At 60.0% G+C, this 112045-nt stretch carries 115 protein-coding genes, 1 tRNA gene, 5 pseudogenes and 1 riboswitch (2 of these 122 cut by a window edge); of the genes and pseudogenes, 66 read left to right on the top strand and 55 right to left on the bottom strand.

The genetic code is table 11. The features are described 5' to 3' along the window. The 5 genes from ACMHLQ_RS18080 to ACMHLQ_RS18100 all read left to right on the top strand — a co-directional run. Window positions 1-858, top strand: the 3' portion of a protein-coding gene (locus tag ACMHLQ_RS18080; protein WP_415402087.1) for a cupin domain-containing protein. It extends 108 nt beyond the left edge of the window; only the last 858 of its 966 coding nucleotides appear in the window; its start codon lies off the left edge, out of view; its stop codon occupies window positions 856-858. Beyond that, window positions 846-1274 (top strand): class I SAM-dependent methyltransferase, encoded by a 429-nt coding sequence (locus tag ACMHLQ_RS18085; RefSeq protein WP_415402088.1) that lies wholly within the window; start codon window positions 846-848, stop codon window positions 1272-1274. The genes ACMHLQ_RS18080 and ACMHLQ_RS18085 overlap by 13 nt, the downstream gene beginning before the upstream one ends. Continuing rightward, window positions 1235-1480 (top strand): hypothetical protein, encoded by a 246-nt coding sequence (locus tag ACMHLQ_RS18090; RefSeq protein ID WP_415402089.1) that lies wholly within the window; start codon window positions 1235-1237, stop codon window positions 1478-1480. The genes ACMHLQ_RS18085 and ACMHLQ_RS18090 overlap by 40 nt, the downstream gene beginning before the upstream one ends. Further along, window positions 1477-2601 (top strand): cobalamin-independent methionine synthase II family protein, encoded by a 1125-nt coding sequence (locus tag ACMHLQ_RS18095; protein WP_415402090.1) that lies wholly within the window; start codon window positions 1477-1479, stop codon window positions 2599-2601. Before ACMHLQ_RS18090 ends, ACMHLQ_RS18095 begins: the two co-directional genes overlap by 4 nt. Window positions 2602-2678: 77 nt before the next feature. After that, window positions 2679-3149 (top strand): CIA30 family protein, encoded by a 471-nt coding sequence (locus ACMHLQ_RS18100; RefSeq protein ID WP_415402091.1) that lies wholly within the window; start codon window positions 2679-2681, stop codon window positions 3147-3149. Here ACMHLQ_RS18100 and ACMHLQ_RS18105 read toward each other — a convergent pair. The 9 genes from ACMHLQ_RS18105 to ACMHLQ_RS18145 form a co-directional block, all read right to left on the bottom strand. Then, window positions 3146-4378: a mandelate racemase/muconate lactonizing enzyme family protein gene (locus ACMHLQ_RS18105; protein ID WP_415402092.1), complete on the bottom strand. Its 1233-nt coding sequence runs from the start codon at window positions 4376-4378 to the stop codon at window positions 3146-3148. The two genes, ACMHLQ_RS18100 and ACMHLQ_RS18105, sit on opposite strands and share 4 nt — an antisense overlap. 55 nt (window positions 4379-4433) lie before the next feature. Beyond that, window positions 4434-5525 (bottom strand): Zn-dependent alcohol dehydrogenase, encoded by a 1092-nt coding sequence (locus tag ACMHLQ_RS18110; protein WP_415402093.1) that lies wholly within the window; start codon window positions 5523-5525, stop codon window positions 4434-4436. A 95-nt stretch (window positions 5526-5620) separates the two neighbouring features. After that, window positions 5621-6850 carry a TCR/Tet family MFS transporter gene (locus ACMHLQ_RS18115; RefSeq protein WP_415402094.1) on the bottom strand — a complete coding sequence of 410 codons (1230 nt, stop codon included), beginning with the start codon at window positions 6848-6850 and terminating at the stop codon, window positions 5621-5623. After that, on the bottom strand, window positions 6847-8169 hold the full coding sequence (locus ACMHLQ_RS18120) for a lyase family protein (RefSeq protein ID WP_415402095.1): 1323 nt from the start codon (window positions 8167-8169) through the stop codon (window positions 6847-6849). The genes ACMHLQ_RS18115 and ACMHLQ_RS18120 overlap by 4 nt, the downstream gene beginning before the upstream one ends. A 3-nt stretch (window positions 8170-8172) precedes the next feature. Further along, window positions 8173-8961 (bottom strand): 3-oxoadipate enol-lactonase, encoded by a 789-nt coding sequence (gene pcaD, locus ACMHLQ_RS18125; protein WP_415402096.1) that lies wholly within the window; start codon window positions 8959-8961, stop codon window positions 8173-8175. Window positions 8962-8966: 5 nt separating this feature from the next. Then, the gene (locus ACMHLQ_RS18130) at window positions 8967-10157 is read right to left on the bottom strand and encodes an endonuclease/exonuclease/phosphatase family protein (protein ID WP_415402097.1); all 1191 of its coding nucleotides are present in this window, start codon (window positions 10155-10157) and stop codon (window positions 8967-8969) included. Beyond that, window positions 10154-11125, bottom strand: a complete 972-nt coding sequence (locus tag ACMHLQ_RS18135) for a threonine ammonia-lyase (protein ID WP_415402098.1) — start codon at window positions 11123-11125, stop codon at window positions 10154-10156. The genes ACMHLQ_RS18130 and ACMHLQ_RS18135 overlap by 4 nt, the downstream gene beginning before the upstream one ends. Further along, window positions 11122-11940 (bottom strand): alpha/beta fold hydrolase, encoded by an 819-nt coding sequence (locus tag ACMHLQ_RS18140; protein WP_415402099.1) that lies wholly within the window; start codon window positions 11938-11940, stop codon window positions 11122-11124. Before ACMHLQ_RS18140 ends, ACMHLQ_RS18135 begins: the two co-directional genes overlap by 4 nt. Further along, complete coding sequence (locus tag ACMHLQ_RS18145; protein WP_415402100.1) at window positions 11940-12626, bottom strand: haloacid dehalogenase type II; 687 nt, start codon at window positions 12624-12626, stop codon at window positions 11940-11942. The genes ACMHLQ_RS18140 and ACMHLQ_RS18145 overlap by 1 nt, the downstream gene beginning before the upstream one ends. A 151-nt stretch (window positions 12627-12777) precedes the next feature. Between ACMHLQ_RS18145 and ACMHLQ_RS18150 the strand changes: the two genes are divergently transcribed. After that, window positions 12778-13212: an FKBP-type peptidyl-prolyl cis-trans isomerase gene (locus tag ACMHLQ_RS18150; RefSeq protein ID WP_415402101.1), complete on the top strand. Its 435-nt coding sequence runs from the start codon at window positions 12778-12780 to the stop codon at window positions 13210-13212. A 30-nt stretch (window positions 13213-13242) separates the two neighbouring features. Here ACMHLQ_RS18150 and ACMHLQ_RS18155 read toward each other — a convergent pair whose 3' ends face one another. From ACMHLQ_RS18155 to fabA, 4 genes are read right to left on the bottom strand one after another with little or no spacing between them, the layout of a single operon-like run. Continuing rightward, entirely contained in the window at window positions 13243-13614 is a 372-nt protein-coding gene (locus ACMHLQ_RS18155; RefSeq protein WP_415402102.1) for a hypothetical protein, read from the bottom strand. A gap of 44 nt (window positions 13615-13658) precedes the next feature. Beyond that, window positions 13659-14450: an enoyl-ACP reductase gene (locus tag ACMHLQ_RS18160; protein ID WP_415402103.1), complete on the bottom strand. Its 792-nt coding sequence runs from the start codon at window positions 14448-14450 to the stop codon at window positions 13659-13661. Window positions 14451-14459: 9 nt separating this feature from the next. Then, entirely contained in the window at window positions 14460-15689 is a 1230-nt protein-coding gene (gene fabB, locus ACMHLQ_RS18165) for a beta-ketoacyl-ACP synthase I (protein ID WP_415402104.1), read from the bottom strand. Window positions 15690-15721: 32 nt separating this feature from the next. Then, complete coding sequence (gene fabA / locus ACMHLQ_RS18170; protein ID WP_415402105.1) at window positions 15722-16231, bottom strand: bifunctional 3-hydroxydecanoyl-ACP dehydratase/trans-2-decenoyl-ACP isomerase; 510 nt, start codon at window positions 16229-16231, stop codon at window positions 15722-15724. A 146-nt stretch (window positions 16232-16377) separates the two neighbouring features. On the opposite strand from fabA, the gene ACMHLQ_RS18175 reads away from it, so the two are divergent. The 3 genes from ACMHLQ_RS18175 (at window position 16378) to ACMHLQ_RS18185 (ending at window position 18443) form a co-directional block, all read left to right on the top strand. Then, window positions 16378-17163, top strand: coding sequence for a 2OG-Fe(II) oxygenase (locus ACMHLQ_RS18175; protein WP_415402106.1), 786 nt, complete (start codon window positions 16378-16380; stop codon window positions 17161-17163). 72 nt (window positions 17164-17235) lie between these two features. Next, window positions 17236-17655 (top strand): Fur family transcriptional regulator Irr, encoded by a 420-nt coding sequence (irr, locus tag ACMHLQ_RS18180; protein ID WP_415402107.1) that lies wholly within the window; start codon window positions 17236-17238, stop codon window positions 17653-17655. Between the two features lie 8 nt (window positions 17656-17663). Next, the gene (locus ACMHLQ_RS18185; protein WP_415402108.1) at window positions 17664-18443 is read left to right on the top strand and encodes a phytanoyl-CoA dioxygenase family protein; all 780 of its coding nucleotides are present in this window, start codon (window positions 17664-17666) and stop codon (window positions 18441-18443) included. Between the two features lie 5 nt (window positions 18444-18448). Here ACMHLQ_RS18185 and ACMHLQ_RS18190 read toward each other — a convergent pair whose 3' ends face one another. After that, window positions 18449-19123 carry a hypothetical protein gene (locus ACMHLQ_RS18190; protein ID WP_415402109.1) on the bottom strand — a complete coding sequence of 225 codons (675 nt, stop codon included), beginning with the start codon at window positions 19121-19123 and terminating at the stop codon, window positions 18449-18451. Between the two features lie 160 nt (window positions 19124-19283). Then, the gene (locus ACMHLQ_RS18195) at window positions 19284-20150 is read right to left on the bottom strand and encodes a glycosyltransferase family 2 protein (protein ID WP_415402110.1); all 867 of its coding nucleotides are present in this window, start codon (window positions 20148-20150) and stop codon (window positions 19284-19286) included. Window positions 20151-20266: 116 nt separating this feature from the next. Here ACMHLQ_RS18195 and miaB point away from each other — a divergent pair, with 116 nt between their 5' ends. From miaB to ACMHLQ_RS18240, 9 genes are all read left to right on the top strand, one after another. Further along, window positions 20267-21589 (top strand): tRNA (N6-isopentenyl adenosine(37)-C2)-methylthiotransferase MiaB, encoded by a 1323-nt coding sequence (gene miaB / locus ACMHLQ_RS18200; protein WP_415402111.1) that lies wholly within the window; start codon window positions 20267-20269, stop codon window positions 21587-21589. 277 nt (window positions 21590-21866) lie between these two features. Further along, window positions 21867-22385, top strand: coding sequence for an OmpA family protein (locus ACMHLQ_RS18205; RefSeq protein ID WP_415402112.1), 519 nt, complete (start codon window positions 21867-21869; stop codon window positions 22383-22385). A gap of 13 nt (window positions 22386-22398) precedes the next feature. Then, entirely contained in the window at window positions 22399-22701 is a 303-nt protein-coding gene (locus ACMHLQ_RS18210; protein ID WP_415402113.1) for a hypothetical protein, read from the top strand. A 151-nt stretch (window positions 22702-22852) separates the two neighbouring features. Beyond that, entirely contained in the window at window positions 22853-23845 is a 993-nt protein-coding gene (locus ACMHLQ_RS18215) for a PhoH family protein (protein WP_415402114.1), read from the top strand. 56 nt (window positions 23846-23901) lie between these two features. Further along, complete coding sequence (ybeY, locus tag ACMHLQ_RS18220; protein WP_415402115.1) at window positions 23902-24396, top strand: rRNA maturation RNase YbeY; 495 nt, start codon at window positions 23902-23904, stop codon at window positions 24394-24396. 44 nt (window positions 24397-24440) lie between these two features. Then, window positions 24441-25331 carry a hemolysin family protein gene (locus tag ACMHLQ_RS18225; protein ID WP_415402116.1) on the top strand — a complete coding sequence of 297 codons (891 nt, stop codon included), beginning with the start codon at window positions 24441-24443 and terminating at the stop codon, window positions 25329-25331. Next, window positions 25328-26842 (top strand): apolipoprotein N-acyltransferase, encoded by a 1515-nt coding sequence (gene lnt / locus ACMHLQ_RS18230; protein WP_415402117.1) that lies wholly within the window; start codon window positions 25328-25330, stop codon window positions 26840-26842. The genes ACMHLQ_RS18225 and lnt overlap by 4 nt, the downstream gene beginning before the upstream one ends. A 9-nt stretch (window positions 26843-26851) precedes the next feature. After that, a riboswitch (SAM-SAH riboswitch) is annotated at window positions 26852-26901 on the top strand. A gap of 3 nt (window positions 26902-26904) precedes the next feature. Beyond that, entirely contained in the window at window positions 26905-28086 is a 1182-nt protein-coding gene (gene metK, locus ACMHLQ_RS18235) for a methionine adenosyltransferase (protein ID WP_415402118.1), read from the top strand. Between the two features lie 90 nt (window positions 28087-28176). Further along, a complete protein-coding gene (locus ACMHLQ_RS18240; protein WP_415402119.1) occupies window positions 28177-28716 on the top strand; it encodes a hypothetical protein in 540 nt (179 codons plus the stop codon). A gap of 11 nt (window positions 28717-28727) precedes the next feature. Here the strand turns inward: ACMHLQ_RS18240 and ACMHLQ_RS18245 are convergent, their stop codons facing one another. From ACMHLQ_RS18245 to ACMHLQ_RS18255, 3 genes are all read right to left on the bottom strand, one after another. Beyond that, on the bottom strand, window positions 28728-29258 hold the full coding sequence (locus ACMHLQ_RS18245; RefSeq protein ID WP_415402120.1) for a hypothetical protein: 531 nt from the start codon (window positions 29256-29258) through the stop codon (window positions 28728-28730). Window positions 29259-29372: 114 nt separating this feature from the next. Beyond that, complete coding sequence (locus ACMHLQ_RS18250) at window positions 29373-29639, bottom strand: MarR family transcriptional regulator (protein ID WP_415402121.1); 267 nt, start codon at window positions 29637-29639, stop codon at window positions 29373-29375. A gap of 181 nt (window positions 29640-29820) precedes the next feature. Next, on the bottom strand, window positions 29821-30402 hold the full coding sequence (locus ACMHLQ_RS18255) for a hypothetical protein (RefSeq protein WP_415402122.1): 582 nt from the start codon (window positions 30400-30402) through the stop codon (window positions 29821-29823). Between the two features lie 468 nt (window positions 30403-30870). Here ACMHLQ_RS18255 and rpsA point away from each other — a divergent pair, with 468 nt between their 5' ends. From rpsA to trpB, 7 genes are all read left to right on the top strand, one after another. Further along, complete coding sequence (gene rpsA / locus ACMHLQ_RS18260; protein WP_415405313.1) at window positions 30871-32532, top strand: 30S ribosomal protein S1; 1662 nt, start codon at window positions 30871-30873, stop codon at window positions 32530-32532. Window positions 32533-32638: 106 nt separating this feature from the next. Further along, on the top strand, window positions 32639-33655 hold the full coding sequence (locus tag ACMHLQ_RS18265) for a hypothetical protein (RefSeq protein ID WP_415402123.1): 1017 nt from the start codon (window positions 32639-32641) through the stop codon (window positions 33653-33655). Window positions 33656-33889: 234 nt separating this feature from the next. Then, entirely contained in the window at window positions 33890-34174 is a 285-nt protein-coding gene (gene ihfB / locus ACMHLQ_RS18270; RefSeq protein WP_415402124.1) for an integration host factor subunit beta, read from the top strand. Continuing rightward, window positions 34175-34525 (top strand): LapA family protein, encoded by a 351-nt coding sequence (locus ACMHLQ_RS18275; protein ID WP_415402125.1) that lies wholly within the window; start codon window positions 34175-34177, stop codon window positions 34523-34525. It abuts the gene before it with no gap. Between the two features lie 9 nt (window positions 34526-34534). Then, a complete protein-coding gene (locus ACMHLQ_RS18280; RefSeq protein WP_415402126.1) occupies window positions 34535-35179 on the top strand; it encodes a phosphoribosylanthranilate isomerase in 645 nt (214 codons plus the stop codon). Then, window positions 35176-35625, top strand: a complete 450-nt coding sequence (locus ACMHLQ_RS18285) for a GNAT family N-acetyltransferase (RefSeq protein WP_415402127.1) — start codon at window positions 35176-35178, stop codon at window positions 35623-35625. Before ACMHLQ_RS18280 ends, ACMHLQ_RS18285 begins: the two co-directional genes overlap by 4 nt. Before the next feature lie 15 nt (window positions 35626-35640). Next, window positions 35641-36888: a tryptophan synthase subunit beta gene (gene trpB, locus ACMHLQ_RS18290; RefSeq protein ID WP_415402128.1), complete on the top strand. Its 1248-nt coding sequence runs from the start codon at window positions 35641-35643 to the stop codon at window positions 36886-36888. 1 nt (window position 36889) lies between these two features. On the opposite strand, the gene ACMHLQ_RS18295 is transcribed toward trpB, so the two are convergent. The 5 genes and pseudogenes from ACMHLQ_RS18295 to ACMHLQ_RS18315 all read right to left on the bottom strand — a co-directional run bounded on the left by ACMHLQ_RS18295 (window position 36890) and on the right by ACMHLQ_RS18315 (window position 41072). Then, on the bottom strand, window positions 36890-37258 hold the full coding sequence (locus ACMHLQ_RS18295) for a DUF2237 family protein (RefSeq protein WP_415402129.1): 369 nt from the start codon (window positions 37256-37258) through the stop codon (window positions 36890-36892). A 4-nt stretch (window positions 37259-37262) separates the two neighbouring features. Next, the gene (locus tag ACMHLQ_RS18300) at window positions 37263-38432 is read right to left on the bottom strand and encodes a serine hydrolase domain-containing protein (RefSeq protein ID WP_415402130.1); all 1170 of its coding nucleotides are present in this window, start codon (window positions 38430-38432) and stop codon (window positions 37263-37265) included. A 65-nt stretch (window positions 38433-38497) separates the two neighbouring features. Continuing rightward, window positions 38498-39532 carry a DUF2332 domain-containing protein gene (locus tag ACMHLQ_RS18305; protein ID WP_415402131.1) on the bottom strand — a complete coding sequence of 345 codons (1035 nt, stop codon included), beginning with the start codon at window positions 39530-39532 and terminating at the stop codon, window positions 38498-38500. Beyond that, entirely contained in the window at window positions 39529-40212 is a 684-nt protein-coding gene (gene pth, locus ACMHLQ_RS18310; protein ID WP_415402132.1) for an aminoacyl-tRNA hydrolase, read from the bottom strand. Before pth ends, ACMHLQ_RS18305 begins: the two co-directional genes overlap by 4 nt. A gap of 99 nt (window positions 40213-40311) precedes the next feature. Continuing rightward, window positions 40312-41072: pseudogene (locus ACMHLQ_RS18315) on the bottom strand (sulfite exporter TauE/SafE family protein). 86 nt (window positions 41073-41158) lie between these two features. Here ACMHLQ_RS18315 and ACMHLQ_RS18320 point away from each other — a divergent pair. Continuing rightward, window positions 41159-42010: a LysR family transcriptional regulator gene (locus ACMHLQ_RS18320; RefSeq protein WP_415405314.1), complete on the top strand. Its 852-nt coding sequence runs from the start codon at window positions 41159-41161 to the stop codon at window positions 42008-42010. A 59-nt stretch (window positions 42011-42069) separates the two neighbouring features. Here the strand turns inward: ACMHLQ_RS18320 and ACMHLQ_RS18325 are convergent, their stop codons facing one another. After that, window positions 42070-42717 (bottom strand): 50S ribosomal protein L25/general stress protein Ctc, encoded by a 648-nt coding sequence (locus tag ACMHLQ_RS18325; RefSeq protein ID WP_415402133.1) that lies wholly within the window; start codon window positions 42715-42717, stop codon window positions 42070-42072. 157 nt (window positions 42718-42874) lie between these two features. On the opposite strand from ACMHLQ_RS18325, the gene ACMHLQ_RS18330 reads away from it, so the two are divergent. Then, window positions 42875-44038: an MFS transporter gene (locus ACMHLQ_RS18330; protein ID WP_415402134.1), complete on the top strand. Its 1164-nt coding sequence runs from the start codon at window positions 42875-42877 to the stop codon at window positions 44036-44038. Between the two features lie 62 nt (window positions 44039-44100). Here ACMHLQ_RS18330 and ACMHLQ_RS18335 read toward each other — a convergent pair whose 3' ends face one another. Beyond that, entirely contained in the window at window positions 44101-45264 is a 1164-nt protein-coding gene (locus ACMHLQ_RS18335) for an L-lactate dehydrogenase (RefSeq protein ID WP_415405315.1), read from the bottom strand. A 281-nt stretch (window positions 45265-45545) separates the two neighbouring features. Here ACMHLQ_RS18335 and ACMHLQ_RS18340 point away from each other — a divergent pair, with 281 nt between their 5' ends. The 5 genes from ACMHLQ_RS18340 (at window position 45546) to ACMHLQ_RS18360 (ending at window position 49811) form a co-directional block, all read left to right on the top strand. Beyond that, entirely contained in the window at window positions 45546-46574 is a 1029-nt protein-coding gene (locus tag ACMHLQ_RS18340; protein WP_415402135.1) for an Acg family FMN-binding oxidoreductase, read from the top strand. Beyond that, complete coding sequence (locus tag ACMHLQ_RS18345; RefSeq protein ID WP_415402136.1) at window positions 46567-47016, top strand: MarR family winged helix-turn-helix transcriptional regulator; 450 nt, start codon at window positions 46567-46569, stop codon at window positions 47014-47016. Before ACMHLQ_RS18340 ends, ACMHLQ_RS18345 begins: the two co-directional genes overlap by 8 nt. Before the next feature lie 46 nt (window positions 47017-47062). Next, window positions 47063-47758 carry a tRNA (guanine(46)-N(7))-methyltransferase TrmB gene (gene trmB, locus ACMHLQ_RS18350; RefSeq protein ID WP_415402137.1) on the top strand — a complete coding sequence of 232 codons (696 nt, stop codon included), beginning with the start codon at window positions 47063-47065 and terminating at the stop codon, window positions 47756-47758. An 83-nt stretch (window positions 47759-47841) separates the two neighbouring features. Beyond that, complete coding sequence (gene aroA, locus ACMHLQ_RS18355) at window positions 47842-49188, top strand: 3-phosphoshikimate 1-carboxyvinyltransferase (protein WP_415402138.1); 1347 nt, start codon at window positions 47842-47844, stop codon at window positions 49186-49188. Next, a complete protein-coding gene (locus ACMHLQ_RS18360) occupies window positions 49188-49811 on the top strand; it encodes a (d)CMP kinase (RefSeq protein ID WP_415402139.1) in 624 nt (207 codons plus the stop codon). Before aroA ends, ACMHLQ_RS18360 begins: the two co-directional genes overlap by 1 nt. On the opposite strand, the gene trpA is transcribed toward ACMHLQ_RS18360, so the two are convergent. Together trpA and ACMHLQ_RS18370 are read right to left on the bottom strand one after the other, a co-directional pair. After that, complete coding sequence (gene trpA, locus ACMHLQ_RS18365; protein WP_415402140.1) at window positions 49808-50602, bottom strand: tryptophan synthase subunit alpha; 795 nt, start codon at window positions 50600-50602, stop codon at window positions 49808-49810. The two genes, ACMHLQ_RS18360 and trpA, sit on opposite strands and share 4 nt — an antisense overlap. 60 nt (window positions 50603-50662) lie before the next feature. Beyond that, complete coding sequence (locus ACMHLQ_RS18370; RefSeq protein ID WP_415402141.1) at window positions 50663-51187, bottom strand: acyloxyacyl hydrolase; 525 nt, start codon at window positions 51185-51187, stop codon at window positions 50663-50665. A gap of 161 nt (window positions 51188-51348) precedes the next feature. Here ACMHLQ_RS18370 and ychF point away from each other — a divergent pair, with 161 nt between their 5' ends. Beyond that, complete coding sequence (gene ychF, locus ACMHLQ_RS18375; protein WP_415402142.1) at window positions 51349-52446, top strand: redox-regulated ATPase YchF; 1098 nt, start codon at window positions 51349-51351, stop codon at window positions 52444-52446. Between the two features lie 168 nt (window positions 52447-52614). Beyond that, window positions 52615-52704, top strand: a tRNA-Ser gene (locus tag ACMHLQ_RS18380). 353 nt (window positions 52705-53057) lie between these two features. On the opposite strand, the gene fhuB is transcribed toward ACMHLQ_RS18380, so the two are convergent. From fhuB to ACMHLQ_RS18430, 10 genes are all read right to left on the bottom strand, one after another. Beyond that, window positions 53058-55076 carry a Fe(3+)-hydroxamate ABC transporter permease FhuB gene (gene fhuB / locus ACMHLQ_RS18385; RefSeq protein ID WP_415402143.1) on the bottom strand — a complete coding sequence of 673 codons (2019 nt, stop codon included), beginning with the start codon at window positions 55074-55076 and terminating at the stop codon, window positions 53058-53060. A gap of 3 nt (window positions 55077-55079) precedes the next feature. Beyond that, window positions 55080-55955 (bottom strand): iron-siderophore ABC transporter substrate-binding protein, encoded by an 876-nt coding sequence (locus tag ACMHLQ_RS18390; protein ID WP_415402144.1) that lies wholly within the window; start codon window positions 55953-55955, stop codon window positions 55080-55082. A gap of 46 nt (window positions 55956-56001) precedes the next feature. After that, window positions 56002-56715, bottom strand: coding sequence for an ABC transporter ATP-binding protein (locus tag ACMHLQ_RS18395; RefSeq protein WP_415402145.1), 714 nt, complete (start codon window positions 56713-56715; stop codon window positions 56002-56004). Between the two features lie 55 nt (window positions 56716-56770). Continuing rightward, the gene (locus ACMHLQ_RS18400; protein ID WP_415402146.1) at window positions 56771-58870 is read right to left on the bottom strand and encodes a TonB-dependent siderophore receptor; all 2100 of its coding nucleotides are present in this window, start codon (window positions 58868-58870) and stop codon (window positions 56771-56773) included. 87 nt (window positions 58871-58957) lie between these two features. Continuing rightward, window positions 58958-60049 carry an SIP domain-containing protein gene (locus tag ACMHLQ_RS18405; protein ID WP_415402147.1) on the bottom strand — a complete coding sequence of 364 codons (1092 nt, stop codon included), beginning with the start codon at window positions 60047-60049 and terminating at the stop codon, window positions 58958-58960. Window positions 60050-60077: 28 nt separating this feature from the next. Next, a complete protein-coding gene (locus ACMHLQ_RS18410; protein WP_415402148.1) occupies window positions 60078-60908 on the bottom strand; it encodes an energy transducer TonB family protein in 831 nt (276 codons plus the stop codon). Next, window positions 60905-61288 carry an ExbD/TolR family protein gene (locus tag ACMHLQ_RS18415; RefSeq protein ID WP_415402149.1) on the bottom strand — a complete coding sequence of 128 codons (384 nt, stop codon included), beginning with the start codon at window positions 61286-61288 and terminating at the stop codon, window positions 60905-60907. Before ACMHLQ_RS18415 ends, ACMHLQ_RS18410 begins: the two co-directional genes overlap by 4 nt. Before the next feature lie 35 nt (window positions 61289-61323). Further along, the gene (locus tag ACMHLQ_RS18420; protein WP_415402150.1) at window positions 61324-61704 is read right to left on the bottom strand and encodes an ExbD/TolR family protein; all 381 of its coding nucleotides are present in this window, start codon (window positions 61702-61704) and stop codon (window positions 61324-61326) included. Then, on the bottom strand, window positions 61701-62189 hold the full coding sequence (locus ACMHLQ_RS18425) for a MotA/TolQ/ExbB proton channel family protein (RefSeq protein ID WP_415402151.1): 489 nt from the start codon (window positions 62187-62189) through the stop codon (window positions 61701-61703). The genes ACMHLQ_RS18420 and ACMHLQ_RS18425 overlap by 4 nt, the downstream gene beginning before the upstream one ends. A gap of 340 nt (window positions 62190-62529) precedes the next feature. After that, window positions 62530-63483, bottom strand: coding sequence for an SDR family oxidoreductase (locus ACMHLQ_RS18430; protein ID WP_415402152.1), 954 nt, complete (start codon window positions 63481-63483; stop codon window positions 62530-62532). 169 nt (window positions 63484-63652) lie between these two features. On the opposite strand from ACMHLQ_RS18430, the gene ACMHLQ_RS18435 reads away from it, so the two are divergent. After that, a complete protein-coding gene (locus ACMHLQ_RS18435) occupies window positions 63653-64555 on the top strand; it encodes an AraC family transcriptional regulator (RefSeq protein WP_415402153.1) in 903 nt (300 codons plus the stop codon). An 82-nt stretch (window positions 64556-64637) separates the two neighbouring features. Here ACMHLQ_RS18435 and ACMHLQ_RS18440 read toward each other — a convergent pair whose 3' ends face one another. Beyond that, complete coding sequence (locus ACMHLQ_RS18440) at window positions 64638-65051, bottom strand: RrF2 family transcriptional regulator (protein WP_415402154.1); 414 nt, start codon at window positions 65049-65051, stop codon at window positions 64638-64640. A 113-nt stretch (window positions 65052-65164) separates the two neighbouring features. On the opposite strand from ACMHLQ_RS18440, the gene ACMHLQ_RS18445 reads away from it, so the two are divergent. Both ACMHLQ_RS18445 and ACMHLQ_RS18450 read left to right on the top strand, forming a co-directional pair. Continuing rightward, window positions 65165-66586 carry an MFS transporter gene (locus tag ACMHLQ_RS18445; RefSeq protein WP_415402155.1) on the top strand — a complete coding sequence of 474 codons (1422 nt, stop codon included), beginning with the start codon at window positions 65165-65167 and terminating at the stop codon, window positions 66584-66586. Then, the gene (locus tag ACMHLQ_RS18450) at window positions 66586-67215 is read left to right on the top strand and encodes a class I SAM-dependent methyltransferase (protein ID WP_415402156.1); all 630 of its coding nucleotides are present in this window, start codon (window positions 66586-66588) and stop codon (window positions 67213-67215) included. The genes ACMHLQ_RS18445 and ACMHLQ_RS18450 overlap by 1 nt, the downstream gene beginning before the upstream one ends. Before the next feature lie 164 nt (window positions 67216-67379). On the opposite strand, the gene ACMHLQ_RS18455 is transcribed toward ACMHLQ_RS18450, so the two are convergent. Together ACMHLQ_RS18455 and ACMHLQ_RS18460 are read right to left on the bottom strand one after the other, a co-directional pair. After that, on the bottom strand, window positions 67380-69269 hold the full coding sequence (locus ACMHLQ_RS18455; RefSeq protein WP_415402157.1) for an SLC13 family permease: 1890 nt from the start codon (window positions 69267-69269) through the stop codon (window positions 67380-67382). A 456-nt stretch (window positions 69270-69725) separates the two neighbouring features. Beyond that, window positions 69726-70520, bottom strand: coding sequence for an imm11 family protein (locus ACMHLQ_RS18460; RefSeq protein ID WP_415402158.1), 795 nt, complete (start codon window positions 70518-70520; stop codon window positions 69726-69728). A gap of 251 nt (window positions 70521-70771) precedes the next feature. Here ACMHLQ_RS18460 and ACMHLQ_RS18465 point away from each other — a divergent pair. Beyond that, window positions 70772-71035 (top strand): annotated as a pseudogene (locus ACMHLQ_RS18465) (integrase); the annotation flags it as partial. Window positions 71036-71425: 390 nt separating this feature from the next. On the opposite strand, the gene ACMHLQ_RS18470 reads toward ACMHLQ_RS18465, so the two are convergent. The 4 genes from ACMHLQ_RS18470 to ACMHLQ_RS18485 all read right to left on the bottom strand — a co-directional run bounded on the left by ACMHLQ_RS18470 (window position 71426) and on the right by ACMHLQ_RS18485 (window position 74423). Next, window positions 71426-72412 (bottom strand): GAF domain-containing protein, encoded by a 987-nt coding sequence (locus ACMHLQ_RS18470; protein ID WP_415402159.1) that lies wholly within the window; start codon window positions 72410-72412, stop codon window positions 71426-71428. 46 nt (window positions 72413-72458) lie between these two features. Further along, complete coding sequence (locus tag ACMHLQ_RS18475; RefSeq protein WP_415402160.1) at window positions 72459-73049, bottom strand: FMN-dependent NADH-azoreductase; 591 nt, start codon at window positions 73047-73049, stop codon at window positions 72459-72461. Window positions 73050-73166: 117 nt separating this feature from the next. Next, window positions 73167-73556 carry a lactoylglutathione lyase gene (gloA, locus tag ACMHLQ_RS18480; RefSeq protein ID WP_415402161.1) on the bottom strand — a complete coding sequence of 130 codons (390 nt, stop codon included), beginning with the start codon at window positions 73554-73556 and terminating at the stop codon, window positions 73167-73169. A gap of 96 nt (window positions 73557-73652) precedes the next feature. Beyond that, window positions 73653-74423 (bottom strand): sulfurtransferase, encoded by a 771-nt coding sequence (locus ACMHLQ_RS18485; RefSeq protein WP_415402162.1) that lies wholly within the window; start codon window positions 74421-74423, stop codon window positions 73653-73655. Between the two features lie 453 nt (window positions 74424-74876). Between ACMHLQ_RS18485 and ACMHLQ_RS18490 the strand changes: the two genes are divergently transcribed. Then, window positions 74877-75668, top strand: coding sequence for a helix-turn-helix domain-containing protein (locus ACMHLQ_RS18490; RefSeq protein ID WP_415405316.1), 792 nt, complete (start codon window positions 74877-74879; stop codon window positions 75666-75668). 51 nt (window positions 75669-75719) lie between these two features. Here ACMHLQ_RS18490 and ACMHLQ_RS18495 read toward each other — a convergent pair whose 3' ends face one another. The 4 genes and pseudogenes from ACMHLQ_RS18495 to ACMHLQ_RS18510 form a co-directional block, all read right to left on the bottom strand. Continuing rightward, window positions 75720-76256 carry a protein tyrosine phosphatase family protein gene (locus ACMHLQ_RS18495; RefSeq protein ID WP_415402163.1) on the bottom strand — a complete coding sequence of 179 codons (537 nt, stop codon included), beginning with the start codon at window positions 76254-76256 and terminating at the stop codon, window positions 75720-75722. Window positions 76257-76330: 74 nt separating this feature from the next. Next, complete coding sequence (locus tag ACMHLQ_RS18500; protein WP_415402164.1) at window positions 76331-76936, bottom strand: cytochrome b/b6 domain-containing protein; 606 nt, start codon at window positions 76934-76936, stop codon at window positions 76331-76333. A 4-nt stretch (window positions 76937-76940) separates the two neighbouring features. Next, window positions 76941-77408: a c-type cytochrome gene (locus ACMHLQ_RS18505; RefSeq protein WP_415402165.1), complete on the bottom strand. Its 468-nt coding sequence runs from the start codon at window positions 77406-77408 to the stop codon at window positions 76941-76943. A gap of 168 nt (window positions 77409-77576) precedes the next feature. After that, window positions 77577-78579, bottom strand: a pseudogene (locus tag ACMHLQ_RS18510) (YeiH family protein). 280 nt (window positions 78580-78859) lie between these two features. Here ACMHLQ_RS18510 and adh point away from each other — a divergent pair. The 6 genes and pseudogenes from adh to ACMHLQ_RS18540 all read left to right on the top strand — a co-directional run bounded on the left by adh (window position 78860) and on the right by ACMHLQ_RS18540 (window position 84200). After that, the gene (gene adh, locus ACMHLQ_RS18515; protein WP_415405317.1) at window positions 78860-80380 is read left to right on the top strand and encodes an aldehyde dehydrogenase; all 1521 of its coding nucleotides are present in this window, start codon (window positions 78860-78862) and stop codon (window positions 80378-80380) included. A gap of 98 nt (window positions 80381-80478) precedes the next feature. Further along, window positions 80479-80871: a DUF779 domain-containing protein gene (locus tag ACMHLQ_RS18520; RefSeq protein ID WP_415402166.1), complete on the top strand. Its 393-nt coding sequence runs from the start codon at window positions 80479-80481 to the stop codon at window positions 80869-80871. 48 nt (window positions 80872-80919) lie between these two features. Continuing rightward, the gene (locus ACMHLQ_RS18525; protein ID WP_415402167.1) at window positions 80920-82026 is read left to right on the top strand and encodes an FAD-dependent oxidoreductase; all 1107 of its coding nucleotides are present in this window, start codon (window positions 80920-80922) and stop codon (window positions 82024-82026) included. A gap of 32 nt (window positions 82027-82058) precedes the next feature. After that, the gene (locus ACMHLQ_RS18530) at window positions 82059-82460 is read left to right on the top strand and encodes a rhodanese-like domain-containing protein (RefSeq protein ID WP_415402168.1); all 402 of its coding nucleotides are present in this window, start codon (window positions 82059-82061) and stop codon (window positions 82458-82460) included. Between the two features lie 78 nt (window positions 82461-82538). After that, a complete protein-coding gene (locus ACMHLQ_RS18535; RefSeq protein ID WP_415402169.1) occupies window positions 82539-82991 on the top strand; it encodes a nuclear transport factor 2 family protein in 453 nt (150 codons plus the stop codon). A 21-nt stretch (window positions 82992-83012) separates the two neighbouring features. Next, window positions 83013-84200 (top strand): annotated as a pseudogene (locus ACMHLQ_RS18540) (trans-sulfuration enzyme family protein). A 19-nt stretch (window positions 84201-84219) separates the two neighbouring features. On the opposite strand, the gene ACMHLQ_RS18545 reads toward ACMHLQ_RS18540, so the two are convergent. Beyond that, the gene (locus ACMHLQ_RS18545; RefSeq protein ID WP_415402170.1) at window positions 84220-84609 is read right to left on the bottom strand and encodes a YybH family protein; all 390 of its coding nucleotides are present in this window, start codon (window positions 84607-84609) and stop codon (window positions 84220-84222) included. A 221-nt stretch (window positions 84610-84830) separates the two neighbouring features. Between ACMHLQ_RS18545 and ACMHLQ_RS18550 the strand changes: the two genes are divergently transcribed. Next, window positions 84831-85445: an FMN-dependent NADH-azoreductase gene (locus ACMHLQ_RS18550; protein WP_415402171.1), complete on the top strand. Its 615-nt coding sequence runs from the start codon at window positions 84831-84833 to the stop codon at window positions 85443-85445. On the opposite strand, the gene ACMHLQ_RS18555 is transcribed toward ACMHLQ_RS18550, so the two are convergent. From ACMHLQ_RS18555 to ACMHLQ_RS18580, 6 genes and pseudogenes are all read right to left on the bottom strand, one after another. Beyond that, the gene (locus ACMHLQ_RS18555; RefSeq protein ID WP_415402172.1) at window positions 85438-86163 is read right to left on the bottom strand and encodes an enoyl-CoA hydratase/isomerase family protein; all 726 of its coding nucleotides are present in this window, start codon (window positions 86161-86163) and stop codon (window positions 85438-85440) included. The two genes, ACMHLQ_RS18550 and ACMHLQ_RS18555, sit on opposite strands and share 8 nt — an antisense overlap. Then, complete coding sequence (locus ACMHLQ_RS18560; RefSeq protein ID WP_415402173.1) at window positions 86160-87347, bottom strand: CaiB/BaiF CoA transferase family protein; 1188 nt, start codon at window positions 87345-87347, stop codon at window positions 86160-86162. Before ACMHLQ_RS18560 ends, ACMHLQ_RS18555 begins: the two co-directional genes overlap by 4 nt. Continuing rightward, window positions 87340-87924: a hypothetical protein gene (locus tag ACMHLQ_RS18565; protein ID WP_415402174.1), complete on the bottom strand. Its 585-nt coding sequence runs from the start codon at window positions 87922-87924 to the stop codon at window positions 87340-87342. Before ACMHLQ_RS18565 ends, ACMHLQ_RS18560 begins: the two co-directional genes overlap by 8 nt. Window positions 87925-88335: 411 nt before the next feature. Beyond that, window positions 88336-88785, bottom strand: coding sequence for a YybH family protein (locus ACMHLQ_RS18570; protein ID WP_415402175.1), 450 nt, complete (start codon window positions 88783-88785; stop codon window positions 88336-88338). A gap of 276 nt (window positions 88786-89061) precedes the next feature. Then, window positions 89062-90293: pseudogene (locus ACMHLQ_RS18575) on the bottom strand (MFS transporter). Window positions 90294-90349: 56 nt separating this feature from the next. Continuing rightward, window positions 90350-91219 carry a DMT family transporter gene (locus tag ACMHLQ_RS18580; RefSeq protein ID WP_415402176.1) on the bottom strand — a complete coding sequence of 290 codons (870 nt, stop codon included), beginning with the start codon at window positions 91217-91219 and terminating at the stop codon, window positions 90350-90352. A 225-nt stretch (window positions 91220-91444) separates the two neighbouring features. Here ACMHLQ_RS18580 and ACMHLQ_RS18585 point away from each other — a divergent pair, with 225 nt between their 5' ends. The 20 genes from ACMHLQ_RS18585 to ACMHLQ_RS18680 form a co-directional block, all read left to right on the top strand. Next, window positions 91445-92299, top strand: a complete 855-nt coding sequence (locus tag ACMHLQ_RS18585; protein ID WP_415402177.1) for a LysR family transcriptional regulator — start codon at window positions 91445-91447, stop codon at window positions 92297-92299. A gap of 913 nt (window positions 92300-93212) precedes the next feature. Then, window positions 93213-94280, top strand: a complete 1068-nt coding sequence (locus ACMHLQ_RS18590; protein WP_415402178.1) for a helix-turn-helix domain-containing protein — start codon at window positions 93213-93215, stop codon at window positions 94278-94280. 74 nt (window positions 94281-94354) lie between these two features. Next, complete coding sequence (locus ACMHLQ_RS18595; protein WP_415402179.1) at window positions 94355-94519, top strand: hypothetical protein; 165 nt, start codon at window positions 94355-94357, stop codon at window positions 94517-94519. A 583-nt stretch (window positions 94520-95102) separates the two neighbouring features. Beyond that, window positions 95103-97058: a phage tail sheath family protein gene (locus tag ACMHLQ_RS18600; RefSeq protein WP_415402180.1), complete on the top strand. Its 1956-nt coding sequence runs from the start codon at window positions 95103-95105 to the stop codon at window positions 97056-97058. A gap of 10 nt (window positions 97059-97068) precedes the next feature. Then, window positions 97069-97599: a phage tail protein gene (locus ACMHLQ_RS18605; protein WP_415402181.1), complete on the top strand. Its 531-nt coding sequence runs from the start codon at window positions 97069-97071 to the stop codon at window positions 97597-97599. A gap of 2 nt (window positions 97600-97601) precedes the next feature. Further along, window positions 97602-98306, top strand: a complete 705-nt coding sequence (locus ACMHLQ_RS18610; protein ID WP_415402182.1) for a hypothetical protein — start codon at window positions 97602-97604, stop codon at window positions 98304-98306. Further along, window positions 98303-99127: a hypothetical protein gene (locus tag ACMHLQ_RS18615; RefSeq protein WP_415402183.1), complete on the top strand. Its 825-nt coding sequence runs from the start codon at window positions 98303-98305 to the stop codon at window positions 99125-99127. Before ACMHLQ_RS18610 ends, ACMHLQ_RS18615 begins: the two co-directional genes overlap by 4 nt. Beyond that, window positions 99124-100446 carry a DUF4255 domain-containing protein gene (locus ACMHLQ_RS18620; RefSeq protein ID WP_415402184.1) on the top strand — a complete coding sequence of 441 codons (1323 nt, stop codon included), beginning with the start codon at window positions 99124-99126 and terminating at the stop codon, window positions 100444-100446. Before ACMHLQ_RS18615 ends, ACMHLQ_RS18620 begins: the two co-directional genes overlap by 4 nt. After that, a complete protein-coding gene (locus tag ACMHLQ_RS18625) occupies window positions 100443-102329 on the top strand; it encodes an ATP-binding protein (protein ID WP_415402185.1) in 1887 nt (628 codons plus the stop codon). Before ACMHLQ_RS18620 ends, ACMHLQ_RS18625 begins: the two co-directional genes overlap by 4 nt. Then, window positions 102326-102532: a hypothetical protein gene (locus tag ACMHLQ_RS18630; protein WP_415402186.1), complete on the top strand. Its 207-nt coding sequence runs from the start codon at window positions 102326-102328 to the stop codon at window positions 102530-102532. Before ACMHLQ_RS18625 ends, ACMHLQ_RS18630 begins: the two co-directional genes overlap by 4 nt. Beyond that, window positions 102525-103721, top strand: coding sequence for a DUF4157 domain-containing protein (locus ACMHLQ_RS18635; protein WP_415402187.1), 1197 nt, complete (start codon window positions 102525-102527; stop codon window positions 103719-103721). Before ACMHLQ_RS18630 ends, ACMHLQ_RS18635 begins: the two co-directional genes overlap by 8 nt. Further along, window positions 103721-104899: a hypothetical protein gene (locus tag ACMHLQ_RS18640; protein ID WP_415402188.1), complete on the top strand. Its 1179-nt coding sequence runs from the start codon at window positions 103721-103723 to the stop codon at window positions 104897-104899. Before ACMHLQ_RS18635 ends, ACMHLQ_RS18640 begins: the two co-directional genes overlap by 1 nt. After that, window positions 104896-105540: a hypothetical protein gene (locus tag ACMHLQ_RS18645; protein WP_415402189.1), complete on the top strand. Its 645-nt coding sequence runs from the start codon at window positions 104896-104898 to the stop codon at window positions 105538-105540. The genes ACMHLQ_RS18640 and ACMHLQ_RS18645 overlap by 4 nt, the downstream gene beginning before the upstream one ends. Next, a complete protein-coding gene (locus ACMHLQ_RS18650) occupies window positions 105537-105896 on the top strand; it encodes a hypothetical protein (protein ID WP_415402190.1) in 360 nt (119 codons plus the stop codon). The genes ACMHLQ_RS18645 and ACMHLQ_RS18650 overlap by 4 nt, the downstream gene beginning before the upstream one ends. Window positions 105897-105906: 10 nt before the next feature. After that, window positions 105907-107040, top strand: a complete 1134-nt coding sequence (locus ACMHLQ_RS18655; RefSeq protein WP_415402191.1) for a hypothetical protein — start codon at window positions 105907-105909, stop codon at window positions 107038-107040. Beyond that, entirely contained in the window at window positions 107040-107552 is a 513-nt protein-coding gene (locus tag ACMHLQ_RS18660; RefSeq protein ID WP_415402192.1) for a phage baseplate assembly protein V, read from the top strand. The genes ACMHLQ_RS18655 and ACMHLQ_RS18660 overlap by 1 nt, the downstream gene beginning before the upstream one ends. Window positions 107553-107747: 195 nt before the next feature. Next, window positions 107748-107891: a hypothetical protein gene (locus ACMHLQ_RS18665; protein ID WP_415402193.1), complete on the top strand. Its 144-nt coding sequence runs from the start codon at window positions 107748-107750 to the stop codon at window positions 107889-107891. Next, window positions 107888-108271, top strand: a complete 384-nt coding sequence (locus tag ACMHLQ_RS18670) for a GPW/gp25 family protein (RefSeq protein ID WP_415402194.1) — start codon at window positions 107888-107890, stop codon at window positions 108269-108271. Before ACMHLQ_RS18665 ends, ACMHLQ_RS18670 begins: the two co-directional genes overlap by 4 nt. Continuing rightward, window positions 108268-110802, top strand: a complete 2535-nt coding sequence (locus tag ACMHLQ_RS18675; protein ID WP_415402195.1) for a putative baseplate assembly protein — start codon at window positions 108268-108270, stop codon at window positions 110800-110802. Before ACMHLQ_RS18670 ends, ACMHLQ_RS18675 begins: the two co-directional genes overlap by 4 nt. Further along, window positions 110802-112045 carry the 5' portion of a putative baseplate assembly protein gene (locus ACMHLQ_RS18680; RefSeq protein WP_415402196.1) on the top strand. The gene runs 1453 nt beyond the window's last position, so 1244 of the gene's 2697 nt are visible here — the first part of the coding sequence; the start codon lies at window positions 110802-110804; the stop codon falls past the right edge of the window. The genes ACMHLQ_RS18675 and ACMHLQ_RS18680 overlap by 1 nt, the downstream gene beginning before the upstream one ends.

A 112045-nucleotide genomic window follows, 5' to 3' on the forward strand; every position in this document is an offset into this window, starting at 1 on the left:
TTTACCATCATCGGCGGTGGTGTGTCGGAATCCCCCGATCAGCACGTGCACATTGCCATCCCGCACGGCTTCAACATCGGTGCTGCGGGCCAACCACCCAAATGCCGCAACTCTCTCCACAGTCACCGCACGGCCGAGGTGTTCTTTGTCCTGTCAGGGCGCTGGCGTTTCTTTTGGGGGCGTTGGGGCACAGCGGGTGAGGTGGTGTTGGAAGAGGGCGATATCATCAACATCCCCACCGGCATCTTCCGCGGGTTCGAAAACATCGGCACCGATTACGGGATGATCATGGCGATCCTTGGCGGGGACGACGCCGGGGGCGGCGTGATCTGGGCTCCTCAAGTGATCGAGGACGCCACCGATCATGGGCTTGTGCTAGGGGAAAACGGCAAGCTCTATGACAGCAAGAAAGGCGAGAGCCTGCCGAGTGGCGTGAACCCGATGCCACTGCTGACGGAAGCGGAGTTGAAAGCCTATCCCGAAATGTCGCCCATGGAGGTCGTCGGCATGGGCGTGCGTCGTTACAACGACATGGTCGCGCTGGCCCAGCACGGTCCCTGCAAGGTGATTGGCGAGACGGGGATCATCCGGGACAAGCCGGGGTTCGAGGTGGACTTTGTCACGCGTAGCAGCGCGACCGAGGATATGCACCAGCATGACCGCCCATCAGTCCTGATGCCGATGCGCGGACACTGGCGTGTGACATGGGATGGGGGCGCGACAACGCTTGCCCCCGGTGACACGATGAGCGTGCCCGAGGGCCTTTCGCACAGTGCAGTGCCATCCATGACGGGCGAGGCATCGCTCTATCACATCGTTGCCACGGACGACCCGGCAGGACCGACATGGCAGGGATAAAGGCCTCTCCGGACGCGACACAGGACATCTATGAACGTCAGGCGGCAACCTATGACAAGGCACGCTCGCGCGCCCTGTTCGAGGCGCGTTGGCTTGCGCGCTTTACCGGCACTTTGCCACCCGGGGGCCGTGTGCTGGATCTGGGCTGCGGTGCGGGTGATCCCATCGCGCGCTGGTTCATCGCCGAAGGGTTCCGGGTGACCGGTGTCGATTTTGCGACCTCGATGCTCGACATCGCACGCCAGCGCTGGCCGGACGGGGATTGGCGCACGGCCGATATGCGCAGCCTTGATCTGGGCGACACCTTTGACGGGATTGTCGCCTGGAACAGCTTTTTCACCTCACGCCTGACGAACAACGTACCTGCATTGCGCATATGGCGCGCCACCTTGCCCCGGGCGGCTCGCTGCTGCTAACCGTTGGGCCAAAGGCTGGGGAGGCCAGCGGAACGGTGGGCGGAGAGGCGGTGTATCACGCCTCTCTTTCGCCTGCGGGTTATGCCACCTGCCTCGAGGAAAACGGCCTGCGCCTGACCGGCTTTCTGGCCGAAGACCCGGACACGAACAAACACAGCGTGCTCATGGCGCGCAAGGACGAAGAAGACCAGGGAGACATCCATTGACCATCCTCACCACGCATACCGGCAGTCTGCCCCGTACCCAGGAGGTGGTCGATTTCATCTTTGCCCGCGAGAATGGGGAAACCTACGATCAGGCCGCCTTTGACGCGGCGATGACACTGGCGGTGGATGATACGGTGGCCAAGCAGGTCGCCGCAGGCATCGACATCGTGAGTGACGGCGAGACGTCCAAAATCAGCTATGCGACCTATGTCAAAGACCGCTATACCGGCTTTTCCGGTGACAGCCCGCGTAATGCGCCTGCCGACCTCAAGCAATTCCCCAGCTTTCTCAAACGCTTGGCGGACGATGGCGGCACGCCGAAATACGCGCGCCCAATGTGCACGGGCGAAGTGAAAAGCCGTGGACAGGGCGAGTTGGAAAAGGACATTGCCAACCTCAAGGCGGCGATGGCCAAACACGGGGCAACGCGCGGCTTTATGAACGCAGCCTCGCCGGGTGTCATCTCGCTGTTCCTGCAGAACGACTTTTACCCGACGCGCGATGCCTATCTCGCGGCCTTGGCGGACGCGATGAAGGCGGAATACGAGACGATTGTCGCGGCGGGCCTTGATCTGCAACTCGACTGCCCCGACCTCGCGCTCAGCCGCCACATGCTGTTTGCCGATTTCAGCGATGCCGAATTCGTCAAGATCGCCGACGCCCATGTCGAGGCGATGAACCACGCGCTGGCTGATGTGCCTGCCGAAAAGGTGCGCGTGCACATCTGCTGGGGCAATTACGAGGGGCCGCATACCTGCGACATCGACATGGACACCGTGTTTCCCACGCTGATGTCGACCAAGGCGCGCTATGTGCTGTTTGAAACCTCGAACCCCCGCCACGCCCATGAATGGACGGTGTTTCGCGACCGCAAGGGCGAGATTCCCGATGACAAGGTGCTCGTCCCCGGCGTGGTCGATACGACCACCAACTTTGTCGAGCATCCCGAGGTGGTGGCCCAGCGGATTGAACGGTTTACCGGCATCGTGGGTGAGGATCGCGTAATCGCGGGCAGCGATTGCGGTTTTGGCACCTTCGCAGGCTTCGGTTCGGTCGATCCCGAGATTGCCTATGCCAAGCTGAACGCCCTCACCATAGGTGCTGCACGAGCCCAAGGGTGATTTGCGCCTTGCGGTGCGCGACTGGTTGGATTGCGGCATATGTGTTGCTGTGCGCACCTCTCTTGGCCGAGGAAACCATGCTAGACCTGAAACCAGACTGGGAATACGTCGCCGACACCGTCATGGGCGGTGTGTCACGCGGCCGGGCCGAGGCGGTTGTTGTCGACGGACGTGCGGCAACGCGGCTAAGCGGCACAGTCTCGCTCGACAACAACGGTGGCTTTGTGCAGATCGCCTTTGATCTGGCGGACGGTGCGGTGTTCGATGCCAGTGGCTATTCCGGCATCGCCCTTGATGTGCGGGGCAACGGGGAAACCTACGATCTGCGTTTGCGTACTGACGCGCTGACCCGGCCCTGGCACTCTTTTCGCACAGCGTTCACCGCCCCAGCCACGTGGACGACAATCCGCATCCCGTTTGCGGATGTCACCGCCCACCGCACCGAGGCCAGTTTTGACCCGGCACGCCTGCGCCGCATCGGCATTCTGGCCATTGGGCGCAAGATGGAGGCGGATATCGCGGTGTCCGCCGTGCGCCTTTACCCCTAGTCGCGCGGGGCCGGTGCGCCACCCTCGAAACTGTTGCCGTGTTCGTAGTCACAGGGTGCTTCCTGCATCTCAAGGTGCAGACCGTCGCCGGTGTAGGGATGCGCGCGCGCCAGTTCCTCGTCCACGTCGATGCCCAATCCCGGCGCATCAGGCGGCGTGATGAACCCGCCATCGACCCGGATTGATCCCCTGATCAACTTGTCGTGGAACGGCGTCTCGATCGTTTCGCACATCAGGATGTTTGGGATGGACGCGGCAAGCTGGATATTCGCTGCCCACTCCACTGGCCCGGCGTAGAGGTGCGGGGCCATCTGGGCGTTATAGACTTCGGCGATGGCGGCGACTTTCTTCATCTCCCAAATCCCGCCGGCACGGCCCAGTGCCGGTTGCACTATCGTGGCCGCACCACTGCGCAACACGGGCGCGAATTCGGCCTTTGTCGTCAGCCTTTCACCAGTGGCAATGGGGATGCGCACCGCGCGTGCGACCTTGGCCATTTCTTCCACCGCATCCGGGGGAATGGGTTCTTCGAACCAGAGCGGTGAGTAGGGTTCCAGCGCCTGGCCCAACCGGATCGCACCGGCGGTCGTGAACTGCCCATGGGTGCCAAAGAGCAGATCGGCGCGATCCCCGACCGCTTCGCGGATTGCTTTGCAGAAGGCCACCGATTGCGAGATGTCGCGCATCCCCGGCATGTGCCCGCCGCGCAACGTGTAGGGGCCAGCCGGGTCGAACTTCACGGCAGTATATCCACGGTTCACACAGTCGAGGGCCGCCTCGGCCGCCATTTCGGGCGAGGTCCAGAAATCGTTCAGATCGTGGTGGGGCAGGGGGTAAAGGTAGGTATAGGCGCGGATCCGATCGTTCATCCGGCCACCCAGCAGCGCATGCACGGGCCGTCCGCGCGCCTTGCCCAGAATGTCCCAACAGGCAATTTCGAGCCCCGAAAACGCGCCCATGACCGTCAGATCGGGGCGCTGGGTAAAGCCTGCCGAAAACGCACGGCGGAACATCAGCTCGATATTCTCGGGGTTTTCACCCGCCATGTGGCGCGCAAACACGTCCTCGATCACGGCGCGCATCGCCTCTGGCCCGACGGAGGAGGCATAGCATTCGCCCCAGCCGACAATCCCGTCATCGGTCGTCAGCTTGACCAAAATCCAGTAGCGCCCGCCCCAGCCGGGGGCAGGCGGTGCGGTGACGATGATATCGAGGTCCTGCAGTTTCATGAGCTGCTCCGCTCCTTCATCTTGCCAAGTGAGCCTTGGTTGGGGCTGCGCTGATCTAGCGGTCGAACACGATCACGTTGCGGCGGGCATTGCCCGACTTGGTGTCGGCAATCGCCTCGTTGATCTGGTCAAGCGACCAGCGCCCCGAGATCAGGCTATCAAGCTGCAAACGCCCCTGTTGATAGAGGTCGACGATCCAGGGGATGTCACGCTGGATCACCACGTCGCCCATTTTCGATCCCACCATGCCCTGACCAATGGCGGCAAGGATTGCAGGTTCATAGGCGGCGTCTGCGCCCGACGGCGGCATACCGACCATCACGACCTTGCCGCCCCGGCCAAGGTAGCGCGGGGCCTGCTGATAAGCCGGTATCGCGCCAACGGTGACGATCACCGCCTCGGCCCCCTTGCCGCCCAACGCCTTGTAACTCGCGCGCCAGGGCGATTTGCCGGTGGCCAGCACGCCATGGGTTGCACCAAAGGCCTTGGCATCTTCCAGCTTGTCCTCGGTCATGTCGACGGCGACGATGCGGCGTGCCCCAGCGATCCGGGCCCCTTGGACGGCGTTCAAGCCGACGCCACCTGCGCCGATCACGACCACATCCTGCCCGGCGCGCAACCCGGCGGCGTTCACGACGGCGCCGACGCCGGTGATCACGCCGCAGGCAATGAGGCTGGCGGCATCCTTGGCAATGTCGGCCGGGATTTTCACCAGCTGTTTCTGGTCAACCACGACCTTTTCAGCAAAGGCGCCGCAGGCCATGGCCTGGTGCAGCTTGCCATCGTCCGCAGTGCGGATCGGCCCCTTGTCCCCGTCATAGGGTGTTTCGCAAATCGTGGGCTTGCCGCCCGCGCAGGACGGGCAGGTGCCGCAAGAGCGGATCAGGGTGACGACCACGCTATCGCCAACCTGAAGCCCGGTAACGGTTGGGCCAACCGCACTTACCACGCCCGCAGCTTCGTGTCCGTAGACGGCTGGCAGGCTGCCGCCCCAGCTGCCTTCGGCATAGGAGATGTCGGAATGGCAGATGGCCACGGCGTCCAGTGTGACCTCGACCTCGCCCACATCAGGGGCGCGCAGCAGGATGTCCTCGATCACGAGGGGGGTGCCAAATGCATGGCACACAGCGGCTTTGATGGTTTGCATATCGTCCCTTGTTGCGCGCATTGCGCGCGCGTCGCGTTTCGGTTTTTGGGACGGTGGCGCAGGATGGCGACCCTCGCAAGAGCGAATGCGACCGATTAGGGCGCTGGCTGACCAGTGACGCCGGGGGAGGGTGCGATTTTTCCGGCACGCAGAAACACAATGACGCCAACCGCGACCAAGAGGGCCGACAGAAAGAAGGGTGCACCGGGCAGGTAGACGGGCATGTTCGGATTGATAAACAGGGCGAACGTGTTTGCCATGATCCAGGGGGCCGGGATCATGGCCAAGGCGGTGATCGAGGTCAGCGCGCCTTGCAACTCACCCTGCTGATCGTCGCGCACGGCCTTTGACATGATGCCCTGCAACGCGGGCGTGATCACGGCGGGCAGAGCCGCGAGCGGTGTCAGGATCAACAACCACGTGCCGGAACTGACGACGCCGATCAGCGCGAACACGACGAAATCCGCTGTGTGGCCATAGATGACCGCGCCGCGCTCTCCTAACAGGCGCAGGATGGGGCGTATCAATCCGCCCTGTACGATGGCCATGGAAATGCCGAACAGCCCCAGCGACAGGCCCACGATACCGGGTGACCAGTCGAACCGCTCGGTTGTGTAATAGGCCCAGACCGACGGGTAGACGGTAAAGGCCACCTGGTAGATGAAAAAGACGATCAGGAGCGGGCCGAGACCGGGCAGCTTGGCCAGATGCGAGAAAACGCCAAGTGGGTTTGCCCTGCGCCATTCAAAGGGGCGGCGGATGCGGTCATCGACCGTCTCTTTCAGAACGAAGTATCCGAACACGCCGTTAGCGGCTGCCAGCGCCGCAGCGGCGTAAAACGGGGCGCGCGTGCCATACTCGGCCAACACACCGCCAATGACCGGCCCGAACACGAACCCCATGCCAAAGGCCGCGCCGATCAGACCAAAGCGCGCGGCCTTTTCCTCGGGCCTGGAGATGTCAGCCATATAGGCGTTGGCCGTCGATTGGGTGGCGGCGGTGATGCCGCCCACGACACGCCCGGCAAACAGCAGCCAGATCGAACCGGCCACCGCCATCACGAGGTAGTCGAGCGCCAGGACCAAGAGGGACAGCAGCAAAACGGGTCTGCGCCCGTAGCGATCCGATAGCGCCCCCAACAGCGGCCCGAACAGGAATTGCATCGCCGCAAAGGTCGTCGCCAGTATCCCGCCCCATTGCGCGGCTGATCCGATCCCGGGCCCAAGCACATCCTGCATCAGCGCGGGCATCACCGGCACGATCAGGCCAATGCCCATCGCATCAATCATCACCGTCAGCAGGATGAAAACGACGGGCAGTTTCAAAGCTGGGCCACGCGGTTGGCAAAGGCATGGGCGTCGGCAGGGGCCTGTCCCATTTGTGCGCTTGCATCGAACAAGGTGGGCGGCAGGTCCGGGTGGGCCGCACGAGCCACCTGCGCCAGCGGTGTGTCAGTTTCGATCGCGTGCGCCACCAGCCCCTTGGTTTCGGCCTGTGCCTCGGGGCGCGGCATGTGCGCGGCCAGGGCAAAACTCAGCGCTTCGGCGTGGATCAGGCCCAGCCCCCCTGCATGAGCTGCCATCCGGTCCGGCACGGGCGTGACCTGACGCATCAGCGTGTCTGCAGTTTCGACAGAGGCGGCAGCGCATAGCGCGATTTGCGGCAAGACCATCCATTCCGTGAACCAGGCCGCGCCGTCGCGCTGGTACTGATGCGTACTGGCCGCTTGCAGCGTGCTGCGCAATCCGCCCATCTGGTGGTTCAGCGCCACAAGGACCGAAGGTGCAACCGGGTTCTGCTTTTGTGGCATGGTCGAGGACCCGCCTGCGCCACCCAGACGTATTTCGCCTGTATCCGACCCCGCGAGCCCGATCAGGCTGTCGCCCATCGCGGCCAGTGTTGCCACGACATCGGCCATCCAGTTTGAAATCCGCAGGATCGGGCCGCGATCCGTGTGCCAACTGCGCCCCGGATCAGCGAGGTTGAGGGCCTTGGCCAGTTCTGCGCGTGTTTCCGGCGCGCGGGGGCCTAAGGCGGAAGATGTACCTGCGGCCCCGCTCAGAGACACCCACAAGGCGCCATCGCGCAAGGCGGGCAAACGCTCCACCGCGTCGGCCAGCGGCATGCCCCATTGGGCCAGCACCGCACCCCACGAGGTCGCCGTTGCGTGCTGCCCGTAGGTGCGGGCAGGCATGACCGTTTCGGCGTGCTGCGCCGCCTCTGCGCCCAAGTGGCCAAGCAAGGCGCGCAAGCGGTCTTCGATTGTCGCGAGGGTCTGGCGCAGGCGCAGCATCAGCGCCGTGTCGATGATGTCTTGGCTGGTCGCCCCCCAATGGGCATATTGCGCGTGTTCAGGTGCCTCCATCGCCGTGCGGAACGCGGTAACCAGACCGGGCACACTGACACCGTTTTGCGCCGTTGCCTTGGCCAGGCCTGCAGGGTCGATCTGCACCTCGAGGCTGGATCGGTGGATAAACGCGGCGCTGAGTTCGGGGATCACGCCTTGCGCGCCCTGCACCTTGGCCAAGGCCCCCTCGACCAGCAGCATCGCGCGCACTTCGGCACTGTCTGACCACAGGCGGCCAACCTCTCCGGTCCCGAACAGAGGGCCGTAGAGAGCCGAAGAGAAGACGCTGGCCGCCATCGCTCAGATATGCCCCGTGTCACGCATGAAGTCGGATAGGACGCGGGCATATTCCTCGGGCTGCTCGACACAGGGCAGGTGGCCTGCGCGGCGGATCAGATGGAATTTGCTGCCGGGCACCAGATCAACGGTTTCGCGGACCAGGTCGGGCGGCGTCGCGCCGTCCTCGCTGCCGGCGATGCCCAGCGTGGGCAGGCGCAGCGTTGCGGTGGTGGCATAGAAATCGGTGCCTGAAATCGCGGCCGAGCACCCGGCATAGCCGGCATCCTCCTGCCGCACCAACATGTTGCGCCACAGTTCCAGCGCGGGTGTGCCCAGGAAGGTCTTGGAAAACCACCGCTCCATCGTCGCATCGGCCAGGGCTTCGATCCCGCCCGTCTCGACAGCTGCGATACGATCGGCCCACATCGCCTGGGTGCCGATCTTGGCACCCGTGTTGGACAGCACCATGGCGCGCATGAGATCCAGCCGTTTGACCGCGAGACCCTGGGCAATCAAACCGCCAATTGACAGCCCCACGAACAACGCGTCCTTGAAGCCCGTCATGTCCATCAGCTTTTCCACGTCACCAACCAAGGCGCCCATGCTGTAGGGACCTGTCGGGCAGGTCGACAGGCCGTGCCCGCGTTTGTCATAGCGCAGGATGCGTAGGCCCGCAGGCAGCAGCGGAAGGATCGGGTCCCACAGGCGCATGTCGGTGCCCAGAGAGTTGGCAAAAACCACCGGCGCGCCGTCTTCGGGGCCGTCAATGCGGTAGTGCAGGCGCACGTCGCCCAAATCTGCCATGTGCATGATGCTTAGTCCTTCAGTCGCATGTGGGCGATGATCTGCCCGTGATCCGATGCCAGCTTGTTGTACGGAGCTTCGGCGTGGCTGCCATCGGTCAGATGATCGTTCAGCACACTGAAATAGTCCATCTGCCCGATACTTCCCTTCGCGTCAGGCAGAAAGTGCCGGGACATGTAGATCTGATCGATGCTTTCATACACGCCGCCAAACGCAGCCGTATACACCATGTCGCGTGCCGAGGCGCGCACGAATTGCTTTTCGGCCGAGTGCAGGCGGACAGCCTCGATATCCTCGCGGATGTGCGCATCTTCCGCTTCGGAGTAGCGGTCGCGGGGTGTCTCGGCATCATGGCGCAGCATCCACGCATAGTTCTTGAACGGGTGTTCGCCGCTGATGATTTCCGAACTGACCGCATGTTCGCCGTCGTTGAAATCGCCCATGGCCATGACCGGATGGCCTGCCTGCAGCTCGGCCACGATGGCGCGGCGCAACACCCAGGCTTCGGCCGTGCGGCGCAGTGCCGCGCGCAACCCGCCTAGGGCGCGGCCCACGGGGTCGTATTGCGTCAGGTCCGCTTCTGGCGGGAATGCGGCGCCCTGGGGGCGTACATACTCGCCCAGTTTGGATTTCAGGTGACAGTTGAACACCGTGACCACATGATCGCCCACCGGCACGCGCACCTTGAGGATCGGGCGGCTGAGGCGGGTCAGACGAAACGCGCCACCCCCGTCAGGGCCCATGGGGCCGAAATCAACGACCAGCGGTTCGGCAAGGTCCTGGATGACTTCGGGTGCCCCGACAAAGCCCAGCCGCGACAGGATCGCAACGCCCGGACGGCGCGCGCCCGCACCGCCATCGTTGGCATTGGGCGCAACGGCAAGGGCCGCGTTCGAGTAGGGGCGATAGGCCAGCTTGCGAAAGATCGCCTTGCGCCGGTAGCGTTTGTTGGGGCCGGGGATATGTGCGTCATTCCCCTCAATTCCTTCGACGTCGGCCTGGGCAATCACGTCGCGCAGCGCGCTCTCTTCAAAGATTTCCTGAAAGCCGACAATATCGGCATCCATGGTCTGGATCTGTTCGGCCAGCCAATCGGTCTTCCACGCGTATTCTTCGGGCGTGTAGCTTTGGAACTTGTAGTATTCCTTATCCGGTCCAATCAGGTTCTTGACGTTGAAACTGGCAATGGTGAAGTCGGTCATTTCAAAAAGTCCAAGCTCTGGGCAAAAATATCAGGGTCCACGTTTCCGCCTGAAATCGTGACGACCACGTCTTCGCCCTCTATGGCGTCCTGCCGACAGATCGCGGCAGCAAGGGCGACAGCGCCCCCCGGTTCGGCGACCAGTTTCAGGCGCAGGAACGCCTGCGCCATGGCCTGTCGTGCGTCGTCTTCGGATACGACCAACCCGGGCCCGCACAACCGCTGCATGATCGGAAAGGTGATATCGCCGGGTTGCTGGGTGATGATCGCATCGCAGATGTTGCCGCTGGTTGCGTTGTTCCGCTCGATCCCGCCCGAGCGAAGGGAGCGGGCCACATCGTCAAACCCTTCCGGTTCAACCGGGCGCACGCGCAGGCCCGGCGCATCCGTTTCGAGGGCCAGGGCAATGCCGCTGGTCAGGCCGCCGCCACCGCAGCACACCAACACATCGGCCTCAGTCACGCCGACGGCTGCCGCCTGCGCCGCGATCTCAAGGCCCGTAGTGCCCTGACCGGCGATCACCTCTGGCTCGTCAAACGGGCGGATCAATGTCAGACCGCGTTCCTGCGCCAGTTGCGCACCAATCCTGTCGCGATCCTCACTGCCACGCTCATACAGCACGACGTCGGCCCTCAGTGCCTTGGTGTTGGCGATCTTGAGGGCCGGGGCGTCGCTGGGCATCACGATCACGCTCGACACGCCATGCAGTGTTGCCGCATGTGCGACGCCCTGGGCATGGTTGCCGCTGGAAAAGGCGATAACGCCCTTGGCCCGCACCTCTGGATCAAGTGCAGATACCGCTGCCCACGCGCCACGAAATTTGAAGCTGCCGGTGCGTTGCAGGCATTCGGGTTTGATCCAGACACGGCGACCCGCGATCTCGTCAATAAAGGGAGAGTTCAACAAGGGCGTCAGGCGCGCGTGCCCGTCCAGCCGCTGCGCTGCCGCGCGGATCATGTCGATGTTCATGCCAGCTTCTCCATCCATGCTGTCAGCGCCGCTACGGCCTCGGGCTCATCCAGAAACGGCACATGGGCACGATCCGCCACATCGACATAGATCATGTCCGGGCGTCGGGTCTGCATCTTTGCGGCGGTGTCCGCGCTCAGCAGGTCCGAGTTTGCGCCCCGGATCAAACAAAGTGGTTTGCCCGCAAGCGCATCGAAGTATGGCCACAAATCAGGGACCTCGCCACCAGCCTCGACCGCATCACGCAGGCACGGGTCGTATGTGATATCGAGCCCATCCTCGGTTTCGACAAAATGCGTGCGGGCCTCTTGCAGCCACCGTTCGGCTGGGACGTTGTCAAAACCGCGCATGACATACGCAAGCGCAGCCGCAGCTTCGGCATGGGTGCGTGCGGCTGGGCGGCGGCCCAGATAGACCATGATGGCACCTAGGCCAGCCGGGTTCAGTTCGGGCCCCACATCGTTCAGTGCGGCACCCAGCAGACGTTCGGGCGCCGCCGCAGCCAGGCCCATCGCGTTCAGCCCACCCCGTGACGTGCCAAGGATCGCGACCGAGGACAGCGACAGGTGATCCATCAGCTCCATCACGTCCCGGACTTCGATCGGCAGTGTGTAGTTGGCCCAGGTCTTGTCCCACTCGGACTGCCCACGCCCGCGATAATCCATGCAGATCAGCCGGCAGGGGGGCAGGTGCGGCGCGACATACTGAAAATCCTGCGTGGTGCGCGTCAGACCTGGCAGACACAGCAGCGGCAGGCCCGCACCGTCGTCCGTGTAAAACAGCTGTAATCCGTCAGAAGTCGTAAACTTTGCCATCAGATCCCAGCCAGCATGGGAATGCCGGTCAAATCGCTGAGTACATCCGAGGGCGTCCATGGCAACCTGTCCACCGGCTCGCCTGCGCGGTTCACCCACGCTGTGCGAAACCCGTATCCCGTGGCCGCAGCAGCGTCCCACCCGTTGGAGGAGACAAACAAGACCTCGTCCTTGGCGCAGCCAAAGCGTTGGCGGACAAGGTCATAGACCCGCGCGTCGGGTTTGAAAACGCCCACACTTTGGACCGACAGGCTGTCATCCAGTACATCCGCGATGCCTGCCGATGTCACTGCCCCGGCCAGCATATCGGGCGAGCCGTTGGACAGGATCGCAGTGTTCAGCCCGGCGTCTTTCAGGCTGTGCAGCATGGCGGGCACCTCCGGGTAAGCCTGAAGTTCCCAGTAAAGGGCAAGCAGGCGTTCGCGCAGTACGGCATCCCCGTGGTGCCCCGTTTTTTCAAGAGCCCAGTCGAGCCCGTCCTGCGTGACCTGCCAGAAATCCGTGTGTGCACCCGTGACGGCACGCAGCCATGTGTATTGCAACTGCTTCTGGCGCCAGTGCTCGGCCAGCGCTGGCCATGTGTCCTTGATCGCGGCAAAGGCCGGTTCGGTGGCGGCCTGGCGGGCTGCGGCGGCGACATCGAACAACGTGCCGTAAGCATCAAAGATGCAGGTGGTGATGGGCATGTGCGGCCTCCTGTTGGCGGCACAGTGGCATGGTCCTGCGCAGACGAAAAGAGGGGCGAAAGGAAAAGGGACGGGTGGGGTTTACCCTACTGCCCAACACAGGCAGTGTGTGTCACCTGTTGTTGCACAGGAAATGTTGGGAGTATCACAAATGGCCGAGATCAAGGACGGGGACACCGTGCGCATTCATTACACGGGGACTTTGCTGGATGGCACCGTCTTTGACAGCTCCGAAGGGCGCGACCCGCTCGAGTTCGTCGTCGGCTCGGGGCAGATCATACCGGGGCTGGACGTGGCATTGCCCGGCATGGCTGCGGGCGAAAAGAAGGTGGTGAGCATTCCCTGCGATCAGGCCTATGGGCCGGTGAACCCGGAACTGAGCCAGGGTGTGCCGCGCGACGCGATCCCGGCGGAAATCCCGCTGGAGGTGGGCATGCAGTTGCAGATGCAGACCCCGCAGGGCCAACCCATGCCCGTGACGGTCACGCAGATCGGTGAGACCGAAGTGATGCTGGACGCCAATCACCCTCTTGCCGGGCAGGATCTGAAATTCGATTTTGAAGTGGTGTCTTTCGACGCCGCTTGAGGCTTTCACCTCACGCAACTTGGCCGCGCCTCAGCCACCCGGGCTGAGAGAGCGCAATTTGTGGGCGACATTGTCGGCCTGGGCTTGCGTGTCCGCTTGGGGTGCGCGTGTTCCGTTGCCGGGCAATGCGCCACCGCGTCTGACCGGAGTCACGTCAGTTGGCATCGTGCGCACCTGAACAGCTTCGGGTGTTTGCAGTGTCGCGATTTGCGAGCGTGATGGCACGTCATGCAAGTGCGCGACAGCCGCTTCAATCGCGTCCGGATTGAGACGCAGCAACAGCAGCAATCCCATACCGGTCAGTGAAAACAACAAGCGTCCCAACCACTTGGAGCGGCGCGTGCGGGCAGCGCGGCGTTCCAGTTTGCGCTCGTGACGGCGCGCGCGGTCAAGTTGGGCCATATCCATGCGTTGAGCGTATCAGCGCAATCTGGCAAATTTTGGACTTAGAGGTGGTCCGGTTGCGGCATGCCCAGCACGTGGAACCCACCATCAACGCGAATGATCTCGCCCGTCGTGCAGGCACCGGCGTCAGAACACAGGTAGACCGCCGTGCCGCCAACTGCTTCGAGGGTCGCGTTGGAGCGTAGGGGCGCGTTCAGATCCGTGTGCTTGTAGGTCTTGCGCGCACCGCCAATGGCCGCACCCGCCAGCGTCTTCATCGGGCCGGGGGATATCGCGTTCACGCGGATGCCTTCCGGGCCCAGATCATTGGCCAGATAGCGTGTTGCGGATTCGAGGGCTGCTTTGGCCACGCCCATCACGTTGTAATTCGGGACAACCCGGTTGGACCCTTGGTAGGTCAGTGTGAGCAGGGTGCCGCCATTGTCGATCATCATCGGATGGGCCCTGCGCGCAACCTCGATAAAGCTGTAGGCGCTGATATCCATCGAGTGTTTGAAATTCGCACGTGACGTATTCAGGAACCGGCCTGTCAGCTCGGATTTGTCAGAAAAAGCAATGGCATGCACGACAAAGTCAATCGTCGGCCAGCGTGCGCCGAGCGCATCGAATGCCGCATCAAGCGATGCGTCGTTGGTCACATCCACGTCGACCATGAAGTCGGACCCGACACTGGCTGCCAGCGGCTCGAGCCGTTTGCCGAATGCTTCGCCCTGGTAAGTAAAGGCCAGCTCTGCACCCGCCTCATGCATCGCCTTGGCGATACCCCAGGCGATTGAGCGTTCGTTGGCAACGCCCATCACAAGACCGCGTTTTCCTTTGAGCAGATCAGACATGTAAACCACTTACCCGTGAAATTTCGAAAGGATCATCGACCCGTTTGTACCGCCAAAGCCGAACGAGTTGGTCATGACGCTGTCCAGCCCTGCATTCTCGACCAGCTTGGTCGCAATCTCGCTTGCCTCGAACGCCGGGTCCAGTGTGTCGACGTTGATGGATGGCGTGATGAAGTCATGTTCGAGCATCAGCAGGCTGAAGATCGCCTCGAGCGCGCCGGCGGCCCCTTGGGAGTGGCCGGTCATGGATTTGGTCGAGCTTACAGGGGGTTGAATACCCCCTTCGAAGGCGCGACGCACGGCGGCGATTTCGGGGGCGTCACCGGCAGGTGTCGAGGTGCCATGCGCGTTGATGTAGCTGACGCTGCGGTCGTCTGGCAGCGTGTCGAGTGCGAGACGCATGGCAAGCTCGGCCCCTTCACCGGAGGGGGCGACCATATCGTGCCCGTCCGATGTGGCGGCGTAGCCTGTCACCTCGGCGTAGATCTTGGCGCCGCGCGCGCGGGCGTGTTCCAGTTCTTCCAGAACGACGATGCCACCACCGCCGGAAATCACGAACCCGTCGCGGTGCGCATCAAAGGCACGACTCGCCCGCTCGGGCGTGTCGTTGTATTTGGACGACATCGCGCCCATCGCGTCGAAAAGGCAGGACAAGGTCCAGTCCAGTTCTTCCGCGCCGCCGGCGAACATCACGTCCTGCTTGCCCATCATGATCTGCTCGGCCGCGTTGCCGATACAGTGCAGCGAGGTGGAACAGGCGCTGGTGATGGAATAGTTGATGCCCTTGATCTTGAACCCGGTCGCCAGATTCGCGCTGATGGTCGAAGACATGCATTTCGGCACCGCAAAGGGGCCAATGCGCTTGGTCGCGCCTGTTTTCAGCACGGTCTGATGTGCAGTCAGCATGGCGGAGGTCGATGGGCCGCCGGAGCCTGCAACCAGTCCGGTGCGGGGGTTCACGATATCGCTTTCCTCCAGGCCCGCATCCGCGATGGCCTGTGTCATGGCGATGTGGGCATAGGCGGCACCGGGTCCCATGAACCGAAGCGCACGTTTTTCCACATGATCGGCGACATCAAGTTTAAGCGTACCAGCGATCTGGCTGCGAAAGCCGTGCTCTGCCATCTCTTCGCTGGCAACGATGCCGGATGTGCCCGATTTCAGAGAGGCCAAAACCTCGTCCACGTTATTCCCGATAGAAGAAACGATCCCCAATCCGGTGATGACGACGCGACGCATGTTGATGGTCCTTTTCTTGGTCCGGTTCCGGCTCAACTCTCGGAGAGAGCGACCTTCATATCCTTGACCTGATAGATCACTTCGCCGTCGGCTTCTACCCGTCCGTCTGCCACACCCATGGTCAGGCGCCGGGTCTGGATTGCCTTGGTGAAATCGACGTAATAGGTCAGCATCTTGCGGTCTGGCCGGACCATGCCGGTCAGCTTGACCTCGCCCACACCCAGCGCGTAGCCGCGCCCCTGCCAGCCACGCCAGCCGAGGTTGAAGCCGGTCAGCTGCCACAAACCATCCAGGCCCAGACAGCCGGGCATGATGGGATTGCCGGGGAAATGGCAGTCAAAGAACCACAGATCCGGTGAGATATCGAACTCGGCGACGATGTGGCCCTTGCCGTGTGCGCCGCCATCGCCGGAGACATCCGTGATGCGGTCCATCATCAGCATGGGCGGCTCGGGAAGCTGTGCGTTGCCGGGGCCGAACAATTCGCCGCGGGCACATTTCAGCAGGCCATCTTTGTCGAAACTGGTGGGGTAGTTTGCCATTCTGGCCTCTTGTCGTCGCGCACATGCCCGCATTCGGGTTCCGGGTCCTCTAGCACCGCGAGGCCCGCGGGTGCAAGTGTATGAGGGCAGGGGTGCGCAACACATCCCCTTGCGAGGAGCGCAGCATCTGGGGCAGGTTCACAGCCATGGACACTCTCATTGATCTGGATCGATACCCGCTCGACAAACCCGGCAGCGCTGCGTGGGACAGCCTTGTGGCACAGGCCCAACAGGGTCTCGCCCGCGACGGTTTGTTCAACTTCGAGGGGTTCATGCGACCGCAAGTCCTGTCGCAGACACTTGCCCACGTGCACCCCCGTATGGCGACGGAGTCGTTTCACCACAGTCGGTGGCACAACATCTACTTCAAGGATGCAGTGGATGGACTGGCCGCTGACGATCCGGCACTGCAAAAGGTCGAAACCGCCAACCATACGCTGTGCCATGACCAGTTGCGCGGCACGGCGCTGGACCAGCTCTATCAATGGCCAGCCTTTGCGACCTTCCTCGCCGCCGTTATGAACCGTCCGAACCTTTATGTGATGGATGACGCGTTGGCGGGCCTCAACGTACTGGAATACCGCGCGGGCGAAGCACTGAATTGGCACTTTGACCGGTCGATCTTTACCACGACGCTGTTGTTGCAAGAGCCATCAGAGGGCGGCGTGTTCGAATACGCGCAGGATTTGCGCAGCGACGATGATCCGAACCACGCAGGCATTGCCGATCTGTTGGAAGGGCGCATCACGCCCACGCAACTGCCACAAACAGCGGGCACGCTGAACGTGTTTCTGGGGGTCAACACGGCGCACCGGGTCTCGACGGTGCGCGGGTCCACATCGCGGATCGTGGCCGTGCTGTCACACTATGACACGCCGGGTCGCGCGTTCAGCGCCTCTGAGCAGATGGGCTTTTTCGGGCGTGTGGCATAATGCAGCGTTCCCTTTTTGCGATTGAATTGCAGGAAATTGACCCTTTATATGTAAGTGCAACCCGAGGACGCGATGACACACGATCAGCACCAAGTAGGCAGCACATGGCTGGCAGGCGCAGGCCTGCGCCCGACGCGTCAGCGCGTGACGCTTGCCGCATTGCTGATCGGCGACGGCCAGCACCGACACGTAACAGCAGAAAGCCTGTTTGAAGCCGCCAAGGATCAGGGCGAGGCCGTGTCGCTCGCGACCGTCTACAACACCTTGCGCGCCTTTTGTGATGCGGGTCTGATGCAAGAGGTCACGGTCGACGGCTCAAAGAGCTATTTTGACACCAACACGCATGACCATCCGCATTTTTTCTGGGAAGACGACGCGAAACTGACGGACGCACCGTCAGATCAGCTGGTCATCGCACAGCTTCCCGATGCGCCTGAAGGAGCCGAAATCGCCTCGGTTGATGTTGTGATCCGCCTGCGGCGCAAGAGCTAACGACGTTCGTGGACCTTGTATCGGCTGACGACGCGCGGACCTATCGTGCGGATGGCGTTGTCTTGATCCGGGGCCTGTTTGCAGACCACGTTGAAACCTTGCGCGCCGGTGTGGAACGCAACATGGCGGAACCCGGCCCTTATGCCTCGACCAATGACAAGGCGGGTGAAACAGGCCTGTTCTTTGATGACTATTGCAACTGGCAGCGCATTCCCGAATTTCGCGACGTGATCGAACGCTCTGCGGCGGCTGAGGTTGCGGCAACCCTGATGGGCTCGCAGTCGGTCCAGATGTTTCACGACCACGTGCTGGTGAAAGAACCGGGTACCTCCATGGCGACGCCCTGGCATCAGGATGCCCCCTACTACTTTGTCGAAGGGCAGCAGACGATCAGCTTTTGGTCACCACTCGATCCCGTGCGCGATGCGACATTGCGCTGTGTGGCAGGCTCTCATCTCTGGTCCAAGGACGTGGTGCCAACCCGCTGGGTGTCGGAGGCGGCCTTCTTTGAAGGTGATTACCTGCCCGTGCCGGACCCCGAGGCGGAGGGCATGCGCATCGTGGAGTTCGAGATGGAGCCCGGGGATGCCGTCGCCTTCCATTTCCGCACGTTACATGGGGCGCGTGGCAATCACAGCGCATCGAGGCGGCGCGCCTTTTCCCTGCGGCTGGTCGGGGACGATGCCCGCTATGTCGAACGTCCGGGGCCAACGTCACCGCCGTTTCCGGGGCACGACATGGCCGCCGGGCAGCGCTTGCGTACGGACTGGTTCCCGCTGTTGCGGTGATTTGCCTACAACAGCTCGGACAACGCGTCATTGGCGCGGTTCGTGCTGGCGTCGATATCTTCGGACAACCGCTTTACCTCGTTCGAGATAACCTGGAACCCCGTGCCCGCGTCCTGCGGGCGTGTCGCCAGGACGGCGGTGTTGATCGCGATCATGCGTATGGCCGCCGAGAACAATTTGATATCCGCCAGTGTTTTCTGCAGCGTAACCTTCAGCGCGGCATTCTCGTCAATGGCCTTGGTCTTTCTCGCGTCCAGATCGGCCCACAGGTCCCAGATCACCTCTGTCAGCTTGTCGCGCACAATTGGCCAATGCGCGTCAAAGAAGCCGCGCGCCTCAACAAAGGTCGGGACATGCCCGGCGTCCAGCGATTGCGCGACCGCGCGAATGCGGTGTTCGACGTCGAGTAGAAGCGCGCGGCGCTGTGCGTTGGCCCCGGCAATCTGGCGCATCCACGCGACATGATCGCGGTGTTCCGGTGGTGGCGGCGAAGTTCCGAACAGCATGTCCATATTTGCCTGGAATTGCGCGAACAGCACCTGAAACTCATCCTGCAGGTCTTGGCGCTGCGTGTCATCGGGCGCAGCGGCCAGCGACATCAGTCGCAAGGACATCTGGATTGTCAGCCCGCGCAGTGTCGCGGCCTCATCAATCAGAACACGCAGATTGTGCTGCTCCAAATCCCCAGATGACGTTTCGGGTGCGTAGTAGCAGGGTGTTGTTTGGGTGTTTTGGGCGCCAGGTGACACGTGGGTTCCAGTTCTCGGATCCCCCTTGGCTTAGCGGTGTACGGTTTATCCACGGTTAACGTGCAGACAGATCACGCCCGCTACAGGCCCATCAGAACCACTGGCCGGGTTCCATCAGCCCCAGATCGAGCAATTGGCGCGAGTGCCACTCGAACGGGGCGGAGTTGTGCCACTTGAACGTTTCGATGTCATATGTGCTGCCCGGGTTCAGCTTGAGCGCCTTGGCCGTGCGGAACGAACAGATCGCCGAGGTCAGGTTGTGATGCCACTGACAGGCAAAGGTGTTGTATTCTTCGTCGTTGAACGTGTGATCATCGCGCAGGATCAGGCCCGGTTTGGTCTTGAACAGCGATATCCGGTCAATCTTGCGCCGGATGCTGGGCACATGTTCCTCATACCGCCAGCGCAGGCCGCCAAAGAAATCCAGTTGGCGTTCCTTGGGGTGACCTGATGCATCGGGACGGGCCAGGGCGTAATAGCCCGACTTGTCCAGATGCGCACAGTCCAGTGCGACGGCATTCGGATGGGCCCACAAATCATCGGCGTACAGATCGATAACGTATGTCAGCATCGCATCACGCCGCTCTTCGGTGTGAAAGGCAAGCATTTCGCCAACCGTCCGCGTCTCGCAAAACGGGTGGAACAGGTATTCGGCGTTGTAGCAGTAATACATCCACGTGCCCGCAGGCACCGCCTCGATCAACGTGTTGACGGCCGCTTCGGGCGCTCCGGCGGCCGACAAGTCATAGTCGATGCGAATGACCGTGCTTTCCAGATCGCGCGGCAGTTCGAAGTCCCGGGGCATCAGGGCGATCACATGGGTAAAGCCGGCCTGCTGATGGTGGCGCAGTGTCGTGTCCACTTCCACGCTGTCCTCGACCAGAACAACGGCCACGGACCCCTTTTGCGGGACCGCGGATTTGTCATTCACAAAACTGGCCAGGCTCTCGAACTGCATGTGCCCTCCATTACGCAACGCGTTTCCCTTTCATTCGGTTAATCTGCGCTCCATTGCAAGATCGCGGTGCGGCTGTTAGATCGCCATTTCACATTCCACAAAGCCCGGATGCCCCAATGACGACGCCGAAAAAGCTCTTCATCAAGACCTATGGTTGCCAGATGAACGTCTATGACAGCGAACGCATGGCCGAGGCGCTGGGCGGGCAGGGATATGTGGAAACCACGTCGGCGGATGACGCCGATATGATCCTGCTGAATACGTGTCACATCCGGGAAAAGGCGGCGGAAAAGGTCTATTCCGAGCTGGGCCGCTTCAAGGGCCTCAAAGCGGAAAAGCCCGACCTGAAAATCGGTGTTGCAGGCTGCGTAGCGCAGGCCGAAGGGCAGGAGATCATGCGCCGCCAGCCGATGGTCGATCTGGTCGTCGGCCCCCAAAGCTATCACCGCCTGCCCGAGATGGAGGCCAAGACCCGTGAGGGGGAAAAGGCACTCGACACCGATTTCCCAGAGGAAGACAAGTTCGAGCGCCTCAAAAGCCGACCCAAGGCTGCGCGTGGCCCAACGGCCTTTCTGACTGTGCAGGAAGGGTGCGACAAGTTCTGTGCATTCTGCGTGGTGCCCTATACGCGCGGCGCCGAAGTCAGCCGACCGGTTGCCCGTATCCTGGACGAGGCACGCGATCTGGTCGAACGGGGCGTGCGGGAAATCACGCTGCTGGGCCAGAACGTGAATGCCTATCACGGCGCCGGGCCGGGCGGGTCGGATTACACATTGGCCAAGCTGATCTGGGATTTGGACAAGGTCGACGGACTGGAACGCATCCGCTTCACCACGTCCCACCCCAACGACATGACGGATGACCTGATCGAGGCGCACGGCACCTGTTCCAAGCTGATGCCCTATCTGCATCTGCCGGTACAGTCCGGCAGCGACAGGATCCTCAAGCGCATGAACCGCAGCCACACCGCCGAAAGCTACTTGCGCGTGATCGAACGCATCCGCGCCGCGCGGCCCGACATCCTGATGTCGGGCGATTTCATCGTGGGCTTTCCGGAAGAGACCGAAGCCGATTTCCAGGCCACGCTCGATCTGGTTGAAGAGGTGAATTACGGCTACGCCTATTCGTTCAAGTACTCGACGCGTCCCGGAACACCAGCGGCCGAGCGCGCGCAGGTGGATGCGGCAGAGGCGGACGAGCGGTTGCAACGGCTTCAGGCGCTGATCACGCGCCAGCAGCGCGCCATTCAGGAGGCGATGGTGGGCCGTACCGTGAATGTGCTGTTTGAAAAGCCCGGGCGCCTGCCGGGGCAAATGGGCGGCAAGAGCGACTACCTGCACGCCGTGCACGTGGATAATGCGGACGTTTCGGTCGGTCAGATTGCGCCGGTTAGAATCGTCAGCTCTGCGGCGAACTCTCTGGCTGGGCAATTGGTCTGATCGCCCGCTCGGCGCGAAATCCTTCCCGAAATCGGCCTGTCTTTTGGTAAGTGTGCTATTTTAAGGCACAATATCTGGTGAAAACGGGTTCACAGATCATTAATAATTGCCTACGGTTTCGATCAGAGTGGCAAGGGCCTGTCTTTTTTGGACGTGTTTAGGGCTTTTGCGGGGGACCAACAATAAAAGGGACAGAGCTGTGGCGAATTTGTTTTCCCAAACAGTGAATAAGCTTCTGACCACTGCGGCTGCCACCGCTGTGGCGTTGACGTCATTGATGACTGTGGAAGTGTCCGCGCAGGCCTTTGGCCAGACGCGGTCGCAACAAGGGCGAGACGGGGGCCAGTACATCCCCACGATCTGGGTCGACCCGGACGGGTGCGAACACTGGGTCATGGATGACGGGGCCGAGGGCTACATGACCCCGCACGTCAACCGCAAGGGCATCCCGGTATGCCGCCGTGGCAACCTGTGCGGCGTGATGCAGTCGGATCAGTTCTTTGCCACCGACAGCTACCGCATTCACCCGGCGGGCAAGCAGCGCCTGTCGCAGTTCTTCCAGAACTCGACCGCGACCAGCTTTATCATCACCGGGCACACGGACAGCCGCGCCAGCGACGCCTACAACCTGCGTCTGTCGCTGAACCGCGCCAACGCGGTGGCATCGGTTGCGCAAGCCTCCGGTGCGCGGATCGCGGATGTGCGCGGTTATGGCGAACGCCTGCCCGCGGCACCGAATAACACCGCAAAAGGCATGGCCAAGAACCGCCGTGTCGAAATCATCTGCATTCAGTGATCGGAGCGATATCATGACCAAGTTGAAATTCGTTCCGCTTCTGATTGCTGCATTGGGTGTCGCCGCGTGTGGTGACGGGCTGCCGCCGGACAAGACGATTGACCGCGGCACAGACCGCAAGGACCTCAGCCAGTTGCAGGCAGGCATCTGGGTCGATCCCAATGGCTGCGACCACTGGATCATCGACGATGGCGTCGAAGGGTACCTGTCCGCACGCCTCGACAAATACGGCAAGCCCGTTTGTTCCGGCGTGGCACAGCCCACCCAGACCGTGGGTGACTTCAAGGGCGGATCGCGCATCCGGGACCCCAACTGATTTGCTCCGCAGACATATCAGCTGCAAAAGGCCGGGGCGTTTCGCACGCTCCGGCCTTTTTTGTTTCAATTCGATGAAATCGCCCCGACCCCCGTTGCACCTCCCCCGTGAACTTGCAACGCTTGGATAAGACAGACTCAAGGAGCAGGCATTGACCCTAGATCAACCGCCCAAAGAAGTGGTTCTGGAATTCCCCGACAACCGACTGTTGATTGATCTCTGCGGCCCTTATGACAGTCATCTTACCGCCGTTGAATCCGCGCTCGAGGTGCAGATCATCCGGCGTGGCAATGTTCTGGCCGTTCTGGGTGAGGAGGGGGCGCAAAAGCGCGCCAGTGATGTGCTGAACGCGCTCTACCTGCGTCTGGAATCGGGCAAGGAGGTCGAACCGGCCGATGTCGACCGCGAACTGCGCATGGGCGGATCCGAAAAGGACACAGGCACCCGGCAGGGCGATCAACTGGAAATGCCCGTCGGCAACCGGATCGAGATCAAGACACGCAAGAAACTGGTCGAACCGCGCACGGATGCGCAAAAGGCCTATGTGCAGTCGCTCTTTGACAATGAACTTGCCTTTGGCATCGGGCCTGCGGGGACGGGCAAGACGTATCTGGCCGTGGCGGTTGGTGTGTCAATGTTCATTTCCGGTCACGTGGACAAGATCATCCTGTGCCGACCGGCGGTCGAGGCGGGCGAGCGGCTCGGCTTTCTCCCTGGCACGCAGGAAGAAAAGGTCGATCCCTATATGCAGCCGCTTTATGATGCGCTGAACGACTTCCTGCCGGGCAAGCAACTGGCCAAGCTGAAGGAAGAGAAGACGATCGAGATCGCGCCGCTGGCCTTCATGCGGGGCCGCACGCTCAGCCGCGCCTTCGTAGTGCTGGACGAGGCGCAGAACGCCACCACGATGCAGATGAAGATGTTCCTGACACGCCTTGGCGAAGGGTCGCGCATGGTCGTGACCGGCGATCGCACCCAGATCGACCTGCCAAGGGGCGTGCCCTCTGGGCTGGCGGATGCTGAACGGCTTTTGAAGACCGTGCCCAAGATCAGCTTCAACTACTTCACCTCCAAAGACGTTGTGCGCCACCCGCTTGTGGCCGCCATCATTGAGGCTTACGAGGCGGACACGGAAACCACCTGATCCTTCTCTGTTCCAGAAAATCCCGGGGGTCCGGGGGCTGGCCCCCGGTCCGACACATGCCACATGACATCGACATCCTGATAGAAGACGACCGCTGGAGCAGCACCGGCTTCAACACGCTCGCCACGGATGCGATCACTGCAGCGCTCAAGGCACTCGACATTCATCAGGCGGAACTCTCTGTTCTGGCCTGCGACGACGCGCGCATCGCTGCCCTCAACGCCGATTTTCGGAATAAGCCCACGCCGACCAATGTGCTGAGCTGGCCCGAACAGGACCTGAGCGCGGACCCGGAGGGAGAGGCCCCCCAGACGCCCGCCGCCGATCCCGGCGGTGCGCTCAGCCTTGGGGACATTGCCATTGCCTATGAAACTTGCGCGCGTGAAGCCGCCGATCAGGGCAAACCCTTTGCAGACCATGTGACGCACCTGATCGTTCATGGCACGTTGCATTTGTTGGGATATGACCACATCCGTGACCTTGACGCCACGCGTATGGAGGCTTTGGAGGTCAAGATACTTGGCAGCATAGGGGTGCCTGACCCATATTAGGGCGCATAGGCGGGCGCACAGCCCGCATAACTGGACAGGAGCCAATGGGCGAAAACGACGGATCGTCTGGCGCGGCGCTGAGCGCGCAGTCAGACAATGACACGAGTGAACCTTCTCAGACTGGTGGATTTCTGGCGCGCGTCATTGGCGCGCTAAGCCCGTCAGACACCACGGAACCCGCGCCCGACGCGTCACCCAGCCCGCGCCCCCAGAGCCACGGCATGATCAACCTGCGCCGGTTGCGGGTCGAGGACGTGGCCGTGCCCAAGGCCGACATCACAGCCGTGCCTGACACGATCACGCTGGATGAACTGGTGGACCTTTTCAAGGAAAGCGGCCTGACCCGTCTGCCGGTGTTCGAGGGGACGCTCGACACGCCCATCGGCTTTGCCCACCTCAAGGACATCGCCTTGCAGCACGGGTTCAACGGCGGGGGTAAGGATTTCGACTTGCGCGCCCGCCTGCGCCCGCTGCTCTTTGTGCCGCCGTCGATGACCATCGGTGTGCTGTTGACCAAGATGCAGACCGAGCGTCGGCACATGGCCCTTGTGATCGACGAGTATGGCGGCGTTGACGGTCTCGTCACGATTGAGGACCTGATCGAGCAGGTGATCGGCGAGATCGAGGATGAACACGACGTGGACGAGGGCATCTTCTTCACCCGCGAAAAGCCGGGATGCTACCTTGCCTTGGCGAAGACCCCGCTGGAAGACTTTGAACAGGAAATCGGTTTGTCCCTGACCACCCATGACGATGTGGACGAGGAAGAGATCGACACGCTTGGCGGCCTTGTCTTCATGCTGGCAGGCCGGGTGCCTGCCCGGGGCGAAGTCGTCCCGCACCCGGACGGCCCCGAGTTCGAAGTCATCGACGCTGACCCGCGCCGCATCAAACGGTTGCGGGTCCGCTTGCGGGGACGGGACGCCGCCGAATGACGCAAATCGCCACCCGCGTCGCGGCGTGGCCAGCCTGGGGTCAGGTGGCCCTTGCGCTGATCCTCGGGGCTGCGGGGTCTTTTTCCCATGCGCCGTTTTCCTTTGGTCCGGCGATCCTGGCACCGCTGGTCGCTGGTTTTGTCCTTCTGCACGCGGCCGGAACAGTCCGCGCCGCGCTGATCCGGGGTTGGGCCCTGGGCCTTGGCTATTTCGCGTTCACGCTCTCCTGGATCACCGAACCCTTTCAGGTGGATGCAGCCACCACCGGGTGGATGGCGCCCTTTGCGCTGGTGCTGCTTGCCCTGTTGCTGGGTTCGTTCTGGGCACTCGCACTGGGTTTTGCCCGCTGGGCCGGAGGGCAGGCATGGGCGCTGGTTATCGCGTGGAGCGGTGCAGAGCTGCTGCGCGCTTACATCTTCACCGGTTTTCCCTGGGCCGCACCCCCACAGGCGCTGATCGACGGTATCGCGGGGCAGGGGCTGGCGTGGCTGGGGCCGCACGGGATGATGCTGGGCCTTGTTGCGGTTGCCGGCCTGATCGGCGTCTCTGCATCCAGACTGATCAGCGGCATCAGCGCCATCGCGGCCGTTGCAGTTATCGCGTTCCCCGCAGCGACGCCCCCCGGTCCGGTCACGCCCTACACCATTCGCCTCGTTCAACCCAACGCACCGCAGCGCGAAAAATGGGACCCGGAAAAGATCCCCGTCTTCGTCAACCGTCAGATCGATTACACCGCTGACGGGCCTGTACCCGACCTTGTGCTGTGGCCGGAAACGGCGCTGCCATACCTTGCGGAAAACGCGCAACCTGCGTTCGATGTGATCGCCGAGGCCGCGCGCGGTGCTCCGGTGGTGCTGGGCATTCAGCGGCGGGGTGGGCTGGATTACTTCAACAGTCTTGTCATGCTGGATGCGGATGGGCAGGTCACGCAGACATATGACAAGCACCACCTCGTGCCCTTCGGGGAATACATGCCTGCCGAATGGTTCTTTCGCCGGATCGAGGTCGGTGGCCTCGCCGCGCGGGCCGAGGGCGGGTACACAAGCGGCCCGGGGCCTCAATTGCTTGATTTTGGCGCGATGGGTACGGCGCTGCCGCTGATCTGCTACGAGGTCGTGTTTGCCCACAACGTCGGTGGCGCGCCCGAGCGGCCCGCTTTCCTGATGCAGCTGACCAATGATGCGTGGTTCGGCACGCGATCGGGCCCGCAACAACACCTCGCCCAGGCTCGGATGCGGGCCATCGAGCAGGGGCTGCCGATGGTGCGTGCCGCCAATACGGGCATTTCGGCGATGATCGATCCTCATGGGCAGGTCACTGCGTCACTGCCCCTCAATACGGCTGGGTATGTCGACGTGGTGCTGCCCGCACCCGGCGCGCCGACGCTCTATAGCCGGACCGGCGACACACCCTGGGTCCTGCTGGTTCTCGCAGGGCTTGTGGGGTGTGTGTTGCGCCATGCCCGTGCGCGGCGCACGGATGGCATTGACGAAGCCCAGCCCGACGCGTAATTGCCTCCAGACCTGTCACAACGGCTTCCTGACGTGGCAGTGACAATTGCATTGGAGCGCTCATGTCCCGACAGAATTACACATTCACTTCGGAATCCGTTTCCGAAGGCCACCCCGATAAGGTCTGCGACCGTATTTCCGACGCCGTGCTTGATGCTTTTCTTGCTGAAGAGCCTGAAGCGCGTGTCGCTTGCGAAACCTTTGCCACGACCAACCGGGTTGTGATCGGGGGCGAAGTCGGGCTGAGCGATCAGGACAAGCTGCACGATTACATGGGCCGCATCGACGACATCGCGCGCGCCTGTATCAAGGATATCGGCTACGAGCAGGACAAGTTTCACTGGGACACCTGCGAGATCACCAACCTGCTGCATGAACAGTCTGCCCATATCGCCCAAGGCGTCGATGCGGCGGACAACAAGGATGAAGGCGCGGGCGATCAGGGCATCATGTTCGGCTATGCCACGAACGAAACGCCCGCCCTCATGCCCGCGCCGATCCAATATGCCCATGCCATCCTGCGTCGTCTGGCGCAGGTGCGCAAAGACGGCACCGAACCCGCGCTTGGCCCCGACGCAAAGTCGCAACTGTCGGTGCAATACCGTGATGGCAAACCTGTTGGCGTCAGCTCTCTCGTGCTGTCGACACAGCACCTCGACGAAGCGCTGAGCAGCGATGACATCCGCGCCATCGTCGCCCCCTACATCGAAGAGGTCCTGCCCGAGGGTTGGCTGACCGGCGACACGGAGTGGCACGTGAACCCCACCGGCAAATTTGTCATCGGTGGCCCGGATGGGGACGCGGGCCTGACCGGGCGCAAGATCATCGTTGATACCTATGGCGGGGCTGCCCCGCACGGCGGTGGCGCGTTCTCGGGCAAGGATCCGACCAAGGTTGACCGGTCTGCGGCCTATGCCGCGCGCTATCTGGCCAAGAACGTGGTTGCCGCCGGTTTGGCGGACAAATGCACGATCCAGCTGAGCTATGCGATCGGGGTGTCCAAACCGCTGTCGATCTATTGTGATACATTCGGAACCGGCCAGGTGCCCGATGCGCAGATCGAAGCGGCAGTATCGCGCGCCATGGACCTGACCCCACGCGGCATCCGCCAGCACCTGTCGTTGAACAAGCCTGTCTATGAACGCACCGCCGCCTATGGCCATTTCGGGCGCGCACCTGATGCGGATGGCGGGTTCAGCTGGGAACGGACCGACCTCGGCGATGCCCTGAAGGCCGGTCTGTAAACGGCCTACACGGACGATCACCAAACGGTGCTTGGAAATTGAGGCGCGGCTGGCTTAGCCTTTTGTCATCTTGATGAAAGGTTATTGCCCATGCCGCGCCTCCGCTTGTTTCTGGCCCTTGCCCTCTGTGCCGCCCCCGTTTTCGCGCAGGAGGCCGGCGAGGTCCCAGCCGTCGAGCCGCCAATGACGATGCTGCGGATGGCCCAGATCATCCGCGCCATTGACCCCGAGGCTGCCGCGGCAGGCAACACGATCCAGTTCACCATTGATGACATCCCGCTTGTCGTCATTGCCGATCCGACGGCCAATCGGATGCGGGCGATGGTGCCCATCCGTTTTGCCGAAGGGCTCGAGCCCGAAGAATTGATGCGCCTGATGCAGGCCAATTTCGACACAGCGCTTGATGCGCGCTATGCGGTTGCGCAGGGGCGTCTCTGGGGGGTGTTCATCCATCCACTCAGCCCGTTGGAAAAGGACCAATTGCTGTCGGCCTTTGTCCAGACGATCAACGTGGCCCGAACCTATGGGCAAACCTATTCAGGCGGGGCGACGGTGTTCGGAGGCGGCGATTCAAACGGCATCTATCAAGAGTTGTTGAAAGAATTGCAGGAACTGGGTGAAGAGATTTGAGGCGCGCCGCGCTAGGCGCGTGACAGTCGGAAAACCGCTAAAAGCAGAAACAGCACCGCAACCAGGCCAACGATGTCACCGACCATGTATTTGGTCAGGCTGAGCGCAAAATCGGAACTGGGCATGGTCTGATACCGGACAAGATGGATCATCACAGGGCTGACAACCGATGTGACCAGCCCGCCAAACAACAATATGCGCCAGCCCACCTTTGGGGAATGGAATTGACGGTCACGGCCAAGGGCCCAGTCCAGCAGGCAAAAGACGGCCGGCGCTGCACCATAGCTTGCCAAGAACGTGAGGTAGGTCAGGGGCGCGTCGAACCTGAGATTGGTGAACAGACCCAGCCCGATCGCGGCACCAGGCGCGAGATACACCATGGACCGCCACCCTTCGAAAAACGCCGAGATGACCTTGATCCCGAAGGGCAGGTACATGACCATTGCAAGGCTGGGCAGTTGCGTCAGAAAATTGGCCTGAACAGGCATGATGACTTGCCAGGTAAAGGCATATGCCAGCAGAAGCGTTCCGCTGTGCAACATAGTTTTCGTGATATGTTGCGCCGACTCTGCCGAGCGCTCTTGTGGTCGTGTCGACACGCGATATCAATCCCGATCAAAGCGCGCAGGGACTGATACCTCGTCCAAAACTGTCCGCTAGGTTTGATCCAGCGCGCGATATGTAAGCCTGTATCGGCCCATTGGCGCACCTTCGCATCGCTCAAGCAAACCGCGGCTGATTAACTGCCGCAGCGTGCGATGGAAGGTGGGCTGCGATATGTCGGCGACAATTGGATTCGCACGAACTGTGTCCGTGGAACAAGTGGCGTCGCCGCCGCCCGTATCCTTGATACAGGCGCAAAACGCCAAAAAAATATCCCGCTCGTTCCGCGTAAGCGTGTTCAAGCCGATATCATGTTCCATTTCTTGCAATAGCGAGCGCAAACGCCCAATCTGCCCAAGTACTGTATGGTTCACGTCCAAACCTTGCGGAGAATCTTCCCTGAACCCGATCCATAGCATCTCGCCAATCAAATTGACAGGTCAACTATGTCTTTTATTGTAGTTATTCGCAAAGTCAGAAGTCATTTGGATGATCTGTTTTCTACACGGCTATGCGCTCCTCTGTGTTCAGCACGGCAGTCTTCAGACCTGACCGCAGCCGACTTGGCGTTGCGGGCAGTGGTAGGAATAGATCGCACACGTCGCTCAGATCATGGCTGGCCAGCGACATCCGCGGGGCGTCGGCCATGAGCAAAACTGGCAGTTCGGGGTTGGCGTCGCGCAACCGGGCCAGCGTGCCCATCGTGCGCGCAACGCAGTGGTGGTGTTCGATGCTGACCGCAAGAACCGATGCGGCACCGTCGCAATACGCCGCACAGCGCAACATCGCACTTGCATCGTCAGATGTGGTGAGCGCGCAGCCCACCCCCGAGGTCGCCTCGGCAAACAAATGGCCAATGATAGGGTTCGAACACAAGGCAAGGACGTGGCGGGCCCACAGGTCGCTTTCACGGGTGGGGGGTGCGTCACGCCACAGTCCAACCGCCGGGTCAGGCGCGCCAACATCCGGTGCCCCGATCGGAAGCATGTACACATTGCTGGCGGCCTCTGCCGGGTTATCCACCGTCGGCCAGATTTCGCCATCATATATCTGCGGATCGTGCCAAATTCCGTCGTCGTTCATGTGACCCCTCGTTGCAGTGTAAAGTTTGCATTGTGTAAGTGAGTGTCAAAACGTTTTTCAAATCTACCTAAAATAAGCATAAACCCGCCCAGGTTGTAGTCAATATGACTATGAGCCTTGTGAGAGTCAAGGTTAACAGTTGACTAACCGGAATCCGTTCAGTTGTGTGTTGTCCTGTAATCGCGCCAGTGCACGGATCGGGCAGAAATTACGCAGCTTTCGGACGGTGCCGCCCTTGCCAAGCGGGCGTTGGGGCGCTATACGCCCGCTGGTCGTCAAGGTGTAAACACCAACAAGACATCGAGATGAGCAGGGTCGGAACACTCCGGCCCTCTTTGTTTTGAAAATGCCTGGCGGCACTGCCCATTCCACCTTGGTGGACCACAAACCCAGACCGGCGGAGACAACCGCACGGCCCGTCAAAAACAGATATAGTTAGGATAACGACGCCACATGGCTGATAAAATGATGGAGGAATTCGAAGCCCTCCTGCAAGAAAGCTTCGAAATGGACACGCCCGAAGAGGGGTCGGTTGTCAAAGGTAAGGTCCTCGCCATCGAGGCAGGCCAAGCCATCATCGACGTAGGCTACAAGATGGAAGGCCGCGTCGAGCTCAAAGAATTCGCAAATCCCGGTGAAGCGCCCGAAATATCGGTCGGTGACGAAGTCGAAGTGTTCCTGCGCTCGGCTGAAAACGCCCGTGGCGAAGCTGTCATCTCGCGCGAGATGGCCCGCCGCGAAGAAGCCTGGGATCGTTTGGAAACAGCCTACGCTGGCGAAGCACGTGTCGAAGGCGCGATCTTTGGCCGTGTCAAAGGTGGCTTTACTGTCGACCTTGGCGGTGCCGTGGCCTTCTTGCCCGGTTCGCAAGTCGATGTGCGCCCTGTACGCGACGCCGGGCCGCTGATGGGTCTCAAGCAGCCGTTCCAGATCCTCAAGATGGACCGTCGCCGGGGCAACATCGTTGTGTCGCGCCGCGCGATCCTCGAAGAGTCCCGCGCCGAACAGCGCGCCGAAGTCATCGGCAACCTGACCGAAGGTCAGACCGTCGACGGCGTGGTCAAGAACATCACCGAATATGGTGCGTTCGTGGACCTGGGCGGCGTAGATGGCCTGCTGCACGTGACCGACATGGCATGGCGCCGCGTCAACCACCCGTCGGAAATCCTGACGATTGGCGAGACGATCAAGGTGCAGGTCATCAAGATCAACAAAGAGACGCACCGCATCTCCTTGGGTATGAAGCAGCTGCAGGAAGATCCATGGGATCTGGTCGCCGCCAAGTACCCGCTGGAATCCACACACACAGGCCGCGTGACCAACATCACCGATTACGGTGCCTTTGTTGAGCTGGAGCCCGGTGTCGAAGGTCTGGTCCATGTCTCCGAAATGTCCTGGACCAAGAAGAACGTGCACCCCGGCAAGATTGTGTCCACCTCGCAAGAGGTCGAAGTCATGGTTCTGGAAATCGACGGCACCAAGCGCCGCGTGTCCCTGGGCCTGAAACAGACCATGCGCAACCCATGGGAAGTGTTTGCAGAAACGCACCCCGAGGGCACGGAAGTCGAAGGCGAAGTCAAGAACATCACCGAATTCGGTCTGTTCGTTGGCCTGCCCGGCGACATCGACGGCATGGTGCACCTTTCCGACCTCAGCTGGGACCAGCGTGGCGAAGAGGCGATCCAGGACTACCGCAAGGGCGACATGGTCGGCGCGGTTGTGTCCGAAGTGGACGTCGAGAAAGAGCGCATCTCGCTCTCGATCAAAGCAGTTGGCGGCGACAAGTTTGCCGAAGCTGTGGGCGGCGTGAAGCGCGGCTCGATCGTGACTGTCGAAGTGACGGCCATCGAAGATGGTGGTGTCGAAGTGGAATACGAAGGCATGAAGTCCTTCATCCGCCGCTCCGACCTGTCGCGTGACCGTGCCGAACAGCGCCCCGAGCGTTTCTCGGTTGGTGACAAGGTCGATGTGCGCATCACCAACATCGACGCCAAGACACGCCGTCTGGGTGTGTCGATCAAGGCACGCGAGATCGCAGAAGAGAAAGAAGCCGTGGAACAGTACGGGTCTTCGGACTCCGGTGCATCGCTCGGCGATATTCTCGGTGCAGCTCTCAAGGGCGACGAGTAAGCCGGATCATCGGCACTGCAAGTTTGGAAAGGGGCCCGTTTGCGGCCCCTTTCTTTTTGGCCAATGAGATGGCTAAACGGTGGGGCGGCAATGACCGGGGCATCGCATGTCTGACACCAAGCTGATCCTGCATATCGGATCGACCAAGACCGGAACGAAAAGCATTCAGCGCGCGCTGGCCAGTGCACCGCAGGGGGGACAGCGCAATTGGATCTATCCGCGGGCCGGGCGCAAGACATCTGCGCATCACAACCTTGCTTATGAGATGGGGGCGGCCTTTCGCACTGCCGGACGCTGGAAACTGGATCAGGGGGGATGGGATGCCGCATTGGCAGAAGCGGGTGAGCCTGCGCGCATCATCATCTCGTCCGAGGCGTTCATCTACCTCACCCAACCTGAAATCGCCACACTCGCAGACAGGATCGGGCACCTGAACCCTCGCATTCAGCTGTATCTGCGCAGGCTCGACCGCTGGGCGCATAGCCACTGCATCCAGCAATTGCGCTTTGGCCGTGCAGACATCGGGACGCCTATTGATGTTGTGAACACCGACATGTTCCAGATGTGGGGGCAGGATGGCCGCGCGCAGGGTCGCATCGTGGCGGATTGGGTGCATGTATTCGGGCACGATGCTGTCACGGTGACGGCCTTTGATCGCAGTGTCATTGGCGACGATATCGTTCAGCATTTCGCAAAGGCGCATGACTTGCGTGACCATGACGACTGGCCCGACCGGGTAAGGGCGCATGACTCCCCCAGTCTCAAGACTCTGCTTGCGGTTTGGAAGCTGCGCACGCTTTGTGCAGAGGCACTGGGTGCGGATTTTGCACTGACGCGACGGATGGCCGAATTGGTCAGCAGCCATTTCCGAGACCGGGGCGATGTCGTGCCCCGCTACCAACTGCTGTCGGCAGCGGCGTGCCATGCGCTTTGGGCCGCGTATCGGGATGATCAGGCGCAGCTCAAGGCGCTCTTGGGTGCAGATGCGCCCGTCTTCGCCTCGCTCGACGACCTCGACGATGCTGACTATGTCGCGCGCCCCTTGGACTACCTCGATGCCTTCTCGGATGACGAAATGGGCTTTGTGCATGACCTTGCGCAGCGCCGGATCAAGATGGGGTGAATTGAGCGGGGGCATTCACGAATCAGTGTGCGCGCGTGGGTCCACAAACGGCCCGTGTCATTTCCATTCACAGCCCAGAGCGCGGTATTTACAACCAATCGGCGTTCAACAGCTTGTTTTGGCGTCCAAAATACTGCCTTCGGCCAAATGCTTACTATTTCCGATTGCGGGGTTTGTTCCTATACTGCACGTTAGCAAAACCGACTGAGAACCACTCTTCAGGGGGATAACACCATGATCCGGTCAGAGCTGATCCAAAAGATCGCCGACGAAAATCCACATTTGTATCAGCGCGATGTAGAGCGGATTGTGAACACCATTTTTGACGAAGTCACTGACGCCATGTCGCGCGGTGACCGGGTCGAGTTGCGCGGCTTTGGTGCCTTTTCGGTAAAAAAGCGGGACGCACGTGTCGGGCGCAACCCACGCACGGGTGAAACCGTGGATGTCGAGGAAAAGCATGTGCCGTTCTTCAAGACCGGCAAGCTATTGCGGGATCGCCTGAACGGGAAAGCGTAAATGCGTTACATTCGTTATGCCTGCATCGCCGTGTTTGCGGTGGCTTTGATCGCCGTGGCGTTGGCCAATCGTGGCCCTGTGACGCTCAAACTGCTGCCGGATGAGATCGCGGGCCTGTTCGCCGTCGCGCCCACGGTCGAGTTCCCGCTGTTTGTTGTGATCTTTGGCGGTATCATTACTGGCCTGCTGGTCGGCTTTGTCTGGGAATGGATGCGTGAATACGCCGTGCGCGCCGAAAACGCGCGCAACGCCCGCGAAGTGCGCCGCCTTGAGCGCGAGGTCAAACGCCTCAAGTCCGAAAAGCATGAAGGCACCGATGAAGTGCTGGCCTTGCTGGACGAGGCAAGCTAAGCCAGCCCCATGCCCCCGGTTTCTGTTAAAATCTGCGGCCTCAGCCGCCCTGAACACGTGACTGCCGCCGTTGATGCGGGTGCTGCCTATGTGGGGTTTGTCTTTTTCGAGAAATCACCGCGCAATGTGTCCTTTGAAACGGCGCGCGCGCTGGCGCTGGACGTGCCCGTCGGGGTCGCCAAGGTCGCGCTGGTCGTGAATGCCGATAACGCCTTTCTTGATGAACTGACCCGAACCGTGCCGCTGGATGTCCTGCAATTGCACGGGGCCGAAACGCCCGAGCGCGTGGCAGAGATCAAGGCGCGGTATGGTTTGCCGGTGATGAAGGCCGTGGGAGTCGCGGACGAGAGTGACCTTGTGAACATCGACACCTATGCCCGTGTTGCAGACCAGATCCTTGTCGAGGCAAAACCGCCAAAGGGTTCGGATCGCCCTGGCGGCAATGGAAAGACCTTTGACTGGCAGTTGATTGCAAATCGCCGCTGGCCGGTGCCATGGATGCTTGCCGGTGGGTTGACCCAAGACAATGTGGCAGAGGCCGTGCGCATCACGGGTGCCCGTACCGTCGATCTCAGCTCAAGCGTGGAAAGCGCGCCGGGCGAGAAAGACGCAGGCCTGATCCGCGCCTTCATCGACCGGGTGAACGCGCTGTGAATGCTATCTTTCGCGCCGCGCGCGAGGCGGACGTGCCCGCGATCCTCGCCCTGTTGACGGACGACTTTCTGGGCACGGCACGCGAAGGGGCAGGTCTGGATCACTACCTGGCTGCCTTTCGCAGCATGGTCGAGGAGGGCAACAACCACCTGATTGTCGGCACCGTCAATGATGAGATCGTCGCCACTTACCAGATCACCTTCATCAGCGGTCTGTCGCTGCGGGCGGCGCGGCGTGCGCAAATCGAAGGCGTGCGCGTGGCCAGCCATCTGCGCGGGCACAACGTCGGAACAGCCTTGATTGCAGATGCCGAAACCCGTGCGCGTGCGGCAGGCTGCGTTCTGATCCAGCTGACTATGAACAAAAGCCGCACCGACACAGCCCGTTTCTATCAGCGCCTTGGCTTTACCCCTTCCCACATCGGGTATAAACGCGATCTGACCTGAACGCGGAGGCCATCCATGGCAAACGATCTTTTCAACTCTTTCATGACTGGCCCGGATGAAAACGGGCGCTTTGGCGACTTTGGGGGCCGGTTCGTCTCAGAGACGCTGATGCCGCTGATCCTGAGCCTCGAGGAAGAGTACGAGAAGGCCAAAACCGACGACAGCTTTTGGGCGGAAATGGATTTTCTGTGGAAGCACTATGTCGGTCGCCCCAGCCCGCTTTATCACGCCGAGCGGCTGACCGAACATCTGGGCGGTGCCAAGATCTACATGAAGCGGGACGAGTTGAACCACACCGGCGCGCACAAGATCAACAACGTGCTGGGCCAGATCATTCTGGCGCGCCGTATGGGCAAGACGCGGATCATTGCAGAGACCGGGGCAGGGCAGCACGGTGTGGCCACGGCCACGGTCTGTGCGAAATTCGGTTTGAAATGTGTGGTTTACATGGGCGCGCATGATGTTGAACGCCAGGCGCCCAACGTGTTCCGCATGCGTCTGCTGGGTGCCGAAGTCATCCCCGTCACCTCTGGGCGCGGCACGCTCAAGGACGCGATGAACGACGCGCTGCGCGACTGGGTGACCAATGTGCGCGACACGTTCTACTGCATTGGCACCGTCGCTGGCCCGCACCCGTACCCGGCCATGGTGCGCGATTTCCAAAGCATCATCGGCAAGGAAGTCCGCGATCAGATGACCGAGGCCGAAGGACGCCTGCCCGACACGCTGATTGCCGCGATTGGCGGCGGGTCCAACGCGATGGGCCTGTTCTACCCCTTCCTCGACGACAAGGATGTCGGGATCATCGGGGTCGAAGCGGGCGGCAAGGGCGTGAATGCCAAGATGGAGCACTGTGCCTCGCTTACCGGCGGGCGCCCCGGCGTGCTGCACGGTAACCGCACCTATCTCTTGCAGGACGACGACGGCCAGATCCTCGAAGGGTTCTCGATCTCGGCCGGTCTCGACTATCCGGGCATCGGCCCCGAACATGCCTGGCTGCACGACATCGGGCGCGCGCAATATGTGTCGATCACGGACAAGGAAGCGCTCGAGGCGTTCCAACTGTGCTGCACCCTCGAAGGGATCATTCCCGCGCTAGAGCCCAGCCACGCCTTGGCGCATGTGACCAAGATCGCCCCGGACCTGCCCAGCGATCACGTCATCTGCATGAACATGTGCGGGCGCGGTGACAAGGATATCTTTACCGTGGCGCGTGCCCTTGGCTTCGACATGTCCGGCCCCGAAGGGCGCAACGTCGAGTAAATCAAACCGCGTGGTCGCGCAGAACTTCGAGCGATACGATTTCAAGTGCGCGCTTGTGAGTGGCCTCGAGGGACACTTTGGGCGCGCACCCCTCGTCATGGGCCTGCAAGAACCGGGCCGCACATAGGCACCAGCTGTCCCCGGGTTTCAGCCCGGCAAAGCGGTATTCCGGGCGTGGCGTGCTGAGGTCGTTACCGACATATTTGGAAAAGGCGAGGAATTCGGCGGTCATGACTGCACATACAGTGTGGCTGCCCTGATCGGCGGCGCAGGTGTTGCAGTGCCCGTCGCGGAAAAAGCCGGTGACAGGGTCCGTTCCGCACAGGGCCAATTCGGTGCCCAACACATTGACGCTGTCATCCGGTTCCATCTGTCTATCCTTCGGTTGCCGCCACGATCTGCCGAAACATCTCGATATTCTGGGCGTTTACGCCCGTTTCGCGGAATTTGCGATCTGCGCCTGTCGAGACGATCACAACCCCTGCCTTTTGATCGATATAGAGGTATTGACCATAGATTCCACGGCCCATGAATTGCCCCTCGGTCGCGCCGACCGGTATCCACCACTGATACCCATAGCCGATCTTGCCCGGCTTTGTGGGCGCACTTGGACCGGTTGAGGCGGCAATCCACGCTGCGGGCACCACTTGTTGCCCCTGCCACATCCCGTTTTGCAGGATCATCTGACCAAATCGCGCGTAATCACGCGTGGTGATGTTCAAACCACCCAACACAAAGGCGACGCCGACACCGTCCGTAAGGTATAGCGGTGATTGCTCCAGCCCCAGCGGCGCGATCAACTTTTCCGCCATCAGGTCGGGGATGTCCCGCCCTGTCGCGCCTCGTGCCACCATGCCCACCACATGCGTGTCGATTGACGTGTATTTCCAGGTCTCACCGGGCGCGGCAAAGCTTTCGGTGAGGTTCGCGGCAAAGGTATCCATCTTGCCGCCAAGGGCAAGAACGCGCCCCATCTTGTTGATATCGCTGTTGGGATCGAGATAATCCTCGTCAAAGGTGACACCACTGGCCATCTGCAGCACGTTGCGCACAGTGGCCTGATCATAGGCACCTCCGGCGAGGGACGGTGCGTATTTGATGACGGGATCATCAAGGGAAGCGAACGCCCCTTCGGCCTCCAGAATCCCGAACAGGGCCGACAGATAGCTTTTGGCAACAGACCAACTGATGCGCAGATCGTCCGCATTGGTGTTTTGGTAATAGGCTTCGTGCACAATCTGCCCGTTCTTGAGCACGAGCATGGAGGTGACGACACGCTCTTCGACCCACTCAAGGTAGGGCGCTGGCATGTCGAGCGCTGCGCCATCCGGCAAAGGGCTGACCGAGCCGTTGCCCTTAGGGATTTCCCTGTGGAGAAATGCGGCGTCCATATTGGAGAAATTCGACACAATGCGGTTTTTGTCGAAGAGCGCGTTCACGGCCAGCAGCCTCGTGATCTCTTCGCGCTTCCATAATCCGACCAGCAGAGCGGCAATTATCAACGCCAAGCCGATACGCAATATCCATTTTAGAACTGTTCGCACGCTTTATCCCCTTGTTTTCGCCATTCATCCACAGGCTGGTGGTTCATGGCAAACACACCGTCGCGTCACCCGGTCCAATGCACCCAGCGTCCGTGAAAATCAGCGCGCCCCAGATGCAGGGTGATGTCACCGGGCCAGAGGCGCAGGGTAAGGGCGGCACCGACGGCCCCTGTGGTGTCCCCATCGGTTTCCATCTGCATCCACGCCAATGGCGTGTCTGGCGTTGCCCGCGCGCCTGCTGCTTCGATCAGCGCGGTGCCACGGGCTTGCGCCTCCGCGGGGAAGTACTGCCAGGCGACCGTGTGTTGAATGATGTGCATATGTCCTTCGGGCGTCGCATCAAGGCGGGTTTCCAACCAGTTGATTGCATCGCCTTTTTCGACCGTTGCGTCCATGACCGAGGCTGCGGCGTTTGTCAGCACCAGCCGATGTGGTTGGTCTGCCCACAGATAAGCGGTAAGGCGCAAAAGATCGTCAGGATCACGGGGATTCAAGGGGTTAAGGTCCACACCTGATCTGTCCACAACCTGTGGATAACCTGTGGGTGGCAACGGCCCGGTCCAGTCTGGTGTCAGGGTCAAGGCCGCATCATCCGCCCCCAGGCGGCCCGCCTCTGTCTGCAAGGCAAATCGGTCCCACATCAGGTTCAACCCACCGCTTGCGCCAAGTTCGGACAGCACGATGGGGCGGTCGAAATGAGACAGAGCCGTGTACGCCATCGCAATCAATGCCGCGCTGCGCCGCACCTCGTTGGTCTGGGGTGGGTATTGCGTCCACGCGACAAAGAAATCTTCGTGCGTTTTCAGCGCATTCAACACCGCATCCTGAAGCGTTGCATCGTCCACATCATGGGGCGGGTAGGCTGCGACCAGCGCGTCGTCCCGTCCCTGTCGGACAAGCGCGTGCAGGCCGCCACCGATGCGCAAGGGCAGGGAATGTCCAGCGGGGCCGATATCGCCCTGATATTCCGCCATTTTCTGCCCCAAGGCGCTGGTCGCGTCCCAATTGTCTGCGAGGATACCCAGAACCCGCCCCATCAACGGAGACCCCATGCGGGCGCATGTGCCGGACTGATCGCGAAAGGCTTGGATCAGCGTCATGAAAAACGGTCCATCAGCTTTTGCAAAGCTGACCGGGCGTCGGGGCCTTGGGTGACTTCGGGTTCGGACGGCTTTGGTTTGGCTTGCGATTTCTCGCCCGTGCCGGATCGGGGTGGGGCGACGCGCAAGGCCACGGCGTTCATGAACTTTGCCCCGTCGCCGCGCGCCAGATGCGGTGCGCCGTCCGAACAGCCGCGCAACACGTCATCAAGCCACCCCTCGTCCGCCTTGGGAAAGTCCCGCAACACATAGCCGGGCACCGCGTCCTTGTGGCCGGGATGGCCCACACCCAAACGCACCCGCGCATAATCCGCACCGATATGGGCATGCACCGAACGCAACCCGTTATGGCCCGCATGCCCGCCGCCTGTTTTCCAGCGGACCTTGCCAGGGGCGAGGTCGATCTCGTCGTGCAGAACGATCACCTCCTCTGCGTCCAGCTTGTAAAACCGCATGGCGGCACCAACGCTGTCACCGGATTTGTTCATGTAGGTTTCGGGCTTGAGCAGGACGGCACGATCCGATCCGAACCGCCCTTCGGAAATGACGCCCTGATGCTTGGATTTCCATGCGGGAAACCCGTGATCTGCCGCAATCCGATCCACCGCCATAAAGCCGATATTGTGCCGGTTGCGTGCGTATTTCGCGCCGGGATTGCCGAGGCCAACGATGAGTTTCATGAGGCTCCTCCGCCGCGTTTCTGCCATGCAGCATAAAGCGGGCCGGGGGCACGAACAAGCGCCGTGCAGGGAAAGGCGTTCCGGTGGCGGCCCTCGGACCTAGCCTGCCAGCATGTGCACCAGACTGTCCGACAGCAGTTTGAGGGCGGTCAGCCCCAGAAATCCGTAGACGATTTTGACAAAAATGTCCTGTGAGATCAGGTGATGCAGCCGCGCGCCGAGGAAAACACCAACAAATAGCACTGGGGCCAGGACAAGGCTGACCGTCAAGCTCTCACGATCCAGCGACCCGGACGTGCCGTAGGCAACTGTTTTCAGGGCGTTCAATGTGAAAAAAATACCGTGTTTGTGCCCACGAAAATGGTTTTGTCGAGGCGCTGCCGCAACAGATACCCCTTGACTGGCGGGCCACCTGCATGGGCGACGAAACTGGCAAAGCCCGATACCAGACCCAAGGCCCAAACGACCAAAGCAGGCGTGCGGTGCGCGACATGGGGCCGGTGCCGCTGCACCAGGAACTGAACGACAAAGAAAAGGGCAAGCAACCCGATCACAAGCCGGATGGCATCTGCGTTCATGAACTCAAACGTCAACGCGCCGACGCAGAGGCCGAGGAGCGCACCGGGTATCAACGCCCAGATAATCGCGCGGTTCCAATGGCTTCGATATCGCCACACAATCATGACATCCATCGCCAGCAAGATCGGCATCATGACCGCAGCGGCGAACTGGGGCGTCACAAAAAGCGACATGATGGGGACGGCCATGACCCCAAGGCCGCCCCCAAACCCGCTCTTTGAAATGCCGGTGATCAGGATCGCGGTGATGGACGCGATGTAAAAAGCCGTCGGAAGTTCCATACCCAAACCCCTGTGTTCTTCGGTTTTGGTAGGGGTCGCGAGGAAATCATGGAAACGGTTTTATTTTCTTTCAAAAATTGTATTTTGTGATGATGCTGGATTTGAACGCACTCAAGACATTCACACTTGCCGCCGAGGCGCTGAATTTCACAACCGTCGCGGCGCAACGCAATACAGTGCAATCTGCCGTTAGTGCCCAGATCAGAAAACTGGAAACCTCAGTCGGGCGCGCCTTGTTCGCCCGCGGTCGTGGACAGACCATGCATCTGACACCAGAGGGCGAGGCGTTGCTGGTCTATGCGCGCCGTTTGCTGGCCCTGTCGGACGAGGCTGTCGAGACGGTGCGCACCTCGCAATCGCGGCGCATCATCCGGTTGGGGACAACGGTGACCTTGGCAATGTCGGTTGTCTGCGATGTGCTGAGCGCCTTTGCGCGGCAATGTCCGGACATCCAGATACAGATCCAATGCGACCGCAGCGATGCGTTGCTACAGCGGCTGGAGGTTGGCGAAATCGACGTCGCCTTCATGATGGATCAGGGGCGGCATCCGGGCCGGGCCTTCGTGCACTCACAGCTGCTTGTCTGGGTAAGCGGGCCGGGGTTCATCATGCCGGACGGGCTGGTTGTGCCCCTTGCATTCCTGACCGATGGCCGCGATCTGCGCCGCTATGCGCTCAAGGCTCTGGATGATGCCGGGCAAAGCGGACACATCAAGCACCTGAGCCCCCATCCCATCGGTGTGCGCGCCTTTGTTCAAGCCGGATTGGCGCTGACCGTCATGCCGCAATCCACAGTTGCCATGCCCCTGCAAATCGCGTCATCCATACACGCCCTGCCGCCCTTGGCACCGATTGCACTGGCCGCATATCAGGCCCAAAAGCGCGTGGCCGCAGAGGTGGACGTGTTGCTACAGCTTCTCGAAGACAACGCGAGCTAACGAAAAATGGCCGCCCCATGTCGGAGCGGCCATTTCTGTTTCCAAGCAGTAGCGAAAGATTACTCTTCGCCGCCCTCTTCGGGTGTTGCTTCTTCGGTCTCTTCGCCTTCACCTTCTTCATTCTCGGACGAGCGCAGGCCCGACGGAGCAGAGATGGTGGCGATCACGAAATCACGGTCGATGGTCGGCTTGGCCCCTTGGGGCAGCGTGACCGACGAGATGGTGATGCTGTCGCCGACTTCGGCTTCGGACACGTCGATCGTGATGCTCTCGGGGATATCGCCGGCTGTTACCACCAGTTCCACTTCGGGGCGGACCAAGGACAGCACGCCGCCCTTTTTCAGACCGGGCGAGACCTCTTCGCCTTCCACGTCAACACCGATGAAAAGGTTGATCTTTGTGGTGCGGCGCAGGCGCATGAAATCCACGTGTGTGGGCAGGTCTTTGACCACATCGCGCTGCACGTCGCGGCAGATGACGCGCACGTCGTCGTGGCCGTCGACCTTCATGTTGAAGAGCGTCGACTTGAACCGACCGGCCTTCAGCATCTTGAACAGTTTGTTAAAGGGCAGATTGATCGGCAGCGGATCTGTGTCACCACCAAAAACAATCCCTGGAACCATGCCGTCGCGGCGGGCCTGACGAGCGGCGCCCTTGCCTGTCCCCGTGCGTTCCAGGGCTTCGAGATCAGGAATCTCTCCAGCCATCGTATTTCTCCAAAGTTAGGGCAGGGTGCCTCCAAGGCTGTCACCCCGCGTGAAGGCTGCGCTATAGACCGGTTTCGGGGCCGTGAAAAGCCGGAAAATACGCGGTTTGGGGCTGGACCGTGCAGGGCTTGCGTGTCACCGCTGGGCCATGCGGATTTTGAGCGATCTTTTTGCGTCCCGCCGGGCGCTGGCTGGCTTTGTCGTCGTGGGCTTTGGCTGGGCCGCGTTTTCGGCGCAAATGCCTGTGATCAAGGCGCAAGTGGGTGTGGGCGACGGGTTCTGGGGCACGCTTGTCCTTATCGGATCCACGGGGGCGCTGATGGCGATGTGGCTTGCCCCCCTGGTCTACCGCCTGATCGGCCGTTGGGCGATGATCGCGGGCGCTGCGGGCATGGTTGCGGGCTTTGTACTCGCCGGGGCGGCGCAGACCCCGATGGCGATTGGTATCGCGCTGTTTCTGGCCGCAGGCGGGTCGGGTGTGACGGATGTGCTCGCCAATACCGAGGTCAGCGAGGCCGAGGCCGAAACGGGCCGCAGTCTGATGAACCTCAACCACGGCCTGTTTTCTGTCGCTTATGCGGTGGCTGCGGTGCTGGTCGGGGTCGCGCGCGAGGGTGGATTTGGGCCCGTTGCGGTGTTTGCGGCCATGGCCGTGGCGGTCGCAGTGCTTGTGCCGTGGATGGTGCTGCCGCAGCGGGCGGCGGAAGAGGACGATGCGCAGGACGCCTCCGGCATGCCCCGCCTGCTCGTTTGGGTGGGTGGCTTGGTCGTCTTGTCCGCCTTTCTGGGCGAGGCTGCGTCCGAGGGCTGGTCCGCGCTGCATGTTGAACGCACGCTTGGCGGTGGTCCGGCCGAGGGCGCGCTTGGGCCTGCATTGCTTGCCACGGGCATGGCCACGGGGCGGCTGGGTGCCCACGTTTTCGGGGCAGGCTGGCCGCCGTTCCGGGTCATGGTGCTGGCATCCTGCATCGCGGGTTTCGGCCTGATGCTCGCAGGGGCAGCGCCCAGTTTGCCTGTGGTCTATGCCGGGTATCTGCTGGGCGGTCTGGGCGTGTCTGTCGTCGGTCCGCTGGCGCTGGGTCTGGTCGGCCAGGCGGTGCGCCCAAAACACAGGCTTGCGGCCATAAGCCAGGCTGCGGCGCTGGGATATGCGGCCTTTTTCCTCGGGCCGGTCATCATGGGCTATGTCGCCGAAGGCTTTGGCCTGCGCGCGTCTTTCTACGTGATCGGCGCAGTTATGTTCGCAGTCGCCGCGATCCTGCTGCCCGCTTGGGCACGCATGTTGGAACGCCGCGTATACGCGCGTGCATCTTCTGACTGAACATACCACGGGGTCTGGGGCAGAGCCCCAGCCGGTTGCCGCGACGTGGCGCGGTGAAAACCTTACTGCCAGCGCCCCTCGAAATCCTCGGGCACAAGCAGGTTGTGCCGCCCCAGATCGCCGACTTGCGTCTCACCGCACAGAGCCATGGTCGTGTCGAGTTCCTTGTGGATCACGTTCAGCGCTTCGGTCACCCCCTGTTGGCCCATCGCGCCGAGGCCGTAGATGAAAGCGCGGCCTATATAGGTGCCCTTGGCCCCCATCGCGATAGCCTTGAGCACGTCCTGCCCGGACCGGATGCCCCCATCAAGATGCACCTCGATCTGATCGCCAACGGCATCCAGGATTGCAGGCAGGGCTCGGATCGAGCTGAGCGCCCCGTCCAGTTGCCGTCCCCCGTGGTTGGACACGATGATCGCATCCGCCCCCACTTTGAGCGCCATCTTGGCATCCTCGGCATCGAGGATGCCTTTCAGGATCACCTTGCCGCCCCATTCTTCCTTGAGCTTAGCGACCTTGCCCCAGTCAAGTGACGGGTCGAACTGTTCGGCTGTCCATGCGCCCAGTTGCGACATGTCCGATACCCCGTGCACATGGCCGACAATGTTGCCGAATTCGCGCCGCTTGGCCGACAGCATCTCGATCCCCCAACCCCATTTGGTGGCGAGGTTGGCCAGGGTCTTGGGTGTCAGTTTGGGCGGGGCCGACAGGCCATTCTTGATGTCCTTGTGCCGCTGACCGAGGATTTGCAGATCAAGCGTGATGACAAGGGCCGAGCAATTGGCATCCTTGGCCCGCTGGATCAGGCGCGAGACGAAATCCTCGTCCTTCATCGTATATAGCTGGAACCAGAAGGGGGCATTGGTAAAGCCCGCCACATCCTCGATCGAGTTGATCGACATGGTGGACAGGGTGAATGGCACCCCGAACTTCTCTGCTGCACGGGCCGCCTTCATCTCTCCATCCGCGTGCTGCATGCCGGTGAGGCCGACGGGGGCCAGGGCGACGGGCATTGCCACGTCCTGCCCGATCATCTGGCTGGCCGTGCTGCGCCCGGTCATGTCGACAGCGACCCGCTGGCGCAGGCGAATGTCGTCAAAATCCGAGGAGTTGTCGCGGAACGTCTGCTCGGTCCAGCTGCCGGATTCGCAGTAATCGTAGAACATGCGGGGCACGCGCCGATGATAGATGCGTTTGAGGTCGTCAATATTGGTGATGGTGGGCACTGCGTTACCTCGCATATTGGTCAGGTTTGGTTACCAATTCGCCGTGTTGCGATCAACATTCTTTTTTCATCCCGTTAAAAGGTACAATATTGTACTTGTTTGGTGCGAAATCGCATTATATCAGCGTATGTAGTTCGACATTGCACCATATGGAGGCCCTTCATGACATTGACCCGACGCAAAACCCTCGCCCTGCTTGGTGGCGGCAGCATCCTCGCCGCTGGCGGCGCTGCCGCCTATTCCGTGACCCGCACCCCCAAACCGCGCTGGCCCCTTGGGCGATGGCTGGCACCTATACCGAGCCGCGGATGCGCGCGCTCAGCTATGCCATCCTCGCCCCCAACCCGCACAACCGACAGCCTTGGCAGGTCGATCTGCGCAAGGACGCAGAAGTGACGCTGCGCGTGGACACGGAGCGTTTGCTGCCCCACACCGACCCATTCAGCAGGCAGATCGTTGTTGGTCTGGGGTGTTTCCTGGAACTGATGACACTGGCAGCGGCGCAAGACGGGTACGGCATTGAACTGGAACTGTTTCCTGATGGAGAAGACCCCAAGGCCCTCGATCAGCGCCGCGTGGCTGTTGCACGTTTTGTTGAAGGCGCAGCAGAGCCTGACGTAGGCCTGTTTGCCCACACCATGGCCCGCCAGTCGCTGAAGGAACCCTATGATACAGCGCGCCCCGTCGCAGACACGGTGTTGGATGAGATCGCAGCATCTGTCACCCGTGGCAGCACAGTAGACAGCAGCAACGATCCCGATCTGGTGGCAGCCTTGCGTTTGCTAACGGTGCGCGCCTTTGAAATCGAGTTCGAAACGCCGCGCACTTACAAGGAAAGTGTCGATCTGTTTCGGATCGGGCACCGCGAGGTGGATGCCAACCCCGACGGCATCGACTTTACCGGGCCCACATTCGAAACCCTGCGCATGACCGGCCTGTTCAGTCGCGAGGCGGCGATGGACCGCGCGGGGATGTCCTATCAGCAGGGGCTGAGCCAGATCACCGAAACGGCGATGACCGGCATGGCCTATGTCTGGCTGACGACGGAGGGAAACACACGCGGCGATCAGATCACGGTAGGCCGCGACTGGTTGCGCCTCAACCTCGCCACCACAGCCGCCGGGCTGGGCATGCAACCGATGAGCCAGGCCTTGCAGGAGTTCCCCGAAATGTCGGGCCTTTATCAAGAGGCACATCAGATGCTGGCGCCCGGCGGCGGAACCGTGCAAATGTTGGGCCGATTGGGATATGGCACGCCCGTGCCGCAAAGCCCGCGTTGGCCCTTGGAAAGCAAGATCGTGCATGCATGACCAAAACCCCGCCGTGTTCTTTGAAGTGTTCAATGAAATCGGCATCATCGAACAACTCAGCCGCGCCATACTCGAGGCGCGGCTGCCCCACGGGTTGATTGCCCCGCATTTTGCGGTTCTGAACCATCTCATCCGGGTCGGCGACGGGCGCACCCCGATCGAGATGGCCCGCGCCTTTCAAGTGCCCAAGACGTCAATGACGCACACGCTCAAAGGGCTCGAGGCTCACGGGCTGGTGGACCTGCGCCCGAACCCCGACGATGGACGCTCCAAGCGGGTTTGGCTGACCGAGAAGGGGCGCGCACTGCGCAACGATGCCATTGCGGCCCTTGGGCCGGACTTTGCGCAACTGGCGCGCGATTTCGACATGGAGCGGTTGGCGGGGATCACCCCCGTGCTGCGCGACCTGCGCATCTACCTCGACAAGGCGCGCGACACCTGAGCCTCATGCATTGCCCTTGGCCCGGCTGCGCGGTAGATGGCGCGCCATGACAGAACGCCCTCATCGCAATTTCTATGGCCGCCTCAAGGGCAAAACCTTGAAGGACAGTCAAAAGACCTATCTGGCCGAGGACCTGGCCGACCTTACGCCCGGCCTCGTGTCTTGGGACGAAAACCCTGACCGCGCCCCACTCGACCTTGATGCGTTGTTCGGGGGCAAGCCTGTGTGGCTGGAGGTCGGTTTCGGGGGCGGCGAACATCTGGTGCATCAGGCCGCCGCAAACCCGGATGTGGGGATCATCGGGGCAGAGCCCTACATCAACGGCGTTGCCATGTTGCTGGGAAAGATCCGGCGCGCCGGGGTCAGCAACCTCGCCGTGCATCCCGGCGACGCGCGCGATCTGATGGACGTCCTGCCCGAAGCGGGCATTGCCCGCGCGTTCCTTCTGTATCCCGACCCGTGGCCCAAGGCGCGTCACCACCGCCGCCGCTTTGTCACGCCCGAACATCTTGAGCCCTTGGCCCGTGCCATGCAGCCCGGTGCCATCCTGCGGGTCGCCACGGATATCCCCGATTACGTGCGCCAAACGCTCGAGGAAGTGCCGCGCGCAGGCTTTGACTGGCTGGCAGAGGGGCCACAGGACTGGCGCACGCCGTGGGATGACTGGATCAGCACCCGCTATGAACAAAAGGCGCTGCGCGAGGGGCGCGTGCCGCATTATCTGACGTTCCGGCGGCGCTGACCTCTCTGCGGTAGATTTCGCGCGTGGACACCCCGCAGGCCCTTCGCTATCACCCACGAGCGACAACAAAGGGTACAGTTCTCATGTCCAGCCACGGCGATCCCATTCCCATGACATCCGCGGCGTCTGGCCCGCTTTCGGGCACGGCGGATGTGCCCGGTGACAAGTCGATTTCGCACCGTTCCCTGATCCTTGGGGCGATGGCCGTGGGCGAGACCACGATCAACGGGTTGCTGGAAGGGCAGGACGTTCTGGACACGGCCAAGGCGATGCGCGCATTCGGGGCCGAGGTGACGGATCACGGCGGCGGCAAGTGGTCGGTTCACGGTGTCGGCGTTGGCGGTTTTGCAGAGCCGGATCAGGTGATTGATTGCGGCAATTCAGGCACCGGCGTGCGGCTGATCATGGGCGCCATGGCGTCCTCACCGATCTCGGCCACGTTTACGGGCGATGCGAGCCTGAACAAACGACCCATGGCGCGGGTGACCGACCCGCTCGCGTTGTTTGGCTGTCAGGCGGTTGGCCGCTCGGGCGGGCGTTTGCCCATGACGCTGGTCGGCGCGGCAGACCCGGTGCCTGCCAATTACACTGTGCCTGTACCGTCCGCACAGGTGAAATCCGCCGTCCTGCTCGCGGGGCTGAACGCACCGGGCGACACGGTGGTGATCGAAGCCGAAGCGACACGTGACCATACCGAGCGGATGCTCGCAGGCTTCGGTGCCGAGATCAGCACAGAGGTCACCAATGAGGGGCGGGTGATCACCCTCAAAGGTCAGCCAGAGCTGAAGCCGCAGCATATCGATGTGCCGCGCGATCCGTCCTCGGCTGCCTTTCCCGTTTGCGCGGCCTTGATCGTGCCCGGATCGGATGTGCTGGTGCCCACAATCGGACTGAACCCGACACGCGCCGGGCTGTATCAGACACTGCGCGAGATGGGTGCGGACCTGACATATGAAAACGAACGCGAAGAGGGCGGCGAACCCGTCGCTGACCTGCGCGCCCGCTTCTCGCCCGACCTGAAAGGGATCGAGGTGCCTGCCCACCGCGCGGCGAGCATGATCGACGAATACCCTGTGCTGTCGGTGGTGGCCGCCTTTGCCAAAGGCAAGACGCATATGCCGGGCGTGAAAGAGTTGCGGGTCAAGGAAAGCGACCGCATTGATGCGATGGCCGTGGGCCTGCGCGCGGCCGGTGTTACCGTCGAGGATGGGCCGGACTGGTGGACTGTTACGGGTCTCGGCCACGGCAACGTGCCGGGTAGTGTGACCTGCGCCAGCCATCTCGACCACCGGATCGCCATGGCATTCCTTGTGATGGGCATGGCGACGCAAAAACCCATGTCGGTCGACGATGGTGGCCCGATTGCCACGTCTTTCCCGATTTTCGAGCCCCTGATGGCACATCTCGGGGCCAGCCTGAGCCGCACCTGATGGATACGACGCAGCCCTTTACCGTGGCCATCGACGGGCCTGCCGCTGCTGGCAAGGGCACCATTGCCCGTGCAGTGGCAGAGGCGTTTGGTTTTGCGCATCTGGATACCGGGCTGCTGTATCGTGCGGTCGGGGCGCAGATGCTGGCCGGGCAGAATCCTGTCGAGGCTGCGCGCGCCCTCAGCCCAGAGGCGTTCGAGGATGCCAGCCTGCGTACCGCCGAGGTCGCACAAGCTGCCAGCAAGGTTGCTGTCATTGCAGACGTGCGCGCCGCGCTGCTTGATTTTCAGCGCGCCTTTGCCCGCAGGGCAGGTGGTGCGGTTCTGGACGGGCGCGACATTGGTACGGTGATCTGCCCGCAGGCCGAGGTAAAGCTGTTCGTGACGGCCTCACCCGATGTGCGCGCGCAGAGGCGTTTTGATGAGCTGACCGCGCGCGGGCACGCACCGATGTTCGAAGACGTCCTCGCGGATGTCAAAGCCAGGGATGCGCGCGACAGCGACCGTGCAACGGCCCCGCTGAAGCCTGCGGATGACGCGCATGTTCTTGATACATCAAAGCTGAGCGTCGAGGATGCTGTCGCCAGCGCCATCGCACATGTGAAAGCGACGCGCGCCGTTTAGGCCGCGTGTGCTCCGTCAGACAAGGTTTTCACGAAGGCCAGCACGTCAGCGACGCTGTCGCCTGCACCAATTCGGCTGACGATGGCAGAGCCCACAACGGCCCCGTCAGCCACGGATGCGATCGCCTTGGACTTTTCCGGCGTATTGATGCCAAACCCAACGATGATCGGCAGGTCGGTGGCCGCCTTGATGCGCGCAACCTCAGGGCCGACATCCGTGGCCTCCGCCTCTGCCGCGCCGGTGATCCCAGTGATGGACACGTAATATACGAAACCGGACGTGTTCTGGAGAACACGGGGCAGGCGGGTGTCATCCGTGGTCGGTGTCGCCAGGCGGATAAAGTTGAGGCCGGCGGCCTGCGCGGGAATGCACAACTCGCTGTCTTCCTCCGGGGGCAGGTCGACAACGATCAGACCGTCAATGCCTGCCTCCTTTGCATCTGCAAGGAACTGGTCGACGCCGCGCGAATAGATCGGGTTGTAGTACCCCATCAACACGATGGGCGTCGTGTCGTCCTCTTCCCGGAAGGCGCGGGCGAGGTCCAGCGTGCGCTGCAAGGTCATTCCCGCCTCGAGGGCGCGTTGACCGGCAAGCTGGATGGTGGGGCCATCGGCCATCGGATCGGTGAAGGGCAGGCCAAGTTCGATCACGTCGACACCCGCACCCGGAAGGCCGCGCACGACCTCAAGGGATCGATCATAATCGGGGTCACCGGCCATCACGTAAGCCACAAATGCCTTGCGCCCCTGCGCGGCCAAGCTTGCGAATTTTGCATCGATCCGGGTGGTCATCGCTCTCTCCGTCCTAGTCCGTTCCCACCTGCCTCAGAGGCACGGGAAAGGCAAGCGTCCTCAGAACGAGAAATGGTAGCGTAGCGTATAGGTGTTCATGCCCGGATTGTCGGTTGCGAGGCTGGCATTGGACTTGTGGGTCAAGGCAGCCGAAATCGCCCGTCCATTGTCGAACTGATAGCCCACGCCCAAAAGCGAGCGGATTTCGAAAGCAGAACCGAGGTCATTGCCGTCGGTGCCCGCTTGGAAAAGACCGGGCATGACGCTGTTGTCGATGAACCAGCCGCTGGCCCATTGCCACCGTGTCCAGATGCCGCCGCCGATAAACACGTCGCCTTCGGCAGAGACGCTGGCATTCGCGGCCCAGGCCACGGACATCACGCGACGCTCAATGAACGGGCGATGGCGATACTCGATATCGCCCAACAGGCTGTCGCTGCCCTGATCGCCGAAATCCGTTGTCCCGACACCAATTGCCAGCTCTTGAGCGCTGAGGGTGACTGGGGCGAAAACTGAAAAAACAAACAATAGTGTTGCAACACAAAAACGAGTCATGCGGTTGCTCCTGCATGGTTGGTTGATCATGGAAGACGCTTGGCGCGCGGGACGAAATGGCCCGTCACCGATTTTTGCGAGTGTTTATGGTGAGTTGCAAATCACAATTCACAAAACTTCTCGGAATGTCACCGACTTGCACCTATCTGCGGTCCTGCTAGAAGCGGCGCAAACGCATCGGAGAGAACGTCATGGGCTTTAAAATGGGAATTGTTGGACTGCCGAATGTAGGCAAGTCGACCCTGTTCAACGCGTTGACGAAAACGGCGGCCGCACAGGCGGCCAACTTCCCGTTCTGTACGATCGAGCCCAATGTGGGCGAAGTGGCCGTGCCCGATGCGCGGCTGGACAAACTGGCGGCCATCGCATCATCCAAGCAGATCATCCCGACCCGCATGACCTTTGTCGACATTGCGGGCTTGGTCAAAGGCGCGTCCAAGGGGGAGGGGTTGGGCAACCAGTTCCTGGCCAACATCCGCGAAGTCGATGCCATTGCCCACGTGCTGCGCTGTTTCGAAGATGGCGATGTCACCCATGTCGAGGGGCGTGTGGACCCTGTCGCGGATGCCGAAACCATCGAAACCGAGTTGATGCTGGCCGACATCGAAAGCATTGAAAAGCGTCTGCAAAACATCGTGCGCAAGGTGCGTGGCGGCGACAAGGAGGCGGTGCAGCAGGAACGCCTAATGCGCATGGCGCTGGAAGCCCTGGAAGAAGGCAAGCCCGCCCGCCTGGTCGAAGTGGACGCTGATGATATCAAGGCCTGGACGATGTTGCAGCTTTTGACCACCAAGCCAGTGCTCTATGTCTGCAACGTGGGCGAGGCCGAGGCGGCTGAAGGCAACGCGCATTCCGCCGCCGTGGCCGCGATGGCCTCCAATCAGGGCAACGCGCATGTGATCATCTCGGCCCAGATCGAGGAAGAGATCAGCCAGTTGGAGCCCGACGAAGCCCAGATGTTCCTCGAGGAAATGGGATTGGCCGAGGCGGGCCTCGATCGTCTGATCCGGGCGGGTTACGAATTGCTGCACCTCGAGACCTATTTCACCGTGGGCCCGAAAGAGGCGCGTGCCTGGACGATCGCGTCCGGAACCTCGGCACCCAAGGCTGCCGGCGTCATTCACGGCGATTTCGAAAAGGGCTTCATCCGGGCCGAAACGATTGCCTATGACGACTTTGTCACGCTGGGCGGTGAAGGACCCGCCAAGGAAGCGGGCAAAATGCGCGCCGAGGGCAAGGGATACGTGGTGAAGGACGGCGACGTGCTGCACTTCCTGTTCAACACGTAAGCATTTCGGCGGCTTTTGAAAAACGGCGTTGCGCGGGTGTTTCATTCCGGTGTGGCAAGCACTTATCGGCAACAACCTATGTGTCGGCAGTGCGCCGCGTGCCAAGAAAACACCCGTTTCTCCTTTTGCCCTTGTCCTTGGTATTCGCTTTCGGCTAGAGCGGTCGGCGGAGACGTGGCCGAGTGGTCGAAGGCGCTCCCCTGCTAAGGGAGTAGGCCCGGAAGGGTCTCGAGGGTTCGAATCCCTTCGTCTCCGCCACCTACCATCTTCATTTTGTTCTGTTGGTGCTGTATAGCCTCTTATGGGGCTGTTTTTGTCGATTTATCCGCATTCATTGTTGCGTTTCATTTCTCTTCGATAAAACTCGTTTCTATTCATTGCGTGGTAGAACACGTGATGTTTTGCGGCTGCTCCTAGCGGAAAGCTGACGAAGAATCTCGTCCGAACCCTCGGTCCCGAACGCGAAGGTGACGGATGCGGCTTGTACCTTATTGTTGATCCATCAGGTTCCAAACGCTGGATTGTTTGCATGACCACGAAGGGGCAGTCCAACCGCGGGGGCAAGCCACTGCGAAGCGACTTTAGCCTCGGCGGTGCAGACGTTGTCACACTCAACGACGAGCGGGTTGGGCAGGGCGCGATCTGCGCGCCGTGGCCATCAGCACCAGAAAGTAAGCGCCGCCGATCTGTGCGGCGATCAATCCTGCCGGCAACTGAATCGGAAAGAACAGTGTGCGCCCCAGCCAGTCCGAAAAGATCATGAGCGCGCCGCCGATCAAGGCTGCGGCGATGGTTTGTTTGCGTGTCGTACGGGCGCCCAGGACGCTTGCGATATGGGGCGCGAGCAGGCCGACAAAACTGATGGGCCCCACAAACGCCGTGACAAGGGCTGCAAACGCACAGGCGTTCGCCATGATGAGCGGCCGCGCCCAACGCACGGACAAGCCGCGTGCCATGGCGATGCCGTCCCCCGCCGACAAAAGCGTCAACCAGTGTGACATTGCCATGACGGGAATGCTCAACACAGTGACCGATACGGCCAGCCACACCGCGTCTGCAGCGGCAACGTGGTAGGTCGAGCCGCCCAACCATCCCAGAATGGCAAAGGCGTCGGCGCTGCCCGTGGCGAGAATGAAGCTGACGAACGCATCAAGCATCGCGCCGATGGAGATACCGACCAAGGCAATGGCTGCTGGCGCGTAGCCGTGCCTGCGGCCGATCAGCAGTAACAACACCAGCACTGTCAGACTGCCCAGAAAGGCTGTCAGGATGCTTGCGCTCTGGATCGAGCTGCCCGCAAAAGCCGCCCACGCCACCAATGCGAATGTCGCGCCGCCTGAGATGCCCAAAACCTCTGGGCTTGCCAGCGGGTTGCGGATCAGCCTTTGCAGCATCACACCGCAGATAGCCATCCCAACCCCCGCAGCAAAGCCGGACAGGATGCGGGGCCACCGAAATGACCACGAGAGCGGATCAGGGAGGTTGAAGCGCCAACCGCCGCTATCGGGGGACACAGCAACGGCCAGCGCAAGCGCCAGGCAGAGCGCTGCGACAAGCCCGGCGATCGTTCCTGCGGACATACGCTTGAACCCGGTGGGCAGGAGAAAGACCTGATGATCATGGGCCGACAGCCGCCGCCGCGCCAACAAAACGAGGCAAGGTGCGCCGATCAAGGCGGTCGCGGCCCCGGTGGGCACCAGATCGCGGGTGTGTTCGCTCAGCTCCAACGCGACGGCGTCGGTGCAAAGCAGCAAGACCGCGCCCAGTATCGTGCTCATAGCCAGTTCAGACGCAGGGCGGCGTGCTCCGAGTAGCCGCGCCAGATTGGGGCCGAGCAGACCGATGAAGCCGATCATGCCGACAGCCGTCACGCTGATCGCGGTCAGAAACAGCGCAAGCGTAGCCGTCATCAGAAGAAACGGCCATAGGGCAAGCCCTCTCGCACTGGCATGTCGCGACCCGACCCGCATAAGGGCGAGGCCGCGCAGCGCCAGTAATGCCAGCCCCATGGTCACGAGCACGCGTGGCCACAGCCACATGACCCATCCCCAATCCATTTGCGTCAGATTTCCGGCACCCCAGACAAACAGATGCCCAAAATAGGGACTGTCGATCAGCAAGATCATGGATGCGATTGCCCCGAATAGAAGATTTACTGCCATGCCCGACAGGATCGCGGGGAGGCCGGATAGCCCTTTGATGCCGCCGATTGCCAGCACCAGGCCCAGTGCAGCGAACGCGCCTGTCAGGCTGACCCATTCGCCGTGGCTTTCCACTACCGAAGGGATCAGCACCGTCCCCAAGATCATGGCCAGCCACGCACCTGAGGAAACACCAAGTGTAAGCGGGGACGTCAGCGGGTTCTGGGTCATCTGCTGTATCAGACTGCCAGAAAATCCTAGTGCGGCCCCGATCAGAATGGCGATACTCAGTCGGGGTAATTCGGCAAACAGGAAGCGAACATCGTTGAAGTCAACAGGATCTGCGCCCCGCAAAAGTGCCAACATCCGATCGACCGGCACGGTCCAAGCGACCAGCAGATGCAGCAAGATCGCAAATCCGAAAGCCGCGCAGAGGATTGTCCAAACGCGCTGTGGGTTGCCAGACTGCGCGACAGCGTCGTGGGTCAAGGTTTAGGGGCCCTTGGGATCAAGCGTTGTCAGGGCATCGGCAAAGGCATCGGCCATATACCCGACCGAAAAGGCGGATCCAAATGTCCACACTGGGCGGGACACAGCGAAGTGGCCAGCCTGAACAAAAGGCATGAACTGCCACATCGGTGAGGCGAAGAGGTCACCGGGCTGGGCGAACGGATCAATCTGCAGCACGATGGCTGCGTCGAACTGGGCGAGGTCTTCCACCGACAATTGCCGAAACCCCCAATCAGAAGAGGTGCCGGGTGCGGCGTGTTGCAACCCCATGCCGTCAAGCGCCGCCTTCGCCATGGAGTTGGTGCTATGCAAACGTGCCGTCGTTGGGGTCAGCAGGCGGATCGGCGCAACAGGTGGTGGCACATCAGCAAAATGCTGTGCGACCCGTTCACCGGCGGCCTTCACCTGCGCATCCAGCGCGTCAAGCCGCTCCTGTGCCAGATCGTCCTTTCCCCAAAGGGCGCCAAGCCTGAGGTATGTATCGCGGCTGACTGCGTAATTGTCCTGCCCCGCATTGAAGCTTTCGAAATGCGCGACAGGTGCGATGCGTTCCAGCCTTGGGATCAGCATGTCCTGCTCGTCGGATATGATGATCAGATCAGGGTCCAGCTCGGCGATGCGTTCCAGGTTGGGTTCATTGCGCAACCCGATCTCGACCGCCGTTTCCGGCAGTTCCGGTTGCACGACCCATGTGCGGTAACCGGCCATGTCGGTGATGCCCACCGGATCCACATCAAGCTTGATCAGCAGTTCCGCAATCGACCAACTAAGCGCAATCACGCGCTCCGGCGGGGTGTCAAAGGTCTGGATGCCACGGCTGTCGGCCAGCTCTGCGGAATGACCGGATGAGGCAAACACCAGACAGGCTGCGATTGTCAAAAAACGGATATGCATAGGTCCTCGCTCAGGCGACCACGGCGTGGCGGCGGCCTGTGTTGTTGTCTTTCAAAAGCGCCATTTCGACGCCGTAGAGATCTTTGAGAAGGCTGGGCGCCATAAATGCCTCCGGGGCGCCGTCAAACATCAACTGCCCGGCCTTGAGCGCAATGATACGATCCGCAAAGCGCGTGGCGACATTGACGTCATGCAAAACGATGATGATCCTTTGAGCGCGCTCATCGGCCAGTTGCCGCAAAAGACCCATCACCTCGTTTACATGGGCGAGGTCCAGCGCGGCCGTCGGCTCATCCAAAAGCAGTATCGGTGCGGATTGCGCCAAGAGCATTGCGATCCAGGCGCGTTGCCGTTCGCCACCCGAAATCTCATCCGTCATATGATCTGCAAGCGACCATGTTGAGGTTTGATGAAGGGCGGTATCGACAATGTCGTAATCCTCCTCGGTCCATCGACCGATGGCGCCGCGCCACGCAAAACGACCCAGATTGACAAGTTCGCGGACAGTCAGGCCAGCGGCGGGCGGAAGCCGTTGTGGCAAGTAGGCAATCTGGCGGGCCAACTGCATTTGCGACAGTTTAGACACAGGCTGACCGTCAAACAGGATCGTTCCGGAGGTCGGGCGGCTCTGGCGGGCCAGAAGGTCCAACAGCGTTGATTTGCCCGAGCCGTTATGGCCCAGAATGACGGTGATCCCGGGCCCGCCGATGCCGAGGTTCGGCACCTGCAGCACTAGATGGCCGTCATAACGTTGCTCAATGCCGCACAGCCTGAACATCTTAGAAATACGATGTCAGCGTCAAAACAGCGGTTCGCCCTTCGCCGATGTAGCACGACCCTGAGCCGCAGAAGGTGACGTGGGACTTATCGGTCAGGTTGCGCACTGACAGGGTGACATCAAACACATCGCCCTCATAGCCGAGCATTGCGTCATACAGGGTATAGGACGGCGTTTCGGTGGTGTCCGTTCCGTCCTGTTTGGCGCCGGTGTATCTGACACCGCCGCCGACCCTCCATCCTTTGAACGTGCCGGCTGAGGGTGCGTATTCCAGCCATAGTGACGCAAATTGATCCGGGACGTTGGCAATGCTGAAGCCGTCTTCGTTCTCGGTTTCCTGAAATGTCAGCGCCGCATCAATCAGCAGGTCGCCGAAGGTGTGTTTCGCCTCAAGTTCCAGCCCTCGCGAAGATGCCTCGCCGGTTTGAACCTGATACCCCGGATTGTCTGGGTCCGTCACCGCCAAGTTGGAGTTTGTCAGATCAAATGCTGCAAACGAAAACAACGAATTGGTGCCCGGCGGCTGATACTTCAGGCCCACCTCATATTGCGTGCCGCGCGTGGGCTCGAAGGCATTGCCGTCGACATCTTCGCCCACGACCTCTTGCGAGAAGCTTTCTGAATAGCTGGCATACGGGGCCAGGCCATTGTCGAAATTATACAAGACCGCCGCGCTACTGGACCAAGCACTGTCGCTTGCCGAAACGGCATCCGTGCTGAAGGTCGCTGTCTCTTCGCTTGTTTCGATCCGACCAAACCGCAGCCCCGTGTCAAGATGCAGGCGACCGTTAAAGGTCGCGCGGTTTTGGGCATATACGCCAACCTCTTCAATGGTGTTGGCCGGGGTATCGGTGACAGTGATGTCATTGAAACCGGCATAGACCGGGTCGAAAGGATCAATTGACCCGACCTGCGTGCCATAGCTGGTGTCACTGTCATAAACGCCGCGCAGGTAAGAGACCCCGACAAGCGTCGTCATCTCAACCCGGCCGAGCGTGTATTCCCTGCGTGCCTTTGCATCCGCTACAAACGAACGCATCTCATTTTCCGCCCGGTAGAAAGTGCGGTTGATGGTGCCGTCATCATTGTAGCGGAAATTGGCGAAGTTATCGAACGCCCACCACGCGTGCTGGTAGGTGGAGCTGCTTTCGAGATAGCGCAGTGACGCATCAAGAGACCAGCCATTGTCGAGTTGGTGGTCCAGCATCACGGTGATGCTGCGTTGTTCGCTATTGTATTTGTCAAAGCCCGGCTCGCCGATAAACAGGCTGTCAGGCAGAAACTGGCCATTTGGCGCAGGCTCAAGTGTCCCCCACTGGGACGCGAATTGCAGCAGCGGGCTTGTTTCGGTGTTTTGGTAGTTCAGCAGCACCTTCAGCTCGGTGGCATCATTGGGTTTCCAGCTGATCGAAGGGGCAAGCGCAATGCTGTCATCGCGGCTGTAGTCGACTTGGGTCTTGCTGTCGCGCAGCAACCCGACAAACCGGTAAGACAGGCTGCCGCTCTCATTCAGCGCACCTGATGTGTCCAACCCGATTTGCGCACGATCGTGAGAGCCGAATTGTAGCTGCACGATGTCATCCGATGGCGTCCCCGCAACCTTTGATCTGGTGTTGACGATCCCACCGATGGAGCCGTTGCCGTAGAGCGCCGAAGCAGGTCCCTTCAGTACGCTGACATCTTCGAGCAGGAAGGTTTCAGGCTTGGTGTCGTTGTAAAACCCGTATCGCGACAGCAATCCGTCATGATAGGTCGTCGGCTCGAAGCCGCGGATGTAGCTCCAGTCGGAGCGGTTGTCCAAACCCCATTGCCCGGCGGTTATCCCTGCGGAGTACTGCAACGCTTGCTCGACATTTGTCGCGCCACGTCTAGTGATTTGTTCCTGATTGACCACCGTGACTGATCGCGGCGTTTCGATAAGAGGCGTTCCAGTCTTGGTGATCTGCCCGGAGGTCTGCGGAATGGACGCGCTGAACGCGCCGCCCTCTGCCTCTCGATCGTTTTCAACAGTGATCGGATCAAGCTCGATCACATCCTGCGCTGTTGCTGCGTCCGTCAGAGCTGCCAGTGCGGCAATAAATGAGATACATCCCGATTTCATGGAGGCGTCCTTGCTGTAAAGTACCGGGCGCCTTGCGTACAGCTGGGATCGTGCCTGACGGTCAGCTACCAATTCATAGTAAAACAGTCAACAATATATCACGGGTTGTTTTGCCCAATAGGCTGACGCGTAAGAGGACGTCCGATCCAGCCCCCAATCGGTACGAAAGAGGGCGCGCATACGGACTGCATCGGACTTTTCACCCGCGAACCATGCGAAGATGTCTTGTTGGTCTACACGGCCTCTTGCCTCGACAAATTGGGCTGCCGTTTGCCCCTTGTTTCGATCACACCATTCCACAGCAACCCCGGTTGATGCCTCAAGCTCGTCGGCATGCGCGCGGTGATAGCTTGCAAGCACCACAAAGGCGGGGCTACCTGTCAGGCGGTTTGACAGAATACGCCTCATTCCGGGCAGGGCGGTTTCATCCCCTGCGATCAGCAGTCGTTTTGCATCGGGGAACCAGCCACCCCCGGGCCCGGAGATGCCAACCTGTTGTCGCGTGTCGCTGCCGGTCAAAAGGCCCTCGGCCCACTGACATGTCCGACCGCCCTTGTGGATGAACACGTCGAACTCCAGCCAACCCGCATGCGGGTCGATGCGGGTGATGGTGTAGACTGGCTGATGCAAGGCGGATGCTCCGCCAGGCCAGCATGTGCGGCCGTCAGACTGCACATGGGGCCAGACGATGGGCTGTTGGCTGTCCGGGGGCAGGGCGAGCCGAAAGTGGAGGCCGGTCGTAGCGAACGGGGCAAGGTTTTGGCCCGCCAGCCGCACGGTTAGAAAATCGGGGGCTGCGTGTCTGACATCTGTCACCTCTATGATCCGGAAGTTCGGGGGCAGCGCACCAACATCTGCGACTTCAGTGCCAATCCAGCGCGGCGGCGCGGCATCAGGAATACCTGCCAAGTGATCGAGGACAGCCTCGCGCAGCATATACAAATTGGCAGGGACAGAGGCGGCAAGACTTACGATGAGGGCATGAGGCCTGGCATCAAGTGCGATGGTTCCGATCCCGGCATCAGCGATGCGGCTGCCATCCGCATGTGTCGCAAAGATCAGATCATGCTCCAACGCATGAGTGCACAAGGCCTGTATCAACGCGGCAGGGTTTGGGTGCTTCACCTCCGCGCGAAGCTGCGGTTTTACGGCGTCAGCGTCGCGGGCTTGAGTGATCATGACAGGATCCTTTTCGTGAAAGCGTGCATCAGCCGCTGAACTGGATCGGCAGGCTGAATGTGTAGCTTGCCTCCTCCAGTCCGGCGGGCGCATTGGGGAATCGGCGGGCGGTGGTGACGGCGCGGACTGCTGCTTGATCCAAGGCGGCGTTGCCGGAACTGCGGCGCACGGCGACGCTGATCAAGCTGCCGTTCCGACCGACAGTGACAGACACGACCGTCTGCCCCGACACGCCGTCTGCTTGGCGCGGATAGCGTTTGCGCCGCTCAATCGTTGCCCGGATTGCGCCACCCCACGCCGCGGTCAAGGATTGGACCTGGGCGGGGTCGCGTGTGGCTGTTTCTGCCAGCCGCTCTGACCCTGCCGCTGTGCCGCCACCGGAGCCTGCGGCACGCTGTCCGGTCGACGCGACAGAGGCCCGTTGTCGCGGTTGTTGCGGGCGCAGCGCCGGACGCGCCGTTTTGGTCGGTGCTGTGGATGCGACCTTCGGTGCAGGCGGCGCGGGTGGCTGCGTATCGACAACGGGTGCGCTTGGAGCTTGGTCGATCGGGATCGCCAAAGAGGGTACATCGGGTAAAGATGACGGTGCCGATATCTCAGGCATGGTCTGAGCTGTGTTTTGAGACACGTTTGGCGGTTCCGGCAACTGTATCTGTTGCGGTTCAGCCACCTCGGGAGGCGTCTCCCATGCCTCGACCAAGGCCGCGACCTGAGCGTCGGACGCCTCCAGTGACACGGTCGTGTCCCCGCTTGCGCCCGACGCGTCCGCCCCTTCGGTCGGTGGACGCAGACCTGCGACGACCAAGTGCCCCAGCAGGGCGAAAGCAGTGAATGCCAATAATTCGGCGGCCCGTCTCATGGTGCGACCGTTGTCAGCCCGATATCGCTGAAGCCCTGCACTGCGAGCTTTTTCAGAAGTGCTGCGACGCGGGTTGCAGGAACCAGCCCGTCCGCGCGCAGTTGAAGCGACGGGGACGCGCAGTTCTCTGCCGCGCAGGACGCGTCGCGCGCCTGGATCAGCGCAGCAATGACGGCATCATCCGTTCCAATCACCTGATCGAACCCCAATTGACCCGAAGCGTCTAGATAAAGCGTCAGGTCGCCGTCACCGTCCAGACCGGTCTCAGCCTCGGGTGGAGTGACGTCGAGCGTTTCCGGCGGTGCAATTTGCGATGTCATCAGGAAAAAAATAAGCAGAAGAAAAACCACGTTGATCATCGGGATGATGTTTTCAGGCATCTTGCGTCGCTGCGGTTGCTCAAAACGAAACGGGCTCATTCGACCAAGACCAACCTGTCGAACCCGGCCGCTGTCAGTGTTTCGATGATCGCAACCACGCGTTGAAGGTCTGCCTGCTCGTCCGGCCGCAATACTACGATGTCGTCGCCGCTGTCCGTCAGGTCCGCTACCGCATCGGGTAACGTATCTTCTGCCATATCAATGCCGTTGAGGCGCAGTGTGTCTGGGCCGATCTCGACCAAGCGGGGCGGACCGGAGTAAGGCGCGGAGCCGCCAGAGATATTCAGCGGAACAAGCTGATCCACCCCGAAACGGGAAGCCAGCATGAAGAAGACCAGCAGCAAAAAGACCACATCAATCATTGGCGTCAGGCTGGGTTTGCGCACCTGCCGCCGAGGGTCGAAATCCGCTTTCATTCCACTGCTCGGAGCGCGTTTTCTGGTTGGGGTGTATCTTTGGCCACCGGGCGCAGGAAAATCCGCGTGGCAGCGTCCTCAAGCTCGTGGCGTAACCTGTCGGCCACGCTCTCAAACCATGTCAGAGCCATGGATGCCGGAATGGCCACGGCCATGCCGGCAGCGGTTGTCAAAAGCGCCTCCCAGATGCCGCCTGCCAGCGTTGCGGGATCGGCGCGGCTGCCTGCGTCCTGCAACGCCTGAAAGGCAGCGATCATACCTAGCACCGTGCCCAAGAGGCCCAGCAGCGGCGCAATGGTTGCAATCAGTTCCAAGGGCCGTAGCCCCGCGCGCGCCTTGGTCAGCAGGGCTTTCGCGACGCGACCGGTTTCGGCCTCGGCCCCCGGCTGATCGAGGGTGGGGTCGCGATGCGCTGTCATGGCAGAGAGCACAAGGGATGCGCGGATACTGCGCCGCCCCGCAAGAAGAGCTTGGGCGTCCGACATCTGACCTTGTTGCCAAAGATCAAGAGCCGCAGTTGTTCTACCCCCGCCGGACCACGCGCCAAGCAGCAACAAGCGCCATATTTTCCATAGGATAACGGCCGTGGTCACCACAGAGAGCGCTGTAATGGCCCAGATGGCCACCCCACCGGTTTGAAGAAGTTCGAATGCGCGCGAGGTGCTGTTTTCAAGAAAAGACGATCCGAGGTCCATAGCCATGCCCTATAAGTCAATGGCTGGCCAGCGGCTTGCTCGAGGCTAGCTTGCATTACCAACTATTTTTGTCAAGTTTGATTTCCCGGCTTTCGGGCAGAAGGCCCATTCGATTTTGGTGACTCTAAGGTCAGAGTTTCCACTCGAACCCGACAGCCTTTTCCGACACATCCCAGAGACGGGACATGACAGCTTTGTCATGCGCGTGAGCGTTCAGTGTCCCTTTGCCGACCGGGCCAACCGCTTCCATCCGACCCGTCGGACCGTAGAGGGCCCGTTGCTCGGTTAGGGCCTTTTCGGTCGCGCACATGACCTCGGGGTATGACCCTTGTTCCGCAGTCTGCACCATCGGTGTCTTGGTCATCAGCCACCAGATGAAACGCATCGTGCGGCTGCCACTTGTTGTGATCAGAGACGTCGCCGATGAGCCTGGATGGCAGACGAAAACCTCAACATCTTTGCGCCCAGCAGCGGCCAGCAGGTCCTGCAATTCGTAGGCGAACATCATTTGCGCCAGCTTGCTCTGCGAATAGGCGGTGTTTGCGCCGTAACCCTCTTTCCAGTTCATGTCGTCGAACTTGATTGTCTTGAGACCGAGGTTGTAGCCGAGGCTCGCGACGACCACGATCCGGCCTTTGCTTTCGGCGATGCGGTCAAAGAGCAGGCCATTGAGCAGAAAGTGTCCGTAGTGGTTGGTGCCAAGCTGGCTTTCAAATCCATCAACGGTCAGCTTACGTGTCGGCACCTGCGCGATGGCCGCGTTGTTGATCAGCGCGTCGATGCGGGGCACGGTTTTCAGAACCTCTTTGGCGGCTTGGCGCACGCTGTCCAGAACGGACAGGTCCATGCGGATAAAGCTCACGTCGGCTTTCGCGCCGAACTCGTGCTTCAGGTCCGCGATTGCCGCCTCTGACTTCTCGACAGAGCGGTTCAGCATGACCACCTTGGCGTTATTCATCAGAAGAATACGCGCAGCCTGGAACCCGGCACCGGCGTTGGCACCAGTGATCAGGAAGGTCTTTCCGGTCAGGTCGCCGAGGCGCTCGGGTGTCCAGCCTTTGGGTCCGAATGTGGCATGTGGCATCGTCTTGCTCCGTTTGACGTCGGCGCAGGGGCCGAGCTATATGCATTTCCATCTTCTAGATGCAGATAACTCTCATCTGAACGTACAAACAGACGGGATCGTCACGATTACTTGCCTGATTGTATCAAGATGGTTGCCAGCGTCGACGTGAAGCCAGTAGATTTCCGCCGTGAGCAAGGACCAGATCAAACAACTCATCGCAGGCCGAACGGCAAGGGACGGCCTGACGGAGACCGGCATCAAGGGCGTGCGGTTGTTTAGGGCGACGCAAGCAATCCCCTGTGTCCCGGCAGTCTACGAACCCTGCATCGTGGCCATCGTGAGCGGGGTAAAGGAAGCTGTACTGGATGGGCGGAGATATGAATACGACGACAGCCAGTATCTCTGCTGCCCGATGTCGATGCCCGTCAAGGCGGGAACGCCTGCGGCCTCGCGTGAAAACCCGCTCTACGGGGTCATGATTTCACTGGATCAGCGTGTGATGGCCGAAATCGCCATGGAGATGGAGAGTGCCGAAGGCGTCATGCCTGCGGCCACAGGAGCGTTGCGGGAGCCGGGGATCAGGCTTGCGAGATGGGATGCGGACTTCATCGAAGCGCTGCTGCGACTGCTACAGCTTGGGGACAGCAGGACGGATAGGGCTGTTCTTGCGGAAGCGCGATTGCGCGAGGTGCTCTATGCTATTCTCAAGGGAGAAGCAGGCGTCTTTGCCCGGCAGGCATTTGGTGCTGGCAACGCTATTGCACGTTCCATCGCGCATGTGGCGTCGAACCTGGATGCGCCAATCTCAATTGACGACATGGCACGCCGCGCAGGCATGAGCCGGGCCGTTTTCCATCGCAAATTCAAGCAGGTTACGACGATGGCGCCGATCCAATTCGTCAAGTCGATGCGCCTCAACCACGCCGCGATGAGAATTGCAGGCGGCATGAGAGTAAACGAAGCGGCGATGGATGTGGGCTATGCAAGCCCGTCCCAATTCAGCCGTGAGTTCAAACGCATGTATGGCCAGTCGCCGAAACAGTGGGGTGAGGCGCGGCACGTTCCAATGACTGTGAGTGCAGCAACATGACCTCTCGGAGAATGGCAGGTTTGGGCAGACTACTCCAGGGCCGCGGAGCATAACGGCTTTCCGGCTGTCACGCGACCGGGCATCAAACCGGCGCGCGCTTGGCCAAGTCCGCCACGGACACGCCCCTCAGTTCTTCCTCAAAAAGGTGGCGTGCAGCCGCCATGGCAGCTTTTGTTGCGTCCGTCGCTGCATGTTCAAGAAGACACGGAGACGAGGGCTCGGGCGCGCCGATCGCAAAGACGTTTGGCGAGCCGAGCGCGGTGTAGACATCCAAGAGGCTGATCTCAGCTGTCGAGCGCTGAAGGTGCCATCCGCCGCCATGGCCTTTCATTGATGTGACAAGCCCATGTTCGCGCAGCCCTCCCATGGTGCGCCTCACGAGCGAGGCGTCCATACCGAACATTTCCCCCATGCGCTCAGAGGTGACCGGTTCATCAATCTCATCGAGATGAAGCAAGATGTGTAGCACCCGGGGGAGCCTGTTGTCTGTTCTCATGAAGCGATTGTACTCGACATGAAGTCTCGTGACAATTGTTAGCACGAGAGATTGACATGGCATATCACGTGACATTAAAGATCACGTGATTTGAGCAGGAACGGACCCGCGCTATGCCCCCCTCGCCAGTCGAACCGACGAAAGCCACGAAAGCGCAATGGATCGCTGTTTGGGCGCTTTTGGCCGCAGCCTTCGTTTCGTTGTTGGACGTCACGGTGGTCAATCTGGCGGTTCGAAACATCGCGGATGACTTGGCCGCAACCGATGCCCAGTCTCAGTGGATCCTGTTGGCGTATCTGGTCCCCCTTGCGGCCTTCCTTCTGCCACTCGGCCGGTTCGGAGATGCCCTTGGCCGCCGTCGCCTGTTCCTTTTTGGTGTGTTGGCCTTTGCTGCTGGCGGGCTTGCTGCGGGAACCGCCCAAAACGTGACGGTGCTGATCATTGCACGTATCGTTCAGGGCTATGGTGCGGCGACGATGATGCCTCAGGTGCTGGCGTTGACCCAAGTGATCTTGCCCACTGATCAGAGACGCCGTGCCGTCGGCTACTTCGGCATGGTCAGTGCACTTGGTGCCATCGCGGGGCCGATCATTGGCGGTGCTGTTCTGTCTGTTGATCTGTTGGGGTTGGGGTGGCGCGCTGTGTTTCTGTTGGTGATACCACCTTGCGTTTTGTCATCGGTCGTTGTCGGGTCTTACCTGCCCAGGGATGACCTCAGCACATCAAAGCGGATCGACATCCGGCACGGGCTGCTGGTTGCGCTGGCCGTGACGGGCCTGGTCTACGCCGCAGTGCAAGGGCGGCCTTTGGGGTGGCCGATCTGGATCATGGCCATGCTCACCACAAGCCTTTTTCTGCTGGCCCATGTCGTCCATGCTCAGCGAAAGGGTGTGTCGGGCAAGGTTGAGCCATTGCTGCCGCCGGAGTTGCTGCGGTCCACTCCGTTTTTGCAGCGCGCCGCGATGATCCTGTTGATCTTTTCTGGCATTGCCGGTGTTCCCTTTCTGATGGCCATTGCCTTGCAAGACGGGCCCGACCTGTCACCGGGTGAGGTTGCTGTGGCGCTTGCCGCTCACCCGATCTTTGCAGTGGCCGGGGCGGCCATCGCGGGACGGTGGGCACCGGCAAACCCCTGGCGGCTTCCCCTGATAGGATCGTCCTTGACCTGCATGGGCACGGCGCTGACTGTTTTCGCTTTCGCGCGCGTTGGCAATGACATCAATGCCCCGGTTTTGTTGGCACCTCTTGCGATTGTCGGGCTTGGCATGGGGTTGAGCAACGTGGCCCTCATGTCAAACGCGCTGGCCCTTGCACCCAAAGAGATTGCAGGTGCGGCCTCTGGGGTTGTTCAAACCGGACAGCAGATCGGTATTGCGCTGAGCATCGCAATCGTTGGCAGCATCTACTTTGCAGCGACGACACGCACGACAGGAGACGCGGCATCAACGGCACTCTTGTATCCAGTGACCATCTTCGCCGTTGCCAGCATATTGTGCCTGTTGGGTGCGATCACTCACAAACGAAAGGCAATGTGATGCAACCAAAACCCGGACAATCCCCGCACGACTTTTGGAACGACCTCTATCGCGGCGCGCGCCATCAAACAGACGGGCGGCCCTCCGCCGTTCTCGAAAGATTTGTGGCTGATCGCATACCCGGTCGTGCGCTCGATTTAGGATGTGCCAAGGGCGACGATGCGATCTGGCTGGCGCGCCGTGCCTGGGATGTTGTCGCAGTCGATATCGCCCAAGCCGCGTTGGACATCGCGCAGGCGAACGCCGCCAACAGGGGAGCGGCGGCACGGATCAAATTCGAATGTCACGATCTGGCCAAATCGTGTCCCGAAGGCCCTTTCGACCTCATCTCGGCGATGTTCCTGCAAACACCCTTTGATTTTCCGCGGCGAAGCATCTTTGCGCGGGCATATCAACAGTTGGCGCCCGGAGGCCTGTTGCTCGTCGCCACGCATGGTTCCACTGCTCCATGGTCTTGGAGCAAAGAAGGTGCCAGGTACCCTTCGCCGGAAGAAGACTTGACCGAATTGGGTTTCTCACCCCTGGACGCTCAGGTCTCTTTCGTCGGCGCGTTCCGCCGAACTGCGCATGGACCTGATGGGCAAACAGCAGAGGTTCTCGACAACGTCATTGCCTTGGTCAGGGAATGAAGGCTTCTGTTGTTGGTTTCCGCAAAGCTCCGCCTTGAGGAAGATGCAGCGCGGCGTCGTGTAGTGACATGAACAGCCATTCTGGGCCGCGAGCGCTCACATCGTAATCGGTTGCCGCTTTGGACGTCTAAACGGATATCGCCAATCAGAGTGCCACATCCACCCTACACGAAAAGCGTCAGCCCGATCATGGATACGATCAGGAACAAGACGGTCATCACCCCGCCAGAACGCAGGAAGTCGACAACCCGGTAGCCTGCCGGCCCCATAATCAGTGCGTTGACTTGATGTGTCGGGATCAGAAAGGAGTTTGAGGTCGAAATCGCAACCGTCAACGCGAAGACCGCCGGATCTCCGCCCGCCGAGATGGCAATCGAGATCGCCAACGGCACCAGCAGAACAGTTGCGCCCACATTCGACATCACGAGCGTAAAGGCTGTCGCCAACACGGCCAGACCTGCCTGCAGCGACCAAAGTGGCCAGCCATCCAGCAGAGACAGGATTTGCTCTGCGATCCATGCCGCTGTTCCAGTATTCTGCACAGCCATCCCCAACGGGATCAGCGAAGCCAGAAGAAAGACCGTGCTCCAACTGACGGCCTCGTAAGCTTCATCTATGGAGAGCACGCGCGACAAGATCATCCCGACCGCGCCCGCCAAAAGGGACAGCGACAAGAGCAGATCGGTGAACAAAATCAGGCCGAGCGTCATCGCAAAGAATCCGATCGCCCAGTTCACTTTATGCGGGCGCAGTTCCTCTTGCGGAAAATCCGAAGTCACGACGACAAAGTCCTGATCAGACTTGAGCCGGGTGAGCCGTTCCCATTGGACGTGGACAACCAGAGTATCCCCGGCCTGCAAAAGCACCTCACCGATATGGGTGGCGACGTGGTCGTCGGTTTCCACGTGGCTCAGCGTCTCTTCGCCACGATGGATTGCCAGAATGGACAGCCCATGTGTTTGACGCAGGCGAAGTGCGATGGGCGATTGGCCTATGACAGTCGATCCCGGCGGGATAACGACCTCTGCAACGCCAGATTCTGTCGCGGCAAAATCATCGGCAAACACGTCCAGAGCAGGCAATATCTCCAAACCATGCGGCTCGGCAAACTCGTCCTGCAACACCCGCCGCAAGCCTAGAACAGCCAGGCGCGCCGGCGCTTCGATTTTGGTATCCGCCATGGGCGCGATGACTTTGTGGCCTCTGTAAGACGTGCCCAGAATGTAGATGTGGTGTGCAACCATGATATCGGCCAGCGTCTGACCGATCAAAAGTGACCCTTCCGGCACCCGCACCTCGAACATGTCGGCGCGTAGCCCATAGGTGTTTTCGACATATGTCTGCATCGAGCGCGCCGCACCTGCGTCATCGCCGCGCCCGCGCTGACCGGGCAGAATCCACCGGCCCAGAAGCACAAAGTAGAGAACGCCCGTCAGTACAAGCATCACCCCGATTGGAGTGACCGAAAACAGGCCAAACGGCTCCATCTGCTGATCGGATGGCAGCGTTCGGTTTGCCGATATCAGGAGATCGTTCAGCAGGATCAATGGCGAGGATCCGACCATTGTGATCGTCCCGCCAAGGATTGCGCAAAATCCCATGGGCATCGCCAAACGGCTCATTGGTATTTCGGTCCGCGCCGATATTCGGCTGATGACCGGCAGAAACAGGGCTGCCGCACCGACATTCTGCATGAAAGAGCTGATGACGCCGACGGTGCCCGAAACGATGGGAATGATCCGAGCCTCACTCGTTCCGCCACGTTTCAGGATGAGTGTCGCAACCTTGGACATGAGGCCTGTCTTGTCCAGCCCGGCGCCGATGATCATCACAGCGACAATTGAGATAACCGCGTTGGATGAGAAGCCGGAGAACAGCTCAGCCCGGTTAGAGAGATTTTCCAGTCCGGGCAACGTGCTGAGCCCGCCCAGGATCACCATCACAAGGATCGCGGCCAAATCGATGCGAATGATCTCGGAAACAAACAGAAACACCGTGAATGCAAGCAGTCCCAGAACCGCCATCATCTCAAACGTCAGAATTGTCGCTTCCATTGCATCTCCCCGTCGCAAAGCTTAGCGGCGGTTTCGCTTGACGCATAGAGCCAGTCCTGAGGAGTTTTTTGGCCAGCGGTCCTCTTCATGCGGCCGTTCTTCACCCTACAGCAAGGGACGCAATTGTCCTCAGTGCTTGTGTTGTCCTGCACTCCGGTCCCTACGTTGCTGTGAATATCGCGGGCCGCTCGAAGGTTCGGTACAAGCCCTGCATTCCGCGTCTCGCTGATGGGTGGGCTCCGATACCGCGCCAGCACCGAGGTCCGCTTTGAGCCCAAGGCGGTCATCGTGATTTTGTGCTGCGTGCGCACGCAGCGTGAAAATCGCTGCGGCCGCTCGGAACATGCCGCTGCAGGGCGGCGAGAAAACCAGCCATTCACTCATCGCGGGGCGAAGATCCAGGCGGCAATGATCAAGTCGCGGATTTTCCCGACTTTCGCTGCGGCAACACCAATGTCAGCTTTCGTTGTGCTTATCCAGCTCATCATATCGGCGATTGCGTGTCCTCCTGAGCCGACTTCCGAGCTGTTGTAGAAAACCGCCAGATGATGGCCCAGTAGCCCCCGTGATCGCCGAAGGTCTGAGCTCCAATCCCGTTATACCTTCCTTTTTGAATGCTTTGGCCATTTCGTCCGAGATGAATGCCTCGGATGTGTAGTATCTATCCATCCAGAGGTGCCGCCCGGCGATATCTTCTTTGCGCCACTGGATGAATGGTTCACCCAACGCAGCGGCGAAATATGTGAACTGACCCAGGGATCTTCCCTCAGAAAGGACATCCTCGACGCCTTTCGTCTTTAGGCTTTGAAATGTTTTGCCATCGTAGAATTTCGCCCGGAGATCGGAGTTTTCAGCATCAATGGCCTCCACTCGATCCGCAATCCCCAACGCGTAGTAACCGCTATGGTAACGGGTGCCATCAATCATGGTTAGATCAACAGGCTGAAACAGATGCTCGACTGGGTCCAGCTCTGACACGATTTTTCGAAATCGGTCAGATACAAAAAAACTGGCAGACCAACGGCCTTGGAAAATGTCCGGCAACTTCGTAGAAACAGGGAAGAGCCTTAGGTCTTCTTCGTACTGCGCCTGAATGAATGGGATCGGCGGTTGAGTTTCACCGCCCGTTCGGCTCAGTGATGTTGCTTTCGAACTATTCTCTGGCGTCTGTGACGTATCAGACCAGTTCAAACAACCTGGAAGGTGTTTCGGAATATCGAGAGCGTAAGGCATTTTTATCTCCAGTTTCACGACGAGACTTAAGTCAAACCCCGCCCAAATTATGGCAGTTCTGTGAAACGAACAGGGTGGAGTTTTCGGCAAGAATGCCGACATTCGTTCGGTGCGAACATCCGGTAGTCTGGGCTCACTGCCGCCGACTGCACATGCAGCACTGACGCCGTTAGCCGGCTCCCGAAGACTGCCATTGCAACGGACGATACAATCCAGCCACCAGCGCGGTGCTGGTGATTGGGTTTGGAGGGCGGATCGGAGGGCATATCATGCCAAGAGTCCAACTTCCCGCGACAACCCCGAAACGTAGAGCCTGGAACAAGGGGCGTATCATCGGCCAAAAACGGCTTTTGCTGCCAAAACAGGTCTGGGCGATCCGGGCAAGGCTCGAACTGGCGGGTTATCTGCGCGATCTGGCTTTGTTCAACGTCGCCATCGACAGCAAGCTGCGCGGCTGTGATCTCGTCAAATTGACCGTGTCTGATCTGGTCAAAGTTGATCGCGTGCGAGAACGCATTTCAGTTTTCAAAGCGGGTGTCCATCCCTTGTGCAGCACCGATCGGTGCTGAGCCCAAACCAAAAAATACCGCATCGTGCACATGCGACCGCTATCATGATTAATGCGAAATTGAGCGTTGTGAAGAAGGCGTTGCCGGTCGTTGCGAGTGTCAGCAAGTGGTGAAGCTCAGCTTTACCTAGCCGGACTTTTACTACGTTGACGAACTCTTGGCAAAAAATAGCCGACATCCTGCGGGCTATGCTGCGCCTTGAATTTAGAGAACACGCTTGGAACCAAGGTGGCTTGTAGTTGTGGGGCCGCGCTTGGATTTGGGTATCCAAGTTGAAGCAGACAATCGAGCGCTTCACTGATGCGTGCAAAGCCTGATGAGCAATGGTGAAAAGCTGTGGTTTTCGCGGCCATCCTAGTGAATCGACAGATCGTCGGCTTTTGGATCAATCGCCAATTTAGTCATCCGTCGGTAGATTGTGGCGCGGCCTATTCCCAGGGCTCGCGCAGCCTCTGAGACGTTGCGATTGTGTTGGGTCAGGGCTTGAACAATGGCCGTCCGCTCAGCTTTTTCGAAGCTAACGGGCGAGCTTGTGTCGCTGTTCAGAACCTCTGATACCAACTTAGGTTCAATGTTCGTTTTGGATCCCAACTTGTATTTGTGTCGTGCATTTCTCGTTGCACCAATCACAACTTCGTCTTGATCGACCGCCAGCAAAGCCGCTCCACCACTCGCGGTTCCAGGCACATCAAGAATCCGCGCCTTCTCGTACGCGGATCGAAAACTGTCCGCCTCGATCTGGCGGGCAATCTGCTGAACAAGTGCGCGAATAAGCGTGTTCAGATTTTCGGTGTGGTCATGTCGAGCGGATGACACGTCAAGCGCTCCGATCAATGACCCATCAGGGCCAAAAATCGGGGCATCAATGCAGCTCATGCCTGTATTTCGTGCGTAGAAGTGCTGTTCACGATGAATGACTGTTTGCTTGGCTTCAACAAGACAGGTCCCGATCCCGTTTGTTCCTTCGGCGACTTCGCTCCAGTCTGTCCCGCGCCACAAGCCCCAGTCTCTGAACTGATCGCTATCGGCGGTATTGATCCGCTGATCCAAGATCACCCCCTGCGCGTCCGACAACAAGACACAGCAGCCGGGCTGCCCCACAAGGCCAAAGAGGTCGTCCAGATATGGTGCGGCGATGTCTGTGAACCGTTCCTCACGTTGCTGCCGTTCTCGAAGGTTCGTTGGATCTACACGTTCTGGCGCGCGGCGTTCCCCGGGATGCAACCCGTGGATAGACATCGAACGGGTCCACGACGCTGCCAGACGGCTCAGCGCCGCGGCCCTAGAAGATTCTGCCGTTGCAATGACATTCTCTATATGGCGTTCTCGGCTGTTCAGCATCGCGGATGTCCTTTCGTAATCGAAACCAAAATCTGAAGGGCATATCTCAGGTCAGCTGGGCCACCTGTGTTCTGATGCGGTCTTCCAAAGTGTCCGGCGCCATCACGGTAAGATCAGCGCCAATTATCTGAATGTCAGTGACCCCCAGGAACCCCAGTACGTGCTTCAAATACGGTGTAGCGAAGTCCATTTCGCTGCCAGCCGGCGTCTCGCCGCTGGCCAAAACGATGTAGGCCTTCTTGCCAGTAGCCAGTCCAACATAAGTGTGTTCCGGATCGGGGCGGAACGTGACGCCAGGCCGCGCAATCTGGTCAATCCAGGCCTTCATCGCGCTGGGCAAACCAAAGTTGTACATCGCGACACCAAGCACCAGGATGTCCGCATCCAGCACTTCCTGGGCCATAGCATTGGAGGTGGCGAGGATTGCATTCTGCTCTGCCGAGCGGTCTTCGAAAGGCGTAAAACTTGCGCCAATCCATTCTTCGGTGAGGAATGCCGCCTGATCGACTGCCTCGCGTTTCGTGACAGAGACGTCACCATGGTGCGCTTTAAAGTGTTCAACCACCATATCGCCACCGAAACGAGAGGCTGATCCGCCCTCCCGGGCGCTCGAATTGACATGTAAAATTGAAACCATCCCAGTTTCTCCAGATAATTTAATGCAATGCCTCTAACTTGGCCCGTTGTTGCGCTTCGACGCGCTGGATCAGGGGCTGTCCTTCGCTGTCTGTCTCGCTATCGAGACAGATGCGGGTCAGTGGTCCATCTTTTCGATAAATTCGATCCGATACCCGTCTGGATCCTCGATGAACGAAATCACTTCCTTTACGCCGGTTTCTTCGGGCGCAAAGGTCATCGGGCCAGCAGGGCGAACAACATTGACCCCAAGCGATTTCAGGTGGTCTTCCATCGCGTAAATGTCGTCGACTTCCAGAGCGATATGACCGTAGGCATTCCCAAGCTCATAGTTGGTGTCATCCCAGTTGTAGGTCAGCTCGATCACTGCATCTGATGCTGCATCGCCGTAGCCAATAAAGGCCAACGTGAACTTTCCATCTGGAAATGTCTCACGGCGCATCTCGTGCATGCCGAGCGCTTCCTGATAGAACTTAAGCGACCGATCGAGGTCGCGTACCCGCAGCATAGTGTACAGAATTCGGTTTGGTTTCGGTGTGTCTGGCATTGAAGCTTCCTGTTCTGGTCGAGCGGTCTCTCTTCCAAGTACGACCGCAATTTCTTGCTATGCTGATTGTTCAACCGGGCGCGCAGGGTCCTGCTTCCATACGGCGAAGGACCCATCAAACAGGGCGCCATTTTCGCCGATCAATTCCAGGGCGAGCAGAACCACCGTGGCCGCATAGCCCGACCCACAAGACGCGATAAGAGGTTTGGATTTCCAATCTGGAGCCAAATCATCCAGAGCAGCGCGAATACCGTGTTCATCCAGAAACAGCCCCGTATCGGGATCGAGCATCGCGCTGAATGGAACGTTCAAAGCTCCCGGAATATGCCCCGTCCGCGGATCATCTGCTTTCCCGGCATAGTTCGCCGGCCCGCGCGCATCGATCACGCAGGCAGTGGACTGCCGATCAATAAAAGCTTCCAGATCTATCATCAGTCCACTTTGCAAGCTGGGTTCGAAAGAGCCGGTATCGTAAGCCGTTAGTTCTGTGGAAACGGGCAGATCTTGGCACGACCAGAATTTCCAACCACCGTTCAAGACCCGCACATTGGTGAAACCCCAATGTCGCATTGCCATCCAAATCCGACCCGCCTGCATATGTGATGAAGCGTCGTAAAGCACGACCAGGTCACCGGGATTGATACCAAGGCGCGCGAACGACCGACGAGCGCCATCTTTATCCACGATCGGAGCGAGGCCGGGCGGGACGTCTGTCGCGATAAATTCCTTGGTCCAGTCCAGAAATGCGGCGCCCTGTATATGGCCCCTCGCATAGTCTTCTGGCAACGCCCGAGCCGGGGTGGACCAGGTGCCTCTAACGTCGAACACCTTAACGTCTGGTCGACCGATCAAACCCTTTAAGTCTTCGGCAATGATGAGGGGGAGTGGTCCCTATCTACCTCAGACCACTGGTTTAGATTCTGTCATGGTATCACCCCGCGAGAACAAACGATCTGCTCGTGCAAAGCGGGCGGCTGAGACCAAACAAACGTACGGGGTAACGCTTCTCCCGGCGACATCGGCTCGCTGCAATGAGCATACGTTACTAGTAAGTTGCGAAGTCGGCTGACCCCATAGAAGGAATCTAAAACGTCATGGACAAAATCGTCAAAGGACATACACTCTGTGTCAACCAATGCAGGTTTGGTAAGAAAAACTGAGCTGCAAAACTGGACAAACTCGACATCACGGGTTGGTCACGAGGCAGCAAGCGGATGACATGAAATGCGGATCCACACTTTAGACATTCAGGATTCAGACCACACTCTATCGGGTTTGATCGTGCAATCCGAAATTGGCGTGCCACCGGCCTATTCAGAAGTTCTATATCGTCTCTATCTGCCTATGGGTGGACCAGCAGAGACGACAATCGACGGGTGCAACATCACACTTGATCAGTACGAGTTGCTCACTCTTTCTCCTGGCGAGCGGGTGAGTTTTTCTCGCAGCGCGACGGTTCTGTCCTGCGCATTTCATCACAATTTCTTCTGTGTACGCGTTATGCGGAACGAGGTATTTTGCGACGGAGTTGTCTTCAACCGTCTCCGGGGTTTGCCAATTGTTGATCTAAGAGAAGATGGCTACCGAACGGCGTTGGCGCGATTTGAAGAACTGGGCCACATCCTGGAAGGCGAGAGCCTATTCAAGCCGGAACATGCGGTCAACACGATCAAGTCTCTTCTACTGCAGGCAGCGGACTGCAAAATCCGGCACGCCAACCCTGACGAGTCCTTTCAGGTTACGCCAGCAAAGGTGTCAGAGGTCGTAGCAAAGTTCCAGGATCTGGTCGAAGAGAACTATGCGAAGCATCTTGAGATCGCCGAATACTGCGACATGCTTGGTGTAACGATCGCAACCCTCAATCGCCATGTCAAAAATGAATTGGGTCAAACGGCAAAGCAGTTGGCACAAGAACGTCTGGCACTTGAAGCGCGAGTGGCGCTTAGGACGGGCGATCGATCAGTGAAGGAAGTTGCATTCGATTTGGGATTTGGCGATCCGCTCTACTTTTCGCGCTTTTTCCGAAAGCAGTTTGGGGCAGCCCCAACGCAGTATTTCGCTGGAACTACCTGATCAGGTAGGGTCCCCAATCAGCGATAGCTGTGTTGGGGACCGGGGACAGATTCACTGTTCCTGATGGCGGCCGATATTGCGATCAAGATAGTCCTGCCAGGTCGTGTTCGTATCGAGGTTGTAACCTGCGACCTCCGCCCAGACCCAGTTTAGGTTTTCCAATTCGGCCGTTTGTGTCTCTGGCGCTTCAATAGCTCTGTGTGCGTAGACAAGCGCCGATGCACGGGCATTTGCCCAGCAATGCACCAGCACTTTGCGATCACCCACGCTGTTCATGGCTTCAAGGAAGCGATCAAACTCCGCATCGTCGGGTGACCGCCAGTTGACCGGAACGTGGATGTACTCAATTCCTTGAGCCTGCAGAATGTCTTTCTGCTTTGGGTTATAGATGCTTTCGTTTTCGGGCACGACGCTGATCACAACTTCGATCCCATCCTCAACGGCGGTCGAAAGCTGATCCGCTGTCGGTTGTCCTGCTGTCAGTACATTGTCCGAGTATTCATAGAAGTTTCGAGCATCGGTGATGTCGGCCAGCGCCGCAGTTGCCGATAGAGACAGAACAGCAGTTGCAAGTCCTAGGCTTCGCATGGTTTTTCCTTATCAGTTTGAGTGAGATGTCATTGGTCAGCCGAATTCAGGCGCCTGGGTCCGCGCCTGGAAATTCATTGGTTTGGGGTAGACGACGACGTTCGAACGGACTTCCAGCCAGTGATCATCGGTTTGATCAGGTTCTCGTTTTTCCAAATCCAGTAGAACAGGACCGCAGCGACATGGATCAAAACCAACACGAGGACAGCACGCGAAAAATACGAGTGATAAGCCGTCACCGTTACGGTCCAGTCGGAAGGTAACCAGTTCGCAAACGGACCCTCAGCCCACATCGTGTCGTCTTCGGCGAACAGACCTGTTGAAACGAGCCCGGCAAGAACGAGGATCATTGTGACAACAGCAAGAGCCCCGAGTGGATTGTGACCGTCATAGGAACTTGGGCTTCGCGTCGGTAGGGTGCGGGCATAGCCAAGAACCTGTCGTGGTCTCAGTGACAATGCGTGCCACCGAGACGCAGGAGCGCCCATGAATCCCCAGATAATCCGAAACACCAAGAGCGCTCCAACGGCGTAGCCGAAATAGAAGTGCAGCGCGATCGTTGAGAATGAACGGTATTCGCCAAGGTACCAACCAACGCACACCGTTGCGACCAAAGCCCAATGGAATGCGCGTGTCGGGAAATCCCAGACGCGTTTCTTCTCCGTGATCCCGGTAGGCATGGGATCAAAAATCCTTTGCGCGGTACTGATCGTGACACGCGGTGCAAGCTTGGTTCACACCATCAAGCCCTGCACGCAGCTCGGGCAAACCTTGTGCAACGGTGTTCTGCAGAGTGATGGACGTATCAATCCAATCTTGCTGATGCTCAACCACGCCATCGTAGTCTGACCAGATCGTTGGAAGCGAACGCGTAAGGCCGGGTCGGTCGACGTTGCTGCTGCCTTCCGGCCACATTCCATCCGTATTGACCTGCGCCAGGTAGGCGATGACGTCGGCATATTCCTGGGCTTTCGCGGCGTCGTATTCCACATCGCCTTTGGCCATGCCAACGAGACCACCAAAGTAGTGGCGCGTCATGTTGTAAAATCCAAGCCTTGATTTGATCGCATCTTCCACAGGATCAGCGCTGACTGTTGCTGGCGCAGTAGCCCCGAAGCAGATCATTGCGCTCATAAGAAGTAGTTTCTTCATCTCGCGAACCTTTCGACGTTGTGTGAAAGGCAGTTAGCAATCCGTGCAGAGAGACCGACAGGTTGCTTGAAGCGTCAGATCTGGCGTCTGTCTCGGTGCCGAGACAGATTCTCAGTTTTCCGAGCCAATCTGACCCTGCTGTTGGCAAGACAGAACTGCTGACGGTTCCTACGGTGTGCTCAGCCAGTACATCCCAGCAAGCGTGAATGTGGCGATAAACACTGTTTGCAACACGAGTAGTGAGATGGCTGCTGGGCCAACTTGCATCACATCTCTGAGCGACGTCCTTAGTCCCACAGCGGCAATAGCGGTCAATAGTGCCCACCTGGATACTTCTGCAGCGATGTTGATGACCGCGCCCGGTATAGCGACAAAGGAGTTTAGAGCAACGAATGCGACGAATGCCACCATGAAGGCGGGAACAATGGTAGGCCTATCTTCCCTTCCAACAGCCTTCGCATTGTTACGGATCACGATTGACGCGATCAGAATGACCGGTGCCAACATGGCAACACGGATGAGCTTAACGACGGTGGCAACTTCACGTGTTTCCATCGACATCGAAAACCCTGCGCCGACGACTTGCGCCACATCGTGTATTGTTGCGCCGATGAAGATTCCGGCCTGTGAGGGGTCGAGGACCAACAACTCGGCGATGATTGGATAAAGGATCATCGCGATTGTCGAAAGCAAGGTCACGCCAACCACAGTGAAGACGAGGCGCTCTTCGGAACGCTCGTCCTTTGGCAAAATCGCAGAGATGGCCAGTGCGGCGGAGGCTCCACAGATTGCAACTGACCCTGCAGACAAGAATGCAAAACGGGCCCGATAACCAAAGAATCGGGATACCGCCAACCCAAACCCGATGGTTGCAAAAAACACCGCCCAAGACCAGACCAACGACCTGCCAACCAAGGTCAGCCGCCATGTCAAAGCTGACCCTCACACCAAGCAAGGCGACCCCCAGCCGCAGAACAGTTTTCGCTGAGAATGCAATCCCATCCTTGCATCGCACTTCCTCTGACAGGAAGCTGAGGGAGATGCCGAACAAAAGCGCCATGAGCATTGCGGGAGCGCCGTAGTGCTCGGATATGAACTGCGCAGCGATCGCAACGAGGCAGGAAATCAACACTCCCGGGAAATGGCTTCCGATCGTTGAGAATAAATTCATTGTTGGTCTTTCTTGTAAACGGTGCCGCATCTTTTGCCGGTAACCGGGACGAGATGAGCGTTCTCAACTGATCCCAAAACGATGCTCGCTCCCTACGGCGGGCTCTATTCGCGCAGTCCGGAAGCAACTCAAAATCGTGACCAATCAACAGCAGTACCGCGGCTGTTTCGAGGCTTGCTGTCTCGCCCACGGGACATTTGGAAACTTTTCAACGCTCGACCACCTAGGAGAGAACACGACGCGCATCGATGTTTGCCCTGTTCAAAAAGGGAGGATCATCATGAATGTAATGTCACAACCTCAGACCGGCTTTACGTCCCCGTTCAAAGCTAAGTATGACAACTTCATCGGCGGGCAGTTTGTGCCACCGAACGCGGGCAGATATTTTGACAACACAACGCCGATCACTGGTGCAGTCATCAATCAGATCGCGCGTTCAGACGCGTCTGACATCGAAAAAGCGCTAGACGCAGCGCATGCGGCCAAGGACGGTTGGGCGCGGACATCCGTTACCGAGCGCGCCAATGCACTTCTGAAAATCGCAGATATCATGGAAGAGAACTTGGAGCTTCTCGCGACCTGCGAAACTTGGGACAATGGCAAGGCGATCCGTGAATCCACCGCCGCTGACCTTCCTCTTGCGATTGATCACTTCCGCTATTTCGCCTCATGCATTCGCGCCCAAGAAGGGACGATGGGGGAAATCGATAATGATACAGTGGCCTATCATTTCCACGAACCTCTCGGCGTTGTAGGCCAGATCATTCCTTGGAACTTTCCGCTCTTGATGGCGGCGTGGAAACTGGCGCCTGCGTTGGCGGCAGGCAATGCGGTGATCATCAAACCGGCTGAACAAACACCCGCGACGATCATGGTTTGGGCAGAGCTGATTGCCGATGTACTGCCCGCGGGTGTCCTGAACGTTGTCAACGGGTTTGGCCTAGAAGCCGGCAAACCCCTGGCTCAGTCGAACCGGATCGCCAAAATCGCCTTTACGGGCGAAACAACGACCGGCCGCCTGATCATGCAATACGCGACCGAGAACCTGATTCCGGTCACGCTTGAACTGGGCGGCAAGTCCCCGAACGTATTCCACAAGGATGTCATGCGTGAAGACGACGCCTTCCTCGACAAGGCCATTGAGGGTTTTGTCAATTTCGCACTGAACCAAGGAGAAGTATGCACATGTCCGTCACGCGCGCTGGTTCATGAAGACATTTATGATGAATTCATCACGCGCTGCATCGAACGTACAAATGCCATTGTAACGGGCGACCCTCGGCTCGCAGGAGTAATGATGGGGGCTCAAGCTTCTTCCGAGCAGCAAGAGAAAATCCTGTCGTATTTCGATATCGGCCGACAGGAAGGTGCCGAAGTTCTGACAGGGGGCGGCGCTGCGGATTATGGCGGCGAACTTTCGGGCGGTTGCTTCATCCAGCCGACAATCCTGAAGGGCCACAACAAAATGCGGGTTTTCCAAGAAGAGATTTTTGGACCTGTGGTTTCGGTCACAACCTTCAAAGACGAAGACGAAGCCTTGGATATCGCAAATGACACGCTTTACGGTCTCGGCGCAGGTGTTTGGAGCCGCGACGTCAACACCTGTTACCGCTTTGGCCGGGCCATTCAGGCCGGGCGTGTGTGGACCAACTGCTATCACGCCTACCCAGCTCACGCGGCATTTGGCGGCTACAAACAATCCGGCATCGGGCGCGAGACACACAAGATGATGCTCGATCACTACCAGCAAACAAAGAACATGTTGGTCAGCTATAGCCCAAACAAACTGGGCTTCTTCTAAGTCTTAAAACTGTCACGTGGCGGATGCGGTCCGCCACGTGAACAGGCCCGGAGAACACTGAAATGAAAAACTCACAGCCTCAAAGTGACGCTCACTGTGTGACTGATGACAAACTACCCGAGGGGGCCGCTCCAAGGGTTCGCGTAACAGCTACTGACGCTGCGAGAGCACTGCTGGCCGACATTCGAGCAGATCACGGGGATGTCTTGTTTCACCAATCTGGTGGCTGCTGTGATGGATCAGCCCCGATGTGCTTTGCCAAGGGTGAGTTTCAGATCGGCGCATCCGATGTGAAACTTGGTGATATTGAAGGGGCTGACGTTTATATTTCCGGCCCCCAGTTTGAAGTCTGGAAGCATACGCAACTTATCATCGACGTGGTGCCAGGCCGCGGCGGCATGTTCAGCTTGGACAATGGCCGAGAGAAGCGGTTTCTGACGAGATCACGGCTATTCACAGATGCGGAACTGACATCTCTACCTCATATCTGAGGGGACCAACCGCAGCTACGTCTCCAAATGGACCTAACCTTGCCCTCCTTGACGCTCGTTCACGACGATAGACCGCAAATCGTGTTGGTTGGTGGCGGGCACACCCATGCGCTCGTTTTGCGTATGCTCAAGTCGGCCCCGCTTGGGAATGTTGGAGCGACCGTCATCAACCCAACACCAACGACGTCGTATTCGGGAATGCTGCCGGGCTTTGTCGCAGGTCACTATAGTCGAGACGACATTGAGATCGATCTGGATCGCTTGGCCCGTTCTGCGGGCGCCCAACTCGTCACGGGTCGTGCAATTGGTATGGATCAAGCCAAAAAGCGCATTTTGCTGGAAGACGGATCCACTCTGCGGTTCGATTTTGCAAGTATCGACGTGGGCATCACTGCAGACATGAACGACCTGGATGGTTTCGGTTTTTATGGTACGCCTGCCAAGCCACTTGGGGCGTTTGCGGCGCGTTGGGATCAGTTCAGATCGTCCTATTGCTCCAAAGACGTTGTTGTCATCGGCGGCGGGATTGCTGGTGCCGAACTGTCAATGGCAATGGCTTATGCGCTGCGGGATGCGACGGACAAACACAACGTGACACTGATTGATAGAACAACCCTTCTGTCGAACTCCAGCCGGGTCGCGCGGCGTCGCATCCGGCGATCACTGGTCAAACATGGCGTCACGATTCGAGAAAACACATGCGTGCAAAAAGTATCGGACAGCTTCGTCGAACTGGAGGATGGGGCGACAATCCCGGCAAATTTCGTTGTTGGCGCAGCCGGCGCGACCCCCTTGCCTTGGTTATCGGAACTTGGCTTGGACCTGCACAATGGTTTGATTGTGGTCGACCAAACATTGCAAACGTCTATGGCAGGCGTCTTCGCCGTCGGAGATTGTGCCCATCTTGCCTTTGATCCGCGTCCCAAGGCGGGTGTCTTTGCCGTCCGACAGGCCCCGGTACTTTTCGAAAACCTCAGGAGTGTTCTGACCGGAGATGATCTTCAGTCATATGCTCCGCAGAAGGATTACCTGAAACTTATCTCGCTCGGCGCAAAGAGAGCCTTTGGTGAAAAGTACGGTGTTGGCGTCGCAGGCCGCCTAGTCTGGTGGGTCAAGGATCGGATCGATCGGGAATTCATGCAGCAGTTCCGATAGGCGGGCTATGGTAAAAAAGGGAGAAATCAACAATGAAAAGTCTGAAAACACCAGTGTCTCAGATGGTTGCCGCAGCACGGGCAAGGATTGAAGAGCTTGAAACATCAGATCTGATAAGCTTGGTCGATGATCCGGATGTCGTGATTGTTGATATTCGTGACATTCGCGAAAGACAAAGGACGGGTGCCATTCCAGGCTCATTTCACGCACCGCGCGGTATGATCGAATTTTGGGTCGATCCAGATAGTCCCTACCACAAGGACATCTTTGCACAGCAGGGCAAGCGCTTCGTATTCCACTGCGCGTCCGGCTGGCGCTCAGCTCTCACAGTCGCGACTTTGCAGGACATGGGTTTTGAGGCGGCACATCTGAAAGATGGATTTTCGACATGGGCTGAAAACGGTGGACCTGTGGAACAGGTTCAGAAGCGTTAACTGCGTGGGTCATCAAATGACCCAACCGTTGCGTTCGACTTTGTTCGAGGTCCGACCTGTCTCAGTCCTGAGGCAGACTTGGCGGCGCTGGTGTGTCGCCTTGTGGTCGTGTTGAAGGGAAATCGCCAAGTATCTGGTCTGACGAAACCAACCAGAGGCGACAAGATGCTTACCGGAAATGACGAAAAGCAGATCACTGACACCGTTAACAACTACATAGAAGGTTTGCGTGACGGCGACGCCGAGCGCGTTGCCAAAGCGTTTTACTCGACTGTGAACCTGAGCTCACTGAACGACGATGGCGCGCTTGTTCTGACACCAAAAGACTCTCTCGTGGAACTGGTCGCAAGTGGGCAAGTGCCGCAAAACTCAAGCGAAATCCTATCGCTGGAAATCACCAACGATATGGCGGTCGTGAAGGTAAAGATTGATCTGCCAAGGTTGAACTATTTCGACTACCTGACCCTTCTGCGCATGAAGACCGCCGGATGGAAGATCGTGTCGAAAACCTACACAACGATCATGAAGTAAAGTCCTATGTCAAAAAATGAGATGCGCCCCGACGCCGGTCCAGCTACGCGTGCGATCCACTTAGGCTATGACCCTGCCGAGTTTCGAGGCGCGCTCACGCCGCCCTTGTTCATGACGTCCACGTATGCGTTCGAGACGGCTGAGCAAGGGACGGCAATCTTTGCGGGTGAAGCCGAAGGCTTTGTCTACGGCAGAACCAAAAATCCGACCCAGGCTATCTTGGAAGAACGCATGGCCAGCCTCGAAGGAGCAGAAGCCGGTCTTGCCTTGGCCACCGGCATCGCAGCGATCACAACTGTCGCCCTTTCGCATTTGAAGGCCGGAGATCGCGTCATTGTCGATCAGGTTGTCTATGGCTGTAGCTTTGCGTTCTTTGCCAGGGGTTTGCGCGACTTTGGAATTGAAACTGTTTTCATTGATATGACCGACCTCGATGCCGTCGCGGATGCCCTCAAGGTTCCCGCCCGCATGGTCTTTTTTGAAACGCCGTCGAACCCGAATGTGCGGCTCATTGATATCGCAGCAGTTTCCGCACTGGCGCATGCAGCCGAAGCGATGGTTGTTGTAGACAACACCTTTGCCACGCCGGTCTTGCAGCGCCCGATCGAGCACGGTGCGGACATTGTCGTACACTCTGCCACAAAGTTTCTTGGCGGGCACGGGGACCTTCTTGGTGGTGTTGCGGTTGGGCGCCTCGATTTGATCAACGAAGTCAGGGGCAAAGGACTTCGCTATCTCACCGGCGCAGCGATGTCGCCGTTCACAGCGTTTCAAATCCTTCGGGGCCTCAAGACGCTGGTTCTACGCGTAAAAGCGCATTCAGCCTCTGCTTTGCACATCGCGGATACACTTACTGCATCCGACAAGCTGAAGTCTGTTCTCTATCCCGGTCTGCCTGGGTTTGAACAATCTGACCTCGTCGCACGCCAGATGCCCAAGGGTGGCGGCGCCATCATCGGATTGCGCTTTGATGGGGGCATCGAAGCGGGTCGGCGATTTATCAATGCACTGGGATTGATAAAATGCGCGGTAAGCTTGGGAGACGCAGAAACGCTTGTTCAGCACCCAGCGACGATGACGCATGCGATCTACAAACCCTAGGAACGCGCTCGATTCGGTATCGATGACGAGCTGTTGCGTCTGGCTGTAGGTTTGGAAGACGTCGATGATCTGGTCTTTGATATTGAAAACGCGCTGACCCGGGTCTGAGGTCAACGCGATCTTATGATCAGGCCGCGTTCTCGCTGCTGAAAATGTCATGGTGCCAGAGCCATTTGCCGGCTTCTTGTTTCCAGACAACGATGAATTTTCCGCTGTCGGCGATAGACCCATCGGCTGTCTTCAACTTGAATTTGCCAACCTCGTTAACGCTGTCGCCAACCTGGTCCAACTCAACGGTGTTGAGCTCAACACCTGCGATGCCCATATCGATCATGCTCTGCCAGAATGCGGTCATGTTGGCGCGACCTTGGATGATTGGGCTGTTCGGCGGCATCAACATACCGTTCGATGTGTATACGGCGGCGAGCCCTTCGGCATTCAAGGCCTCAAACGCTTTCTCAAAATCACGGTTGTTAGCCGAAATTGCTTCTGCAACATCATTGCTTGGGGTGGTCATGTTCAGTCCTCCTGCTTGTTGTTTGTTCTTCAAACCTGCGGCTTGAAGAGCCAGATTTCTACGCAAGCAGACCGATCATTAGGGACAGCTGTCCCAATTTTGAGACGCAAAAAAAGGTTTTCTTTGCGCTTCGAGGCACCTCACCAATCTCTCCTGATAGACCGAAGTAGAACAAAACTGAATCCACTCTGAGGGCAGAAACATTGACGCATGTTCTTCACTTGACGACGAGCGCGAGACGGAAAAATTCGGTCTCGCATGCGCTAAGCCAAGAACTGGTCGATGGTCTGTGTGCACAACATGGTGCAACATTCACGAAACGAGATTTGGCGGACGGAATCCCGCCCATGAACGACACCTGGGTTGAGGCGAATTTTACGACCGAAGCAGAACGGACCGAGGCACAAAGGCGTGCATTGGCTCCCTCACGAAAGCTAGTCTGCGAGATTGAGGAAGCGGACCATATCGTGATCGGAACACCGATCTATAACTTCTCGGTTCCCGGATCTTTGAAATGCTGGATTGATCAGGTGGTCCGGCCCGGTCTTACCTTTATGACACAAGGGGACCGTTTCCTTGGGCTTCTGGAGGGGAAGACGGCTCATATCGTACTCGTGTCAGGTGGAACTGAAGTCCGAGGCCCGATTGACTACGGGACTGACTACCTGATCCACGTCTTGAACTTCATTGGTATTGCCGATGTGAATGTCGTGGCCGCCGATACTCTGCTGGCGGATCCTGACACAGCAATCAAAACTGCCCGCAATCAGATCAAGGCAATCCTTTCCGGTGACACCATCTGTTCGGCGTCACCGCGTCTGGCGATCGTCAGCTAAGGTTGCTGACGTAGTCTTGGATACGAGCCTTGATCGACGATGATGTGACAGAGCTTACCAGAGTCTCCAAATCGGCCGAGCGCGTATCCACACGCTGTCGTGCACAGAGGGATGCGTATGTTTTGGGATCGAACATGCGAACACGCTCCATCCGATCTTCGATCCAGGCGCCCCACTTGTCGTCTTCCACAATTGACGTCAGAAAACCCGTTTCAACGGCTTCTTTTGCACCAAACGGTTTGGACCTTTGTACCAGCTGACGGGCACTGTCCGCTCCGACAAGTGCTGACAGTCTCCCCGTCCCAAGCACCAGGCCAAAGAAAGCCCCCGGCATTCTGAACCGCGCAGTAGAGGTTCCAATACGTGATTGGCATGCCGCAACAAGGTCGGCTGCGGCCCCGTAGCATGGGCCATGCGTACAGGCGATTGTCGCAAACGGCGCATGTGCCACCAATTGCAACAATTGCTCCACCCGTACAAAGCGGTGAAGAAGATCACCGTCACTTTCCTCATCAAGCGCGCTCAGATCAAAACCGCCCGAGAACCCTTTTCCACAGCCGCGAAAAACGACGGCGCGAACATCCGCACTTGCGGCCTCTTGCATGGTATCATGCAACCCTTCGACAAGCTCGGCATTGAACGCGTTCAGCCTGTCAGGCCGGTTCAGAGAGACATGCAGGCAATCTTGAACCAATTCGGACATGACAACGCCGGTCACGTGGCAACCTCTGCGGAAAGCCAGTCTGCCAAAACATCGTCATTATGCGCCCCAAGCTTTGGGGGATTCCGGAAGACTTCAAAATCGTATCCGGTCATCTGAATGGGAAAGGCCGTTGTCCGTGTCCTATGCCCATTGGGAAGCGTAACGGGACGCACCAGGTTCATGTGCCGGACCTGCTCCCCTTCCAAGACCTCCGGATAGGTGTTGATCGGCGAACAAGGGACCCCACGACTGTCCATTTCAGTCAACCAGTACGCGACTGTCTGTTTCTCGAACTCTGGCTGCAACAGATCGAACATCGCATCTTGGTTTTGTGCGCGCAGAAACTGCGTTGCAAAGCGCGGATCTTCTGTCAGGTGGGAAAGACCAACTGCATGGGCGACCTGTTCCCACAACTTGTCATTGCCTGCGGCAATGATGAAGGGCGCATCACTTGCCTGGAAGGCGCGATAAGGCGCGTTGCGTGGATGCGCTGAGCCAAGAGCCTCAGGCGCTTCTCTGGTTCCGAAGTATTGGGAGGTTTGCAGTGCGGCCACTCCAAGAAGGCTGCCAAGCATCGAACAATCGATGTGGCCCCCTTGGCCGGTTTCCCGCGCTTGCATCAGTTTTGCCAGAACGGTGTAGCCAGCATAAAGTCCTGCGCAGAAGTCGCCAACCGGCACGCCGGCCTTGACCGGGTCGCCGCCCTTTTCGCCGGTCACACTCATAAGTCCGCTCATGCCTTGAACGGTAACATCGAAAGCGCCTTTCTTGTGGTAAGGGCCCGTTTGTCCGTACCCCGATATCGAGCAGTAGACCAAAGCGGCATTGTCGGCGCTTAGCGCAGCGTATCCCAATCCCAGGCGGTCAAGGACGCCGGGACGGAAGTTTTCGACTACGACGTCACATTCGCCAGCAAGCCGTTTCAGACGTGCGACCTCGTCCGGGTCTTTCAAGTTGGCTGTGATCGATCGCTTGTTCCGATTTAGCGACGCGAAGTTCTCGGAATAGACGTCACCTGCGCCGTTGTCGGTCAGTGGTGGCCAAGCCCTCATGCCGTCGCCGCCATCCGGACGTTCTACCTTGACGACATCCGCCCCCAAATCGGCGAGTAACGATCCCGCAAACGGACCTGCAGCGATCTGTCCGAACTCTAGTACACGCACACCGGCCAGTGGTGGCTTTGTAAGAGACTCAGCCATCTTGTTCCTCCGAAACTTTCACGATGTAGGGCCGCTCGGTTCTCGAGGTCAGATCAAACTCTGAACGGCCTGTGTGGTTAAGGTGCAGCCCATAGGTGTGAAGCGACACTGAAACCTGTTCTCCTATGTTTTCCACGGTGTGGATGTCGTCGGGCAAGCACGCAGCGACCATTCCCGGCCGCATCGTCTCTTCAAAGGTTTGCTCAAGCTCGGCGAACCCGACCCGGCTGCCATCATCCAGACGTTTGTAATTCACCTCGTGTTCTTGACCTTCAATGCCGGCGACAACTGCCCAAGTTTTGTGATTGTGTGGATTGGTGCCTTTCCCGGGTGCCCAGGCAAAAACGAAGACGGCCAGCCTATGGTCGTCTTCCTCGTGCAAAAGATGCACGCCAAACCCCTGAGAAGGGTCTACCTCGCGGTATTCTGGCTTGAACCAACCCGGCGAAGTGGCGAAACGCTTGGCGAGTGGTTTGATGGCATCTGTTATCAAGCGGTCATTGGATTCCGAGGCGACGATAGCGCGTATATCCGCGGCATAGGCATCGATCGAATAGGTGTCCTGAACGGCGTTCATTGCTGGTCCTCGCATGATTTCGCGGCAAAGGATGACAAGAAGAAAAACGCGATGCGAGGAGCCCTCAGCGCTAAGATTGGTCACTTGTCTCGCTTTTGGGACACGGCTTGCCAAAGCGTCTGTTTACTTTTGGGGGGAGGCTGCAACGTCAGTCCAGGCTCAGACATTTTGCGAAAGTGGTAAGGACGGAAATGTCCATCCGATCACCAGCAATGATCACAACACGGTATGACCGCTGCCGATTGTGAAGCACTGCAAGAAGCCGGGTATCGCCACAGATTTGAAGGAGAAATCGGTCGATAGGCCAAACGCCCTGCCACAATGACCAGCATTCGGCGGTGACGCTCAAATACAAGTCACCACCCCCTGCAGTGCCCGCAGTCAAGGCAGGGGGTGATGGTATTCAGTTGGTTAGTTGGCGGGCAGGGAGCTGTTCCAAATGTCACGATGCCAACGCCATTCGCCGGCCTCCTGTTTCCAGTGAATCATCAGTTTGCCTTGATCCGCGATGCTGCCATCGCGCATCGTGAGAACGTACCGGCCGACCTGGATGGCGTTTTCGCCGAATATCTCCAACTCCACCTGTTCAAGGTCGGCACTTGCAAATCCGGCATCAATTGCGCCTTGCCAGAAAGCCGTAAGGCTTTCGTGCCCCTCCACAATCTCTCCGTTGGGTGGCAGCGCTTGGCCATTGCTTGTGTATACACTTGCCATCCGCTCCGCACTGCCTGCCGCGAGTGCCTCTTCGAATTCCTGATCGATTGCAGCGATTGCCGAAACATCATCATCTTGGTCTTGTGCCATGGCCATCTGGCACATGAGAGCAATGGCAAATGCAATGGTCATGTTCTTCAAAAGCATGTTGTCTCCTTTTGCTTTGTTTCCGTCGACACATAAGGAGACCGTTCACGTGTCACGATGTCGGAGACAGAGGGTATGCAACCAAGTTGTTTCAAAATTGAGACAGCACGTGATTGAGCTGCGCGAAGTTCTGCTCTGCTGTTTCGGCGTCCTACGCGTTTCTGATCGTTTCAACGTTCATCAGGCATAGGTCAGCGCATCGAAGCCCCGAGTTGCACGCACCTGAATGTCCAGTTTCCTGAAACCCCGGTTCCGTAAACGCCGGGGCCAGGAACCCTAGCTTTGAAGCGGGTCTGAACGGCGACCAACGGTCAACCAAATCAACGCAGCGGCAGCGAGAACCAGAAAGGGAAGCATGGCATAGTTGACAGCCTGCCACCCAGCAACCGCTGACCCGCCTGCACAGTTCATTAGGCCACCGGACGCAAGGCTGGCAAACGTTGCGCAGCCAAATACCATCATGTCATTCAGTCCTTGAACACGCCCCCTTTCATGGGATGCATTTCCAGAACCAAGCAAGGTGATGGCGCCCACGAAACCGAAATTCCAGTCTATGACCAGCAACACCAGTGCAACGCAGAAATGAGAAAGCGTCACCCCCATCAAAGCCACGGCACCTGCGAGAAACAGAATCGCCAACCCGAGAGTGATGATTTTTGTGACGCCATATCGCACGATAAGATGTCCGGTGAAAAAAGACGGAATATACATTGCCAGAACATGGGCTGACACGATGTCATCGGCGTTTTCGTTGGTGAACCCGCAGCCGACTACTGCGATCGGCGTGCATGTCATTACGAGATTCATGAGCGAATATGAGACCATCCCACGTATGATGGCGACCAGGATCGTGGGGTTCTTCAACAGGTCGATACGGGACCGGACACGGGCGGGCTTGGCCTTGGAAGCAAGGCTGTCGTCAGGTCCCTTGAGGTCAGGCAACAGGAAGAGAAACATGCCAACAAGGTTCATGGCGATGATCGTCAAGTAGGTTCCCAGAAAAGGTATCACCGAGACATCAAAGACCAGTTTGTTCAGTTGTGGTCCAAAGATCGCGGACAGCAGCCCGCCCGCCATCACGTAGGAGATTGCCTGTGGGCGAAACGTATCTGATGCGGTGTCAGCAGCGGCAAACCGGTAGAAGCCTTGGGCCGACATATAGGTTCCAGTCAGATAGGAACCGATCAGAAGATAGGTAAAGAAACTGGTATAGAGCGCATACGCCGCAATGGCCGCACCCAGTGCGCGACCAATAGCTCCAACAAAAAACCGAACTTGCGTCCTTTGCGCTGTATCACGGGGGACAGCCAGGGCGCGGTTGTCATGGAACCAAAAACGATCATCGAAATAGGCAATGTGGCAAAGCAAACATTGCTCGCCAACATGCCGCCGGCCAATCCGCCAACAACAAAAATCATGGGCATCTGCGCTCCAAGGAACGCTTGCGCCATCACAAGAACGAAAATGTTTCGTTTTACACGCCCGTCATTGGCTGAGGAGGAGGTCATTTGAAGGGTCCTGAAGATCTTGGAAACGTGAAGGGCCGCTGAAAAGTCAGCGCAGTCTAGGTGGCTTGGCTTTTCGTGGCCGTCGCAAGGAAAACGCCAAGGCCCGCAACCAGCATCCCGAGCCACGCGATTGGCGGCATGATCTCGTCAAGGACAATCCAGGCAACCGCCGCCGCCAGAGGAGGGACCAGAAAGAAAAGCGCAGAGACTTTCGACACGTCTCCGGCTCGGATCATGGCCAGTAACAGCCCAATTGCGATCAGTGAGCTGGCAACAATCAGATAGACGAGCGATGCGACCAACTGCCATGTCCACGTGATCTGCATGCTTTCAAAAGCGACCATGAATGGGACCACACCAAGAAACCCTGCCGCGAATCCGACCAGGTTGGCAGTGACCGGATGATGTGAGACGCCAAACCTTTTTTCCCAGAGGGAGCCGCCCGTGATGCCGATCAGGGCGAGGGCAGCAAATACGAAACCGATGGGAGAGGGCGCCGCGATTTCCGAACGCGCGGTGACCACCAAGACAACCCCAACCAAGCCCAACACAAGCCCGGCCCACTGTCGCCAGCTTACGGTCTCACCCACCCAACGTGGTGCGATCAGACCCGTAAGGATTGGCTGCATTGCCAGAAGCAGTGCGAGAGTCCCGACGGAAAGCCCGGCGTTGAACGACATATAGCACATGCCGAAATACATGGCCTGAAGAAGGAACCCAACGATGGCCAGATGTGCCCACTCCGACGGCGACTTGGGAAGAGGCGGCCGCAGAATGGCGAACAATCCAGCCATGATGATGACCACGCAAGCGAACCGCAGGGTCAGGAACGTCATCGGCTCGATGTATCCAAGGCCAAATTTCGCCGCCACGTAGCCCGTAGACCAAATCGCCAGAAATATTCCGGGCGCAAAAACAAGCCACATTGGTCGCTGGTCATTCATCCGAGCTTCTCACTGGAGCGGAAGGCATCTGCGATCCGAGTGTTGCCAACATCACGGATCGCAGATGCCTTCCGCGAAACTTGCCAAAGTTGCAGCAATTCGTTGCGTGTCGATGTCGGCCATCGGGCGGCCTCCTTGGTCTGGTGTTCAGAACCAGACGTATGCCGCTTCTGGCGATTGTTAAAATGAAATGATATGAATGCACCCATGAACATTTCCGAACGAACATTCACCGACGGCAATCTGCTCAAGACTTTCGTTGCCATTGCGGATTGCGGAAATCTTACGATTGCTGCAGCGCGATTAAGCCGCAGCCAATCGGCCATCAGCGTGCAGCTACGCAAACTTGAAACCGACTTAGGCACATCCCTGTTCGTACGAGAAGGCAAAGGCATGTCGCTGTCCCCAAGCGGCGAAAGGCTCCTGCCGGTTGCGCGACGCAGCCTGTCTGAACTGGCCAAAGTGCAGGCGCTTTTTGCCAAGCCACTCAACGGTCGGATCAGGGTCGGAATTCCTGACGACTTTGATGAAGGTGTGTTGGAACACGCGCTCACCCAGTTCAAACAATCCAACCCCGGCGTTGATGTCATCGCGCATTCGGGCTGCACCGCCCGGTTTCCCGATGCGATCCACAAGGGTGAATTGGACATGGCAGTCTGTTCGGCAGCTTACAATGCACCGGGTGATGTGTTCCGCGAACAGCAAGCTGTGTGGGTTGCATCAAAAGAGATGCAACTTGAAAGGGATGCGCCAGTGCCTCTGGCCATCATCAATCACGGTTGTTGGATGGGTGAACTTCCAAAAGTAAAGCTCGACGAGATCGGACGGTCGTACAACATTGCCTTTGAATGCACCGGTATCATGAGCCAAAAGGCGGCCATCCGCGCCGGCTTTGCCATCGGCATCATTTACGAAAGCAATATTGAACCCGGCATGAAAATTCTGTCCCAAAAGGACGGATTTCCAAAATTACTGAAATTCAAGCGGTCAATCGTCGTTGCGCCTGAGGCACCTCAGGATTTGGCGCAGGCAATGTCGCATGCGATCCGGCAAGCCACCTGAAAGTTATGGCTTACCCAAAGTCCGCCATTGGTGTTTTTCTCTGCGTTCGCGAAGCGCGCAAAGTAGAACTTGAGAGTGTGAACTCTGACGACAAGTTCATCCTGTGTATCGGTGGTTCTCGTACCATACAGCGAAAGTGCGGTTTGGATTAGACTTCATCAAGCCGGGTTGAATGACAGCTCTGACGACCTTGGCTGCAACGCGGCGGAGAACGTGCTGCGCTTGCGAATGGATGCTGCGTCAGCAATAGCTGCGCGAGCAAAAGGCCGGAAAGTCCCGCATTTTAGACATTTGCTACCGCCGATATCGAGCAGACGCAGCGAATGCCTCCTTCGGTGGGTCGCAACGCAGCATCGTGCCTCACCGAAGAACGACGGCAAGGAGCCTTGACCTCCTGATCTGGGCCCACACGTCAGTGTCTTACGAACAAGAAACGCGAAGCTATTTGCTTCGCAATTGAACGATGCCCAGCAATAGGTTCCCTCTCCTAAAGCCTATGAGAAGCGAAACTTTGCTAACTCTGCTGTACATTTTGCAACATGCACCAACCGAGAACCTCTCAAAAACAAAAGCTTAGTTCGCCGGTTTGCAGCAAATCTAGGACTTTGTCTCCGCCACCTGTCTCCTCCCGATCCTGTTGGTGACCGTTCATCAGCCCACGTAGGCCCCGGCACTGGCCGTCTAGCGCACAGCGCATCCTTTCGTCTGTGTCATGACATGCCATGACCTGCACATGGCGCAACGCCCCTGAAACCATCGCGCCGTAAAGGCGTGCGCGTTGGCCACACACCGGCGCTCGCACCAGTCGATTTTCAGAATCGGCGCTTCATTTTCAGAAATCGACGCGCGGAAGGTTCATCGTATCCCTATATTGGCGCGCAACCGATACCCCGGGGAAAGGAATGGGCCGGACATGATCTACCTCGACCTTGCGTTGCGCGGTGGCGCAATCACGATCCTGCTTTTGCTGGCGTCCTTGCTGTGGCGCGCGCCCATCGGGCGGGAGGGGCGTTTGTCCGTCTCGGCGCTGGCGGTGACGGAAACGGCATTCCTGATCACCACGACGGCGCTGCCGCTTGATCTGCATCCGACCCTGCTTGCCAATCTCAATCTGTTGTCCAGCTTTACGCCGGCTGCGATCACGTGGCTGATCGTGACAATTTTTCTCGATGCGCCGGGGCAGCGGTGGCCCTGGATTGGCGCGTCCTTGGTCACCTCTGTCGCTCTTTACATACACGTCGCGTTCCCCAGTTTTCTTGCCCTGTGCCTGCCAATGGCCGTGGTCCTTTACGGGGCGCTGTTCATCCTGTCGCTCTGGTCCACGCGCGATGATCTGGTGGAATGTCGTTGCCGTGCGCGCCCGGGCTTTGCCGCGGCCATTGCCGGGCTGGCTTTGCTTTTGACCATGGGGCAGATCACCGGGCTGCTGGAGGAAGGCAGCGTGATCCTTGCGCTCTTGCATGCCGTCGGGACATTGGCTGTGGCGCTGGCATTTGCAGTATGGTTGCTGCGACCCGACGCGGATCGGTGGCCGGGCGAGACACCGCCCGAGGCCGCTGAGTGCCTGCCAGGGCAGGACGCCTTCACAGATCCGGCGCTCATCGCGCGTGTTCAGTCAGCGATGTCAGCCGGTATCTGGCGCGAGGAAGGGCTGACGATCGGCGCGCTCGCCGGAAAGCTTTCCGTCCCGGAGCACCGTCTGAGGCGCGCCATCAATCAAGGGTTGGGCCACCGCAACTTTTCGAGCTTTATCAACCGCGCTCGTATCGAAGCGGCCTGTGCCGCGCTGTCCGATCCCGAGCGGATGAGCGTAACGATACTGGAAATTGCCTACGATGTCGGCTTTGCGTCAGTCGGGCCGTTCAACCGGGCGTTCCGTGCCGAGATGGGGCACAGCCCGACCGAGTATCGGCGGACCGCGCAATCCAGGGCATTCGCCGATTCTGACAAATCATCGTCAATAGCTGCAAACCTGCACTGATTTTCGAAACCGACGCGCAAGAGAAGAGGGCGCATCGCAGATTTGGGTCATCAACCACGAAACGGAGATGCCCAATGCGCCCCTTCCTTCTTGCTGTACTGATCGTCTTTGCCAGCCTTGCCCAGGTGTCGGCCCAAAACGCGCCCACCATGCCGCCGTCGACATACCCGGACGCGGGCAGCTTTTGCGGATTGTTCAAGCCGTGTTCCAAGGCGGCAACCCAGAAGCAGGGTTACTGACACGGCGCTACGACGAGGTTCAGGACCCGGACAGGGTTCGGCCAGTCGATGAACCTGGCACAATTGCATGGCCCAGCGTTGAGCGTTTCGACACGAATCGTTGCTTCAACGCTGGGCCAATTCGACATGCGCGGATGCGTTTTGCCCGTTGTCGCAGCCCGGTACACGCCTCTCATCGGCGAGATCAAACCCATCGGTTCGGCATTTTTCCGCCGCCTGCGATCAGCATGTCGTGAGGTCCGTATGGCAAACTTCAACCTGACCGAGTAGCGCCTTCAAATCTCAGCACTAATCCATTTTCGAGCCGTTTGCCCGACAGGGCGCTGCACAGATAACTCGCGCCATGCGCGCAAATCAAGCACCGTTCAATCTGTGCCGTATAGTTGAAAAAAACCGGTCTTTGTGTCAGCGTTTGACACGGTAAAATATTTGGTCGAGAGCTTTGAGTGATCTGTACCTTATTGATTTAGTTGTGATTTTTTAGACGCTCTGCTTGATCGATCCGACCCATCGGTACTTTTTCAGCCCGCGCGATGATTTTTGCGGGCGCAGGAAACGTGCGTTCAAATGACAGGAAGATCCTATGGCGTTTATTCCAACGTTCCCGGGCGTCTACATTCGAGAAATTCCAAGCGGAGCGCGCACGATTGTCGGCGCACCCACGTCCATCGCGGCGTTTGTGGGTGCGTTTTCGCGTGGGCCGTTGGACACTCCGATCCGAATGTTCACCCTCGGTGATTTCGACAGCGACTTTGGCGGGGTGCATACGGACTACCCGACAAGCTTTGCGGTATCCCAGTGTTTCCTGAACGGGGCAGGGCAGTGTTACAGCGTGCGGGTCAGCCCCGATGCCAGCGCCGCCACCGTCGTGGTTCAGGACGAGGCCGTTGCACCGGCGGACACCTTGCGGTTCACGGCCGGGCGCCGGATCGCGGGAACTTCGCTGGATGATCCCGGGGAATGGGCCAACGCGCTGCGCTTTGACGTCGATCATCTGACGACGGACCCACTGACCCAGTTCAATCTGACCATCTCCGAAATCCGGGATGAGAACGGGATCGAGGTCGCGGTGCGCACCGAGGTCTACCGCAACATCACGATTGCGCCTGGGCTGCGCAATGCCATCGACGTGGTCAACGCCGCATCAGGCCTGATCCAGATTTCGCGCGACGGGGGATGGGGTGGCGGGTTGCCCGCGCCGACAGGCTACTATTCGGACGTGGTGGATGACACCCAGTTCCCGGGCATAGCTGCTGCAAACACGCTCGACATTGATTTCGGCGCAGGCACGCAGTCGGTTGATGTGCCGGTGCCCGTGGTGCCGACAACGATTGCCGAAGCGGCGAACCTCTTGCAAGGCGCGATCCGCGCAGCCTTCCCGGCGGATCGCTTGTGGTCACAAGCCACTGTCACGGTGGTGGGCACGCGTCTGCGCGTGCAGCCGGGCCGCGGCTCGCCCGACTACGACCCGGCCACGCTGGTCACGATTGCAGACAATGTCGGCGATCTCGCCGTGCGCCTGTCATTGGACGGTGCCGTCGCGCAATCCAACGTGATGCAATACGCGCCGACAAACGCGGCACCCCTGGGCTTTCAATCCATCGGCACCGCCGGTGCGGATGGCAGCCCGCCCACCGCAGCCGAGTTGCGGGGCAGCCGGGCGACGCGCACTGGCCTTTATGCGCTGGATGATATCGCGGCCTTTACGATGCTTGCCATTCCCGAGGCATCGCGCCTCGGCTCGACCGCCAACCTTGCGTCGGTGATGGGGGCTGCGATTTCCTACTGCCAGGAACGTCGCGCGATGGTCTTCATCGACCCACCGCTTGGCACGGACACCATCGAAGAGTGCGAGGCGTGGCTGGACGAAATCTCCGATGCCGGGCTGCGATCCGAATACTCCGTGGCCTATGTGCCCAACGTGCAGGTGCCTGACCCGGGCATGGACAATCGCCCACGTTCTGTTGCGCCTTCGGGTACGATGGCCGGCATATGGGCGCGCACCGATAGTCAGGTCGGCGTGTGGAAGGCCCCGGCGGGCATCACATCGCGGCTGAACAACGTGCTCGCCCTGGACTTTGCGATGACCGATCCGGAGAACGGGGTGATCAACCCGCTGGGCCTGAACGCGCTGCGCAATTTCGACATTCCCGGCAATGTGGCCTGGGGCGCGCGCACGCTTGCAGGTGCCGATTTGCTGGCCTCGGACTGGAAATACATTCCAGTGCGGCGCATGGCCAATTTCATCGAAAGCACGCTGTTTGATGGCCTGCAATGGGCGGTCTTCATGCCGAATGATGAACCACTGTGGAACGAAATGCGCAGTGCCACGCGGTCGTTCATGCAAGGGCTGTTCCGACAAGGCGCGTTTCAGGGCGCATCGCCTGACGAAGCGTACAGGGTCAAGTGCGACGCCGAAACGACAACGCCTGCCGACATTGCTGCGGGCATCGTCAACATCTTTGTCGGTTTTGCGCCGCTGCGCCCGGCGGAGTTCGTGGTGATCAGCCTGCAACTGCAAATCCAGCAAGACGTGTAAGGAGGGCCCGATGACACAGCTTGATCTCACAGGCGCACGCGCCATCCCCTATGCCGGTTACAAATTCCGCATCAAGGAGGTGGGCGGCGACTATTTCTTTGCCGTCAACAAGGTCAGCGCCCTGTCGCGCACAGTCGAAGTGATGGAGTACCGCGAGGGGGGCGATCCGTCCCTGATGCGCAAATCACCGGGCCAGGTGAAATACGAGGCCATCACGATGGAACGCGGTGTCACCAACAACACGCAGTTCGAGGTTTGGGCCAACAAGGTCTGGAACTACGGCACTGCGCTGGGGGCCGAGGTGTCGCTGTCTGATTTCCGCAAGGACCTGATGCTTGAAATCTATGACGAGGCGGGTGGGCTTGTTCTGGCCTACAACATCTTCCGGTGCTGGGTGTCTGAATTCCGCGCCTTCCCCGACCTGCAAGCCGACAGTTCCGCTTTTGCCATCCAGTCGATCAAGCTGGAGAACGAAGGTTGGGAACGCGACTACGAGGTGACGCCCGCATCCGAGCCGACATTTGATGTACCGGCGGCCTGACCATGACCGGCACGACCGACGCCAGGCTGATCGACCTTTGGGAGATCGCAGCCAAAGAGCACCCCATTGATCGGGCGCTGACGCTCATTGCGGCGCATGATCCTTCTGCGGATCGTGCCGCCCTTGCTCAGCTGCCCATTGATCAACGGGATGCCAGGTTGTTCGGCTTGGCGGTGTCCCTCGTCGGCCCGCATTTGCGGGTCATCGCGACCTGTGATGCCTGTGGAGGTCAGACCAATCTGGATGTGGCGATTGCGGATATTCTGGCGCAGGTGCCCTCCGACCAGGCGCGTTCCAAAGTCTTTGCACATGATGGCCAGGACTACGCCTTTCGCTTGCCCAACAGTCTGGATCTGGCCCGCGCCCTCAAGGCTGAGGACGCGACAGTCGCACGTCGCGCATTGCTGACCGCCCTCATCGAAACACCGAACGCCGCGCCGGACCTGCTGGACGCCTTCGAGGCCCATCTGGCGGACAATGCCGGGATCGAAGCGCTGACGCTGGGGCACAAATGCGCCGAGTGCGAAGCGGAACAGGCGGCAGAAGTCGACATCGTGGACATCCTCTGGCGGCAGGTGTCGGCCCGAGCACAGCGCCTTTTGTGGGATGTGCACCTGCTCGCACAAAGCTATGGCTGGAGCTCTTCCGAGATATTGTCGCTGTCGCCGACCCGGCGGGCCGCACATGTTGCGATGGTGTCGGGATGACGGGCGACGCGCCTGCCGGATTTGTCACGGGGCTGTTGCGCCGCGTGTCGGGGCAGGCCAAAGGGGTCACGCCGCGTATCCCGTCCTATTTCGCAGGCGAGACTGCGGCGGACGGACCCGAGATCACGGAAATCACGCAAGAGGTAACCCCGGATCAGGCCGCCGCGCCTCCTCCGTCGTCGGCAGCATCTGTGTCCCCCAATCCCACGACCCCCACGCAGTCGATGCCAACGCCCAAGGCCGAGGAAAGCGAAGCGACACAGCAACCGTCCGAACCACGGCTGTTCGAGCCCGCGCCAGTGCCGCCACCACCAAGCATCATCCCCGCGGCCGCATCTGTCGAAACTCAGGATGCACACTCCAATCCACCGCCCGTCGCAGACGATCCCTTTACGCCGCGCGAACCTGCGCCTTTGGTGCCGCAAGCCACTCAATCCAAATCGCCCGAACAACGCGAAACAGGCGCACCACCACCCCAACCTACCACTCCCAAGCTGCCCAACATCGCTGCTGAGGTCGCGGCTGCCATTGCCAGCCTGCGCGACGATGGCGTGCCGGTTCCCGAACCGCGCATGATGCCGGTGAACGACGCGCCAGCGCCCTTTGACGTCCCGCAGAAACAAACCGCAATTGACGGCACCCAGCGAGGCGAGACCGAGCAACATCAGCCCGAGCCGATGCACATTCACATCGGTGAGATTGTGATTGCGCCCGATCCACCGAGCGCCGCGACACCGCCAACGCCTGCGGCATCTGCGCCATGGGCCCCCAACCTGACGCTGGATGCCTATCGCGAGGCGCGGCGCAAGGGGGCAAGATGAGCACCGCACTCGCCATTGCCGGGGTAACGCAACTGCTGCGCGACGTGTTGAATGACGGGCTGGTCGACAATGATGTGGGCGCAGCCATCGGCACAAATGTCACCGTGCACGCCCGCCCGCCCGACCGGGTGATCGATCTGATCGAAGATGGCTCTGTCCTGAACGTCTGCCTTTACACGGTCGAGAGCCAGACAAGCTGGTCCAATCAGATCCTGCCAACCCGAAATGCGGCGGGCGAACGGGTGCAGAATACGCCACTGCCCCTTGATCTGTTCTATCTGATCAGTGCCGTTGCGACCGAAGATCTACATCAGGACATCCTGCTGGGTTACGCCATGCAAATCCTGCACGAACATCCCGGTTTCGACCGGGCCGAGATTGTGGCGGGCCTGTCTCCGTCGCCGCCCGTCGCCGGGGGATTGCCGCCCGCCTTGCAGGCGCTTGCGGGCACCGGTCTGGCCGATCAGGTCGAGCGGTTGGTGATCGCCCCTGTGTATCTGACCACCGAAGAGATGTCGCGCATCTGGACCAGCTTTCAGACCACCTATCGCAGTTCCATGGCCTATCGTGTCAGTTCGGTGATCATTCAGCAGGAGGCACCATCGCGCAGCGCTTTGCCCGTGCTGACCATCGGCAGCGACAATTCTGGCGCGCAGGTGCTGCCCTCGCTGGATATCGGCCCACCGCTGATCCGCGCGTTGACCTTGCCCGAGGGGCAGGCGAGCGCACGGCCCGGCGATCCGGTGGTGTTGCGGGGCGAACGCCTGGGCGGCACCACCGTCACGGTGCATTTCGACAGCCCCCAGCTCAGCGCCGAGATCGATGTGATCCCGGCACCGGGCGGCAATGACGCAACACAGACTGTGATTGTACCGGACGTTCCCGCAGTCTGGGCGGCTGGCCCCTATCAGGTGCGCTTGTCCGCGCAACGCGTGCTGGGCGATCCGGTCTATCGATCGAACGCGGCGGCCTTCCAACTGGCCCCGGTTCCGGTCTTGCCGCCCGTATCGGTGACCCGCGTGATCGCGCCCAACCCGCAGATCGAGGTTGTGCTTGATCTGCGCCCGAATGTCTGGCCCGGCCAGCAGGTCGAGTTGATCCTGGGCAGCAGCGTCTCGACCGCGCCGCCGCGCACGGTCGCCACGGGCAGCGTGACCTTCACCTTTCCCGATCTGCCCGCCGGGGCCTATCCCGTCCGCCTGCGGGTCGATGGGGTCGAAAGCTGGTTGACCATCCGCGAGATCCCCCCGGTAGGTCCGGATTTCGAACCTGTGCCGCCGCAATACGATCCGTCCCAAGTCATCACGGTGCCGGTATGAACGCGCCTGATTTCACATCCCCCGTGGCGCCAACACCCGTCACAACCGATCTCTTCGCATCGCTTGCAGAGGTGATGGCGCAAGGCGAAACGCCACAGGTGCATGTGCTGGAAGGCACGACCTTTGCAGCCCTTGCGCAGCGCTTTGGCCTGTCCGGGGCAGAGGCTTTGGCCATCGCCCTTCTGGTCGGGGTCGAGGTTGATCCGGGGCTGAACGCGGCGGTGACCAAGCGGGTGCAGGCGTCGCATATCACCGTTGGTGGGTTGTTCGGCGTGCTGCCGGATCTGACGTGGGAGAGTTTTTTGCCGACCTCCGTCTTGCGCAGCTGGTCACTGATCCAATTGCACGGGCAGGGCGCGCGGCGCGATCTTGAGCTGAAAATGGATGCGCGCATTCTGGACTGGTGTCTGGGCCATCCCGGGCCGGACGAGCGGTTGTTGCCGTTTCTCAGACACCCGATCCGCGCGTCCATCCTTGCCCCCGAAACACAGGCACTGGCCGCGCCTGCCGCCGAGCGGTTGGCGGCGCGGGCCCAGCATGCGGGATCCGGGCTGACGGTTGTGTCAGGCGGCGATGCCTCTACGCGCGAGCGGGTCGGGGCAGAGGTGGCTGCCGTACTTGGGCTGACGCCCTTGGCCCTGGATCCCGCACTTTTGCGCACAGCGCCAGTAGACCGGTTTGCCTTGCTCCGGCTGGTGGCGCGCGAAAGCGTGCTGGAGCAGACACTGCCGGTGTTCGCACTGCCCGAGATCGATGCCCAATGCGCGCAGGAGCTTGCGTGGGTGGAGGGCGCGGCACTGGCGGTCGCAGGACGGGTCACATCCCCAAGCGATCTGCCGCCGGGATGCGATGTGGTGACCCTGGCCGAACCGGACAGTGCGGCGCGCTTGGCACTTTGGCAGGGGGCGCTTGGCCCCTGCGATGCGGCCGAGGTGGGGCGGTTGGCAGAGGATTTCGCCATTGGCGCTGACGACATCTTGCGCGCCACGATCGGGCTGGAAGGCTGCCCCGCTCCCAAACGCGCTGCGACGGCCCGCGCTGCCGTGCGCCGCCTGTTGGCCCCGCCACCCGATCCACTGCTGACGCAGATCACCCCGCGCGCAACGCTGGACGATCTGGTCCTGCCGCCCGCGACCAAGGCCACGTTGCATAGCATCGTTGAGCAGGTGCGCTACCGCGCAACCGTCTATCGCGACTGGCGTTTCGGCGCGCACAGCGACCGCGGGCTCGGGATCAGTGCCTTGTTCTCGGGGCCATCAGGCACAGGCAAGACGATGGGGGCCGAGGCGATGGCCTGCGCGCTGGATGTGCCGCTGCTGGCGGTGAACCTCGCGCAGGTGGTCGACAAATATGTGGGCGAGACGGAAAAGCATCTCGACCGTGTCTTTGGCGTGGCCGAGCGTTCCGGCGCTGTCCTGTTCTTTGACGAGGCAGAGGCGCTGTTTCGCCAGCGCGGCGATGGCGACAGTGGGTCCGAACGGTTTTCGGCCATGACGGTGGCCTACCTGCTGCAACGGCTGGAGGCCTCGCCCGCCACCTGCATATTGGCCACCAACATGCGCGGTGCCATCGATGATGCGTTCATGCGGCGGCTGCGCTTTGCGGTGCATTTCGCCTTTCCCAGCGCGCAGGAACGGCTGCGGCTTTGGCAGACGGCTTTCCCACCCGAAGCACCGGTGGGTGACATTGCCTTTACAGCGCTCGCCACACTACCGGCCACGGGTGGGACGATCCGGAACGCTGCGCTTGGGGCCGCCTTTATGGCGGCGGCGCGGGGCGACACCATCGGGTTTGACGATGTGATGGCGGCGCTGGAGCAGGAAAACGCCAAGCTGGCGCAACCCATGGATCTGGGCGCGCTGCGACGCAGGAGGGGGCAATGAAACGGCCTGTCCATCTGTCCATCGGTCGGATCGTGTTGCCTGCGGCCATGCGTGGGCAGGAACGCAGCTTTGGGGATGCGCTTACAACCGCGTTGCAGACAGGCGCGGCGCCTACGCAGCCCGCGCAAGGAACGGACACCAAGGCCGCGCGTGCAGCGGACGCGATCCATCAGAGGATCGCAGAGCGGAGCGGTGATGGCTGAGCAGGCGCAAATTCAGAAAGACGCCCCGTCGGTGGCGGTGGGTCGGCGCAACGACCCGGCAGAGGCACGTGTCGCACACCGGTTGAACAGTGCGCCGGGTCTGGCCGAGCTGCACGGCGGTGCGCTGGATCGCCTGCCGCAGCCGCGCGAAGACGGTGGCCTTGATGCGGCGCCAGAGCCGCTTGCCGGGCAGGGCCAGCCACTTGGCACCGGGCTGCGCAGCCAGATGGAGGGTGCCTTTGGCGAGCGTTTCGGCGATGTGCGGGTGCACACGGATGCAAGCGCCGACCGCGCGGCTCAAGCGACGAACAGCACAGCCTTTGCCAGCGACGGGAACATCGGATTTGCATCGGGGGCATACCAGCCCGAAACCCCTCTGGGACGGGGGATCATCGCCCACGAACTCGCCCATGTCAGCGAACAGCGTCGCGGATTGGATCAGCCGGGCGTGATCCGCCGGTTCGGCGAATACAGCACACGCGACACCACTGCCATATTCTCGAGCGAATGGTGGGTGCGCGCCTTTGGCGGTGGCAATTTCGACGATGCGGAACTGATCCGCTTCATGGATGCGATGAGCGCGCCTGACTACGACTGGGAAACGCGCAACTATACCGACACCGACGACATGTCGAACCTGATCGTTCGCAAGGTGTTTCAGCCCGAAAACGGAGGGGATCCGCCGCAAGGGATCCTGGCCCGTTTCCAGCGGCTGAGGGTACGTGTGAACATGATGCATCACATGCTCACCGGAAATGTGACGCGGCAGGACAAGCTGTCGTCGATAACCATCCTGCGGCAGGCAAATGACCTGGACTTTCAGGCGATTGTCGAACTTTACGGGCTGGATACCCTGATCGACGATCTGGGCCGGGGGTATGAGGCTGAAATCAACCAGCGTCTGGGGCGGGACGCCAACACGCCTCCCTCCCAAAACCTCAACAGCCGGGGTATGCCCGTACGCTGGCGGTTCAACTACAGGATCGACGGGGCTGGGCAGGCCGCGCAGGCCATTCGCGGCGTGGCGCTTCAGAATTTTCAGGTCAGCCCGACCAGCCACGCTGGTTCACCCGACCCTTGGATGATGGTGCGCCCGGCTGCGCTGCTCGAAGGGGAGTCGGGGGGACGGGTTTGCCGCAGGACGGATTCCCGTCAACACATCCGCGCAACGATTCAGGGCGCGGTTTGATGACGGTCAGCGTGATGCCCCATGATGCATCGCTGGTCGATGCATGGGCCGTGCGCACGCAGGCAGTGACACGGGCACCCGGTCAAACATCGGACGAGGATACCGGCAGCCCGTATGGCAACGTGATGGGCGCGCCCAACCAGATCGTGGAAGGCAACCTGGTCATCCGGCTTGCCGCCTATCAAAGCGGGCAGGTGGGTGAGAGCAACACGGTACAGCGCAACGACAGCGTCAGCATCGGCCAGGGCCAACGGGGCGCGCGCACGGATATTTCGGGGCGTTCTGACACGTCCTCGGTCAGCACTGAAAACCGGATCACCAACGAGGTGTCGGAAGAGCTCTTGTCGCGCTCGGGCATCAGCGCAAGCCACCGCAGAAGCATTGAGCGGATGCGCAACTGGCATCTGTCGGTTCAGCAAATCCGCGAAGAGATGCGTGAGATGGAAATCCGGGGCGAGTTCGAGAACACCGAAGGGTCCGAGCGCGAGATTGACCTCAGGGGCACCATTGGTGCCGAACTGGGCGCGGCCCTCTCGGCCAGCCTGGGGGTCGAGGCGGGGGCGGAACTGTCGCTCGACAACCCGCTGGTGCGGCGGGTCCTGCCAACGGTGCTCAGCCGTCTTGGCGCGCCGGGCCGCGTATTGGGGGGCATCCTGAGCATGGTCGATGGGTTGGACGCCAACCTGAGCCTTGGGCTCGAGCCATCCGGCAACGTTCGTATTCACGGTCAGGGCACGGCGGGTGCGCGGGCGATGTGGCACAGCTCGCGCCGTCAGCAATTCTCGATCGGTCGGCGTACCGGAACGACAGACACAACGGCGGCCGAGGCTGGAACGGGCGGCGCGGTGTCTGTCACCGACGAAGGTGTGGTCACCGTGTCAGAGGAACAGGAACGCAGGGTTACGGGCAGCAGCTCGGCCAGTTCGGCCCAAGTCGTGGCGGATTCCAGCACGACCTCATCGGAACTGCAACTGATGCAGGAACAAACGACCTCGCTGGAAATCCAATCAGCGATCCAGCAAAGCCGGACGCGGTCCATGACCAGCAATCTGTTCCTGCCGCGCGTCGAAAACGCGACGCTGACCTTCCGCGTGATTAACAACGCCTATGGCGAGGGGCCACGCCCGACGCCTACGCCCTCGCAACAGGCGGGCAATGAAGAAGAGGGCGCGCAATGACCACAATGCAGCCGCGGTTTCTCAAGGGTGGGTTCGTCGTGTTGAACACGGAGACGGGTGCGGTGCAAAACACGCTGCCCCTGACGGTGAACCCTGACCGCTTGTCCCGGAGTTTCGAAATCCAGTCGGTCGGCGAAGATGCCGGGCGCGCGTCGCCCTTGCGGCTGACCGGCCCTGCGGCAGAGACGATCACGGTCGAGGTCAAGCTGGACGCGGGCGATGGGCTGGACCGGGCCGATGCGCTGGCGTTGCGCGAAGGGGTCCGTCCGCAGATCGCGCTGTTGCAGACCCTGATCTCTCCCACGGCCCAGACGATTGAGGCGAACGATGCACTGCAAAAGACCGGTGCACTCGAGATTTTGCCGATGGTGCAGCCGCTGCTGCTGTTTGTCTGGGGCCCGGATCAGATCGCGCCGGTGCGCATCCAGTCCATGACCGTCAACGAGATGCTGCACAATTCACGCCTCTATCCGTTGCAGGCCACCGTCAACCTGTCGCTGCGGGTGCTGACCGTGGACGATCTGGGTGTCTCCAGCCGGGGCGGCGCACTCTTTCTTACCTACCTGCGCGCGGTCGAGGCCAGCGCCGGCAAAGTGCCTGACGGCAATGCGACCGAGATGGGCATCGAGGGGGCGCTATGAACGACATTGCCAAACTGTTGACGCCGACGGATACCGGACAGGCACCCTTTGCCGAAGACAGCCGGTATCACGGTGCGCCGATGAAGACCGCCTTTTTGGCGGATGGGCGCGAGGTACGCTTTGTCGGACGCCGCTTTGTCCCGTCGCCGGAACAAATCTCTATCTCGGCCGTGCACACGATACGCGGTGGCGACCGACTGGATCTGCTGGCCGCGCAGTACTTCGGGAACCCGACCCAAGGCTGGAAGCTGCTTGATGCGAACCTGATCCGCGATCTCCGCACTGCGTTGGACGAGGTGGGCGCGCGGATCGCCGTGGGCGAGGCCCTGGGGCAGGGCGGAGGGACCTTCAAATGAGGGTGGGGCGATGACAACCGGCGCGCAACTCCAGCTCTATATCGGGCCGGCCGTGCCTGTGCCCGTCGGGCAGGATGTGCTTGACGCGCTCGTTTCCGCCAGCGTCAGCAGCGCAAAGTCTGATGCGCCGGGCGTGTTTCAACTGGTCTTCGATCTCGATCAACGGTCCCCCTTGATGAGCCTGTTTCTTGTATCCGGCGGTCTGCCCATCCCGATGGTGCGCGTGGTGATCGCCGCGCGTGTCAACGGGGTGGAAACCGTGTTGATCGACGGGGTGATGACCAATCACGAGGTTGGCCCGGGCCCGGCGCCGGGCACCTCACGCCTGACCGTAACCGGCGAAGACCTGAGCCGTGTGCTGGACTACATTGCGTTTCGCGAACTGGTCTATCCGGCCATGCCCGATTTTGCCCGCGTGGCGCTGATCCTCGCCAAATACGCGTTCATGGGCATCATCCCCAAGGTGATCCCCTCGGTTCTGCTGGACGTGCCACTGCCCACACAGCGCATCCCGCATCAGCAGGGCAAGGACCTCGCCTATATCCGCAAGCTGGCTGATGATGTCGGCTATATTTTCCGGATGGAACCGGGGCCCAAGGCCGGGACCTCCTTTGCCTATTGGGGCCCCGAGATACCGCTGAGTGACATCCAGCCGCCGCTGAACTTTGATATGGACGCGGCCAAGAACCTGCAAAGCGCATCCGGCGACTTTGACACGCAAAGCGCCACGTTGCCGATTGTCATTATCCTGAACCCGCAGACCAAGGTGCCCATCCCCATACCGGTTGTGGCAAACCCGATCCTGAACCCGCCCCTGGGGGCGATACCACCCATCCCGCTGCAAATTACGCCGATCACCGACACGGCCAAGTACAACCCGGTTCAAGCCGCGCTGATCGGCATGGCGCGTGCGGCTCAGGCCAACAAGGCGCCCATGAAAATATCCGGTCAACTGGATGTCGCCCGCTATGGCCGCTTGCTGAAACCCCACAAGCTGGTCAGCCTGCGCGGCTTTGGCGCGGCCTTCAACGGGCTGCACTATGTCCAGATGGTGCGGACCAATTTTGCCCCCGGAAGCCTCACGCAAAGCTTTGAGCTGACGCGCAATGGCGTGCTTTCCACAGTCGAAAAGGTGCCAGCATAATGCAGAATTTTCCCGGAATTTATCGCGGTACGGTCGGTCCTCTTCCCGACCCGCAGCAGACAGGTCGCATTCAGGTCATCGTGCCCGATGTGACAGGCCTGACAACGTCCACATGGGCCAATCCCTGCTTTCCCTTGGGCGGTATCAACCAAGGCTTTTTCGCCGTGCCTATGGCGGGCAGCGGGGTCTACGTGATGTATGAGGATGGCAATCCGGACTACCCGGTCTGGATGGGCAGTTTTCCCGGCTCACCTGCGGACAAGCCTGTCTTGTCCAGCACCGTGCCCCCGGCCGTGTCTGCCATGACGCTGCAAACCTTGGCCAAGAACGGGATCGTCATCACCGATGCGGGCGGGCCCATGGGTGTGGGCGGCATCACATTGCAAAGCGCCACAGGCGCAACCATCGCCATCAACGACACCGGTATTTTCATCACGAACGGCAAAGGGGCAGCGATCACGCTGGTCGGCCCCACGGTCGACATCAACGCAGGCGCGTTGACGGTTATCTAAGGGAGGTCAGGACCAATGCCTGGTCCCATGTTACATTTCGGTGCGACGGTTCTGTGCTCTCATGGAGGGCAGGCGCAACCGACTGTGCCCAATCCACGGGTTCTGGTTTCAACGCAGCCGACAGTGCAGCAAACCGGGCCGTGGGTCGTTGCGGGATGCGCATTGCCTCCGCCCCCCGCCGCCAACGGGCCTTGCGTGACCGCCAGCTTTGTCACCGGATCAGTGCGCGTGACGTCCCTGGGCCAGCCGCTTTTGCTGCTGGACAGTCAGGCCATTGCCGCTCCGACCGGAACACCGTTGATCCCCGTTGTGGCCCAGACACGGGTGATTGCGACATGACCGATAGCGCCTACAGCATCGCCTTTCCCTATGCCTTTGCCGCAGACGGCCTGACGGCGCGTGTGGATCGCGCGGCACATGTCACCGACTTGCTGGAACAACTGTTGTTCACCCGGCAGGGCGAGCGTCTGCTGCGCCCGACCCTGGGCTGCGGCCTGCCGGATCTGCTGTTTGGCCCCGCCTCGCCCGAAACGGCCGAGGCGGCGCGCATGACCATTCAGGTCGCCGTGCAGGAATACCTGTCGCGCGAGATCGAATTGACGGCCCTTGACGTGCAGGCCGTGGATTCAGCGCTGATCATCGACATCGCTTACATGATCCGCGCCACGGGCGAGGATGGCACCGCCAGTTTCCGTGCTGAAACAGGGAGTGGGCCATGATGTATTTCTGTTGTGACGGGCTGCGCCGCGAAGCGACACGCCAAAGCGCGCTGAACGGCATCGATTTCATCGAAGTCATTGATCAGGCGGCACCTGTCGAGGCTGATCGCCAGCGGTTCCTGCATGTCCACCTTTTGAAAGACCCTGCACCGGAGACTTATGATCTGGATCAGGTGGTGGTCGAGGGGCCAGAAGGCCCGTTGGAACTGGTGGCCGTGACGACTGGCCTGCCTCCACAGACCAACATCATCGTGGTGGAACTGCTCAGCCCCGGCAATTTCGACCCGCATGTTCTGTTCCTGCGGCGCGGGTTGCTGGATGACCGCCCGCCCATCGAAATCGATCCGCAACTGGCGCGGGTCACCTTCAGCTTCAAGGTTGAGTGCCCGTCCGATTTTGACTGTGTGACACCCTGCGATTGCGTGGATGGGCCACGCACGCCCCCCGAAATCTCTTATCTGGCGCGCGACACCGACACATTCCGCGCCGCCATGCTGGATCGTATCGCCACCTTGCAACCCAACCGGGCCGCACCCCATGTGGTGGATCAGAAGATGGCCATCGTCGATGCGCTGGCTGTGCTGGCGGACAAGGTCGCCTATGCCCAGGACGCCGCCCATAACGAAGCGTATCTCTCGACGCTCCACCACCGCATTTCCGCGCGCAGGCTGGGCAAGGTGGTCGATTTCGATCTGGACGAGGGGCAGAATGCCCGCTGTTTCATTCATGTCGAGGCGTCGGCGGATGCGGTGCCCATCGGACCCGGTTTTGACCCGGTCATCCCGGCTGGTACGGCCTTTACCACGCGGCTGTCGGGGCAGGGTGTGCTGTTGCCCCCCGACCCCGAAGTTCTGGCCCGCGCCCCGCTGGTGTTCGAGGCCCTGATGCCGCTGGCGTCCATCTTTGTCGATCTCAACAGCCTCAATTTTTACACGTGGTCCAACCAGCGATGCTGTTTGCCCGCCGGATCGACGGCGGCGACCCTTGCCGGGCATCACCCCGATCTGGCGGCGGGCATGTTCCTTGGTTTCGAAGAACTTGTGGGGCCCCGCACTGGCAACAGCGCGGATCGGGACCGCTCCAACAGACCGGTGGTGCGGCTGGTCGAAGTCCAGGCCTTCGAAAGCCCGGGCGTGCCCCTCACCGACCCCGTCACGGGCGATGAGGTGACAGAAATTCGGTGGGAGGAGAGCGATGCCCTGCGCCGTCCCCTGTGCCTGTCGGCGGAAACGGATGAGGAGTTCGGGCGCATCTATCTGCCCAACGTGTCCGTGGCGCGGGGCAATGTGGTGTTGGCGGATCACGGCCGAACCATCGTTGATGAAGATATCGGGGCCGTACCGACCCCGACCCGCAGCTGGGCACCGGGGCAGGGCCCCGAGGCGCTGGTCGATACCGCGCGGCGCGATTGCGCTGCCGAACTCTGTGAACGCGAACGCCCTGAACGGATCACGCCCCGGTTCCGCCCGCAACTCGCCGAGGCGCCACTGACATTCGCCGTGCCCCTCGACACGGCACTGGGCGCCGCCGACCTGTTGGCCGCAAACGGGGCGGGTGAACCCGAGCTGGACCTCGTCGGCACATTGAACGGCGTGTCAGAGAGCTATACCGCGCGGCTCGATCTGTTTGGCAGCGATGCCACCGCCCGCGACGTGGTGCCCGAGATCGACAACCGGGGACGCGCGGCCTTGCGCTTTGGCAATGATGTGAACGGGTTGCGCCCGAATGCAGGCACCGAATTCGTCGCGACCTACAGGGTCGGGCTGGGGCCATCGGGCAATATCGGCGAAGACAGGATTGCCCATGTGCGCAGCGGGCTGAGCGCGATTGCAAGCGTGCGCAACATGACACCCAGCACGGGCGGGCAGCGCCCCGAAACGATTGACGAGATGCGCCGCCGGGCCCCTTACGCCTTTCGCCGACAGGACCGCGCCGTGACGCGCAGCGATCACGACGACATGGCCCAGCGGTTCCTCCCACCGGAAGGGCCGTTGCAGGGCACGGTCACGGACATCATGCATACGGGGTCTTGGTACACGTCCTTCATCACCGCCGACCGGCGCGGTGGCCTGCCCGTGACACCCGCGTTCGAAGCCGATCTGCGCAACCACATGGAACGCTACCGTATGGCAGGGCGCGACCTCGAGGTCGATGGCCCCATCAGCGTCGGGATCGAGATCGACATGCAGGTGTGCGTCTGTCCCGACTACCTGCGCGGTCAGGTCAAGGCGGCGGTGCTTGAACGCTTCTCCAACCGGGTTCTGGCGGATGGCACGCTGGGCGGCTTCCATCCGGACCGGATGCGGTTCGGCGAGACGCTGTACCTGTCGCCCCTGATCGCACTGGCCCAATCAGTCGAGGGCGTGACGGCAGTGACCGTCACGCTGTTCCGCCGCATCTCCGATCCCGGCTCAAGCGGGCTGGAGGCGCGCAAGCTTACCTTTGGGCGGCGTGAAATCGCGCGGCTGGACAATGACCCAAGCCGCGCCGCCAACGGTGTGCTGCGGCTGGACATGAAAGGAGGGCGATGATGGCGGATGATCAAGCCTTGTGCGCATGCTGCGAGGGCATTTCCGTGTCCACGCCGCGCGCCAGCTGGCAGCGGCCCGGTCTGTCCGTAATCAGCGCGCAGGCAGGTGATTACTGGTCCTACTACGACACGATGATCGCGCGCCTGACTTCGTCCGACTACGGCACGCTGGCTGATCTGAAGACGCGGGATGCCTCCAACGACTTTTCCATCGCGCTGATGGATGCCTGGGCGGTCAGCGGCGACATCCTCAGCTTTTACTACAATCGCCTTTTGTCCGAGACCTTGCTTGAGACGGCGGGCGAGGTCTGGTCGCTATATCAACTGGCAGGGTTGGTCAGTTACGCGCCCCATCCCGGCGTGTCGGCAGAGGTGGTGCTGGCCTTCGGGATGAGCACGGCGCCCGGCGCACCCGAGGCGGTCACACTGCCCTCGGGCGTCAAGGTGCAAAGCACGCCCGGCCCGGATGAGACACCGGTGATCTTTGAAACGACCGAGGCCGTGCCCGCCCGGCCTGCATGGAACGCGATGCGCCCGCGTCAGAGCGTTGTGCAAGACCTCGGCGCGGCGACCAGCACGCTCTATCTGGCCGGAACAAGCGCGGGGATCGTGGCGGGCGATGCCATTTTCTACTTTGCCGATGACAGCACCCCCACGCTGGCCGTCGTTCGGGCCGTCACCCTGCAACCGGCGGATATCGGCAATGATCCCGACAGTGTCGATCTGACCCGGCTGACAATCGAACCCCTGTCAACCGCTGCCATCAGGCAAGAGGCCACGGCCCCCGCGGCACCACCCGCGCCAGTCTTTCCGCCCGAGATTGCGCCCTATCTGGGCAGCACCGTCAGCGCGGGTACCTTGACCGAACTGCTGGATGATCTGGCCGTGGAAGAGGCACAGCTGTTTGATCCGCTGCGCGGCGCGCCCGAAGTGCCCAAGCGCATTCTGGTATTTCGTGACAATGCAGGGGCCTTTGGCAGCAATGCCCCGGCGGTCGACACCTTGCCCCCCGCGCTGACGGGCGACGTGCCGATCTATGACATCGACGAAGATGGCAACGTCATCATCACCGGCTTCACGCCCGGGCCCTATAAGGGTGTGACACCGTCGCAGTGGGCCGACGGGACCCTGTTCGTGCTCGAGGACAATGACGACGCAGTCTACCTCGACCGTGTGGTCAAGGAAATCGGGGCAGGGGGATACGCCGTTCTGAAGGACGGCGAGACCTGGGGTGTCTACGAGAT

It is taken from the genome of Tateyamaria algicola (assembly GCF_047715485.1).
GTDB lineage: Bacteria > Pseudomonadota > Alphaproteobacteria > Rhodobacterales > Rhodobacteraceae > Tateyamaria.

Bases quoted from the DNA above. Each gene is read 5' to 3' on its own strand.
- ACMHLQ_RS18645 (WP_415402189.1), top strand. From the start codon at position 104,896: ATGACCACAATGCAGCCGCGGTTTCTCAAGGGTGGGTTCGTCGTGTTG.
- aroA (WP_415402138.1), top strand. From the start codon at position 47,842: ATGTCCAGCCACGGCGATCCCATTCCCATGACATCCGCGGCGTCTGGC.
- ACMHLQ_RS18175 (WP_415402106.1), top strand. From the start codon at position 16,378: ATGGACACTCTCATTGATCTGGATCGATACCCGCTCGACAAACCCGGC.
- ACMHLQ_RS18225 (WP_415402116.1), top strand. From the start codon at position 24,441: ATGGGCGAAAACGACGGATCGTCTGGCGCGGCGCTGAGCGCGCAGTCA.
- ACMHLQ_RS18240 (WP_415402119.1), top strand. From the start codon at position 28,177: ATGCCGCGCCTCCGCTTGTTTCTGGCCCTTGCCCTCTGTGCCGCCCCC.
- ACMHLQ_RS18650 (WP_415402190.1), top strand. From the start codon at position 105,537: ATGAACGACATTGCCAAACTGTTGACGCCGACGGATACCGGACAGGCA.
- ACMHLQ_RS18130 (WP_415402097.1), bottom strand. From the start codon at position 10,157: ATGACCGACTTCACCATTGCCAGTTTCAACGTCAAGAACCTGATTGGA.
- ACMHLQ_RS18455 (WP_415402157.1), bottom strand. From the start codon at position 69,269: ATGGAAGCGACAATTCTGACGTTTGAGATGATGGCGGTTCTGGGACTG.
- ACMHLQ_RS18615 (WP_415402183.1), top strand. From the start codon at position 98,303: ATGACGGGCGACGCGCCTGCCGGATTTGTCACGGGGCTGTTGCGCCGC.
- ACMHLQ_RS18210 (WP_415402113.1), top strand. From the start codon at position 22,399: ATGACCAAGTTGAAATTCGTTCCGCTTCTGATTGCTGCATTGGGTGTC.
- ACMHLQ_RS18340 (WP_415402135.1), top strand. From the start codon at position 45,546: ATGGCTGGCACCTATACCGAGCCGCGGATGCGCGCGCTCAGCTATGCC.
- rpsA (WP_415405313.1), top strand. From the start codon at position 30,871: ATGGAGGAATTCGAAGCCCTCCTGCAAGAAAGCTTCGAAATGGACACG.
- ACMHLQ_RS18155 (WP_415402102.1), bottom strand. From the start codon at position 13,614: ATGGCCCAACTTGACCGCGCGCGCCGTCACGAGCGCAAACTGGAACGC.
- ACMHLQ_RS18625 (WP_415402185.1), top strand. From the start codon at position 100,443: ATGAACGCGCCTGATTTCACATCCCCCGTGGCGCCAACACCCGTCACA.
- lnt (WP_415402117.1), top strand. From the start codon at position 25,328: ATGACGCAAATCGCCACCCGCGTCGCGGCGTGGCCAGCCTGGGGTCAG.
- ACMHLQ_RS18400 (WP_415402146.1), bottom strand. From the start codon at position 58,870: ATGAAATCGGGATGTATCTCATTTATTGCCGCACTGGCAGCTCTGACG.
- trmB (WP_415402137.1), top strand. From the start codon at position 47,063: ATGACAGAACGCCCTCATCGCAATTTCTATGGCCGCCTCAAGGGCAAA.
- ACMHLQ_RS18135 (WP_415402098.1), bottom strand. From the start codon at position 11,125: ATGAACATCGACATGATCCGCGCGGCAGCGCAGCGGCTGGACGGGCAC.
- ACMHLQ_RS18605 (WP_415402181.1), top strand. From the start codon at position 97,069: ATGACACAGCTTGATCTCACAGGCGCACGCGCCATCCCCTATGCCGGT.
- pth (WP_415402132.1), bottom strand. From the start codon at position 40,212: ATGAAACTCATCGTTGGCCTCGGCAATCCCGGCGCGAAATACGCACGC.
- ACMHLQ_RS18585 (WP_415402177.1), top strand. From the start codon at position 91,445: ATGAACATTTCCGAACGAACATTCACCGACGGCAATCTGCTCAAGACT.
- ACMHLQ_RS18280 (WP_415402126.1), top strand. From the start codon at position 34,535: ATGCCCCCGGTTTCTGTTAAAATCTGCGGCCTCAGCCGCCCTGAACAC.
- ACMHLQ_RS18110 (WP_415402093.1), bottom strand. From the start codon at position 5,525: ATGCAAACCATCAAAGCCGCTGTGTGCCATGCATTTGGCACCCCCCTC.
- ychF (WP_415402142.1), top strand. From the start codon at position 51,349: ATGGGCTTTAAAATGGGAATTGTTGGACTGCCGAATGTAGGCAAGTCG.
- ACMHLQ_RS18530 (WP_415402168.1), top strand. From the start codon at position 82,059: ATGAAAAGTCTGAAAACACCAGTGTCTCAGATGGTTGCCGCAGCACGG.
- trpB (WP_415402128.1), top strand. From the start codon at position 35,641: ATGGCAAACGATCTTTTCAACTCTTTCATGACTGGCCCGGATGAAAAC.
- gloA (WP_415402161.1), bottom strand. From the start codon at position 73,556: ATGCTGCGGGTACGCGACCTCGATCGGTCGCTTAAGTTCTATCAGGAA.
- ACMHLQ_RS18370 (WP_415402141.1), bottom strand. From the start codon at position 51,187: ATGATCAACCAACCATGCAGGAGCAACCGCATGACTCGTTTTTGTGTT.
- ACMHLQ_RS18405 (WP_415402147.1), bottom strand. From the start codon at position 60,049: ATGATCACTCAAGCCCGCGACGCTGACGCCGTAAAACCGCAGCTTCGC.
- ACMHLQ_RS18160 (WP_415402103.1), bottom strand. From the start codon at position 14,450: ATGTCTGATCTGCTCAAAGGAAAACGCGGTCTTGTGATGGGCGTTGCC.
- ACMHLQ_RS18470 (WP_415402159.1), bottom strand. From the start codon at position 72,412: ATGCTGAACAGCCGAGAACGCCATATAGAGAATGTCATTGCAACGGCA.
- ACMHLQ_RS18305 (WP_415402131.1), bottom strand. From the start codon at position 39,532: ATGACGCTGATCCAAGCCTTTCGCGATCAGTCCGGCACATGCGCCCGC.
- ACMHLQ_RS18655 (WP_415402191.1), top strand. From the start codon at position 105,907: ATGACAACCGGCGCGCAACTCCAGCTCTATATCGGGCCGGCCGTGCCT.
- ACMHLQ_RS18245 (WP_415402120.1), bottom strand. From the start codon at position 29,258: ATGTTGCACAGCGGAACGCTTCTGCTGGCATATGCCTTTACCTGGCAA.
- ACMHLQ_RS18670 (WP_415402194.1), top strand. From the start codon at position 107,888: ATGACCGATAGCGCCTACAGCATCGCCTTTCCCTATGCCTTTGCCGCA.
- ACMHLQ_RS18635 (WP_415402187.1), top strand. From the start codon at position 102,525: ATGGCTGAGCAGGCGCAAATTCAGAAAGACGCCCCGTCGGTGGCGGTG.
- fabA (WP_415402105.1), bottom strand. From the start codon at position 16,231: ATGGCAAACTACCCCACCAGTTTCGACAAAGATGGCCTGCTGAAATGT.
- ACMHLQ_RS18640 (WP_415402188.1), top strand. From the start codon at position 103,721: ATGACGGTCAGCGTGATGCCCCATGATGCATCGCTGGTCGATGCATGG.
- pcaD (WP_415402096.1), bottom strand. From the start codon at position 8,961: ATGCACATGGCAGATTTGGGCGACGTGCGCCTGCACTACCGCATTGAC.
- ACMHLQ_RS18675 (WP_415402195.1), top strand. From the start codon at position 108,268: ATGATGTATTTCTGTTGTGACGGGCTGCGCCGCGAAGCGACACGCCAA.
- ACMHLQ_RS18410 (WP_415402148.1), bottom strand. From the start codon at position 60,908: ATGAGACGGGCCGCCGAATTATTGGCATTCACTGCTTTCGCCCTGCTG.
- ACMHLQ_RS18275 (WP_415402125.1), top strand. From the start codon at position 34,175: ATGCGTTACATTCGTTATGCCTGCATCGCCGTGTTTGCGGTGGCTTTG.
- ACMHLQ_RS18150 (WP_415402101.1), top strand. From the start codon at position 12,778: ATGGCCGAGATCAAGGACGGGGACACCGTGCGCATTCATTACACGGGG.
- ybeY (WP_415402115.1), top strand. From the start codon at position 23,902: ATGCCACATGACATCGACATCCTGATAGAAGACGACCGCTGGAGCAGC.
- ACMHLQ_RS18250 (WP_415402121.1), bottom strand. From the start codon at position 29,639: ATGGAACATGATATCGGCTTGAACACGCTTACGCGGAACGAGCGGGAT.
- adh (WP_415405317.1), top strand. From the start codon at position 78,860: ATGAATGTAATGTCACAACCTCAGACCGGCTTTACGTCCCCGTTCAAA.
- ACMHLQ_RS18430 (WP_415402152.1), bottom strand. From the start codon at position 63,483: ATGCCACATGCCACATTCGGACCCAAAGGCTGGACACCCGAGCGCCTC.
- ACMHLQ_RS18445 (WP_415402155.1), top strand. From the start codon at position 65,165: ATGCCCCCCTCGCCAGTCGAACCGACGAAAGCCACGAAAGCGCAATGG.
- miaB (WP_415402111.1), top strand. From the start codon at position 20,267: ATGACGACGCCGAAAAAGCTCTTCATCAAGACCTATGGTTGCCAGATG.
- ACMHLQ_RS18420 (WP_415402150.1), bottom strand. From the start codon at position 61,704: ATGAAAGCGGATTTCGACCCTCGGCGGCAGGTGCGCAAACCCAGCCTG.
- ACMHLQ_RS18600 (WP_415402180.1), top strand. From the start codon at position 95,103: ATGGCGTTTATTCCAACGTTCCCGGGCGTCTACATTCGAGAAATTCCA.
- ACMHLQ_RS18265 (WP_415402123.1), top strand. From the start codon at position 32,639: ATGTCTGACACCAAGCTGATCCTGCATATCGGATCGACCAAGACCGGA.
- ACMHLQ_RS18440 (WP_415402154.1), bottom strand. From the start codon at position 65,051: ATGAGAACAGACAACAGGCTCCCCCGGGTGCTACACATCTTGCTTCAT.
- ACMHLQ_RS18085 (WP_415402088.1), top strand. From the start codon at position 846: ATGGCAGGGATAAAGGCCTCTCCGGACGCGACACAGGACATCTATGAA.
- trpA (WP_415402140.1), bottom strand. From the start codon at position 50,602: ATGACCACCCGGATCGATGCAAAATTCGCAAGCTTGGCCGCGCAGGGG.
- ihfB (WP_415402124.1), top strand. From the start codon at position 33,890: ATGATCCGGTCAGAGCTGATCCAAAAGATCGCCGACGAAAATCCACAT.
- ACMHLQ_RS18120 (WP_415402095.1), bottom strand. From the start codon at position 8,169: ATGGCGGCCAGCGTCTTCTCTTCGGCTCTCTACGGCCCTCTGTTCGGG.
- metK (WP_415402118.1), top strand. From the start codon at position 26,905: ATGTCCCGACAGAATTACACATTCACTTCGGAATCCGTTTCCGAAGGC.
- ACMHLQ_RS18090 (WP_415402089.1), top strand. From the start codon at position 1,235: ATGGCGCGCCACCTTGCCCCGGGCGGCTCGCTGCTGCTAACCGTTGGG.
- ACMHLQ_RS18570 (WP_415402175.1), bottom strand. From the start codon at position 88,785: ATGCTTTTGAAGAACATGACCATTGCATTTGCCATTGCTCTCATGTGC.
- ACMHLQ_RS18505 (WP_415402165.1), bottom strand. From the start codon at position 77,408: ATGAAGAAACTACTTCTTATGAGCGCAATGATCTGCTTCGGGGCTACT.
- ACMHLQ_RS18195 (WP_415402110.1), bottom strand. From the start codon at position 20,150: ATGCAGTTCGAGAGCCTGGCCAGTTTTGTGAATGACAAATCCGCGGTC.
- ACMHLQ_RS18415 (WP_415402149.1), bottom strand. From the start codon at position 61,288: ATGCCTGAAAACATCATCCCGATGATCAACGTGGTTTTTCTTCTGCTT.
- ACMHLQ_RS18545 (WP_415402170.1), bottom strand. From the start codon at position 84,609: ATGACCACCCCAAGCAATGATGTTGCAGAAGCAATTTCGGCTAACAAC.
- ACMHLQ_RS18620 (WP_415402184.1), top strand. From the start codon at position 99,124: ATGAGCACCGCACTCGCCATTGCCGGGGTAACGCAACTGCTGCGCGAC.
- ACMHLQ_RS18500 (WP_415402164.1), bottom strand. From the start codon at position 76,936: ATGCCTACCGGGATCACGGAGAAGAAACGCGTCTGGGATTTCCCGACA.
- ACMHLQ_RS18345 (WP_415402136.1), top strand. From the start codon at position 46,567: ATGCATGACCAAAACCCCGCCGTGTTCTTTGAAGTGTTCAATGAAATC.
- ACMHLQ_RS18425 (WP_415402151.1), bottom strand. From the start codon at position 62,189: ATGTCGGACGCCCAAGCTCTTCTTGCGGGGCGGCGCAGTATCCGCGCA.
- ACMHLQ_RS18100 (WP_415402091.1), top strand. From the start codon at position 2,679: ATGCTAGACCTGAAACCAGACTGGGAATACGTCGCCGACACCGTCATG.
- ACMHLQ_RS18105 (WP_415402092.1), bottom strand. From the start codon at position 4,378: ATGAAACTGCAGGACCTCGATATCATCGTCACCGCACCGCCTGCCCCC.
- ACMHLQ_RS18450 (WP_415402156.1), top strand. From the start codon at position 66,586: ATGCAACCAAAACCCGGACAATCCCCGCACGACTTTTGGAACGACCTC.
- ACMHLQ_RS18660 (WP_415402192.1), top strand. From the start codon at position 107,040: ATGCAGAATTTTCCCGGAATTTATCGCGGTACGGTCGGTCCTCTTCCC.
- ACMHLQ_RS18495 (WP_415402163.1), bottom strand. From the start codon at position 76,256: ATGCGAAGCCTAGGACTTGCAACTGCTGTTCTGTCTCTATCGGCAACT.
- ACMHLQ_RS18475 (WP_415402160.1), bottom strand. From the start codon at position 73,049: ATGGTTTCAATTTTACATGTCAATTCGAGCGCCCGGGAGGGCGGATCA.
- ACMHLQ_RS18360 (WP_415402139.1), top strand. From the start codon at position 49,188: ATGGATACGACGCAGCCCTTTACCGTGGCCATCGACGGGCCTGCCGCT.
- ACMHLQ_RS18255 (WP_415402122.1), bottom strand. From the start codon at position 30,402: ATGAACGACGACGGAATTTGGCACGATCCGCAGATATATGATGGCGAA.
- ACMHLQ_RS18565 (WP_415402174.1), bottom strand. From the start codon at position 87,924: ATGAACGCCGTTCAGGACACCTATTCGATCGATGCCTATGCCGCGGAT.
- ACMHLQ_RS18140 (WP_415402099.1), bottom strand. From the start codon at position 11,940: ATGGCAAAGTTTACGACTTCTGACGGATTACAGCTGTTTTACACGGAC.
- ACMHLQ_RS18295 (WP_415402129.1), bottom strand. From the start codon at position 37,258: ATGGAACCGGATGACAGCGTCAATGTGTTGGGCACCGAATTGGCCCTG.
- ACMHLQ_RS18590 (WP_415402178.1), top strand. From the start codon at position 93,213: ATGATCTACCTCGACCTTGCGTTGCGCGGTGGCGCAATCACGATCCTG.
- ACMHLQ_RS18630 (WP_415402186.1), top strand. From the start codon at position 102,326: ATGAAACGGCCTGTCCATCTGTCCATCGGTCGGATCGTGTTGCCTGCG.
- ACMHLQ_RS18145 (WP_415402100.1), bottom strand. From the start codon at position 12,626: ATGCCCATCACCACCTGCATCTTTGATGCTTACGGCACGTTGTTCGAT.
- ACMHLQ_RS18325 (WP_415402133.1), bottom strand. From the start codon at position 42,717: ATGGCTGGAGAGATTCCTGATCTCGAAGCCCTGGAACGCACGGGGACA.
- ACMHLQ_RS18595 (WP_415402179.1), top strand. From the start codon at position 94,355: ATGCGCCCCTTCCTTCTTGCTGTACTGATCGTCTTTGCCAGCCTTGCC.
- irr (WP_415402107.1), top strand. From the start codon at position 17,236: ATGACACACGATCAGCACCAAGTAGGCAGCACATGGCTGGCAGGCGCA.
- ACMHLQ_RS18580 (WP_415402176.1), bottom strand. From the start codon at position 91,219: ATGTGGCTTGTTTTTGCGCCCGGAATATTTCTGGCGATTTGGTCTACG.
- ACMHLQ_RS18610 (WP_415402182.1), top strand. From the start codon at position 97,602: ATGACCGGCACGACCGACGCCAGGCTGATCGACCTTTGGGAGATCGCA.
- ACMHLQ_RS18560 (WP_415402173.1), bottom strand. From the start codon at position 87,347: ATGGCTGAGTCTCTTACAAAGCCACCACTGGCCGGTGTGCGTGTACTA.
- ACMHLQ_RS18205 (WP_415402112.1), top strand. From the start codon at position 21,867: ATGACTGTGGAAGTGTCCGCGCAGGCCTTTGGCCAGACGCGGTCGCAA.
- fabB (WP_415402104.1), bottom strand. From the start codon at position 15,689: ATGCGTCGCGTCGTCATCACCGGATTGGGGATCGTTTCTTCTATCGGG.